This window comes from Streptomyces sp. FIT100 (assembly GCF_024584805.1).
Classification (GTDB): Bacteria; Actinomycetota; Actinomycetes; order Streptomycetales; family Streptomycetaceae; genus Streptomyces.
Window position 1 is genome coordinate 4,799,682 of the sequence record NZ_CP075715.1, and the last position, 115,343, is coordinate 4,915,024.

General features: G+C 72.4%; 95 protein-coding genes, 1 pseudogene and 2 riboswitches (1 of these 98 only partly in view). Of the genes and pseudogenes, 60 read left to right on the forward strand and 36 right to left on the reverse strand.

Annotation, left to right across the window (positions count from 1 at the left end; all coding sequences use genetic code 11):
- Positions 1–42 precede the first annotated feature (42 nt).
- The 3 genes from KK483_RS21810 to KK483_RS21820 all read left to right on the forward strand — a co-directional run bounded on the left by KK483_RS21810 (position 43) and on the right by KK483_RS21820 (position 5,430).
- Positions 43–1,689, forward strand: a complete 1,647-nt coding sequence (locus KK483_RS21810; protein ID WP_262006880.1) for a serine/threonine-protein kinase — start codon at positions 43–45, stop codon at positions 1,687–1,689.
- A gap of 254 nt (positions 1,690–1,943) precedes the next feature.
- Complete coding sequence (locus tag KK483_RS21815; RefSeq protein WP_262006882.1) at positions 1,944–3,557, forward strand: succinic semialdehyde dehydrogenase; 1,614 nt, start codon at positions 1,944–1,946, stop codon at positions 3,555–3,557.
- 52 nt (positions 3,558–3,609) lie between these two features.
- Entirely contained in the window at positions 3,610–5,430 is a 1,821-nt protein-coding gene (locus KK483_RS21820; RefSeq protein WP_262006883.1) for a GMC family oxidoreductase, read from the forward strand.
- 61 nt (positions 5,431–5,491) lie between these two features.
- Here the strand turns inward: KK483_RS21820 and KK483_RS21825 are convergent, their stop codons facing one another.
- Together KK483_RS21825 and KK483_RS21830 are read right to left on the reverse strand one after the other, a co-directional pair.
- Positions 5,492–6,592: an LPXTG cell wall anchor domain-containing protein gene (locus KK483_RS21825; protein ID WP_262006884.1), complete on the reverse strand. Its 1,101-nt coding sequence runs from the start codon at positions 6,590–6,592 to the stop codon at positions 5,492–5,494.
- Between the two features lie 710 nt (positions 6,593–7,302).
- Positions 7,303–7,617: a chorismate mutase gene (locus KK483_RS21830; protein ID WP_262006885.1), complete on the reverse strand. Its 315-nt coding sequence runs from the start codon at positions 7,615–7,617 to the stop codon at positions 7,303–7,305.
- Positions 7,618–7,989: 372 nt separating this feature from the next.
- Between KK483_RS21830 and guaA the strand changes: the two genes are divergently transcribed.
- The 6 genes from guaA to KK483_RS21860 all read left to right on the forward strand — a co-directional run bounded on the left by guaA (position 7,990) and on the right by KK483_RS21860 (position 18,256).
- Complete coding sequence (gene guaA, locus KK483_RS21835; protein WP_262006886.1) at positions 7,990–9,594, forward strand: glutamine-hydrolyzing GMP synthase; 1,605 nt, start codon at positions 7,990–7,992, stop codon at positions 9,592–9,594.
- Positions 9,595–9,714: 120 nt separating this feature from the next.
- Positions 9,715–10,554, forward strand: a complete 840-nt coding sequence (locus tag KK483_RS21840; RefSeq protein ID WP_262006887.1) for a class II aldolase/adducin family protein — start codon at positions 9,715–9,717, stop codon at positions 10,552–10,554.
- A 123-nt stretch (positions 10,555–10,677) separates the two neighbouring features.
- Positions 10,678–11,943 (forward strand): hypothetical protein, encoded by a 1,266-nt coding sequence (locus tag KK483_RS21845; protein WP_262006888.1) that lies wholly within the window; start codon positions 10,678–10,680, stop codon positions 11,941–11,943.
- A 109-nt stretch (positions 11,944–12,052) separates the two neighbouring features.
- A complete protein-coding gene (locus KK483_RS21850; protein WP_262006890.1) occupies positions 12,053–12,436 on the forward strand; it encodes a hypothetical protein in 384 nt (127 codons plus the stop codon).
- A gap of 6 nt (positions 12,437–12,442) precedes the next feature.
- Positions 12,443–17,650: a caspase family protein gene (locus KK483_RS21855; RefSeq protein WP_262006891.1), complete on the forward strand. Its 5,208-nt coding sequence runs from the start codon at positions 12,443–12,445 to the stop codon at positions 17,648–17,650.
- Positions 17,651–17,731: 81 nt separating this feature from the next.
- Positions 17,732–18,256, forward strand: a complete 525-nt coding sequence (locus KK483_RS21860; RefSeq protein ID WP_262006892.1) for a DoxX family protein — start codon at positions 17,732–17,734, stop codon at positions 18,254–18,256.
- Here KK483_RS21860 and KK483_RS21865 read toward each other — a convergent pair.
- Both KK483_RS21865 and KK483_RS21870 read right to left on the reverse strand, forming a co-directional pair.
- A complete protein-coding gene (locus KK483_RS21865) occupies positions 18,163–18,426 on the reverse strand; it encodes a hypothetical protein (protein WP_242329358.1) in 264 nt (87 codons plus the stop codon). The genes KK483_RS21860 and KK483_RS21865 overlap by 94 nt on opposite strands.
- A complete protein-coding gene (locus KK483_RS21870; RefSeq protein WP_262006893.1) occupies positions 18,413–19,801 on the reverse strand; it encodes a PspC domain-containing protein in 1,389 nt (462 codons plus the stop codon). The genes KK483_RS21865 and KK483_RS21870 overlap by 14 nt, the downstream gene beginning before the upstream one ends.
- Positions 19,802–20,017: 216 nt before the next feature.
- Between KK483_RS21870 and KK483_RS21875 the strand changes: the two genes are divergently transcribed.
- A complete protein-coding gene (locus tag KK483_RS21875; RefSeq protein ID WP_262006894.1) occupies positions 20,018–21,304 on the forward strand; it encodes an ATP-binding protein in 1,287 nt (428 codons plus the stop codon).
- A complete protein-coding gene (locus tag KK483_RS21880) occupies positions 21,301–21,999 on the forward strand; it encodes a response regulator transcription factor (protein WP_262006896.1) in 699 nt (232 codons plus the stop codon). The genes KK483_RS21875 and KK483_RS21880 overlap by 4 nt, the downstream gene beginning before the upstream one ends.
- Before the next feature lie 6 nt (positions 22,000–22,005).
- Here KK483_RS21880 and KK483_RS21885 read toward each other — a convergent pair whose 3' ends face one another.
- The gene (locus tag KK483_RS21885) at positions 22,006–23,067 is read right to left on the reverse strand and encodes a C40 family peptidase (protein WP_262006897.1); all 1,062 of its coding nucleotides are present in this window, start codon (positions 23,065–23,067) and stop codon (positions 22,006–22,008) included.
- Positions 23,068–23,328: 261 nt separating this feature from the next.
- On the opposite strand from KK483_RS21885, the gene KK483_RS21890 reads away from it, so the two are divergent.
- Positions 23,329–23,682 (forward strand): hypothetical protein, encoded by a 354-nt coding sequence (locus tag KK483_RS21890; RefSeq protein WP_262006898.1) that lies wholly within the window; start codon positions 23,329–23,331, stop codon positions 23,680–23,682.
- Between the two features lie 227 nt (positions 23,683–23,909).
- On the opposite strand, the gene KK483_RS21895 is transcribed toward KK483_RS21890, so the two are convergent.
- The gene (locus tag KK483_RS21895; protein ID WP_262006899.1) at positions 23,910–25,109 is read right to left on the reverse strand and encodes a C40 family peptidase; all 1,200 of its coding nucleotides are present in this window, start codon (positions 25,107–25,109) and stop codon (positions 23,910–23,912) included.
- A riboswitch (cyclic di-AMP (ydaO/yuaA leader) is annotated at positions 25,108–25,272 on the reverse strand. Its footprint overlaps the gene before it by 2 nt.
- A 333-nt stretch (positions 25,273–25,605) precedes the next feature.
- Between KK483_RS21895 and pcrA the strand changes: the two genes are divergently transcribed.
- Positions 25,606–28,083, forward strand: coding sequence for a DNA helicase PcrA (gene pcrA / locus KK483_RS21900; protein WP_262006900.1), 2,478 nt, complete (start codon positions 25,606–25,608; stop codon positions 28,081–28,083).
- Positions 28,084–28,165: 82 nt separating this feature from the next.
- Here the strand turns inward: pcrA and KK483_RS21905 are convergent, their stop codons facing one another.
- Entirely contained in the window at positions 28,166–29,791 is a 1,626-nt protein-coding gene (locus KK483_RS21905; RefSeq protein WP_262006901.1) for a M23 family metallopeptidase, read from the reverse strand.
- A 221-nt stretch (positions 29,792–30,012) separates the two neighbouring features.
- A complete protein-coding gene (locus KK483_RS21910; protein ID WP_262006902.1) occupies positions 30,013–30,843 on the reverse strand; it encodes an alpha/beta fold hydrolase in 831 nt (276 codons plus the stop codon).
- Positions 30,844–31,207: 364 nt separating this feature from the next.
- Between KK483_RS21910 and KK483_RS21915 the strand changes: the two genes are divergently transcribed.
- Entirely contained in the window at positions 31,208–31,621 is a 414-nt protein-coding gene (locus tag KK483_RS21915; RefSeq protein WP_262006903.1) for a cobalamin B12-binding domain-containing protein, read from the forward strand.
- 133 nt (positions 31,622–31,754) lie between these two features.
- On the opposite strand, the gene KK483_RS21920 is transcribed toward KK483_RS21915, so the two are convergent.
- Positions 31,755–33,401, reverse strand: a complete 1,647-nt coding sequence (locus tag KK483_RS21920; RefSeq protein ID WP_262006904.1) for a DUF5691 domain-containing protein — start codon at positions 33,399–33,401, stop codon at positions 31,755–31,757.
- Between the two features lie 62 nt (positions 33,402–33,463).
- Positions 33,464–34,831: an SWIM zinc finger family protein gene (locus tag KK483_RS21925; protein WP_262006905.1), complete on the reverse strand. Its 1,368-nt coding sequence runs from the start codon at positions 34,829–34,831 to the stop codon at positions 33,464–33,466.
- Between the two features lie 130 nt (positions 34,832–34,961).
- Here KK483_RS21925 and KK483_RS21930 point away from each other — a divergent pair, with 130 nt between their 5' ends.
- The 8 genes from KK483_RS21930 (at position 34,962) to sucD (ending at position 45,209) form a co-directional block, all read left to right on the forward strand.
- A complete protein-coding gene (locus tag KK483_RS21930) occupies positions 34,962–35,390 on the forward strand; it encodes an MmpS family protein (protein WP_262006906.1) in 429 nt (142 codons plus the stop codon).
- Positions 35,391–35,512: 122 nt separating this feature from the next.
- A complete protein-coding gene (locus KK483_RS21935) occupies positions 35,513–36,625 on the forward strand; it encodes an AAA family ATPase (protein WP_262006907.1) in 1,113 nt (370 codons plus the stop codon).
- Entirely contained in the window at positions 36,622–39,204 is a 2,583-nt protein-coding gene (locus KK483_RS21940; protein ID WP_262006908.1) for a DUF5682 family protein, read from the forward strand. The genes KK483_RS21935 and KK483_RS21940 overlap by 4 nt, the downstream gene beginning before the upstream one ends.
- Positions 39,201–40,469, forward strand: coding sequence for a VWA domain-containing protein (locus KK483_RS21945; RefSeq protein ID WP_399014460.1), 1,269 nt, complete (start codon positions 39,201–39,203; stop codon positions 40,467–40,469). Before KK483_RS21940 ends, KK483_RS21945 begins: the two co-directional genes overlap by 4 nt.
- A 198-nt stretch (positions 40,470–40,667) precedes the next feature.
- The gene (locus tag KK483_RS21950; RefSeq protein WP_262006909.1) at positions 40,668–41,546 is read left to right on the forward strand and encodes a hypothetical protein; all 879 of its coding nucleotides are present in this window, start codon (positions 40,668–40,670) and stop codon (positions 41,544–41,546) included.
- An 87-nt stretch (positions 41,547–41,633) separates the two neighbouring features.
- Positions 41,634–42,587 carry a hypothetical protein gene (locus tag KK483_RS21955; RefSeq protein ID WP_262006910.1) on the forward strand — a complete coding sequence of 318 codons (954 nt, stop codon included), beginning with the start codon at positions 41,634–41,636 and terminating at the stop codon, positions 42,585–42,587.
- Positions 42,588–43,120: 533 nt separating this feature from the next.
- The gene (sucC, locus tag KK483_RS21960; RefSeq protein WP_262006911.1) at positions 43,121–44,299 is read left to right on the forward strand and encodes an ADP-forming succinate--CoA ligase subunit beta; all 1,179 of its coding nucleotides are present in this window, start codon (positions 43,121–43,123) and stop codon (positions 44,297–44,299) included.
- A 25-nt stretch (positions 44,300–44,324) separates the two neighbouring features.
- Entirely contained in the window at positions 44,325–45,209 is an 885-nt protein-coding gene (sucD, locus tag KK483_RS21965; RefSeq protein WP_262006912.1) for a succinate--CoA ligase subunit alpha, read from the forward strand.
- A 132-nt stretch (positions 45,210–45,341) separates the two neighbouring features.
- Here sucD and KK483_RS21970 read toward each other — a convergent pair whose 3' ends face one another.
- On the reverse strand, positions 45,342–46,643 hold the full coding sequence (locus KK483_RS21970) for a helix-turn-helix domain-containing protein (protein WP_262006913.1): 1,302 nt from the start codon (positions 46,641–46,643) through the stop codon (positions 45,342–45,344).
- A 149-nt stretch (positions 46,644–46,792) separates the two neighbouring features.
- Here KK483_RS21970 and KK483_RS21975 point away from each other — a divergent pair, with 149 nt between their 5' ends.
- The gene (locus KK483_RS21975) at positions 46,793–48,637 is read left to right on the forward strand and encodes a DUF6350 family protein (protein WP_262009631.1); all 1,845 of its coding nucleotides are present in this window, start codon (positions 46,793–46,795) and stop codon (positions 48,635–48,637) included.
- Positions 48,638–48,650: 13 nt separating this feature from the next.
- Here KK483_RS21975 and KK483_RS21980 read toward each other — a convergent pair whose 3' ends face one another.
- Positions 48,651–49,559, reverse strand: a complete 909-nt coding sequence (locus tag KK483_RS21980) for a hypothetical protein (protein WP_262006914.1) — start codon at positions 49,557–49,559, stop codon at positions 48,651–48,653.
- Positions 49,560–49,796: 237 nt separating this feature from the next.
- Here KK483_RS21980 and purN point away from each other — a divergent pair, with 237 nt between their 5' ends.
- Both purN and purH read left to right on the forward strand, forming a co-directional pair.
- Positions 49,797–50,411 carry a phosphoribosylglycinamide formyltransferase gene (gene purN, locus KK483_RS21985; protein ID WP_262006915.1) on the forward strand — a complete coding sequence of 205 codons (615 nt, stop codon included), beginning with the start codon at positions 49,797–49,799 and terminating at the stop codon, positions 50,409–50,411.
- An 11-nt stretch (positions 50,412–50,422) separates the two neighbouring features.
- Entirely contained in the window at positions 50,423–51,991 is a 1,569-nt protein-coding gene (gene purH / locus KK483_RS21990; RefSeq protein ID WP_262009632.1) for a bifunctional phosphoribosylaminoimidazolecarboxamide formyltransferase/IMP cyclohydrolase, read from the forward strand.
- Positions 51,992–52,088: 97 nt separating this feature from the next.
- On the opposite strand, the gene KK483_RS21995 is transcribed toward purH, so the two are convergent.
- Positions 52,089–52,751 carry an RDD family protein gene (locus tag KK483_RS21995; RefSeq protein ID WP_262006916.1) on the reverse strand — a complete coding sequence of 221 codons (663 nt, stop codon included), beginning with the start codon at positions 52,749–52,751 and terminating at the stop codon, positions 52,089–52,091.
- A gap of 232 nt (positions 52,752–52,983) precedes the next feature.
- Between KK483_RS21995 and KK483_RS22000 the strand changes: the two genes are divergently transcribed.
- The 10 genes from KK483_RS22000 (at position 52,984) to KK483_RS22045 (ending at position 66,156) form a co-directional block, all read left to right on the forward strand.
- Complete coding sequence (locus KK483_RS22000) at positions 52,984–53,850, forward strand: bifunctional methylenetetrahydrofolate dehydrogenase/methenyltetrahydrofolate cyclohydrolase (RefSeq protein WP_262006917.1); 867 nt, start codon at positions 52,984–52,986, stop codon at positions 53,848–53,850.
- A 6-nt stretch (positions 53,851–53,856) separates the two neighbouring features.
- Positions 53,857–54,570 (forward strand): DUF3017 domain-containing protein, encoded by a 714-nt coding sequence (locus KK483_RS22005; protein WP_262006918.1) that lies wholly within the window; start codon positions 53,857–53,859, stop codon positions 54,568–54,570.
- A gap of 492 nt (positions 54,571–55,062) precedes the next feature.
- Complete coding sequence (locus tag KK483_RS22010; protein ID WP_262006919.1) at positions 55,063–56,169, forward strand: XRE family transcriptional regulator; 1,107 nt, start codon at positions 55,063–55,065, stop codon at positions 56,167–56,169.
- A gap of 401 nt (positions 56,170–56,570) precedes the next feature.
- Entirely contained in the window at positions 56,571–57,560 is a 990-nt protein-coding gene (locus KK483_RS22015) for a malate dehydrogenase (RefSeq protein WP_262006921.1), read from the forward strand.
- 148 nt (positions 57,561–57,708) lie between these two features.
- On the forward strand, positions 57,709–58,242 hold the full coding sequence (locus KK483_RS22020; RefSeq protein WP_262006922.1) for a histidine phosphatase family protein: 534 nt from the start codon (positions 57,709–57,711) through the stop codon (positions 58,240–58,242).
- Between the two features lie 597 nt (positions 58,243–58,839).
- The gene (locus tag KK483_RS22025) at positions 58,840–60,339 is read left to right on the forward strand and encodes an aldehyde dehydrogenase family protein (RefSeq protein WP_262006923.1); all 1,500 of its coding nucleotides are present in this window, start codon (positions 58,840–58,842) and stop codon (positions 60,337–60,339) included.
- A gap of 101 nt (positions 60,340–60,440) precedes the next feature.
- A complete protein-coding gene (locus KK483_RS22030) occupies positions 60,441–61,985 on the forward strand; it encodes a GMC family oxidoreductase (protein WP_262006924.1) in 1,545 nt (514 codons plus the stop codon).
- 47 nt (positions 61,986–62,032) lie between these two features.
- On the forward strand, positions 62,033–63,109 hold the full coding sequence (locus KK483_RS22035) for a glycine betaine/L-proline ABC transporter ATP-binding protein (protein ID WP_399014468.1): 1,077 nt from the start codon (positions 62,033–62,035) through the stop codon (positions 63,107–63,109).
- Between the two features lie 76 nt (positions 63,110–63,185).
- A complete protein-coding gene (locus KK483_RS22040; RefSeq protein ID WP_262006926.1) occupies positions 63,186–65,162 on the forward strand; it encodes a proline/glycine betaine ABC transporter permease in 1,977 nt (658 codons plus the stop codon).
- 31 nt (positions 65,163–65,193) lie between these two features.
- Entirely contained in the window at positions 65,194–66,156 is a 963-nt protein-coding gene (locus tag KK483_RS22045) for an ABC transporter substrate-binding protein (RefSeq protein WP_262006927.1), read from the forward strand.
- A gap of 75 nt (positions 66,157–66,231) precedes the next feature.
- Here the strand turns inward: KK483_RS22045 and KK483_RS22050 are convergent, their stop codons facing one another.
- On the reverse strand, positions 66,232–66,723 hold the full coding sequence (locus KK483_RS22050) for a carboxymuconolactone decarboxylase family protein (protein WP_262006928.1): 492 nt from the start codon (positions 66,721–66,723) through the stop codon (positions 66,232–66,234).
- A 47-nt stretch (positions 66,724–66,770) separates the two neighbouring features.
- On the opposite strand from KK483_RS22050, the pseudogene KK483_RS22055 reads away from it, so the two are divergent.
- Positions 66,771–68,185: pseudogene (locus KK483_RS22055) on the forward strand (PLP-dependent aminotransferase family protein).
- Between the two features lie 294 nt (positions 68,186–68,479).
- On the opposite strand, the gene KK483_RS22060 reads toward KK483_RS22055, so the two are convergent.
- Positions 68,480–69,328: a hypothetical protein gene (locus tag KK483_RS22060; RefSeq protein ID WP_399016138.1), complete on the reverse strand. Its 849-nt coding sequence runs from the start codon at positions 69,326–69,328 to the stop codon at positions 68,480–68,482.
- Between the two features lie 141 nt (positions 69,329–69,469).
- Between KK483_RS22060 and KK483_RS22065 the strand changes: the two genes are divergently transcribed.
- Both KK483_RS22065 and KK483_RS22070 read left to right on the forward strand, forming a co-directional pair.
- A complete protein-coding gene (locus tag KK483_RS22065) occupies positions 69,470–69,751 on the forward strand; it encodes a hypothetical protein (RefSeq protein WP_262006930.1) in 282 nt (93 codons plus the stop codon).
- 30 nt (positions 69,752–69,781) lie between these two features.
- Complete coding sequence (locus tag KK483_RS22070) at positions 69,782–70,963, forward strand: glutathionylspermidine synthase family protein (RefSeq protein WP_262006931.1); 1,182 nt, start codon at positions 69,782–69,784, stop codon at positions 70,961–70,963.
- Between the two features lie 539 nt (positions 70,964–71,502).
- Here the strand turns inward: KK483_RS22070 and rocD are convergent.
- Positions 71,503–72,711, reverse strand: a complete 1,209-nt coding sequence (gene rocD, locus KK483_RS22075; protein WP_262006932.1) for an ornithine--oxo-acid transaminase — start codon at positions 72,709–72,711, stop codon at positions 71,503–71,505.
- Positions 72,712–72,926: 215 nt separating this feature from the next.
- A riboswitch (ZMP/ZTP riboswitch) is annotated at positions 72,927–73,016 on the forward strand.
- Between the two features lie 38 nt (positions 73,017–73,054).
- On the opposite strand from rocD, the gene glyA reads away from it, so the two are divergent.
- Entirely contained in the window at positions 73,055–74,344 is a 1,290-nt protein-coding gene (gene glyA / locus KK483_RS22080; protein WP_262006933.1) for a serine hydroxymethyltransferase, read from the forward strand.
- Positions 74,345–74,587: 243 nt separating this feature from the next.
- Here the strand turns inward: glyA and KK483_RS22085 are convergent, their stop codons facing one another.
- Positions 74,588–74,809: a hypothetical protein gene (locus tag KK483_RS22085; protein ID WP_399014473.1), complete on the reverse strand. Its 222-nt coding sequence runs from the start codon at positions 74,807–74,809 to the stop codon at positions 74,588–74,590.
- Here KK483_RS22085 and trpS point away from each other — a divergent pair.
- Entirely contained in the window at positions 74,808–75,821 is a 1,014-nt protein-coding gene (gene trpS / locus KK483_RS22090; protein ID WP_262006934.1) for a tryptophan--tRNA ligase, read from the forward strand. The two genes, KK483_RS22085 and trpS, sit on opposite strands and share 2 nt — an antisense overlap.
- 125 nt (positions 75,822–75,946) lie before the next feature.
- A complete protein-coding gene (locus KK483_RS22095) occupies positions 75,947–76,543 on the forward strand; it encodes a 2'-5' RNA ligase family protein (RefSeq protein WP_262006935.1) in 597 nt (198 codons plus the stop codon).
- A 297-nt stretch (positions 76,544–76,840) separates the two neighbouring features.
- Here the strand turns inward: KK483_RS22095 and KK483_RS22100 are convergent, their stop codons facing one another.
- Positions 76,841–77,596 (reverse strand): decaprenylphospho-beta-D-erythro-pentofuranosid-2-ulose 2-reductase, encoded by a 756-nt coding sequence (locus tag KK483_RS22100; RefSeq protein ID WP_262006936.1) that lies wholly within the window; start codon positions 77,594–77,596, stop codon positions 76,841–76,843.
- A gap of 96 nt (positions 77,597–77,692) precedes the next feature.
- Positions 77,693–79,072 (reverse strand): FAD-binding protein, encoded by a 1,380-nt coding sequence (locus tag KK483_RS22105; RefSeq protein ID WP_262006937.1) that lies wholly within the window; start codon positions 79,070–79,072, stop codon positions 77,693–77,695.
- A gap of 161 nt (positions 79,073–79,233) precedes the next feature.
- Between KK483_RS22105 and KK483_RS22110 the strand changes: the two genes are divergently transcribed.
- From KK483_RS22110 to KK483_RS22120, 3 genes are all read left to right on the forward strand, one after another.
- Complete coding sequence (locus tag KK483_RS22110) at positions 79,234–79,809, forward strand: phosphatase PAP2 family protein (RefSeq protein WP_262006938.1); 576 nt, start codon at positions 79,234–79,236, stop codon at positions 79,807–79,809.
- Complete coding sequence (locus KK483_RS22115) at positions 79,802–80,770, forward strand: decaprenyl-phosphate phosphoribosyltransferase (RefSeq protein WP_262006939.1); 969 nt, start codon at positions 79,802–79,804, stop codon at positions 80,768–80,770. Before KK483_RS22110 ends, KK483_RS22115 begins: the two co-directional genes overlap by 8 nt.
- A 146-nt stretch (positions 80,771–80,916) precedes the next feature.
- Entirely contained in the window at positions 80,917–81,837 is a 921-nt protein-coding gene (locus KK483_RS22120) for a YihY/virulence factor BrkB family protein (RefSeq protein WP_262006940.1), read from the forward strand.
- Here KK483_RS22120 and KK483_RS22125 read toward each other — a convergent pair.
- Complete coding sequence (locus KK483_RS22125; RefSeq protein ID WP_399014479.1) at positions 81,785–83,086, reverse strand: D-alanyl-D-alanine carboxypeptidase family protein; 1,302 nt, start codon at positions 83,084–83,086, stop codon at positions 81,785–81,787. The two genes, KK483_RS22120 and KK483_RS22125, sit on opposite strands and share 53 nt — an antisense overlap.
- Before the next feature lie 157 nt (positions 83,087–83,243).
- Between KK483_RS22125 and KK483_RS22130 the strand changes: the two genes are divergently transcribed.
- Both KK483_RS22130 and KK483_RS22135 read left to right on the forward strand, forming a co-directional pair.
- A complete protein-coding gene (locus tag KK483_RS22130) occupies positions 83,244–83,489 on the forward strand; it encodes an SCO4848 family membrane protein (RefSeq protein ID WP_262006942.1) in 246 nt (81 codons plus the stop codon).
- A gap of 14 nt (positions 83,490–83,503) precedes the next feature.
- Positions 83,504–84,994, forward strand: coding sequence for a metallophosphoesterase (locus tag KK483_RS22135; RefSeq protein WP_262009633.1), 1,491 nt, complete (start codon positions 83,504–83,506; stop codon positions 84,992–84,994).
- Positions 84,995–85,436: 442 nt separating this feature from the next.
- Here KK483_RS22135 and KK483_RS22140 read toward each other — a convergent pair whose 3' ends face one another.
- Both KK483_RS22140 and KK483_RS22145 read right to left on the reverse strand, forming a co-directional pair.
- Positions 85,437–86,984 carry a cell wall metabolism sensor histidine kinase WalK gene (locus tag KK483_RS22140; RefSeq protein ID WP_262006943.1) on the reverse strand — a complete coding sequence of 516 codons (1,548 nt, stop codon included), beginning with the start codon at positions 86,982–86,984 and terminating at the stop codon, positions 85,437–85,439.
- Entirely contained in the window at positions 86,981–87,685 is a 705-nt protein-coding gene (locus KK483_RS22145; RefSeq protein WP_262006944.1) for a response regulator transcription factor, read from the reverse strand. Before KK483_RS22145 ends, KK483_RS22140 begins: the two co-directional genes overlap by 4 nt.
- 149 nt (positions 87,686–87,834) lie before the next feature.
- Here KK483_RS22145 and KK483_RS22150 point away from each other — a divergent pair, with 149 nt between their 5' ends.
- Positions 87,835–90,315 (forward strand): MMPL family transporter, encoded by a 2,481-nt coding sequence (locus tag KK483_RS22150; RefSeq protein WP_262006945.1) that lies wholly within the window; start codon positions 87,835–87,837, stop codon positions 90,313–90,315.
- Here the strand turns inward: KK483_RS22150 and KK483_RS22155 are convergent.
- The 9 genes from KK483_RS22155 to KK483_RS22195 form a co-directional block, all read right to left on the reverse strand.
- A complete protein-coding gene (locus KK483_RS22155; protein ID WP_262006946.1) occupies positions 90,298–91,056 on the reverse strand; it encodes a TetR family transcriptional regulator in 759 nt (252 codons plus the stop codon). The genes KK483_RS22150 and KK483_RS22155 overlap by 18 nt on opposite strands.
- 11 nt (positions 91,057–91,067) lie before the next feature.
- The gene (locus tag KK483_RS22160) at positions 91,068–91,484 is read right to left on the reverse strand and encodes a thiol-disulfide oxidoreductase DCC family protein (protein ID WP_262006947.1); all 417 of its coding nucleotides are present in this window, start codon (positions 91,482–91,484) and stop codon (positions 91,068–91,070) included.
- 7 nt (positions 91,485–91,491) lie between these two features.
- Positions 91,492–91,926: a hypothetical protein gene (locus KK483_RS22165; RefSeq protein WP_262006948.1), complete on the reverse strand. Its 435-nt coding sequence runs from the start codon at positions 91,924–91,926 to the stop codon at positions 91,492–91,494.
- A gap of 156 nt (positions 91,927–92,082) precedes the next feature.
- Entirely contained in the window at positions 92,083–92,586 is a 504-nt protein-coding gene (locus KK483_RS22170; RefSeq protein ID WP_262006949.1) for a hypothetical protein, read from the reverse strand.
- An 87-nt stretch (positions 92,587–92,673) separates the two neighbouring features.
- The gene (locus tag KK483_RS22175; RefSeq protein ID WP_262006950.1) at positions 92,674–93,438 is read right to left on the reverse strand and encodes a succinate dehydrogenase iron-sulfur subunit; all 765 of its coding nucleotides are present in this window, start codon (positions 93,436–93,438) and stop codon (positions 92,674–92,676) included.
- Positions 93,438–95,192 (reverse strand): succinate dehydrogenase flavoprotein subunit, encoded by a 1,755-nt coding sequence (gene sdhA / locus KK483_RS22180; protein WP_262006951.1) that lies wholly within the window; start codon positions 95,190–95,192, stop codon positions 93,438–93,440. The genes KK483_RS22175 and sdhA overlap by 1 nt, the downstream gene beginning before the upstream one ends.
- A 22-nt stretch (positions 95,193–95,214) precedes the next feature.
- Entirely contained in the window at positions 95,215–95,691 is a 477-nt protein-coding gene (locus tag KK483_RS22185; RefSeq protein ID WP_262006952.1) for a succinate dehydrogenase hydrophobic membrane anchor subunit, read from the reverse strand.
- A gap of 8 nt (positions 95,692–95,699) precedes the next feature.
- Positions 95,700–96,080, reverse strand: coding sequence for a succinate dehydrogenase, cytochrome b556 subunit (gene sdhC, locus KK483_RS22190; RefSeq protein WP_262006953.1), 381 nt, complete (start codon positions 96,078–96,080; stop codon positions 95,700–95,702).
- Between the two features lie 145 nt (positions 96,081–96,225).
- The gene (locus tag KK483_RS22195; protein ID WP_399016141.1) at positions 96,226–96,786 is read right to left on the reverse strand and encodes a 2-oxo-4-hydroxy-4-carboxy-5-ureidoimidazoline decarboxylase; all 561 of its coding nucleotides are present in this window, start codon (positions 96,784–96,786) and stop codon (positions 96,226–96,228) included.
- Positions 96,787–97,059: 273 nt separating this feature from the next.
- Between KK483_RS22195 and KK483_RS22200 the strand changes: the two genes are divergently transcribed.
- Entirely contained in the window at positions 97,060–98,712 is a 1,653-nt protein-coding gene (locus KK483_RS22200) for a glycoside hydrolase family 20 protein (protein ID WP_262006955.1), read from the forward strand.
- Positions 98,713–98,801: 89 nt separating this feature from the next.
- Here the strand turns inward: KK483_RS22200 and KK483_RS22205 are convergent, their stop codons facing one another.
- Together KK483_RS22205 and KK483_RS22210 are read right to left on the reverse strand one after the other, a co-directional pair.
- On the reverse strand, positions 98,802–99,224 hold the full coding sequence (locus tag KK483_RS22205; RefSeq protein WP_262006956.1) for a type II toxin-antitoxin system VapC family toxin: 423 nt from the start codon (positions 99,222–99,224) through the stop codon (positions 98,802–98,804).
- On the reverse strand, positions 99,221–99,451 hold the full coding sequence (locus KK483_RS22210) for a FitA-like ribbon-helix-helix domain-containing protein (protein ID WP_262006957.1): 231 nt from the start codon (positions 99,449–99,451) through the stop codon (positions 99,221–99,223). Before KK483_RS22210 ends, KK483_RS22205 begins: the two co-directional genes overlap by 4 nt.
- 197 nt (positions 99,452–99,648) lie before the next feature.
- Here KK483_RS22210 and KK483_RS22215 point away from each other — a divergent pair, with 197 nt between their 5' ends.
- Positions 99,649–99,804 carry a hypothetical protein gene (locus KK483_RS22215; protein ID WP_262006958.1) on the forward strand — a complete coding sequence of 52 codons (156 nt, stop codon included), beginning with the start codon at positions 99,649–99,651 and terminating at the stop codon, positions 99,802–99,804.
- 199 nt (positions 99,805–100,003) lie between these two features.
- The gene (locus tag KK483_RS22220; RefSeq protein ID WP_262009634.1) at positions 100,004–100,522 is read left to right on the forward strand and encodes a hypothetical protein; all 519 of its coding nucleotides are present in this window, start codon (positions 100,004–100,006) and stop codon (positions 100,520–100,522) included.
- Between the two features lie 249 nt (positions 100,523–100,771).
- Here KK483_RS22220 and KK483_RS22225 read toward each other — a convergent pair whose 3' ends face one another.
- Positions 100,772–102,526 carry an N-acetylmuramoyl-L-alanine amidase gene (locus KK483_RS22225; RefSeq protein ID WP_262006959.1) on the reverse strand — a complete coding sequence of 585 codons (1,755 nt, stop codon included), beginning with the start codon at positions 102,524–102,526 and terminating at the stop codon, positions 100,772–100,774.
- A gap of 377 nt (positions 102,527–102,903) precedes the next feature.
- Between KK483_RS22225 and KK483_RS22230 the strand changes: the two genes are divergently transcribed.
- The 3 genes from KK483_RS22230 to KK483_RS22240 all read left to right on the forward strand — a co-directional run bounded on the left by KK483_RS22230 (position 102,904) and on the right by KK483_RS22240 (position 106,310).
- Positions 102,904–104,967: a hypothetical protein gene (locus KK483_RS22230; protein ID WP_262006960.1), complete on the forward strand. Its 2,064-nt coding sequence runs from the start codon at positions 102,904–102,906 to the stop codon at positions 104,965–104,967.
- 57 nt (positions 104,968–105,024) lie between these two features.
- On the forward strand, positions 105,025–105,675 hold the full coding sequence (locus tag KK483_RS22235) for a hypothetical protein (protein WP_262006961.1): 651 nt from the start codon (positions 105,025–105,027) through the stop codon (positions 105,673–105,675).
- 455 nt (positions 105,676–106,130) lie between these two features.
- The gene (locus tag KK483_RS22240) at positions 106,131–106,310 is read left to right on the forward strand and encodes a hypothetical protein (protein ID WP_262006962.1); all 180 of its coding nucleotides are present in this window, start codon (positions 106,131–106,133) and stop codon (positions 106,308–106,310) included.
- Between the two features lie 78 nt (positions 106,311–106,388).
- Here the strand turns inward: KK483_RS22240 and KK483_RS22245 are convergent, their stop codons facing one another.
- The gene (locus KK483_RS22245; protein WP_262006963.1) at positions 106,389–107,702 is read right to left on the reverse strand and encodes an MFS transporter; all 1,314 of its coding nucleotides are present in this window, start codon (positions 107,700–107,702) and stop codon (positions 106,389–106,391) included.
- Between the two features lie 150 nt (positions 107,703–107,852).
- On the opposite strand from KK483_RS22245, the gene KK483_RS22250 reads away from it, so the two are divergent.
- From KK483_RS22250 to KK483_RS22270, 5 genes are all read left to right on the forward strand, one after another.
- Positions 107,853–108,827, forward strand: coding sequence for an ornithine cyclodeaminase family protein (locus KK483_RS22250; RefSeq protein WP_262006964.1), 975 nt, complete (start codon positions 107,853–107,855; stop codon positions 108,825–108,827).
- A complete protein-coding gene (locus KK483_RS22255; protein ID WP_262006965.1) occupies positions 108,820–109,497 on the forward strand; it encodes a GntR family transcriptional regulator in 678 nt (225 codons plus the stop codon). The genes KK483_RS22250 and KK483_RS22255 overlap by 8 nt, the downstream gene beginning before the upstream one ends.
- Positions 109,498–109,603: 106 nt before the next feature.
- Complete coding sequence (locus tag KK483_RS22260; protein ID WP_262006966.1) at positions 109,604–110,038, forward strand: hypothetical protein; 435 nt, start codon at positions 109,604–109,606, stop codon at positions 110,036–110,038.
- Between the two features lie 55 nt (positions 110,039–110,093).
- Positions 110,094–110,696: an RNA polymerase sigma factor gene (locus KK483_RS22265; protein ID WP_262006967.1), complete on the forward strand. Its 603-nt coding sequence runs from the start codon at positions 110,094–110,096 to the stop codon at positions 110,694–110,696.
- Positions 110,693–111,448 (forward strand): hypothetical protein, encoded by a 756-nt coding sequence (locus KK483_RS22270; protein ID WP_262006968.1) that lies wholly within the window; start codon positions 110,693–110,695, stop codon positions 111,446–111,448. The genes KK483_RS22265 and KK483_RS22270 overlap by 4 nt, the downstream gene beginning before the upstream one ends.
- A 136-nt stretch (positions 111,449–111,584) precedes the next feature.
- On the opposite strand, the gene KK483_RS22275 is transcribed toward KK483_RS22270, so the two are convergent.
- Entirely contained in the window at positions 111,585–113,876 is a 2,292-nt protein-coding gene (locus tag KK483_RS22275) for an N-acetylmuramoyl-L-alanine amidase (RefSeq protein WP_262006969.1), read from the reverse strand.
- A 429-nt stretch (positions 113,877–114,305) separates the two neighbouring features.
- On the opposite strand from KK483_RS22275, the gene KK483_RS22280 reads away from it, so the two are divergent.
- A complete protein-coding gene (locus KK483_RS22280; protein ID WP_262009636.1) occupies positions 114,306–115,073 on the forward strand; it encodes an RNA polymerase sigma factor in 768 nt (255 codons plus the stop codon).
- Positions 115,073–115,343 carry the beginning of a hypothetical protein gene (locus KK483_RS22285; RefSeq protein ID WP_262006970.1) on the forward strand. Its footprint extends 827 nt past the window's final position, so only the first 271 of its 1,098 coding nucleotides appear in the window; the start codon lies at positions 115,073–115,075; the stop codon falls past the right edge of the window. Before KK483_RS22280 ends, KK483_RS22285 begins: the two co-directional genes overlap by 1 nt.

The following is a 115,343-nucleotide window of genomic DNA, read 5'->3' on the forward strand; positions in this document are numbered from 1 at the left end:
GTAACCTGTCATTCCAAGGAACGGGGCGGGGGCACGGGGCACGTGGAGAACATGCGGAGCACAGGCGCGGGACTGCTGCTGGCCGGCCGGTACCGGTTGACGGAAAGCATCGGCCGCGGCGGCATGGGCAAGGTCTGGCGCGCCCAGGACGAACTCCTGCACAGAACGGTCGCGGTCAAGGAGCTGACCGCCGGGCTGTACGTCTCCGAGGCCGACCGCACGGTCCTGCACGCCCGGACCCAGAAGGAGGCCAGGGCCGCCGCCCGGATCAGCCATCCGAACGTGGTGACCGTCCACGACGTGCTGGAGTACGACGACCGCCCGTGGATCGTCATGCAGTACGTCGACGGTCCGTCACTCGCCGACGCCGCCAAGGAGTCGGGTTCCGTCCGCCCCGCCGAAGCGGCCCGTATCGGCCTGCACGTCCTGGGCGCGCTGCGCGCCGCGCACGCCGCCGGGGTGCTCCACCGCGACGTCAAGCCCGGGAACGTGCTGCTCGCCTCCGACGGCCGCGTGCTGCTCACCGACTTCGGGATCGCCGCCATCGAGGGCGACTCGACGATCACCAGAACCGGTGAACTCGTCGGCTCCATCGACTTCCTGGCTCCCGAGCGGGTACGCGGCGGGGACCCAGGACCCGCGTCCGACCTGTGGTCCCTGGGCGCCACGCTGTACACGGCGGTGGAGGGCACGTCCCCGTTCCGGCGTACGTCACCGCTGTCCACGATGCAGGCCGTGGTGAGCGAGGAGCCGCCGCCCGCCCGGAAGGCGGGCGTGCTCGCGCCCGTCATCACCGCCCTGCTGCGCAAGGACCCCGGGCAGCGCCCGTCGGCCGCCGAGACCGAGCGGATGCTGATGGAGGCGATGGAAGGGCGCAGCCCGCGGTCGGCGCAGGCGTACGTGCCGACGCAGACGGTGGACGCCGACGACCGGCGGGGCGCGACGGCGCGGCTCGCGGAGCAGACACCCGTACCGGGGAGCGCACCCGGCACGGCACCGGCGGCGCCCGCCTCGTCCCGCGGGCGGAGCGGCCGTTGGCGCACGGTGCTGCTGGCCGGTGTGCTCGCCGCGGTCATCGGCTGCGGCGCGGGATACCTCGCGATGCGGTACGCGGACGGCGACGGCGGGGGCAAGAGGACCGCGAACGAGCAGATCCCCGGCCCCGGCACGTCCACCGGCCCCGGCACGTCGACCGGGCCGGGCAGCGGCAAGAAGGGTTCCGTGCCGGACGGCTGGCGGCGGGTCACCGACCCGGAGGGCTTCAGCCTGCTCGTGCCGGAGGGCTGGCGGCGCCAACTGGACGGCAACCAGATCGACTACACACCCGACAACGGCCGTCACCGCATCCGGATCAGCGTCGACCCGTCGCCGGACTTCGAGAACCCGTACATGCACATGCTCGATGTGGAGAAGACCGTCGAGGTGCGGCTGCCCGCGTACAAGCGGCTGACCCTGCACGCCAACACCTTCCGCGACCAGACGGAATCGGCGCTGTGGGAGTTCACCTGGACGGAGACCAAGGACCACCCGGGCAAGCGCCGCGCGATCGACCAGGTCTACTACGACGACAACGGCACCGAGTACGCGCTGTACATGTCGGGCCCGGCCGGGAACTGGCCGACGATCCGGCAGCAGTTCGACACCATGGTCCAGAGCTGGCAGCCGCCGCCGGCGGGGGCGGACGGCTGACGGCGGACGGCTGACAGCCGAAGGCCGAAGGCCGGCGGCTCCGGGTGTCCGTGCCGGCCGAGGGCGCGGCGCGCACGGACGGCGAGGTGATCTTCACGAACGTGGTGGAGCATCCCAAGATCCAGGGGCTTCGCTGCTCCCAAGCCCCTGATCAGGGCTTATGTGCCAGTGATCACTGGCGTGATGTGAGGGCCTCGCGAAAAGCTGTTACCGACGGGTACCCAAAGGCCGGATTGCGTCATACTCTCGCCCCCATGACGGACTCGCAGGCCCTCGCGCCCACCCCCACGAATCCGGTCGCGGCGGCCCCCGCGGGCGCCCGGACTGCTGCCGATGTGGTCACCCCCGAGGTGGTCGCCCAGCTGACGCGCGGCGTCGTGGGCTCCGGCCGCACCGCCAACCACACCCCCTTCACCGGGGAGAAGCTGGCCGACCTGCCCGAGTCCACGCCCGAGGACGTCGCCGAGGCGTTCGCCCGCGCCCGCGCCGCCCAGCCCGCCTGGGCCGCGACCTCACCGCGCGCCCGCGCCGCCGTGCTGCTCCGCTTCCACGACCTGGTCCTGGAGCGCCAGGGCGAGGTGCTCGACCTCATCCAGCTGGAGACCGGCAAGGCCCGTCTCCACGCCCACGAAGAGGTCCTCTCCGTCGCCGTCGCCGCGCGCCACTACGGCCGCAGGGCCCCCTCGTATCTGCGGCCCAAGCGGCACACCGGCGTCGTGCCCGTCCTCACCAAGACCACCGAACTGCGCCAGCCGCGCGGCGTCGTCGGCCAGATCGCCCCCTGGAACTACCCGCTGGAGCTGTCCGTCGGCGACGCGCTCCCCGCCTTCGTCTCCGGCAACGCCGTCGTGATGAAGCCCGACACCGAGACCGCGCTGACCGCCCTGTGGGCCCGCGACCTGCTGATCGAGGCCGGACTGCCCGCCGGTGTCTTCCAGGTCGTCATCGGCGAGGGCCCGGTCGTCGGCCCCGAGGTCGTCCGGCACGCCGACTACGTCTCGTTCACCGGCTCCACCCGCACCGGCCGCGAGGTCGCCCAGGGCGCCGCCGCCCGCCTCGTCGGCGTCTCCCTCGAACTCGGCGGCAAGAACGCCATGCTGGTGCTGCATGACGCCGACGTCGACAAGGCCGCCGCCGGCGCCGTCCGCGCCTGCTTCTCCTCCGCGGGCCAGCTCTGCATCTCCATCGAGCGCCTGTACGTCCACGAGTCCGTCGCCGACGCCTTCGTCGAGCGCTTCGCGGCCCGTACGAAGGCCATGCGCCTCGGCAACTCCCTCGCGTACGGCGCCGACATGGGCTCGCTCGTCGGCGAGCGGCAGCTGGAGACGGTCAAGCGCCATGTGGAGGAGGCCGTCGCCAAGGGCGCGACGCTCGTCGCGGGCGGCGCCCACCGCACCGACATCGGCCCCCTCTTCTACGAGCCCACCATCCTCGACGGCGTCGAGGCGCCGATGGCCGTGTGCGCCGAGGAGACCTTCGGCCCCGTCGTCTCGGTCTACCGCTTCACGGACGAGGACGACGCCGTCGAGCAGGCCAACGCCACCCCGTACGGCCTCAACGCGAGCGTGTGGACCAAGGACGGCCGCCGCGGCCACGCCGTCGCCGCCCGGCTGCGCACCGGCACCGTCAACATCAACGAGGGGTACGCGCCCGCGTACGGCAGCGTGCAGTCCCCGATGGGCGGCATGAAGGACTCCGGCCTGAGCCGGCGGCACGGCTCCGAGGGGATCCTCAAGTACACCGAGGCCCAGACGGTGGCGCAGCAGCGGCTGATCCCGCTGGCCCCGTCCTTCGGCATGGACGACGCGAAGTACGCGGCGTTCATGAGCACGTCCCTGAAGGTCATGAAGGCCCTGCGGCTGCGCTGACGCACCCACCCCGAACCCCGCACGTTCCCCAAGGATCTCGACGAGGAGAGCCATGCCCGAGTCCCGGCCTGCCCAGAATGACGACTACGACTACGACGTCATCGTGGTCGGCTCCGGCTTCGGCGGCTCCGTTTCGGCCCTCCGTCTCACCGAGAAGGGCTACCGCGTCGGCGTCCTGGAGGCGGGCCGCCGCTTCACCCGCGAGACGCTGCCCAGGAACTCCTGGGACCTGCGCAACTACCTGTGGGCCCCGGCGCTCGGGTTCTTCGGCATCCAGCGCATCCATCTCCTCGGCAACGTGATGGTGCTGGCAGGAGCGGGCGTCGGCGGCGGCTCCCTCAACTACGCGAACACGCTGTACGTCCCGCCCGCCCCGTTCTTCAACGACCCGCAGTGGAAGGACATCACGGACTGGCAGGAGGAGCTGAGGCCGTACTACGACCAGGCGCAGCGCATGCTCGGGGTGCGGCTCAACCCCACCATGACCCCCTCCGACGTGCACCTGAAGGCGACCGCCGAGGCCATGGGCGTCGGCGACACCTTCCACATGGCCCCGGTGGGGGTCTTCTTCGGCGACGGCCGTGACGCCGTCGGCGAGGACGGGGCCGCGGCCGGGGCGGGGAACGCGAAGGCCGAGCCGGGCGCGGAGGTCCCCGACCCCTACTTCGGCGGCGCGGGCCCCTCCCGCCGCGCCTGCACCGAGTGCGGCGAGTGCATGACCGGCTGCCGCCACGGCGCCAAGAACACCCTCAACGAGAACTACCTCTACCTCGCCGAGAAGGCCGGCGCCGTCATCCACCCGATGACGTCGGTCACGGCCGTGACCGAGGACTCGCGGGGCGGCTTCGCCGTCACGACCCTGCCGAGCGACAGCAAGCGCAAGGGCCCGGGCCGTACGTTCACGGCCCGGCGGGTCGTCGTCGCGGCCGGCACGTACGGCACCCAGACGCTGCTCCACCGTATGAAGGACAGCGGGCTGCTGCCCCGGATCTCCGCGCGGCTCGGCGAGCTGACCCGCACCAACTCCGAGGCCCTCGTCGGCGCCCAGACCGACGACTGCCGCTACCGCAAGCGCCACGGCGTCGACAAGGTCGACTTCACACGCGGGGTCGCGATCACGTCCTCGATCCACCCGGACGAGCACACCCACATCGAGCCGGTCCGCTACGGCAAGGGCTCGAACTCCATGGGCGGCATGACCGTCCTCCAGGTCCCCTACAGCTCGCGCCGCGTCCTGGCCTGGTTGGGCAACTGCGCCCGCCACCCGTGGCTCACCGTTCGCGCGCTCTCCAACCGCCGCTGGTCGGAGCGGACCATCATCGGCCTGGTCATGCAGTCCCTGGACAACTCCCTGACCACGTACCGCAAGGAGAAGGGCCTCGGCAAGGGCCTCCTCACCGCCCGCCAGGGCCACGGCGCCCCCAACCCGGGCCAGATCCCCGAGGCCACCCGCGCCGCGACCCTCCTCGCCGAGGAGATCAACGGTTTCGCCGGCTCCAACATCGGCGAACTCATGGGTACCCCGCTCACCGCCCACTTCCTCGGCGGCTGCCCGATCGGCGCCACCGTAGAATCGGGAGTGATCGACCCGTACCACCGCCTCTACGGCCACCCGGGCATATCGGTCGTCGACGGCGCCGCCGTCACCGCGAACCTCGGCGTCAACCCGTCCCTCACCATCACGGCCCAGGCCGAACGGGCCATGTCCTTCTGGCCCAACAACGGCGACCCCGACCCCCGCCCGCACCAGGACGCGGCGTACGCCCGCCTCTCCCCGGTCGCCCCGAAGTCCCCCTCGGTCCCGGCAGACGCCTTCGGCGCGCTGAACCTCCCGTTCCTGGGCATGCCGTCGGTCCCGCCGAAGTCCTCCTGACACAGGAGAAGGGCGCTGCACCCCCCTCCGAGTGCAGCGCCCTTCTTGCTCTGTTGCGGTGTTACGCGACCGCGGCGCCCTTACGACGCTTCATCGCGAAGACGACACCGGCACCGGCGACGATGGCGATGCCACCGGCGATACCGATGGTCGGCAGCATCGAGGAGGAACCGGTCTCGGCGAGGTTGCCGGAGACGGGGATCTCCTTGATTCCGCCCTGCGGCTTGGTGTCGGGGCCCTTGTCCCCGGGCTTCTGGTCGCCCTCGCCCGGCTTGGCCTCGCCCGGGTTCTCGTTCGACGAGCCCGGCGCCAGGACGACGAAGTCCACGATCTGGCCCTCGTTCTCGGCGATGCACTCCTGGCCCTCGACGTCACCGAGGTAGCCGCCTGAGCCGAAGGAGTAGCTGTCCCCGGCCGGGGCGTTCTTGTCGATGGTGAGGCGGAGGTCGATCTTCACGAAGTCCTGGGACTTCATGGTCTCGACGCCCCAGAAGTAGCCGCCGGCCCAGTCCTTGTCGCCGATGCCGGCCCACTCGTTGGTGCCGGGGAGCTTGAACTCCAGGTCGACGTACTTGCTGAGGTACTTGTCCTCGTCGAGCTCGTAGTTCTCGACCTCGGCGTAGAAGGCGACCTCCTTGAGGTCGGCCTCCGACTTGTTCGTGATGGTGAGGTTGAACTCCTCCGGGGCGCTGCCCGCGACGATCTTGCCGGGCAGGCCGGAGATCTCGACGTCGAGAGCCTTCTCCTCGAAGTTCTCGTCGATCTCCTCGCAGTACGGCGGGAGCTCCTCGTCCTCGCCCGGGTCGGTGCCCTCGGCGGGGGGCTCCTCGCCCGGGTTGGTGCCCTCGGCGGGGGGCTCCTCCTCCGGGTTGGTGCCCTCGGCCGGGGTCTCCTCTTCGGGCTTGGTCTCCTCGGCCGGGGTCTCCTCCTCCGGCTTGGTCTCCTCGGCGGGAGTCTCCTCGCCCGGCTTGGTCTCCTCGGCCGGGGTCTCCTCCGCCGGGGTGGTGCCCTCGGCCGGGGTCTCCGACTCGCCCGTCGAGCCGGCGGTGGAGGTCGTGCTGGTGGTGCCGTCCGTCGCGTACGCGGCCGGAGCCGCCAGGAAGGCGGCAGGGGCTATGACAGCGGTCGCTGCGGCGACGGCCATAGCGCGGCGAAGCTTCATGAAGACCTCAGTGAAGTCTGGCGCACCGCGCATCGCGCGATACGGAGTCTGGTGGGCCAACCCGGCTGTGGAGTCACGGGTGTGGCCGTTGTTTCGCATGCATGACCTGTGACCAGTGGGATTGGTTGCACGGAAACTCACGCAGACTTTATGTGACCTGCATCACGTGCCTGTGGCATGTGCCACCCATGGTGGCGACAGGAACGGGCAGTGGACGCACAAGGGCCCCGCGACGTCCCGTCCGCGGGGCCCTTGGCGGACGGCACCGGCGTCAGGGCAGCGCCGGTGCCGAGGGGCGGCGCCGGAGGGTTGCGCCGCTCGTGTGGGGGATGGGGGGACCGGTGGGCGCGGGGAGGCGCGCGCAGTGGTCGGACCAATGGCGGTGGCGTGGGGGTGGCTGCATCGTGCTGGACGGCCGTCGCCCGCGCAATACCTTGGACGGAACGGGCCTGCCGAGCGCGGTCGGCCCCGGGCGTCCCCGGAGCCGACCGCCTGGGGTGACCGGGCTGCTGTCCCCTGCCGACCGGTCACGCGCGCCGGGGCGAGGTCCCACGACGTACCTGCGGTACGTCACACGCCCCAGCGGAGCCACGCGTGGTTCTTCCTTCGGGGCCCGCCCCTGGCTGGCACGGACATCGGGACCAACGAAGGCCCGTCCGATGCGGTCACGCGCCGTACGGGTGAGAGCGGGTCCGTACGCGCGTTCTTCCTCAGATGCGGCCCCGGCACAGCTCCAGGAGCGTCATGGCCAGCGCCGTACCCGGCTTGCCCAGCGCATCCCTGTAGTGGCCGAGCACCTCCATCTCGCGCGAGAGGTTCACACGGCGGCCGCCCGAGGTGATGCGGGCCTCCTGGATGACGGCCGAGACGGCCATCCGTTCCTGGACCAGGCCGATGATGTGGTCGTCGAGGGCGTCGATGCGTTCGCGGGCGCCGTTGATCACGTGCGCGGCCTCGTCGGTGCGGGCTCCGGTCTCGGTGACGGAGGTGACGGGGGTGACGGAGGTGACAGGGGTGGCGGGCATGGGAGGGCTCCTTGGGTGGAGGCCCCGGGACGAGCGACCGGTCCGGGAAACACAGTGCGCCCCGGGCCTGTCGGCCCGGGGCGCCTGGGAAGTCGCTTGTCAGTTGCTCAAGCAGCACGACCATGGCAGCCGGCGGGCCGGGTGCCATAGGTAAAGACGAAGGTCGTGTGCGTGCGCATGGGGGCCAGTATGCCCTCTGCCCCCGCCGGTGCCAATCCGGGTTCGGACGGTTCGGACGGTTCGGACGACGAAGACGGCGGTGCGGACAGCGGTGCGGGCGACGATTCGGATGGTGAGACGAAAGAGCCCCTGTCCGCCGCCGGTAGAATCGACAAATAGAGACCCTCCCACCACCGCCGGAAGGCCGCCGTAGTGTCCTCAGCGTCCCCCGCTGCCGCGCCCGACATCGCCAACCCGGACGTAGTCCTCGTTGTCGACTTCGGCGCGCAGTACGCCCAGCTCATCGCCCGCCGCGTCCGTGAGGCCCGCGTCTACAGCGAGATCGTCCCGTCGACCATGCCGGTGGCGGAGATGCTGGCCAGGAAGCCCGCGGCGATCATCCTCTCCGGCGGCCCCTCGTCCGTGTACGAGGAGGGCGCCCCGCGCCTGGACCGGGCGCTCTTCGAGGCCGGCGTCCCCGTATTCGGCATGTGCTACGGCTTCCAGCTGATGGCGCAGACCCTCGGCGGTACCGTCGACAACTCCGGTGCCCGTGAGTACGGCCGTACGGACCTGCACGTCTCCAAGACCGGGTCCACGCTCTTCGAGGGCACCCCCGCCGAGCAGGCGGTGTGGATGTCGCACGGCGACGCCTGCTCCGCCGCGCCCGAGGGCTTCACCGTGACCGCCTCCACGGACGTCGTTCCGGTCGCGGCCTTCGAGAACGACGAGAAGAAGCTGTACGGCGTGCAGCACCACCCGGAGGTCATGCACTCGACCTACGGCCAGCAGGTCCTGGAGCACTTCCTCTACCGGGGCGCCGGCATCGAGCCGACGTGGACGACCGGCAACGTCATCGAGGAGCAGGTCGCCGCGATCCGCGAGCAGGTCGGCGACAAGCGCGCCATCTGCGGGCTGTCCGGCGGGGTCGACTCGGCCGTCGCCGCCGCCCTCGTGCAGAAGGCCATCGGCTCCCAGCTGACCTGCGTGTACGTCGACCACGGCCTGATGCGCAAGGGCGAGACCGAGCAGGTCGAGAAGGACTTCGTCGCCGCGACCGGCGTCTCGCTGAAGGTCGTCGACGCGCAGGAGCGGTTCCTCGCCGCCCTCGCCGGGGTCTCCGACCCCGAGGAGAAGCGGAAGATCATCGGCCGGGAGTTCATCCGGGTCTTCGAGCAGGCCGAGGCCGAGATCATCGCCGAGGCGGGCGCGCACGGCGACCAGCCGGTGAAGTTCCTGGTGCAGGGCACCCTCTACCCGGACGTGGTGGAGTCCGGCGGCGGTACCGGCACCGCGAACATCAAGTCGCACCACAACGTGGGCGGCCTGCCCGAGGACCTCGAGTTCGAGCTCATCGAGCCGCTGCGCAAGCTCTTCAAGGACGAGGTCCGGATGGTCGGCCAGGAGCTCGGCCTGCCGGCGGAGATCGTCCACCGCCAGCCCTTCCCCGGCCCCGGCCTCGGTATCCGTATCGTCGGCGAGGTCACCAGGGAGCGCCTGGACCTGCTGCGCGAGGCCGACGCGATCGCCCGCGAGGAGCTGACCGCCGCCGGGCTCGATCGCGAGATCTGGCAGTGCCCCGTCGTGCTGCTCGCCGATGTGCGCTCGGTGGGCGTGCAGGGCGACGGGCGGACGTACGGGCACCCGATCGTGCTCCGCCCGGTGTCCAGCGAGGACGCCATGACGGCGGACTGGACGCGGATGCCGTACGACGTGCTCGCGAAGATCTCGACCCGGATCACCAACGAGGTCGCGGACGTGAACCGGGTGGTGCTGGATGTGACCAGCAAGCCGCCGGGCACCATCGAGTGGGAGTGACCTCCTTCCGGTAGACCGACATCGACGCCGTCGCCCGTTCCGTCCGGGCGGCGGCGCCGTGTTTGTTGAAGGGCGTTGCATCTCTGGTCAGTTGAGGTGACCGGCGGTACCTTCCGCCGCATGACGGAGACGCCCGCCGAAATGCCGGTCGAGACGCCGACACTGCAGACACCCCTGCCCGTTCCCGAGCCGGTCCCCGTCGATCAGCTCGACTTCGCCATGCCGCCGGTGCACGACTCGGCGGCCGACGAGCGGGCGTACCGCAGACAGCGCATCGCCGCAGCGCTCAGGCTCTTCGCGCGGTTCGGGTACGAGGACGGCGTCTCCGGGCACATCACGGCGCGCGACCCCGAACTCCAGGACTGCTTCTGGGTCAACCCCTTCGGGGAGCCCTTCGCCACGATGACCGCGCGCAAGCTGGTCCTGGTCAACGGGCACGGAGAGGTCGTCCTGGGCACGCGGCGCGTCAACCAGGCCGCGTTCGCCGTCCACGCCGAGGTGCACCGGGCCAGGCCGGAGGTCGTCGCCGTCGTGCACACGCACTCGGTGCACGGCCGGGCGCTCGCCGCGCTCGGCGAGCTGCTCGACCCGATCACCCAGGAGGCGTGCGCCTTCTACGAGGACCACGCGCTGTACGACGCCTACACCGGCGTGGCCGTGGACGCCGACGAGGGCAGGCGCATCGCCGCCGCGCTCGGCGGGAACAAGGGCATCGTCCTGCGCAACCACGGGCTCCTCACCGTCGGCGACTCGGTCGACGCGGCCGCCTGGTGGTTCCACTCCATGGAGCGCTGCGCGCAGGTCCAGCTCACGGCCCGGGCCGCCGGAAAGCCCGTCCGCATCGACCACCGCGACGCCGTCGCCACCCGCGAACAGCTCGGCAGCGACCTCGTCGCATGGATCAGCTACCAGCCGCTGTGGCGACGGATCGTTGCCGCCGAGCCCGAACTCATGTCGTAGTACGTCAATTTGATCGTGGGCCAATCACCCGCACACCGCCTTGCCGGTGCGTGCAAGAGCCCGTACGTGCGGCACAATTCCTTGGAATCACAAGGTCGTTGCTCTGATCGAAGGGGCGTCGCCGTGGCGGTGCAGGAAGCGGAACAGAGCGTGCACGGAGGTGGCTGCACCTGCGGCGACTGCCCGCACGGCGTACACGCGGGCCATCGCCGCGCGGTCGCCGAGTTCGTCGCGCGGCGCGACGAACTCGCCTCGGGGGAGGGGCTGCCGGTCAAGGTCGCGTACTCCGAAGGCGCGTCACGCCAGTGGATCTCCGACGAGCTGACCGAATCGGCCCGTGCCGTCGCCGAGCGCAGCCGGGCGGCCGGCCATGCCTGGCTGGTGCGTATCTGGCGGCGCTCCCTGCTGGCGCTGTGGGGAGTGGCCGGCCTCCTCTTCGCCGTCCAGGCCGCGACCGCGGTCGGTGCGGGCTGGACCGTGAACCGCACGGCGGGCCTGGCCGGCGCCGTGTGCCTCGCCGCGCTGCTCACCGTCGCCGCCTGGCTGCACCGCTCGCACGGCGGGCTGCTCGCGCCGCTGGTCGGCGAGGACAACCGGCTGTCGACGTCGAGGTCGGTCGCCGCGGCCTGGTTGCTCCTCACCGCGTACGCCGTGCTGTTCCTCGCCTTCCGTCTGGCCTTCGCGGCTCCCGGGCCGGGTCGGGGCGCGGCCTCGTCCGGCCTCGGGCTCGGCCGCGGCGCCGCCGTGCTGACCGTCGTCGCCGTCGTCTGCCTGGTCGCCGTCGTCGTGGGCCGCGTCGTCACCGTGCGGATCGTCACCCAGCGCCTCCAGAAGGTGCAGGCCGACCGCCCGCACCCGGCCGATCTGCTGTGCGACGACTCCGGCCGCGGCAGCTTCCCCGACACCCAGTACGTCCTCGTCAGCACCACCGCCCTGACGTACGCCGCGGTCCTGCTCGCCCGCCGCCCGGAAGCGCTGCCGCAGCTGCCCTGGGGGCTGGCGGTGCTGGTCCTCGTCTCCGCCGCCGTCTATCTGGCCGGGAAGTACGCGGAGGGCGGCAGGCCCGTCGTCCTCTCCGTCGTCCGGGCGCGCGAGCCCGGCGACCTGGACGGCCCGATCCGCACGGGCGACGACATCGAGATCCGCGGCGCCGGCTTCGTCCCGCCGGGAGCGGGCTCGCCGGACCGGTTGGCGCGCATGACGGTCCGTATCGGCCCGGTCCATGTCCATGTACCGCTGGTCCCGGTGCCCGGCGGCTTCACCAACCCCACCGACACGAGCATCACGGTCCCGGTCCCGGCCGACGTCGAACCGGGCCGCGTCGATGTGCAGGTGGTGACGGCGTCCGGGGCGGAGTCGAACCGGGTGGCGATCGACGTCACCGACTGACGCCCAATTCCCCGGATAAACCCGACAGTTGCCGTTCCCCCTGAGTACGATTTCGACGGTCGGCGCCCTTCGCGGTGCGAGTCGAGAGTGACAGGATGTGGGACGGCGTATGACCGTGCAGGACGACGGCAGGCGGACGGTTCTCCCCGCGCCCCGACTGGAGATCCTCGTCGACGCCGAGGGCCTCGACGAGCTCGACCAGCCGGGCGGCGGGCTGACCAAGGGCTTCCGCCGGCCAGGCCGCGACACCATCGCGTCGGTCACCGTCGCCACGGACCACGTCGCCAGGAACGTCGAGAGCGCGGTCGCCGCCGTCCGGCAGATCTTCGAGCGGGTTGCCCACGCCGACTCGGCCTTCCCCCTGCGCGAGGTGCAGGTCTCGTTCGAGATCTCCGCGAAGGGCGGCTTCCAACTGGTGGGTACGAGCGAGGTGCAGGGCAAGGGCGCCATCACGCTGGTCTTCGGAGCGGCGGCCGACCGGGCACAGGGCTAGCCAGAGGTGGGCACCCACAGGGCCCTGCTGCTGTTCGTACCTCGTTACGACGCCGACGAGTGGCCGAACCTCGACTACCTGGACGGCGAGTACGAAGACGTCCGGGCGGCGCTCGTCGATCAGGGTTACGAGATCGACGAGGGGAGCGGATGCGGCGAGTTCCGGGCCGTACAGCTCGTGGTGAGCATCGGCCGGTTCATCGCGGACGCCCGGCGGGGCGAGCGGCTGCTCGTCTACCTGAGTGGACACGGCTTCTCCTACGGCGGGCGGCACTGGTTCGCCGGTGCGGACTCCCATGTCGAGCTGCTCAACGAGCAGAGCCTGACTGCCACGAACGTCAGGCTGGGCGACGACTGGGCGAGGAACGCCGCCGCCACCGTCCAGGTGATGTTCGTCGTCGACGCCTGCCGGGATCGGCTCCCGCTGCCCGGCGAAGGCCGTGGCAGCCAGGTGGGTTCATTCCCCGAGGTGTCCCGCGGGACGGACCGGCTCAGCTACTTCATGGCGTGTGCGCCGGGTGGCACCGCCGGCGTCGCGGGAGACGCGGCAGGGCCCGATGGCCAGTACAGCCTGTTCACCCAGGCCCTGCGGGAGGTGCTGGCCGACGCCCAGGGAGAGCTCCCTGCCGACCGGCTGCGCGATCTGATGGCCCCGGCCATGGAAGACCTGCGCACCCGGCAGCGGAACCCGCCGAAGAAGCAGGAGCCCCGGCTCAGCGGCGAGAGGGGATCACCACGTTTCCCCGTGCTGCCCGTGGCCCGTACCAGCGCCGGTGAACGGCGCGTCCGGCTGCTGCGCGAGCATCCCGTCTGGGAGGGGACGACGGACCAGGCGGAGGCCGCCGAACTGCGGGCGGAGGCCGAGACGGTCGTCGCATCGCTCACCACCTGGCTTCAGCAGCAGAAGGAAGCTCTGGAGGAGGACCCCTGGCTGGACTGGGAGGCCGACCAGCGCGCGGCGGAACGTCTCACGGAACTCCTGGCCTCCCTGCCCGAGGAGGTGCGGTTCTCCCCGGCCGAAGCGGCGCTCCTGGCTCTGGGGCCCGCCCTGTTCCACGGTTTCCGGGTGCGGCTGTTGGCCCGCGCCGACCGGGACATCGGCTCGGGGTGGCTCCAGTACCCCCGGCTGCACCGGCAGGCAGTGATGACGACCGACCCGAGCAGGCGGGCGCGGGACCGCAGGGTCGTCGAGGCATGGGTGCGGCACCGGACCCACGCCACGCCGGGCGATGTCCAGCGGGACGCGTTGGACCAACTGCATCGCTTCCTGATGCCGGTCCTGGCCGGCACGGACGCTCTGGGAGACCTGTGCGCCGTCCAGCGGATCGCCTGGCTGTTCCGCGCGATGCAGCACGGGGGCGGTGCGCTGGCCGGTCCGTCGGCCGAGGCGCTGGCCGGTCCCGTGGGCGATGCCGACTTCCGCCCGCAGACCGTCGGCATGCTGCTGTGCGCCGCGCAGATCATGGCCCTGGACCGATACGAGATGCCGGCCGTCCTGGTCGAGCACATCGGAGGCCACGGCCGCATCGGTCTCGCTCACGTCCGGCGAACGGTCGAGAACGCGAAGTGGAAGATTCCGCGGGGGCCGGACGAGGGCAGCGCGGCGCGGCTGTCCGCCGAATGCGGTCACCAAGCGGTGATGGTGGCTCTTCAGGAACGGGTGAAGTTCCTCGACGGTCTTCTCTGCGCCGATCTGGCCGTACCGGGTCTCACCGGTCTGCCGACCCGGGCTTCGGGCGTCGAGGTGCTGCCGGAGCGGGACCCCGGAAGCAACGAGTACAAGTTCTTTCCCGTCGCCACCCGCTTCGGTCTGGACGGGACTCGTGTACGCGACCTCCTGGTGGGCGACCAGCTGTATCCGGACCGCTATCTCGCGGTGCGCGAGCTGTACCAGAACGCCATGGACGCGTGCCAGGTGCGGCGGGCACGGGAACACGTCATCCGGTGGCCCGGGGGGCCGGAGTTCGACGGCCGGATCAGGATCGTGCAAGGCGCCCAGGGAAACCGGAGATACCTGGACTGCTACGACAACGGCTCCGGGATGGGGCGTGGTGAACTGCTCGGCTCCTTCGCCCAAGGGGGAGTCAGGCTCGCCCATCTGGCGACGTTCCAGGCGGAGCGTATGAAGTGGGAGAGCCTCGGCATCAGGTTCCACCAGAACAGCCGGTTCGGTATCGGCGTGCTGAGCTACTTCATGCTTGCGGAAGAGATCGAGGTGATCACCCGCCAGTTCAAACCGGGCGGCAAGGCGGGGCAGGCACTCCAGGTGACCGTCGCGGGTCCCGACCACCTCTTCCAGATCAAGCCGTACGAACCCGACGAGCACGGGGACGTGCTCGAAGGAGCCTGCGGAACGAGGATCCGCTGGTGGCTGCGTGAGGATCTGCCCGATTTCTCCTGCGTACGCGCCCTGCGCTCGGTGTTGGGCGTCGCCGAGTTCCACACGTTCGCGAAGTACGGGGAGGACGAGGAGGTCTGGGAGCCCGACGAGTACGTCAGCCGTCCGGACACCGGCACGGCCCCGGCCATCGACGCCACGGGCACGATCGTGCCGGGAGGCAACGGTGAGGTGTTCTGGTGCGAGCACGGCGGGGCGCTGCTCGTGGACGGCATCGCCGTGGAGGGCCGCTGGTTCGTGACCGACGAACGGACCGGGGAACGGCGTTCCGTCGCACCCATGCAGATACAGGGCGCCGTGATCAACCTCAGGGGTCCGGTGGTGCGCACGGCGGACGGTGAGAAGCCGCCCAGGCTCTCGGTGGACCGCAGTCACGTCGTGGACGAGGTCACGGAGAAGGTCTTCGCACTGCTGCGCAGGCGGAAGGACGTGGAACGCCTGGCCGGAAGCGAGCTGCTCTCGCAGAGCTGGCTCTTCGACCTGGCGGACGGTGAGGCGCGCCTGGCCGACGCGGTCGTCCAAGGACTGGTCAACCGGGGCGCCGGGCTGAACCATGACGACGGCGAAGGACCGGTCGACATGGCACGCACGGGCTACTTCACCGCGGACCGGGAGCTGCGAGCCGCCTGGCTCCAGCGCCACCCACCCGCCAGGCAGTCCCCGAACGGGCTCGGCGACGATGGGAACAAGGCCACCAGACTGCCCGAGCACCTGGCCCTGTGGCGGTACGCCGCCCACTTCCCCAACGACGTGAGCAAGGCGCTGGGCGAGTTGTGCCCGGACGGCCTGCTCACCGCACGGCTGCGGCCGGCGCTGCCTTCCGACGCGGCGGTCCTCGGCTCCGAGCAGTTGTTCACGGGCTTGCCGTCCTGGGACACGGCGACAGAACTCGGCGCCCTCCACTTCTACGCCCGCGAGCTCCATCAGCAGGGCGACTGGGTGGTGCGGAGGCTGGCCGAACTGGGGCAGCAACCGAGAACCGGCGGCGGTCCTCCCGAGCTCACGTCCTCGGCCATCCAGCGTCTCGCCAGTCGGGACGGCGACGGACTCCCGCCGTGGCTCCGTCCCGGTGATCCGGTTCGCACGGTGAGCGTCCTCGCGGCCGCCCAGGCCACGGCGCTGTCGCCCCAGGACGCCGTGCGCCATCTGGCCGGCATGGGCTTCGACACACGACACTGCGAGGTGCTGGCGGAGGGGTCACCGGAGTCCGCGCGGCTGAGCGTTCTGCTCAGCGACCGTCTCGACGGCGCACCGCCATGGCAGACGACACGCGTGGGTTCCCTGCCGGTGACGCATCTCATCGCCGCGGCGAAGAAGACAGGGATGGCGATGGCAGAGCTCCGCTCCGTCTTCGCCACGCACGGCTACAAGCTCCCGGAACCGCATCACCTGGACACACAGGGCCCGCGATGGCGCTACACGAGGGATGACTCGAGCGAGCCGCTCCGTGCCGGCCTCGCGCACGTCTACCGGCTGGCTCAGCTTGCCTCGTGCCCCCTGGACGAGGCGGTCCTGTGTCTTCAGGCGTGCGGCTACGACGTCGGTGCCACCGTCCGGCAAGGGATGGCCCTGCCTCCGCACGCGGAGTTGCTCACCCGCCCCCTGTCGGACGGGGAGATCCTCGACCTGGACCGCGAGGTGACGCTGCTGGATCTCCACAACCTCGCCGAGTGGCTGGATCTATCGCTCGACGAGGTCAGGGACCGGCTGGCGTCGCTGTCGGTCGAGGTCCCCCGGCATCGTCTGCCCGCCGCGCTCGGAGATTCCGATCTCGTGCTGCTGACGCGTGCGAGCAGCGTTCCCGGCAAGACCGATCAACAGGGGCTCGACCCGCACCGCTGCGTACCACTGGCCCATGTGGCGATCGTCGCGGCCAGACTCGGCATACCGGTCGCATCGGCCCATCACCGGCTGATCGAGCTGGGGATGACGGTCCAGCCGCTGCCGGAGCCGCAGCCGGAGTGGTTCGACGAGGCATCGGAACGCAGGATCTCGCTGCCGTGGATTCCCTACGACTCCCTTCGGGAACCCGTCGTGGTGCCCCTGGCCGAAGTGATCTGTCTGGCGGCCGAGCGCGGTTGGAGCCTGGAGGAGACGGTCTCCCGCCTGCGGGTCCGCGGACTCGACATCCCCGAGAACGTCCACGCACGCCTCGCCGGTGTGACGGAGCGCGATCGTGCGCTGCTCAGCAGGAACCACAATGGACAGGCCCCCTGGATTTCCTTGAAGACGACCGTCTCCACCACCCGTGTGGTCCGGGCCGCGCGGGCACTCGGCCTCTCGGTGGCTGAAGTACGCACGAGGCTCGTGGAACTGGGCGCTGACATCGCCGGCTTGAGCGATGACCCCGAAGAGATGATCTTCGCGCCGTTCGACGCGGCGAGCCGACGGCGTATCCGTACCGATCTGAACGCGGTCGTCGAGTCGGGGCGCCCCGTTCCCGCCGCCCATGTGTGGGCGATCGCCGAGGCCGAGAGGGAAACGGTGCTGATGGTGGCTCAGCGGTTGCAGGCCGCCGGGCTCGACGTACAGGACGCCGAATATCCGGAGGACAGGCCGAAGGGCGACGAACTCCTGCTGCTTCGCGAGAACGCCTCCCCCAACGGGCCATGGCTGTCCCTCGACGACCACGTCGGTCTGGAGCACCTCCTGGTGGCCGCCCACCGTCTGGGCACCACCGTCGTCGACATCGCCGAGCGCCTCAAGCGGTTCGGACTCCGGGTGCGCCCTCTCGCCGACACGGTGCACGACGCCTGGGCCCGCGTCCCCAGGGCTTCCGATTCCGGAGAACGCTTCGGGGAGTGCGCCGCCCATTGAGCCGGACGGCCGTCCTACGCGTAGTCATATGTATGGGGCGTGGGGACAATCGTCCCAGACCGGTGATACGCGGAGGCGACGATGACGCAGATGGACCGGACCATGACCACGACCTATGGGGCGATCGGCGATCGGCACGGCGGCTGGAAGGAGACCGCTCAGCGGTACGCCCTGCTGCCGTTGCGGCTCTTCCTCGGAGTGACCTTCATCTATGCAGGGCTCGACAAGCTCATGGACGAGGCGTTCATGGCGGCATCGGGCACCGGATCCGTCGGCGAGCTCATGAACGCGGTGCGCGGCTCGTCCGCAGTGCCGGGGCTGGTGGATCTGGCGCTGAAGAACCCCGAGGGCTTCGGCTACGCCATCGCCCTCGGTGAACTGGCCGTCGGCGTCGGCACCCTGATCGGGCTGCTGGCCCGGCTCGCCGCCCTCGGTGGTGCGCTGATCTCGCTGAGCCTGTGGCTGACCGTCAGCTGGGCCACCGAGCCGTACTACTACGGGAACGACCTGATCTATCTGATGGCCTGGCTGCCGCTGGTGCTGGCCGGTGCCTCCGTGTTCTCGGTCGACGCGGCCTTCGCGGAGCGGCGTCGCCGGATGCGGTAGTGCACGAAGGCCGCGGCTCCGGCCAGGAACAGCCCGTCGAAGACGATGACGAGGGCGGCGAACCAGGGCGTGTGCCACGCGCCCACCGCGTCGCCGAGGAAGAGCGCGGCGGCCGCCAGCGCCGCCGCGCCCGCGATCAGCCGCGCCGGCCGGAACTCATGAAGCAGCACGGGTGACCTCCACCTGTCCGACCCCGACCTCCAGGTCGAGGGTGAGCGTGCCGCCCGGCTCCGCCCCCGCGGGCGGTGCGGGCGGTGCGAGCGTCTCGGTGCGCCTGCGGTCCGGCGCGACGTCCACATCGTTGGGCAGGTCGCCGGGCAGCCGGATATCGCCCAGACCGACCTGGGCGGTGATCTCCACCGTCGCGTCCTTCGGGACGATCACCTTCAGCCGGCCCGCGCCGACGTCGGCACCGGTGCTGACGACCGCGTCGGCGGGCACGGCCAACCCGCCCAGGTCGAGCGTGGCGGCGCCGGTGCCCAGCTGGTAGCGGGGCTCCACGGCTGCCACCGCGGCCGGCCGCCACTGCGTACGCATCCACTCGGTGCCGATCTCCTTGGGGAGGGCGGAAGCGCCCGCCAGGAGCACGGCCGTGACCATGGTCATCAGGATCGTGCCGAAGCCCGTACGCCCCAGGAAGCTGCTCACCACCAGGCCGATGCCGAATACCGCCAGCGCGCAGGCGAGCCCGGTCTGCAGGCTCGTACCGAGCGGCCGGCCGGTCCACGAGAGACCCGTGCCGAGCCCGCCCGCCACCAGCGCGAGCAGGAGGACGAGACCGCCGATGGAACGGGGGGCCAGCGGCCGGGACGCGGCCGCGCGGCCACGGTCGCCGACGGTCCAGTCCATGCCACCGCCCGAGCTCCTGCCGCCCGGGCCCGTGCCCCGGCCGGCGGCGGCACGGCCCGGTGGCGGCCCCTCCGCCGCCGCCGCGTCCGTCGGGCCCCACAGATAGCCGGTGGCGACGGGGCCCGTCGTACCGTCCTTGACGATCGGATCCCGCCACCACGACGGGCTGTCCGGGGTGGGCGGCGCCTTGGCCTCCGGGGGCGCCTCCGACACGGCGTGCGCCGTCGCCGGATCGAGCGGACCGCCCTGGGGCGTGACCAGTGTGCGCCGCTGGGACCAGACGGCGGCGCCCGCCACCGCCAGCGTCAGCAGCGCGGAGAAGGCGAGCGTCCCGCCGTTGTTGAGCATCGACAGGAACAGCGCGCAGCCGAGCAGTGCCATCAGCACCGCAGCCAGTGCCGCGCCCTCGACACGGCCCGACAGGGCGCGCCGCGCCTCGTTCTCCTCCTCGCCTTCGGCGGGGACGATCAGCCAGGCGAAGCCGTAGAAGATCAGGCCGATGCCGCCGGTCACGGTGAGCACCCCGATGGCGATACGGAAGATCACCGGGTCGATGTCGCAGTACCGGCCCAGGCCGCCGCACACCCCGGCCACCACCTTCTGCCGCCGGGACCGGCGCAGCAGCGGGGCAGGCGGGGACTGCTGCTCCGGTGGCGGCGCGGGTGGCCCGGGTGGCGGGGCGGTCGGCTGAGTCATGACTCCATGGTGACCGGCCGCGACCCCCGGTGGCACCGGACCCGACCCTGGCCCTTCCCTGATATTGCTCCCGCGCCGATCCCCGGGGTCCCTCCGGGGCGGCGCGGGCGGATCGGGGCCGGGCCCGGCGGTCCAGGGCCCGGCACCGGCGGTTCAGGGTCGGTCTCAGGGACGGCCCTGATGCCCCGGCCCGTACGCCCGTGTGACGATCGGGGCATGCCAGCCGCCGCCACCCGAGTGCCCGACTCCGAAGAGCCGCCCGTCCGCAAGCTGTACCGCAGCGCCGACGGCCGGTGGCTGGGCGGCGTCGCGCGCGGGCTCGCGGGGCACCTCGGACTGCCGGTCATCTGGGTGCGGCTCGTCTTCCTCGGCCTCTTCATGGCGGACGGTCTCGGCGCGCTGCTGTACGCGGTGTTCTGGATCGTCGTCCCGCTCGGTGTAGGGGGCAGGTCCGCCGAGCCCAAACCGGTCTTCGAGACGACGCCGGACGGCAGACGGCGGCTGCGCAAGCCCGACAAGGGCCAGCTCTTCGCGTTGATCGCCCTGGTGATCGGCGCCGTCGTCTTCGTCGGCAACGTCGACATGGGCGGCAGCGCCAACCGCTACGTGTGGCCGGTGCTGCTGATAAGCGCCGGCGTCGTCCTCGTGTGGCGGCAGGCCGACAACGCCCGCCGCGCCCGGTGGACCGGCGACGGCCGGCGGCGCCGGCTGCTCCAGCTGGCGCGCGGTCTCGCCGGGGTGGCCCTGGTCGGCCTCGGGCTCACCCTCTTCGTGGTCGTCCGCGGCTCGGCGGCCCAGCTCGGCAACGTCCTGACCGCGGCGCTCGCCGTCATCGCCGGCGTCGGGCTGCTCGCCGGACCGTGGCTGGTCCGGATGGGCCAGGACCTCTCCGAGGAGCGGCTCATGCGCATCCGCGCCCAGGAGCGGGCCGAGGTCGCCGCCCACGTCCACGACTCCGTACTGCACACCCTCACGCTGATCCAGCGGAACGCCGACGATCCGGGCGAGGTGCGCAGGCTCGCCCGCGCCCAGGAGCGCGAGCTGCGGAACTGGCTGTACCGGCCGGAGGGCACCGGCAAGGAGGAGGACGAGGAGCCCACGACGCTCGCCGAGGCGGTGAAGAAGGCGGCCGCCGAGGTCGAGGACAAGCACGGCGTCCCGCTGGAGGTCGTGGTCGTCGGTGACTGCCCGCTCGACGAGAAGCTCACGGCACAGATGCAGGCCGCACGCGAGGCGATGGTCAACGCGGCGAAGTACGGTGGCGAGGGGGGCGCCGTCCAGGTCTACGCGGAGGTCGAGGGCCGTACGGTATTCGTCTCCGTCCGGGACCGGGGGCCCGGCTTCGACCCGGACGCGGTACCGGAGGACCGGATGGGCGTACGAGAATCGATCATCGGGCGTATGCAGCGCAACGGCGGGACGGCGCGGCTGCGGTCCGTGCCCGGTGGGGGCACGGAGGTGGAGCTCGAGATGGAGCGGGAGAGGGAGAGGGCGGACGGATGACCGAGCAGACCGACGCACAGGAGCAGCGGGCCACGGAGCGCCGCGTACGGGTCGTGCTCGTCGACGACCACCGGATGTTCCGCGCCGGCGTCCAGGCCGAGATCGGGCGCACGGAGGAGACGGGCGTGGAGGTGGTCGGCGAGGCCGCCGACGTCGACCAGGCCGTCACGGTGATCACGGCGACCCGCCCCGAGGTCGTGCTCCTCGACGTCCACCTCCCGGGCGGCGGCGGCGTGGAGGTGCTGCGCCGCTGCGCGGGCCTGATGGCGGGGGAGCACCCGGTGCGGTTCCTGGCGCTGTCGGTGTCGGACGCCGCGGAGGACGTGATCGGCGTGATCAGGGGCGGCGCCCGCGGCTACGTCACCAAGACGATCACCGGCAGCGACCTCGTCGACTCGATCTTCCGGGTGCAGGACGGGGACGCGGTGTTCTCGCCGCGGCTGGCGGGCTTCGTGCTGGACGCCTTCGCGTCGACGGACGCGCCGCCGGTCGACGAGGACCTGGACCGGCTCACCCAGCGGGAGCGGGAGGTGCTGCGGCTGATCGCGCGCGGATACGCGTACAAGGAGATCGCCAAGCAGCTCTTCATCTCCGTGAAGACGGTCGAGTCACATGTGTCGGCGGTGCTGCGCAAGCTCCAGCTGTCGAACCGGCACGAGCTGACGCGCTGGGCGACGGCGCGCCGGCTCGTCTGAGGGGGCTCAGGCGACCCGGGTCGCGCCGGCGAAGGGCATCTGGTCGATCGGCGCGATGCGGACCGGTGCGCCGGGCCGCGGGGCGTGGATCATCTGCCCGGCGCCGATGTAGAGCCCCACGTGCGAGACGCCGGAGTAGAAGAAGACCAGGTCCCCGGGCGCCAGCTGGGAGCGGGGCACGCTGCGGCCCGCGTTGATCTGCGTGTACGTCGTCCGGGGCAGGGACACCCCGGCCGAGCGCCAGGCGGCCTGGGTGAGCCCGGAGCAGTCGTACGAGGACGGCCCGGTCGCACCCCACACGTACGGCTTCCCGAGCGCCCCGTAGGCGTACGCGACGGCCTGCGCGGCACGGGGGTTGGGCGCCGGGACCGGGGCGGCGGGGATGCCGCTGCGGCCGGCGTCGCGAGCGGCCCGGGAGCCCGAGGCCCCGTCCTGGGCGGCGTACGCGGTGCGCTGGTCGGCGGTGAGCTGCGCCAGGACCGCCTCAGCGGCGGCGAGTTTGCGCCGTACCGTCGTGCGGTGCCGGGCCAGTTCCGCCTGGTGCGCCTGAAGTTCGGCGAGCCGCTCGCCCGCCTCCGTGCGCAGCTGCGCCAGCTCCCGCGCCTGCTGCTGGATCCCGGTGACCGTGGCCGCCTGCCGGGCCCCGGCCCGCTCGACCAGCTCCGCGCCGGCCAGATAGCTGTCCGGGTCGGCGGCGAGGGCGAGCTGCACGGCGGGGTCGAGACCGCCGGCCCGGTACTGCGCGGTGGCTATCGAACCCAGCGCGTTGCGGGAGGCGTTGAGCCGTTCCGTACGCCGTGCCGCCTCGTCGCGCAGCTCCTCCGCCGCCTTCCGGGCCCGGCCGGCGGCCTCCTTGGCGCCGTTGTACTTCTCGGTGGCCTCCTCCGCCTCCTGGTAGAGCTTGTCGGCCTTCGCCTTCAACTGCTCGGGGGTGGGGCGCGGCTCGGCGTGCCCGGAGCCGTCGAAGGCGGTGGCGGTCGCGGCACCGGCCAGCGCGAGGGTGAGCGCGGTGCGCCCGGCCGATCCGCCGAACGTGCGCTGCTGCTTGGGTTTGCGGTGCGCTGCCACGAGGGGCCAGTCCTTCCGGAGTCCGGCAGGTGGATCGTGCGGTACGGTCCGGCGGCGGACCGCCCAGGGGAGGCGGACCGCCGCCGGATCCATCGGCGTGGTGGCCGACCGTTCCGCCCTGCTGCCGGCGGCGGTGGGGAGTCGGTCACCTGGGGGAGGACGCTAAACCTGCCGGGCGGGGCGAGGCGCCACCATGACCGTTATTGGCGGGAGTCGGACCGCCGGGGTCGCTTTCGGACCGTGCGGCTAGGCTCCGGTGCCATGGACGTACTCATCAATGTCTTTGTCGCCCTGCACATCATCGGTATCGCGGCGCTGCTCGGCGGCTTCCTGACCCAGATGAAGTCGATGGGCGAGGGAACGGCGCGCTTCACGCCCGCGATGCTGCACGGTGCGCTGACCATGCTGGTCACGGGCGTGGCGCTGGTGGGGCTCAACCAGGCCGACGACCAGGCGGTGAACAACCTGAAGGTCGGGATCAAGCTGGCGGTGCTGGTGGTGATCCTCGCCCTGGTCTACGTCAAGCGGGACGAGGAGACGGTGGGCAAGGGCGCGTTCGCGGCGGTGGGCGGCCTGACGCTGGCGAACATTTTCATTGCGACGTTGTGGACGTGACGTCCGGCCGGGGGGCCGGAGGTTGTCCCCCGGGAATTGCAGCATTGCGACGTTGTGGACGTGACACCGGGCCGGGGGTCCGGGGGTTGTCCCCCGGGAATTGCAGCATCGCGACGTTGTGGACGTGACACCCGGCCGGGAACGTGACCGAGCCCGTCCGGAGACGTGACTGACCCCCGGCCGCCCGCGGCCGGGGGTCAGTCACGCGTCTCGCGCACGACAGGGCGTCAGGCCGGTCGGACGCTCCCGTAGATCGGCATGTAGTAGATCGACTCCTCGCGGACGTTCGTGCCCGGCTTCGGCGCGTGGATCATCTTGCCGTCGCCTATGTAGATGCCGACGTGGCTGATGTCGTCGTAGAAGAAGACCAGGTCACCGGGGAGCAGGTCCGCCGTGGCGACGCGCGTGCCGACCTCGACCTGGTCCCACGTGGTGCGGGGCAGCTCGACGCCGGCCTCCTTCCACGCGGCCTGGGTGAGGCCGGAGCAGTCGAACGAGCTGGGCCCGGTCGCGCCCCAGACGTACGGCTTGCCGATCTGGGCGCGGGCGAAGGCGAGGACCTTCTCGGCCTTGGCGGCGTAGGTGCCGGAGCCGGTCGAGCTGCCCGTGCCGGTACCGGTACCCGTACCCGAACCGGTCCCGGTCCCGGCGCTTTCCTCCTGCTGCGCCTGCTCCTGTGCCCGGCGCTCGGCCTCCGCCTCCGCCTCGGCCTTGGCTTTCGCCTCCGCCTCGGCTCTGGCCCTCTCCTCGGCCTTGCGGCGGGCCTCTTCGGCCTTCTTGCGCTCCAGCTCCGCGAGCCGCGCCTTCTCCTCGGCCGTCAGCTCCGCCAGCAGCGTCCGCGCCTCGGCGAGCTTGTTCTGGACGGCTTCCTTGCTGGTGCGCAGCGACTGCTGCGAGGCGGTCAGCGTCTCCAGGCTCTCCGTCGCCTTGGCGCGCTGCTTCGCGGCCGCCGCCTGCTGCTTCTCGAAGTCGGCGACGGCGCCCCGCTGCTCGTCGGAGAGCCGGTCCATCAGATGGGTCTGGTCGAAGTACGCCTGCGGGCTGTCGGCGAAGAGCAGCGCCGCGGTCGGCGTGACCGCACCGGTCCGGTACTGCGCCGCCGCGTACGAACCGAGCGTGCGGCGCGCCTCGTTCAGCGACTCGGTGCGCTTGGCGACGTCGTCGAGGATCTGGCCCACCTCGCGGCGCTGCTGCGCGGTCTCCTCTTTGGCCTTGTTGTACTGCTGGGTCGCACTGCCCGCCTGCCGGTAGAGGTCGTCGACCTTCTTCTGGACCTCTTCGACGCTGGGCCGCGGCTCGGCCTGGGCGCTCTGGGTGGAGAGGAGGGTCATGCCCGCGAGGGCGGCCGTCGTGAACCCGACGGCGGGGGATTTCGTACGGGGACGTGTACGGGTACGGGTCTTGCGATGCGACGCCAAGGCCGCCATCTCCTTCCGTCGACCGCCTACCGGGTTAGCTGTCGGGTTCGGACGGAACGGAAGGCTGTCCTACGGGCCGAGTTGACTTTGGCCCGATTCACCCCAGTTGCGCATGGTGGGTCCCCGGTTCCGAACTTCCTTGCGGAAAGTCCGGATTCGGCGTGGGCTGCCCGATCGGCGTTGGTCGCCAAGGGGGTTCGGGCCGCCTGGGCGTGCACGCTAGCCAAAGTGTGGGGCCCATGTGAAGGACGATGCGCGATATGTCCGATACATTTTCGTGACCTTAGCGTGCCGTGGTCGTTGCGCCACGCAGCGTGCCCGGCCGGAAGCGGCCGCACGGCCGGCTGGGCAGCAGGCCGGACAGGGGTCGGACGGCGGACCGGACGGCGGACCGGACGGCGGACCGGGCGGCAGGCCGGACCGCGGACCGGTCGCGGCGGGAGGGGACCTGTTGTCGCCAAGGCGGCGGCGGAGTGTCAGTGCGGCGGCCTAGACTCGTAAAGCGATGAGCAGCCTCTTTGACGACAGCTTCCTGGCGGACCTCCGGCGCACCTCGGGACCGGAGGAGCCCCCGCCGCCCGAGCACGACGAGCTCCACGAGCCGGACGAGCACGGGCCCCGCGAGGAGGTCCCGCACGACCTCTTCGAGGGGAAGTTCGACGTGCCCCCGGCCCGGGACGCCTACTACCGGGACGGAGCGCACCGCCCCGCCGTGGACCCGGCCGCACTGCTCGACGGCCTGAACGAGCAGCAGCGCGCCGCCGTCGTCCACACCGGCTCGCCCCTGCTCATCGTGGCCGGCGCCGGCTCCGGCAAGACCCGGGTGCTGACCCACCGGATCGCCCATCTGCTGGCGACCCGCCACGTCCACCCCGGTCAGATACTGGCGATCACGTTCACCAACAAGGCCGCGGGCGAGATGAAGGAGCGCGTCGAGCACCTCGTCGGCCCGCGCGCCAACGCCATGTGGGTCTCCACCTTCCACAGCGCCTGCGTCCGCATCCTGCGCAGGGAGAGCAAGAGGCTCGGCTTCACGTCGTCCTTCTCGATCTACGACGCCGCCGACTCGAAGCGGCTCATGGCCCTCGTCTGCCGCGACCTCGACCTCGATCCGAAGCGCTACCCCCCGAAGTCGTTCAGCGCCAAGATCTCGAACCTGAAGAACGAGCTGATCGACGAGGAGACCTTCGCCGACCAGGCCGCCGACGGGTTCGAGAAGACGCTGGCAGAGGCGTACCGGATGTACCAGGCGCGGCTGCGCGAGGCCAACGCGCTGGACTTCGACGACATCATCATGACCGCGGTCCATCTGCTCCAGGCGTTCCCGGACGTTGCCGAGCACTACCGGCGCCGGTTCCGCCACGTCCTGGTCGACGAGTACCAGGACACCAACCACGCGCAGTACACGCTGGTGCGCGAGCTGGTCGGCCCCGGGTACGAGGACCTCGGCCCGGCCGAGCTGTGCGTCGTGGGCGACGCCGACCAGTCGATCTACGCCTTCCGCGGCGCCACGATCCGCAACATCCTCCAGTTCGAGGAGGACTACCCGGAGGCTACGACGATCCTGCTGGAGCAGAACTACCGCTCGACGCAGACGATCCTGTCGGCCGCCAATGCGGTGATCGAGCGCAACGAGAGCCGCCGCCCCAAGAACCTGTGGACGAACGCGGGCGCAGGCGCCCAGATCACCGGCTACGTCGCGGACACCGAGCACGACGAGGCCCAGTTCGTCGCCGACGAGATCGACCGGCTGACGGACGCGGGCGAGGCCAAGGCCGGCGACGTCGCGGTCTTCTACCGGACGAACGCCCAGTCCCGCGTCTTCGAAGAGATCTTCATCCGCGTCGGCCTGCCCTACAAGGTCGTCGGCGGCGTGCGCTTCTACGAGCGCAAGGAGGTCCGGGACGTCCTCGCCTACCTGCGCGTCCTCGCCAACCCCGAGGACAACGTCCCGCTGCGCCGCATCCTCAATGTGCCCAAGCGCGGCATCGGCGAGCGCGCCGAGGCGATGGTCGACGCGCTGGCGCTGCGCGAGAAGATCACCTTCCCGCAGGCGCTGCGCCGCGTGGACGAGGCGTACGGCATGGCGGCCCGCTCCGCGAACGCCGTGAAGCGGTTCAACACGCTGATGGAGGAGCTCGGCACGATCGTCGAGTCCGGTGCGGGCCCCGCGACGGTCCTGGAGGCCGTGCTCGAACGGACCGGTTACCTCGCCGAGTTGCAGGCGTCGACCGACCCGCAGGACGAGACCCGTATCGAGAACCTCCAGGAGCTTGCCGCGGTCGCGCTCGAATACGAGCAGGCGCGCGGCGACGAGGAGGGCTCGGGCACGCTCGCCGAGTTCCTGGAGCAGGTCGCGCTCGTCGCCGACTCCGACCAGATCCCCGACGAGGACGAAGAAGGCGCCGGCGTCATCACACTGATGACGCTGCACACGGCCAAGGGTCTGGAGTTCCCGGTCGTCTTCCTCACGGGCATGGAGGACGGCGTCTTCCCGCACATGCGGGCGTTGGGCCAGACCAAGGAGCTGGAGGAGGAGCGCCGGCTGGCGTACGTGGGCATCACACGCGCCCGCGAGCGGCTCTATCTGACCCGGTCGTCGATGCGGAGCGCCTGGGGCCAGCCGGCGTACAACCCGCCGTCGCGGTTCCTGGAGGAGATCCCGGACGCGCATCTGCAGTGGAAGCGCACGGGCCCGATGGCCGCGCCCGCCGGACCGACGTCCGGAATCACGTCCTCGCTCTCTTCGTCGCTCTCCTCGTCCCGCTCGCGTTCCGGCCCCTCGGGCTTCGCCACGCGGCGGACGACGGACAAGCCGGTGATCGCACTGGCGGTGGGGGACCGCGTCACCCACGACCAGTTCGGGCTCGGGACCGTGATGGCGGTGACCGGTTCGGGCGGCGATGCGCAGGCGACGATCGACTTCGGGGACGCGAAGCCGAAGCGGCTGCTGCTGCGGTACGCGCCGGTCGAAAAGCTGTAGCGGGCGAGGGCCGACGAGGGCCGGCAAGGGCCGCCGAAGGGCACCGCCTCGCGCGGCCCTCGGCGGCCGCCTCACACGGTGATTACGACGGGTTCAGGCCGTGGCTGCGCAGCCACGACAGCGGGTCGATCGCGGAGCCCCCGCCCGGCCGGACCTCGAAGTGCAGATGCGGGCCGGTGGAGTTGCCCGAATTGCCGGAGTACGCAATGACATCGCCGGCCTTGACCGAGCCCGAACGGATCTTGGTGCTGCTGAGATGGCAGTACCAGGTCTCCGTGCCGTCGGCGGCGGTGACGATGGCCATGTTCCCGTACGCGCTGTTCCACTGCGTGCGTACGGTGCCGTCGCTCGCGGCCATCACGGGAGTGCCGTACGAGACGGGGAAGTCGATGCCGGTGTGCATGGACATCCAGTTGACGCCGGCCTGGCCGTAGTACGCGCTGAGCCCGTGCTGGCTGACCGGCAGCGCGAACTTGGGGCGCAGCGCCTCGCGGCGCGCGGCCTCCTCCTCGCGCTTCTTGCGCTCCGCCTCCTGGCGCGCCTTGAGGTCGATGCGCTCCTGGGTGCGGCTGGCGCGGTCGCCGAAGTCGCGGGCGTCCTCGCTGAGTGCGGCGAGCTGGGTGTCGAGCTTGCTGTTCGCGGCGACGGGCTTGACGGTCGCCGGATCGGCGGCCGTGACCGAGGTCTTGTCGTCCTTCTTGTCGTCGCCGCCGGTCAGCCCTGTGACGGATGCGGCCGCGACACCCGCGACGCCCATGACGCACACGGAGGGCACGGCCACGGTGAGCATGGCCGAACGCTTGGCGGGGGTACGGCGACGGCCGCGGCTTCCGCCCGAGCGGCGTACGGGGCGGGCGGCGGCGACGCTGACGGCCGGGGCCGTGACGGTTTCCGCGGCGGCGACGAGTTCGGTCTCGTCGTGGCCGTACTCGTGATCGTGGTCGCCGTCGTACTCACGGTCGCGGCCGTATTCGTACTCGTACGCGCCGTCGTCCGCTGCGGATTCGGATTCGGATCCGGCCTCGGGGGCGGCGGTCCGGTGGTCCGCCTCGGCTTCGAGGCCGACTTCGAGTCCGGCTTCGGGCTCGGGCCGGAAATCCGCCGCGTCACCCGGAACGAGGTCCGGAACGTGATCCGGGATGTGCTCAGGATGGGAGGTGAACTCGCTCGCGGGGGAGAACTGTTCCGGAATGGAGGCGTGCCCGGAGTAGTAGCCGCTGTAGTCGGCGTATGGGGCGTAGTCGACGTGCTCCGTGTGCCCGGCGTAGTCCGCCTGGTAGGTCTGGTGGGCGTCGGTGAGCTGCTCGGTGGCGGTCCCCGCGGCCGAGTTCCAGGCGGTGGCGTCGTACGAACCGGTCTCGTACGACGTCGTGCCGTACCCGGCGGCCGCCGGCCACTGGCCCGTCGCGTCGTACCCGAAGGTGGCCGCCGCGGTCTCGAACTGCCCTGTCTGGTTCCAGGCGTTGGCGTCCCACTGCCCGGTGGTGTCGTACTGCTGCTGCTGCTGCTGCTGGTTTCCCTGCGTCTGCGTCTGCGTCGCGTAGGGGTCGTACCCCGCTGCCGCTGACTGCCACTGCGTCGCGTCGTACTGCCCGCTGTACCCGGCGTCGTAGTCATAACTGCCCGGGAGGGCACCGAAGAGCGGGTCGGTGTCGAAGCTGCCGGCGGCGTAGGCGTCGTACCCGGCGTCGGTGTGCTGGTCGTTCACCAACTTCTCTCTCGCCTCGGCAGCAGGACCAGGATCCGGGGCCTTCCGTGGGGCCCGAGGAACGCAGTGGGCGCGACTGTACCCGGCGGTATGCGACGCCGACAATCTTCCGCAGGTTTTGGGCGGGCGGGAAACGGGCATTCGGCCGCCTTTCGGCGGACTGAAGGAAGAGCTTTGGCCTTACGTTCGAGGAGTGTTCGACCCTCGTTCATGTGCCGGGCTCAGGCGACGGACACCGCTCCGGACGAGTCGGCGCCCGATTCGGACGGTTCGAGTACTTGGCGAATGCTCGCGGCGACGGCGGGATGCACGGGGAGGGCGAGATGACCGATTCCGCTCACCCGGACGTTCTGTGCAAGCAGATCCGGATGGTCGATGCAAGCCGTTTCCAGCGGGATCATCACCTGGTCGAGATCGCTCCAGAAGCTGATGAACCGGGTCCGGCACCCGGGCGCCGGCCGCCGCAGCTCCTCCAGCACATCGGAACCGGGACGCATCTGGCGCACGATGGGGTGAGCGCTCGCGAGCGGGGCGACGGTCGTGCCCGAGTGGGGCGTGCCGAGCGTGACGAGCGTCCGGACGCGCCGGTCGCCGCCGAGGCGCTGGGCGTAGTAGCGGGCGATCAGGCCGCCGAGGCTGTGCCCGACGATGTCGACCTCGGTGTGGCCGGTGCGGGCGCAGATCTCCTCGATATGGCGGCCGAGCAGTCCGGCGGCTGTCCGTATGTCGCACGTCAGCGGTGAGTAGTTGAGCGACTCGATGTGGCAGCGTCCGTTGCGTGCGAGGGCACGGCGGAGCAGGACGAAGACCGAGCGGTTGTCGATGAAGCCGTGGAGCAGGACGACAGGGGGATGCGCCTGGCGCGAGGCCGACGGCAGTGCCTGCGTCCCGGGTGCGGGCGTGTCGTCGACGGGCCGTCCGGGCCGCTCAGGCCAGACGCCCGACGGGTAGAGGAGCAGATGGCCCGCGAGGATCGCCAGCTCCAGCGCGGTGGCCTGGAGCAGTGCGATCGACAGGCGTATCCGCAAGAGCGGCAGCGGCAGGAACCCCATGGCCGACCTCCCGAACGGCACACGGATCGACGGCTCCGTCCCCCGTATGCCCTCATGGGGCTGCCGATGGGCCGTACCGCCGTGCCGCGCGGCTGGCGGCACGGTGGTACGGCGACCGAGTAGCGGCTCCCCTTGCGCTGTCCCGTCCTCGCGGCGGCCGTGCTGCACACGGCCGGGTGCGACTGACCGCCACCCGATGCGGGTACGACGCGTAGCGAACATGTCCCACGTGTGATTTCCCCCTCGCTGTCCACCGTGAAACGGCGGGTTGCGGGATGCTGTAGATAACGTTCGTTCACCTCCCCGGCCCTAGCCGGCACGGGGTCCGTGCCGAAGACGGCGCAGTCGGTATGTGGAGGCAGTGATGGGTGTGACCGGTCCGATCCGCGTGGTGGTGGCCAAGCCGGGTCTCGACGGCCACGATCGCGGCGCGAAGGTCATCGCGCGGGCGCTGCGTGACGCCGGTATGGAGGTCATCTACACCGGCCTCCACCAGACCCCCGAGCAGATCGTGGACACCGCGATCCAGGAGGACGCCGACGCGATCGGCCTCTCCATCCTCTCGGGCGCCCACAACACGCTCTTCGCCAAGGTCATCGAGCTCCTGAAGGAGCGCGACGCGGCGGACATCAAGGTCTTCGGCGGCGGCATCATCCCGGAAGCGGACATCCCGCCGCTGAAGGAGAAGGGCGTCGCGGCGATCTTCACCCCGGGGGCGACGACGGCGTCCATCGTCGACTGGGTCAAGGCCAACGTCCGCCACCCGGCCGACGCGTAGCGCAACCGCCGGGAGCAGCCACGTCACCCGCCACCGGGTGACCCCGGCACACCCGGTCCGTGCGGCGCCGGAGGAACTGTGCGGCGCCGGAGGGACCGGGACCGTGCGGGGCCGGAGGACAAGGAACGCCGGCTCACTCCGCGCCAGGGGGTGAGCCCGGCGCACACGGCGTGCCGGGGGCCAGTTCCGTTTGCATCGTCGCGCGGAGGCGGAGCGTGGAGACGAGACGCTGGAACGCCTCGGACCAATAACCACCCGCCCCCGGCGAGGCCCCCTCCGCCTCGTCCGGTATCGCCGTGAGGAGCTCGAGGTGAGCCGCCTCGGCGGGGTCGAGGCAGCGCTCGGCGAGGCCCATCACGCCGCTGAAGCTCCACGGGTAGCTCCCACCGTCTCGCGCGATGTCGAGCGCGTCGACCACCGCGCGGCCCAGCGCCCCCGCCCACGGCACGGCACACACGCCGAGGAGCTGGAACGCTTCCGACAGGCCGTGCGCCGATATGAACGCGGCGACCCACTCCGCCCGTTCGCCGTCCGGCAGCGTCGCCAGCAGCTTGGCCCGCTCCGCGAGGGACGACGTCGCGGGCCCGGTCGACGGCGGTGCGGCGGGTGCGCCGAGGAGGGCGCGGGACCACTCCGGGTCCCGCTGCCGCACCGCGGCCCGGCACCATGCGGCCTGGAGCTCCTCACCCCAGCCGTCGGCGACGGGCAGGGCGACGATCTCGTCGGCGGTGCGTCCCCCGAGCCGCTCCGGCCAGGTGGACAGCGGTGCGGCCTCCACCAACTGGCCGAGCCACCAGGACCGTTCGCCCCGTCCCGAGGGCGGCGTCGGCACCACCCCGTCCCGCTGCATCGCCGCATCGCATTCGTGCGGCGCCTCCACGGCGATCCGCGCCGTACCGTCCGTCCGGTCCGGCCCCACGCAGGTGGTGGCCCGCGCCGCCATCCGGGCGGCGAGCGCGGAGTGCGGCAGGGCGGAGAGCAGCTCGGCCGCTGTGGCCCGCACATTGCGGCTGCGGTCGGACAGGGCCTGCTCCAGGAACGGCTCGTCCGCGTCGGCCAGCCCGGTCCGCAGCGAGTCCAGGAACATCAGCCGGTCCTCCGCCCGCTCGGTCGGCCAGGTCGCGGACAGCAGAGCCAGCGCCGCGGCCGGGTCGTGGGCCCGTACGGCACCGAGCAGGGCGACCCGCTCGGCGAAGAGGCCCTCCTCCCACAGCCTGCGGACGGCCTCCGCGTCGTCCGCTGCCGGCAGGGCCGATCCTCCCGGCGCACCGCGCAGGGCGAACTTCCAGTCGGCGTTGAGCCGGGCGAGCCACAGTCCGCGGGGACCGGCGAAGCGCAGCGCCAGGGGCCGCAGGTCGGTGCGGGCGCGAGCGGCGTCGAGCAGGGCGGGCAGGGTGGAGGCCGGGGCGCGGTAGCCGTGCTCGTTGGCGGTGGCCAGCCACTGCGGGAGCAGCTCGGTGAGGTCGGGCGTCGTGCCGCGACGGCCGCCCGAGCCCGTGGGCGCTGCCCGGTCGGCCAGCAGTTGGGTGAGCCGGCGCCGGGCGGGCTCGGGCAGCGCGCGGCGGTCGTCGTGCGGTGCGGGCTCGGGGAGCGGCCGGGCCGGTGCGGCCCGCAGCCCGGCCCGTCGGCGCACGGTGTGCAGCGCGGCCGCGTCCAGCAGTGCGACCGGCGCCTCCTTGCCGGGCGCCAGCACGTCGGCCGGCGGTGTGCGCCGGTCGGTGCCGAGGAGAGCGGAGGTGACGAGCTCTTCCCAGGCGTTCGTGCGGATCGTGCTGGTCATCAGGTCCTCCGTATACATGCGGTACATGCGGTACACGCGGTACGCGCGATACACGCGCGTGTTCAGGTGAGGGCGACCGTCTCGGGGGCCTCGTCGGCGCCGGCGGCCCGGTCGGACCACGCGGCCAGGGGCGCGAAGCCCCGGTGGCCGAACTCGCCGAAGACGGTGACCGGGCCGCCCCCGGAGAGCGCGGCGAGCTTCCACAACCCCGGCCGGGAGCCCGCGGCGGATGTGACGGGCAGCGCGGACCGGCCGTCCGCGTCCGCCAGTTGCCAGCCCTCGTGCCCGGGGACCGGCACGACCCCGGTGAGCGTGACCGGCCAGGAGTCCAGCCACGGGTCGTCCCGCAGCGCCGCTCCGTAGGCGGCGAGCGCGTCGGCGGTGGAGCAGCCCGGCGGCGGGGACTTGATCGGGACCGGGGCACCGAACTGCTCGCCCAGGTCGGCCCGCAACTGCCCCGCGCCCCCGTACGGCACGAGCTCGGCGTCCAGCATCAGACCGGCGGGCAGAGCCACTTGCGGCGCGCGCCCTGCGGCACCGAAGGAGAGCAGCAGCGCCGTCCGCCCGGTCGCCCGCCCATGCAGCCATATGCGGCGCGCGGTGATCCTGCCGTCCGTCGTGTCGTACTGGGCGAGCACCAGCCAGTCGTCCCTGACCGGGGGTCCGTCGGCGGGCGCGGTCAGCCCGACTCTCGTGCGCACCGTCGCGGCCAGTGGCTCCGGAAGCCGCCCGATGTCGAGCCAGGCCCGGTCGAGGAGATGCACCAGCGCACACTCCTCCAGCAGCCGCACCGGCCAGCCCGGGCCGGTGCCCGGGACGGCGCCCAATTCCCTTACCCGGCCCGCAAGGCCCGGCGCCTGCGCATCGACCATGCGGGCCGCCGTCTCCTCCCACAGGCCGTACCCCGACTGCTCCGCGGAGGCCAGGCCGCCGCGGAGCAGATCCACCAGCCGCTGCTCCAACTCCATCGCTCCCGCGGTGACCCTGCCCGCCCGTCGCTCCGCCCTGCGCCGGGCGGCCTCCGGATCACCGGTCCTCGCGGACGGCCCGCCGGCCGCGTCCCGCCCCTGCTTCTCCGCCGCGCGCTGGCGCCGGCCGGCCAGCCACTCCCCGGCCCAGTCCGGCACCTCGCCGTCGCGGACCGACTCCTCGGCGCCCGCCCAGAGCAGCAGCAGCCCCAGCGCGTGCTTGCATGGGAACTTGCGGCTCGGGCAACTGCACTTGTACGCCGGGCCGGTCGTGTCCACGATCGTCTGATACGGCTTGCTGCCGCTGCCTTTGCACAGGCCCCAGACGGCCCCCGAGCCGTCGCTGCCCGCGTCCGACCACGGCCCGGCCGCGCCGAGCTTGCTTCCCGCCTTGCGTGACGCAGCGTCAGGAGCCAGAGCCAGCACCTGCTCCGCCGTCCAGCGCACCCCCTGCTGATTCATGTCGGAAACGCTACGGTGCACCACTGACAAACGGCCCTGACCTGCGGGTTCGCGGGAACGGCAGTTGACTTTGCCTTCTCTTTGCGATTCTCTGCGGTCGAGACATTTCCGATCCGAGGGGGGATCCCGCATGAACCGCGCCACCCGCGCCACCCGCACCATCCGTACCGCCGCCTGCGCGCTCGCCGCAGCCGGCCTCACGCTCGGCCTCTCCGGCTGTGACGCGGCCGTCGACACGGTCGACAAGGCCGTGAACGAGACGTACGAAGTGACGTACGAGGTCACGGGCAAGAGCGTCGATTCGATCGAGTACAACGCCGGCGGCGGCACCGCCGCCGAACCGAAGCTGGAGTCGGTGCAGAAGCCCGCGCTGCCGTGGAAGAAGACCGTGACTCTGAAGGGCATCGAGGCGCCCACCGTCGTGCCGATCGCGCTCGATCCGACCGGCGCCGAGGTCGGTTGCAGGATCACGTACAAGGGTGAGGTCATCAAGGAGGAGAAGGACGCGGGCATCGCGGCCGCGACCGGCTGCGTCGCGATCTCCCCGCTCGCCGGGTAACCCGGCCCCGACACCGCCGACTTCGGCCCCGATCGCGGCTTCGAGCTGCGGAGACGGCCGATTGTCAGTGGCATGGTGCACGGTGGGAACCACATCCGGTCGATCGATCTGGAGGGGGATCCATGACCGTGCCCGAAACCCGAGCAGCCACCGGCACCGAGGCCCTGCGGCCCCACGCCGAGGACGCCTTCGCCGACGAGCTGAAGGCGCTGGCCGCGGCCGACGACCGGCCGCGGCCGGCGCGCTGGCGGTTGTCGCCGTGGGCGGTGGCCACCTACCTGCTCGGTGGCACGCTGCCCGACGGGACCGTGATCACGCCGAAGTACGTGGGGCCGCGCCGGATCGTCGAGGTCGCCGTCACCACGCTCGCCACCGACCGTGCGCTGCTTCTTCTCGGCGTGCCCGGCACCGCGAAGACCTGGGTCTCCGAGCATCTCGCCGCCGCCGTGAGCGGCGACTCCACCCTGCTGGTGCAGGGCACGGCCGGCACGCCCGAGGAGGCGATCCGCTACGGGTGGAACTATGCGCGGCTGCTCGCCCACGGCCCCAGCCGGGACGCGCTCGTGCCGAGCCCCGTCATGCGCGCCATGTCGGAGGGCATGACCGCACGGGTCGAGGAACTCACCCGCATCCCGGCCGATGTGCAGGACACCCTCATCACGATCCTGTCGGAGAAGACTCTGCCGATCCCCGAGCTGGGGCAGGAGGTGCAGGCGGTCCGCGGCTTCAACCTCATCGCCACGGCGAACGACCGTGACCGCGGGGTGAACGAGCTGTCGAGCGCGCTGCGGCGCCGGTTCAACACGGTGGTGCTGCCGCTGCCCGCGACGGCGGACGCGGAGGTCGACATCGTGTCGCGGCGCGTCGACCAGATAGGGCGCTCGCTCGACCTGCCTGCGGTGCCCGAGGGCGTTGACGAGATCCGGCGCGTCGTCACCGTCTTCCGGGAACTCCGCGACGGGGTCACGGAGGACGGCCGTACGAAGCTCAAGTCCCCCTCGGGGACGCTCTCCACGGCCGAGGCGATCTCCGTCGTGACGAACGGGCTCGCACTGGCCGCGCACTTCGGTGACGGGATGCTGCGCTCCGGCGACGTGGCGGCCGGGATCCTCGGCGCGGTCGTCCGCGATCCGGCGGCGGACCGGGTCATCTGGCAGGAGTACCTGGAGACGGTCGTGCGGGAGCGGGACGGCTGGAAGGACTTCTATCGCGCCTGCCGCGAGGTGAGTGCATGACCGGGACCGCGACGGCCGCGATGCCGGCCTCGCCCGCGGCCGAGCCGTATCCGGTGTCCTCCGCGCCGGGGGGCGAGGAGGGCACCGGAGTTCGCGCCGACGCCGACGCGGCCCCGTCCTGCGACGGGGGCGCCGCCCCGGGCGGGCGGACGGACGGGGGCGCCCCGCGCTCGGCCACTGCTTCTGGAGGGGAGAGGCAGTGGCCGGCCGACGGGCCGCTGGTGCTCGGGGTGCGGCATCACGGTCCCGGGTCGGCGCGGGCCGTGCTGCGGGCGCTCGACGCCGTGCGGCCGAAGGCCGTGCTCATCGAGGGCCCGCCCGAAGGGGACGCGCTGCTGGCGCTCGCCGCCGACGAGGCGATGGTCCCGCCGGTGGCGCTGCTCGCGCACGCCGTCGACGACCCCGGGCGGGCGGCGTTCTGGCCGATGGCCGGGTTCTCGCCGGAGTGGGTCGCGATCCGCTGGGCGCTGGCGCACGGCGTGCCCGTGCGCTTCATCGACCTGCCCGCCGCCCACTCGCTGGCCTTGGACCCCACCTGGGGCGACGGCGAGGAGGATGGGGAGGTCCACCCGGACGGTGAAGGGGACGGGCGAGCCGCGGCGCTGCGGGTCGATCCGATCGCCGTGCTCGCCGGCACCGCCGGGTACGACGACCCGGAGCGCTGGTGGGAGGACGTCGTCGAGCACCGCGGCGTCGCGGCCCGCGGTGCGACGGCCGACGGCGATCCGCTCGCACCGTTCGCCGTGCTCGGCGAGGCCATGGCCGCGCTCCGCGAGACGTACGGACGCGGCGGGGACGCCCGGGACCTGGTGCGGGAGGCCCATATGCGGATCCGGCTCCGCGCCGCGCGCAGGGAGTTCGGCGACGGGGTCGCCGTCGTCTGCGGCGCCTGGCACGTCCCCGCGCTCACCGGGCGGACCGGGCGGACCGGGCGGACCGGGCGGACCGGGAATCCGACGGCCACGGCCGACCGCGCGCTGCTCAAGGGGCTGCCCAAGGTCAGGATCGAGGCGACCTGGGTGCCCTGGACGCACCGCAGGCTCGCCCGGCTGGGGGCACCTCCCGGGCGAAGCCCCGGGGGAGGGTACGGCGCGGGAATCGACTCCCCCGGCTGGTACGCGCACCTGTTCGACGCCCCGGACCGCCCCGTCGAGCGGTGGATGACCAAGGTCGCCGGACTGCTCAGGGACGAGGACCGCATCGTGTCCTCGGCCCATGTCATCGAGGCGGTCCGGCTCGCGGGGACGCTCGCCGCGATGCGCGGCAGACCGCTCGCCGGACTGGGCGAGACGACCGACGCCGTACGGGCCGTCATGTGCGACGGCTCCGATGTGCCGCTCGAGCTGATCCGGGACCGGCTGATCACCGGCGATGTGCTCGGTGAAGTGCCCGAGGCGGCCCCGGCCGTTCCGCTCCAGCGCGACCTGGCGCGCGTTCAGCGCACCCTGCGGCTCAAACCGGAGCTGCTGGAGCGCGAGACGGAGCTCGATCTGCGCAAGGAGACCGACGCGGCACGCAGCCGGCTGCTGCACCGGCTGCGGCTGCTCGGCGTGGGCTGGGGCACCCCGGCGGCGGGCCGCGGCTCGACCGGCACGTTCCGGGAGACCTGGCGGCTGCGCTGGGAGCCCGAGCTGTACGTGAAGGTCGCCGAGTCCGGCGTCTGGGGCACCACGGTGCACTCGGCCGCCACCGCCAAGGCGGAGTCGGAGGCCGCGTCGGCGACCGCGCTCGCCGATGTCACCGCGCTCGCGGAGCGCTGCCTCCTGGCCGGACTGCCCGATGCGCTCCCCGTCGTGATGAAGGCCCTCGCCGACCGGGCCGCCCTCGACGCCGACGTCGGCCACCTGGCCCAGGCGCTGCCCGCGCTCGCCCGCTCCCTGCGGTACGGGGATGTGCGCGCCACAGACACCGCGGCGCTCGGCGAGGTCGCGGCCGGGCTCGCCCAGCGGATATGCGTCGGCCTTCCGCCCGCCTGCACCGGGCTCGACGCCGACGGCGCCGCCGCGATGCGCGGCCACCTCGACGGTGTGCACACCGCGATCGGCCTGCTGCCCGGGGCCGCGGAGCTGAGCGGGCGCTGGGCGGACGTCCTGCGCAGGCTCGCGCTCAGGGACACAGTGCCCGGGGTGATTCGCGGCCGCGCGGCCCGGCTGCTGCTGGACGACGGCCGGCTCGCCGACGACGAGGCCGCGCGGCTCGTGAGCCTCGCGCTCTCGCCCGGCACCCCGCCCGCCGACGCCGCCGCCTGGATCGAGGGTTTCGTCGGTGGCGCGTCGGGAGGCGGCATGCTCCTGGTCCACGACGAGCGTTTGCTCGGCCTCGTCGACGCCTGGCTGACGTCCGTGCCCGCGGAGGCGCTCACGGACGTGCTGCCGCTGCTGCGGCGCACGTTCTCCGCGTACGAGCCGGGTGTGCGGCGGACGTTGGGGGAGCTGGTGCGGCGCGGCCCGGTGGCAACGGGCGGGGGAGTGCCGGAGGGAGAGGCCGGTGCGCCCGGATTCGGTGCCGGACTCGACGAGGAGCGGGCCGACGCGGTGTTGCCCGTGCTGAGGCTGATCCTGGAGGGGGACCACGAATGACGACGGCGCGGACGACGACGGCGCAGGCGACGACGGCGCAGACGACGACGGCGCTGACGACGGCGGGCTCCGTGGCGGGTCCCGTGGCGGACGCCGCCGACGAGCGGCTGCGGCGCTGGCGGCTCGTGCTCGGCGGGGAAGCCTGGAGGTCCCCCCAGGCCGAAGGCTCTGGGGGAGGTACGGGGTGCGCCCTGACCGGCACGGACGCGGCGATGGACGGCGCGCTCGGCGCGCTCTACGGCACGGGGAGCGGTCAGGAGCGGACGTACGGGAAGCGTTCGGCCGGGCTCGAAGGCTCCGCGCCGAGCGTGGCGCGCTGGCTCGGCGACATCCGGAGGTACTTCCCGAGCTCCGTCGTCCAGGTCATGCAGCGGGACGCGATCGACCGGCTCGGCCTCAGCACCCTGCTGCTGGAGCCGGAGATGCTCGAGGCCGTCGAGGCGGACGTCCATCTCGTCGGCACGCTGCTCTCGCTCAACAAGGCGATGCCCGAGACGACGAAGGAGACCGCACGGGCCGTCGTCCGGAAGGTCGTCGAGGACCTGGAGAGGCGCCTGGCCACCCGCACCCGTGCCACGCTCACCGGGGCGCTGGACCGCAGCGCCCGGATCAGCCGCCCGCGCCACCACGACATCGACTGGGACCGCACGATCCGTGCGAACCTGAAGAACTACCTCCCGGAGTACCGCACGATCGTGCCCGAGCGGTTGATCGGCTACGGCCGCGCCGCGCAGACGGTGAAGAAGGACGTCGTCCTGTGCATCGACCAGTCGGGCTCGATGGCGGCGTCGGTGGTGTACGCGTCGGTCTTCGGCGCGGTGCTCGCCTCCATGCGGTCGATCGCGACCCGCCTCGTCGTCTTCGACACGGCGGTCGTGGACCTGACGGACCAGCTGGACGACCCCGTGGACGTCCTGTTCGGCACCCAGCTCGGCGGCGGTACGGACATCAACCGGGCGATCGCCTACTGCCAGTCGCAGATCACCCGGCCCGCCGACACCGTCGTCGTGCTGATCAGCGACCTCTACGAAGGCGGTATACGCGACGAGATGCTCAAACGCGTCGCGGCGATGAAGGCGTCGGGCGTGCAGTTCGTCGCGCTCCTCGCGCTCTCCGACGAGGGCGCGCCGGCGTACGACCGCGAGCACGCGGCGGCGCTGGCGGCCCTGGGCGCACCGGCGTTCGCGTGCACCCCCGACCTCTTCCCGGAGATCATGGCGGCGGCGATCGAGAAGCGGCCGCTGCCGGTGCCGGCGGAGGGGTGAGGCGCGGGGCCGGCGGAGGGGTCCCGGCCGTCCGGCCGCTGGGCATACCGGACATGGTGACCCATCAGTAACAAGGGGCTTGCACGAACCGGGGAGGTTCGTGCGAGCATCGTCCCCCGTGCCCCCGGAGGGGCGTGTTCCGCGACTGGGAGGGCTCGTCCCGCTTTGACTTTCACCGCTGTTCGTCCCGCAGCCGCCGTGCGCCTCGCGCGCGGGGCGGCCGGGCGGTATGCGGTGCGCGCGGCGCAGATGCTGCTGTTCGTCGGCGGGTTGATGGTGCTGGGGTTCGTCCTCGGCGGTCAGGCGCAGGCAGCGGAGCGACCGGGTGCGGCTGCGGTGGAGCGAGTGCCCGACACCGGCCGGACCGCCGAGTCCGCCGAGCCCACAGCCTCAAGGGCCGCCGGGCACGCTTCCCGGCTCTCCGAGCACTCCGCGGGCCCCGACCCCTCCAGGCCGGTCGAGTCGGCCGAGTCGGCCGGTGGCGCCGTCGCGAAGCACGTGGTCGAGCCCGTCGTGCACAGCGTCGTCGAGCCTGTCGAGCAGGCGGTCGAGGGCGCGGTCCAGGGCGTGGGCCGCGGCGTCGAACAGGCCCTGCCCGAAGGCCCGTTGCCCGCGCCGTCCCTGCCCGAGCGGCCCGGTGCCGGAATACCCGTGCCCGTTCCCTCTTCCCCGGCGGATCCTGCACCGGGACCGGCGGCAACCCCCGGACAGGACCTGCCACAGACCGCCACCGCCCCGGCCGCCGGCCACGGTGACGACCCGCGCGCAGCCGGGTCCGCGGGGACGCAGGCGTACGACAGCACGTATGCGGGCTCCGCGGTGGCGGTGCACCGCACGCGCGTCGGTCCGGCGCTCGGCGGAGGGCTCCCGCTCGCGCCGCCCGGCCGTGCGCCCGCCGCGCCTGGCGGCTGCGCCGTGGCGCAGACCGCCGGTGACGGACACACGCACCGCGGCGAGCTGCAGGGGGCGTTGTCCCAGGACGCCGTGGAGCACGGGCTCCTGCCCGGACCCCGGCAGCCGGTCACCGGCACCGCGGTGCGCGAGCGCCACCGCGACATTCTCGAATTCCCCGGATAGGGCAGGCCGTTCCCTCGCCTGAGACCTGCCGCGCGGGGGCGGAGCAGGTCTGCCCGAACCCTCGGAATTCAAAGGAATCACCCGAACATGAACAAGAACATCCGTCGTTCCATAGCCGTCGCCGCCGGTGCCGCCGGGATGTGGGCCATCGGTACCGCCGCCGCCAGCGCCGACGAGCTTCCCTCGCTCTCCCTCTCCACTCCCGACAAGCCCGTCGACACGGCCCTCGACAAGGCTCTCGACGCGGTCGAGGACGCTGCGCACGTCACCGCGCAGACGACCGCGACCACCGGCCGGGTCACCGCTCAGGACACCGCGCAGACCACGGCCCAGCACATCGTCGAGGACGTCACCCACGAGCAGGCCCGGCCCGTCGCCGATCAGGCCCACCGGCACGCCGAGGCCACGATCGGCGGGGTCACGGGCGCCGCCGAGCACACCGCCGCCCAGGCCACCGGCGAGATCGACTACCTCTTTGGCCCGCTCTGCGACTTCGCTCCCGAACTCGTGGAGCAGACCCCCGGCCACATGGCCCCGATCGTCGACGAGACGGCTCAGGACGTGCTGCCGCCGGTCGTCGGCCGGGCAGTCGCCGGTGCCGTCCCGGTCGCGGGCCAGGCCGTCGGTGACGCCGGCGGCCTCGCCACCGGTGTCGTCGGCGACGTGGCGCCCTTCGCGGGCGGCGTCGTGGGCGGCGTCCCTCCGTTCGCCGACGGCGTGGTCGCCGAGGTCGGGCCCTTCGCGGGCGGCGTCGCCGGCTCGGTCCGGCCGCTGGTCGACACCGTCGTCGACCACGTCGAGCCGGTCGTGTACGGGGTCGGCGGCAGCGCCGGCACGCTCGCGCACGGTGTCGTCGCGGACGTGCGGCCGTTCACCGGAGGTGTCGTCTCCGAGGTGCGGCCGTTCGCGCAGGACCTGACGGGCACGGTCACGGAGTCCCCGGTCGCGGGGAACGCCGTCTCCGGTGTCCAGGACGTGGCGTACGCGGTCACTCCGAGCTACGTCGACGGCCTGGGCGGGCACCTCACCCAGGGCATCTGACGCAGGGCATCTGACCCAGGGCTCTGGACAGGGTGCCGACCCAGGGTTCTGGACAGGGTGCCGACCCAGGGTTCTGGCCAGGGTGCCGACCCAGGGTTCTGGCCCAGCACCCGACCACTGCGGCGGTGACCGGCGGGTCCCAGCCGCACGCATGCTCACGGGCGGTCCCCATTGGGGTGGGGGCCGCCCGTGAGCGCGCTCCCCGCGTGGCCCGGCGCACGCCGGGGGTCCTTCGGCGTCGCACCTCCGGGGTCCCCCACCGGCGTACCCGCGCCGTACTCCCGCCGTGCCCGCCTCGTGGCCGTCCCGTAACCGCACGGTTCCGCCGTGCGCGCGATCTGTGACCGGTATCACCGCTCCTGTGTGATCTGCGATTTAGGGACCCACGGCCCACGGGGATAACCTGCGAGACGGACATGCCGCGTGCCCGGCCACCGTGTACGCCTCCCTAGTGACAGCGCAGTCACGTTGCCCTCCGCGGCACTGCCCACGCAGACAACGAACCGCGAATCACTGAAAAGGGACGGACGCGCGTGGACCTGTTCGAGTACCAGGCGAGGGACCTCTTCGCCAAGCACGGTGTACCGGTGCTGGCCGGTGAAGTCATCGACACGCCTGAGGCGGCGCGCGAGGTGACCGAGCGTCTCGGCGGCAAGTCCGTCGTCAAGGCGCAGGTCAAGGTCGGCGGCCGCGGCAAGGCCGGCGGTGTCAAGGTCGCCTCCGACCCGGCCGACGCCGTCGAGAAGGCCGGCCAGATTCTCGGCATGGACATCAAGGGCCACACGGTCCACAAGGTGATGCTGGCCGAGCTCGCGCCGGAGATCGCCGAGGAGTACTACGTCTCGTACCTCCTCGACCGCACCAACCGCACCTTCCTGGCCATGGCCTCCGTCGAGGGCGGCATGGACATCGAGGAGGTCGCGGCCACCAAGCCCGAGGCCCTCGCCAAGATCCCGGTCGACGCCAACGAGGGCGTCACCGCCGAGAAGGCCCGCGAGATCGTCGAGGCCGCGAAGTTCCCGGCCGACGTGGCCGAGCAGGTCGCCGAGGTGCTGCAGACCCTCTGGAAGACCTTCGTCGCCGAGGACGCGCTCCTCGTCGAGGTCAACCCGCTCGCCAAGGTCGCCGACGGCAGCGTCCTCGCGCTCGACGGCAAGGTGTCGCTCGACGCCAACGCCGAGTTCCGCCAGCCGGAGCACGCGGCGCTCGAGGACAAGGACGCAGCCAACCCGCTCGAGGCTGCGGCCAAGGCCAAGGGCCTCAACTACGTCAAGCTCGACGGCGAGGTCGGCATCATCGGCAACGGCGCGGGTCTGGTCATGTCGACCCTCGACGTCGTCGCCTACGCAGGTGAGAACCACGCCGGCGTCAAGCCCGCCAACTTCCTCGACATCGGCGGTGGCGCCTCCGCCGAGGTCATGGCGAACGGCCTGGAGATCATCCTCGGCGACCCGGACGTCAAGTCCGTCTTCGTCAACGTCTTCGGCGGCATCACCGCGTGCGACGCGGTCGCCAACGGCATCGTGCAGGCCCTGGAGCTCCTCGAGTCCAAGGGCGAGGCCGTGACGAAGCCTCTGGTCGTGCGCCTCGACGGCAACAACGCGGAGCTGGGTCGGCAGATCCTGGACGACCGCAACCACCCGCTCGTGCAGCGTGTGGACACCATGGACGGCGCGGCCGACAAGGCCGCCGAGCTGGCTGCTGCCAAGTAACAAGGGACGAGGTCACAGACTCACCATGGCTATTTTCCTCACCAAGGAATCCAAGGTCATCGTCCAGGGCATGACCGGCTCCGAGGGCCAGAAGCACACCAAGCGCATGCTCGCTTCCGGCACGAACATCGTCGGTGGCGTGAACCCGCGCAAGGCGGGCACGACGGTCGACTTCGACGGCACCGAGATCCCCGTCTTCGGGTCGGTCAAGGAGGCCATCGAGCAGACCGGCGCCGACGTCACGGTCATCTTCGTCCCGGAGAAGTTCACCAAGGACGCGGTCATCGAGGCGATCGACGCCGAGATCGGCCTCGCGGTCGTCATCACCGAGGGCGTCGCGGTCCACGACACCGCGCAGTTCTGGGCGCACGCGGGCGCCAAGGGCAACAAGACCCGGATCATCGGCCCGAACTGCCCGGGTCTGATCACCCCCGGCCAGTCGAACGCCGGCATCATCCCGGCCGACATCACCAAGCCCGGCCGCATCGGTCTCGTGTCCAAGTCCGGCACGCTGACCTACCAGATGATGTACGAGCTGCGCGACATCGGCTTCTCCTCCTGCGTCGGCATCGGCGGTGACCCGATCATCGGCACCACCCACATCGACGCCCTGGAGGCCTTCGAGGCCGACCCGGACACCGACCTGATCGTGATGATCGGCGAGATCGGCGGCGACGCCGAGGAGCGTGCGGCCGACTTCATCAAGGCCAAGGTCACCAAGCCGGTCGTCGGCTACGTCGCCGGCTTCACCGCGCCCGAGGGCAAGACCATGGGCCACGCGGGCGCCATCGTCTCCGGCTCCTCCGGCACGGCGCAGGCCAAGAAGGAGGCCCTGGAGGCCGCCGGCGTGAAGGTCGGCAAGACGCCGACCGAGACGGCGAAGCTGGCGCGCGAGATCCTCGCCGGCTGAATGCGCTGACAGACGCTGACAGACACGGCAGGGGCCCGCATCCCGGGAGACCGGGGTGCGGGCCCCTGCCGTTCTTCCTGCCGTTCCTCGTGCCGTCTTCCTGCCGTTCTGCGGTTCCTCGCCGTCGCCGTTTCATCGGGCGGAGGGCAGCAGGCGCTCGGGACCCTTTCGCGGATGGTGCTCCAGCATGGTGCGCAGCTCGACGTCCTGCCTGGTGAAGGCCGGGGGGCCGAAGCGCGGCGCCACGCCGCCGACCGGCTCGCCGGGTGCCTGCCGCGGCTCGTAGTGACTCTGCGAGGTGGCCATCGCGACAGCTGCCGCCCCGAGGACCGCGGCGGTGAGCCCGATCGCGGCGCGCGTCCAGAACCGGGTGCGGCGCTCGCTGCCGGCCCGTACGGCACGGGCGGAGGCGAGCTCCGGTAGCGGCGCGTTGACGAGCAGATCGCCCAGCCGCTCCTGCAACTGCTCCGGCTCGGCCAGTTCGGGCATCAGCTCGGCCACGGCGGCGCGGGCGTGCATCAGGCGGCTGGCGGCGGCGGGGGTGCTCGCCTCGGTCTCGGCCGCCGTCTCGGGCAGGTCGAGGCCGAGCCCGTCGTAGAGGAGCAGCGTGCGGCGGTACATGGGCGGCAGGTCCAGCAGCGTCCCGCGCAGCGTCGGGCCGTCCGGGTCGGTGGCCGCCGTCGCGCCCGGATCGGTGGGTTCGGGGCGGCGGTGCGAGCGGCGGAGCCGGTGCCAGGGGGACATGGCGTACTCGTACGCCATCGCGCGCACCCAGCCGGCCGGGTCGCGGTCGACAGCGACCTCGGGCCAGCTCTCCCAGGCGATGTGGAAAGCGTGCTCGACGGCCTCCAGCGAGAACTCTCTGCGGCCGGTCAGCAGATGCACCTGGCGTACGAGGCCCGAGGCGGCGTGGCTGTACAGCTCGTCGAACGCCTGCTCGGGGGTGAGCGCCGGGACCGGGACCGGGGGCGGTGGCGGGGATGCCGCGTCGGGGCGGACTGGTGCGGACGGGTGGACCGCGGGCTCGTGCGGCTCCTCGGCCTCGGCGTCGGGCTCGGCGTCGGCGTCGGTCTCAGCCTCGGGTTCGTACGCCTGTGGAGGCTCCGGTGGCTGCGGGGCCGTGTCGGCCCGCTCGGCCCGCTCGGCCAGCTCGGTTCCGTCGATCTCGGCGGCCGGCTCGGCCCCTTGGGCCTCGGCCGCGAGCTCCGCCTCGTACGTGGCGAGGAGCTTCGCGTACGCCTCGCGCTTCCGCCCGCGCGGGTTGGTGCGGCCCGTCTCCCAGGATCTGATCGTCGCCCGGGTGACCCCGACGGCCTTGGCCACTTGCTCCTCGCTGAGCGCTTTGGCCTCCCGCAGCCTGCGCCGCTCTTTCGGGGAGGGCAACGGAGTGGCCGCGTTCGTGGACGAGTCCGTGGTGCTCGGTGTCTGCGTCATGAAGGGCCTCCCCGTCATGAAGGGCTCCCCTGGGTGAGGGGTCTGCACCAGGGCGAAAAGCGCATAAACGTATCTTGAGCGACACAACGGCCATTCGCCTGTTACATGGATAAAGCGCGTGTCGTTGGCAGCATGGCCGCGTGACCCAGATGACCGATCACGGCCCGACCCACGTGGCGGTGCACGGCGCCCGGCCGCCCGCCGCCGTGGCGACGGCGGCCGCCCTGCGAGGGGTGATCGCCGCCGGACTCGGGCTCGGCACGCTCGCCGCGCTCGTCATGCTGATGTGGATCAGTTCGCCCTACCCGGACAGCGGCCTCGGCGGCGCGCTGCACGTGGCGGCGGGACTGTGGCTCCTCGCGCACGGCACGGAGGTGGTCAGGGCCGAGACGCTCTCGGGCACGCCCGCGCCGGTCGGTCTCGTACCGCTGCTGCTGGTGGCGCTGCCCGTCTGGCTGGCGCACCGCGCCGCACGCGACGCGCTGGAGTCCGAGGTCGGCCCGCGGGCGTCGGCGGGCGTCGTCGTCTTCGGGGTGACCTGCGGATATCTGCTGGTGGCGATGGGCGCGGCGGTCTACTCGTCCGGTGGGCCGCTCGCCGCCGAGCCGCTCAGCGCGATGCTGCACCTGCCCGTACTGGTCACGCTTTCGGCGGCGGCCGGGGCGTGGACGGCGTGCGGCAGGCCGTACGGGCCGTTGCCGCGATGGCTGCCGGAAGGCGTGCGGGTCGCGCTCGCGCGCTCCCGCGTCGCCGTCGCGATCCGGGCGGCCAGCGTGGCGGGCGCGGTGCTCCTCGGCGGCGGCGCGCTGCTGTTCGCGGTGTCACTCGCGGGGCACCTGGGCGCGGCGCAGGAATCGGTCCTGCGGCTGGCGGTCGACTGGCCGGGGCGCTTCGCCGTGCTCCTGCTGGCGCTGGCGCTGATGCCGAATGCGGCCGTATGGGGGGCGTCGTACGGGCTCGGACCCGGCGTCGTGCTCGGTACGGGCGCGACGGCGACCCCCTTCGCGGTCGTGGGGGAGCCGGTGCTGCCGCACTTTCCGCTCCTGGCCGCGGTACCGGCGGAGAGCGGTCCGGGTACGCGGCTGACCTGGGCGTGCGCGGCGATGCCGGTGGTCGCGGGCGGGGTGGTCGCCTGGATCACGGCCCGCGCGGGCGCCGGCTCGGGCCCGCGCCGGGCGGCGGCCGCGTGGACACGCCGCGAGACGGCGCTGGCCGCCTTGCTCGGGGCGGTGCTGTGCGCGGCGCTGATGGCGGTGCTCGCGGGGGCGGCGGGGGGTGCGCTGGGTACGGGGCCGCTGGCATCGTTCGGGCCGGTGTGGTGGCTGACGGGGGTGGCGGCGCTGGTCTGGGTCGCCGTGGTGGGCGTGCCGGGGGCGCTGGTGCTGCACGCCTGGTGGCTGAGGGGCCTTCGGGGGGGTGCGCAGGGCGTCCAGCCGGACCGGGCTGCGGCGCGGGAGACCCGGTGGGCGGCGCTGAAGCGGGTGTGGGCGGGGCTGGTGGCGGCGATTCCGGCGTTGCCGTGGGTGGGGGCGGGCCGGGCCACGCCCTCGGATACGCCCCCGGATACGGCCCTGGACACGCCGCTGGAGGTGCCCGCGAAGACGCCTCCCGCGGCGCCGGATCCGAAGACGCCTCCAGAGCCCGAGGCGCTGGAACCTGAGGCGTCGGAACCGTCGGAACCGTCGGAACCGTCGGAACCCGACGTGCCGGAGGAAGCCGAGGCGCTGGAGGAAGCCGAGGTGCCGGAGGAAGGCGAAGTGCCGGAAGCTGCGGCTCCGGAGGAAGTGTCCGAGGCCTGGCTCGTCGCCGAGCCGGACGAGCCGGATGAGCCCGACGACATCCCTGCCGAACCCGACCGGGACGACGCCGCACCTCCGGCCCCGGCCCCGGCCCCGGCCCCGGCCCCGGCCCCGGCCCCGGAGGCCGACAAGGCCGACAAGACCGAAAAGACTGACGAGGCCGTCGGCGCAGTAGGCGCCGACGGCCGGCATTAGTGGTCCTGGACGGCTATTCCTGGACGCCGATCAGCTTGCGGAGGGGATCCGGGAGGAGTTCGTTGCAGGCGAGTTGGCCCGTCTTGGTGAGGGCGTCCTCGCGGCAGGTGTAGAAGTCGCGGTAGACGATCTGCAAGGTGAAGGTCATCGCCACGATCGCGAGCGCGAGCGTCGCCATGACCAGGCCGCTGACCGCCGCCGTGACCTGCGGCTTGCCGCCGACGGGCTGGGCCGGAGGAGTGGCGGCCGGGGCACCGGTGCCGGCACCCGTGCCCGTGCCGCCGGCCGACGGCCGGGCCTTGGCGCGCAGCGCGCTGCCGCCCCAGTACAGCGCCAGCGCACCCAGCAGCAGCGCGATCTCCGTGAGGTCGAAGACGGCGAAGAAGAACGCCCACATGCCCGCGAGCAGTGCGTACCGCGCGCGGCGCTGGACGGGGTCCGTCGGATCCCAGCGCAGTCCCGTGCCCGGGCCGCCGCCGCTCTCGGGCCCGCCCTGGCCGCCACCGCCCTGACCTCCGCTGCCCTGACCTCCGCCGCCGCCCTGGCCGCCGGAGCGCCCGCCGAAGCCGCCCGAGGAGCGGCCCGGCTGGCGGCTGCTCCACTGGCTGCCCCAGGCCGGACGTTCGCCTTCGCCCTGACGGCCCTCGGTGTCGGAGTCGCGCACCGATCCGTCACGCCCCGATCCGTCGCGTCCCGATCCGTCACGCCCGGGCCCGTCGCCCCCCGCGCCGTGCCGCGGCTGCCACGGCCGGTCCGGAGCGCCCTCCGGCGGCGGTGCGAAGGGGTTCTCCCGGAGCTCGCGCGACTCCCTGGGATCCGAGGGCGGGGTGGGCTCCGTGGACTGGCGATCCCGCAGCAGCAGGGAGCCCCGCTCGCTGGCGAGCGGGAGGCGGAGAGCCGTGCGGCGGCGTCGGTCCGGCATGTGGTGAACGTCTTCCCCTCTTGTACCTCTGAGCGCGGGTACTCCGTCTGGGGACGGGCCCTGCCCCCAGACGCTACCTCCCGGCCAAGCCCCCGTCCCGTGGGGGCCGCTCGGTGTGCCGGTATCGTTGCTGACGGTCGACGGCTTCGTAGAGTTCCCCCATCGCCGGTCTCGTTTCGTTCGTACGACCACACAAAGACGCACCCCGAGTGCCCGCAACGCGAAAAGAGTCCCCCAGTGGCTGCCGCCCGCCTCGTCGTCCTGGTCTCCGGATCCGGCACCAACCTCCAGGCGCTGCTCGACGCCATCCACGACGATCCCGGCGGCTTCGGCGCCGAGATCGTCGCGGTCGGCGCCGACCGCGACGGCATCGCCGGCCTCGACCGCGCCCGCAGCGCGGGGCTCCCCACCTTCGTCTGCAAGGTGAAGGACTACGCGACCCGCGAGGAGTGGGACCGGGCCCTGGCCGACGCCACCGCCGCCCACGAGCCGGACCTCGTCGTCTCCGCCGGTTTCATGAAGATCGTCGGCAAGACCTTCCTCGACCGCTTCGGCGGCCGGTTCGTGAACACCCACCCCGCCCTGCTGCCCAGTTTTCCCGGTGCCCACGGAGTACGTGACGCGCTCGCGTACGGCGCGAAGGTCACCGGATGCACCGTCCACTTCGTCGACGACGGCGTCGACACCGGCCCGATCATCGCGCAGAGCGCGGTCGACGTACGGGACGAGGACGATGAAGCCGCTCTGCACGAGCGCATCAAGGAAGTCGAGCGTCAGCTGCTCGTCGATGTCGTGGGGCGTCTGGCCCGTAACGGCTACCGCATTGAGGGACGAAAGGTAGTTATCCCGTGACCGCCGAAACCATGAAGCGGCCCATCCGGCGTGCGCTGGTCAGCGTCTACGACAAGACCGGCCTGGAAGACCTGGCGCGCGGCCTGCACGAGGCGGGCGTGGAGCTCGTGTCCACCGGCTCCACCGCCGGGCGGATCGCCGCCGCCGGGGTCCCGGTCACCAAGGTCGAGGAGCTCACCGGCTTCCCCGAGTGCCTGGACGGCCGCGTCAAGACCCTGCACCCGCGCGTGCATGCGGGGATCCTCGCCGACCTGCGCCTCGACACCCACCGCGAGCAGCTCGCGGAGCTCGGCGTCGAGCCGTTCGACCTCGTGGTCGTGAACCTCTACCCGTTCCAGGAGACCGTCGCCTCCGGCGCCACTCCGGACGAGTGCGTCGAGCAGATCGACATCGGCGGTCCTTCGATGGTCCGCGCCGCCGCCAAGAACCACCCGTCCGTGGCCGTCGTCACCAGCCCCGAGCAGTACGGGGACGTGCTGACCGCCGTCGCCTCCGGCGGCTTCGACCTGGCCGCGCGCAAGCGCCTCGCCGCCGAGGCGTTCCGCCACACCGCGGAGTACGACGTGGCGGTCGCCGCCTGGTTCGCCGCGGACTACGCGGGCGACACTGCATCCGACAGCGGCTCCGCCGCGGGGTCATTCCCCGAGTTCCTCGGTGTGACGTACACCCGCAAGAACGTGCTGCGCTACGGCGAGAACCCGCACCAGCCCGCCGCCCTCTACACGGGTGGCTGCGGCGGTCTGGCCAACGCCGAGCAGCTGCACGGCAAGGAGATGTCGTACAACAACTACACGGACACGGACGCCGCCCGCCGTGCCGCGTACGACCACACCGAGCCGTGTGTCGCGATCATCAAGCACGCCAACCCGTGCGGCATCGCGATCGGCGCCGACGTCGCCGAGGCGCACCGCAAGGCGCACGCCTGCGACCCGCTGTCGGCCTTCGGCGGTGTGATCGCCGTGAACCGCCCGGTGTCCGTGGCGATGGCCGAGCAGGTCGCCGAGATCTTCACCGAGGTCATCGTCGCCCCGGACTACGAGGACGGTGCCGTCGAGGTCCTTGCGCGCAAGAAGAACATCCGCGTGCTGCGCTGCCCCGCGGCGCCCGAGGCGGCCGCGGAGTTCAAGCCGATCGACGGCGGCGGCCTCGCCCAGATCACCGACGTGTTCCAGGCCGAGGGCGACGACCCGGCCAACTGGACGCTGGCCACGGGCGAGGCCCTGGGCGCGGACGAACTGGCCGAGCTGTCCTTCGCCTGGCGGGCCTGCCGGGCCGTCAAGTCGAACGCGATCCTGCTCGCCAAGGACGGCGCTTCGGTCGGCGTCGGCATGGGCCAGGTCAACCGCGTCGACTCCGCGAAGCTCGCGGTCGAGCGGGCCGGCGAGGAGCGGGCGCGGGGCGCGTACGCCGCGTCCGACGCGTTCTTCCCCTTCCCCGACGGTCTGGAGATCCTGACCGCCGCGGGCGTCAAGGCCGTGGTGCAGCCGGGCGGTTCGGTCCGCGACGAGCAGGTGGTCGAGGCTGCGGAGAAGGCGGGCGTGACGATGTACTTCACGGGGACCCGGCACTTCTTCCACTGAGTCCTCGAACCCCTCCGAAGCCAACCGAACACGGCGGCGGGCTCCGACGATGTCCGTCGGAGCCCGCCGCCGTGTCGGTCGCGGTCGTCGTACCGCGTCAGCCGCGCACGACCACCGTGCTGCACACCTTGTCGGCGAAGGTCTGCTTCTTGCTGTCCCAGATCGGCCACAGCCAGCCGAGGTAGCAGGCCAGGCTGTCGAGGATGTGCGCGAGCCTGCGCACGAAGGCCATGCCGAAGCCGAGCGTGGAGCCGTCGGACTCCTTCAGGAGCCGGATCTTGACGATCTTCTTGCCGAACGTCTGGCCGGTCTTGCCCTCCAGGTAGACCTGGTACAGGCCCATGCCGATCAGGTAGAGGAAGCCGATGATGGCCAGCACCCCGCCGGCTCCGCTGCCGCTCGACGGGTCGCTCACGGCCACGCCGATGCCCGCGAGCAGGTAGTACGGAAGGAGGATGATGAGCCCGTCCAGCAGGAAGCCGCCGAACCGCAGGCCCCAGTGGGCGAGTTCCGGCATCCCGTAGCCGGGACCGCCGTAGCCGGGGGCGCCGTAGCCGGGCTGCCCGTAACCCTGGGCGGGCGGAGCCTGCGGGTACTGCGGTGCCTGCGGGTACTGCCCGGGCTGCTGCTGCGGGTAGCCGTAACCCTGCTGCTGGGGGATGCCCTGCGGGGCCTGCGGGTAGCCGTAGCCGGGCTGGCCTCCCTGCGGGGGCTGCTGGGGCTGCTGCCCGTAGGGGTTGTTCGGGTCGCCGAAGCTCATGGCGGCTTTCCTCCGTTGGTTTGCGGGGACGACGCGGTCCTGACCGGAGGAACGTCATGAAAACCAGCGGTTTGCCCCCCGACACTGCCCGCGGCACTGCGCGGATCATCGTGGTCTTAGCATCGCTTTTTTGTCCAGTCGATAACCGTATGTGTTGTGCAAGTGCAACCTCGTGTTGCCGCCGGAGTCCCCGAATTGGAACAGGAGCGGGGTCATCCGCGAGGATGGGGGCATGACCGCCCAGATTCTCGATGGCAAGGCCACCGCAGCCGCGATCAAGTCCGATCTGACCGCCCGTGTGGCGGCGCTCAAGGCCGCGGGCGTGACGCCCGGCCTCGGAACGGTACTGGTCGGCGATGACGTCGGCAGCCAGAAGTACGTGGCCGGAAAGCACCGCGACTGCGCCCAGGTGGGTATCGCGTCCATCCAGCGCGAACTGCCCGCCACCGCCACTCAGGAAGAGATCGAGGCGGTCGTACGGGAGCTCAACGAGGACCCGGAGTGCACGGGTTACATCGTCCAGCTGCCGCTCCCCAAGGGCATCGACACCAACCGGGTCCTCGAACTGATGGACCCGGCCAAGGACGCGGACGGGCTGCACCCGACGAACCTCGGTCGGCTGGTGCTCAACGAGAAGGCGCCGCTGCCGTGCACTCCGGCGGGCATCATCACGCTGCTGCGCCGCCACGGTGTGGAGATCAACGGCGCGCACGTGGTGGTCGTGGGCCGCGGGGTCACGATCGGCCGGCCGATGCCGCTGCTGCTGACCCGCAAGTCCGAGAACGCGACGGTGACGCAGTGCCACACCGGTACGCGCGACCTCTCGGCGCAGCTGCGACAGGCGGACATCATCGTCGCCGCGGCGGGAGTTCCGCACCTCGTCAAGCCGGAGGACGTCAAGCCGGGCGCGGCCGTGCTCGACGTCGGCGTCAGCCGGGACGAGAACGGAAAGATCGTCGGGGATGTGCACCCCGGGGTCGCGGAGGTGGCCGGCTGGGTCGCCCCGAACCCCGGCGGCGTCGGCCCCATGACCCGGGCGCAGCTGCTGGTCAACGTCGTCGAGGCGGCCGAGCGCGCCGCGGCCGCGGCCGCGGGCTGACCGGACATGGGCGAGCCCGCACCGGGGACCGGCGCCCCGGACCACGACCCCGCCGACACCGAGGGCACGAACCCCGCGGCGAACGGGGCGAAGCCGCGCGCGGCGAACGGCGCCGGGAACGCCAACGGGCAGGCGCCGGCCCGCCCCGGCGCCACCGGCCCGCTCAACGGGGCCGCACCGGCAGCGCCGAAGGGCGGACCTGTGCCCGACCGTACGGCGAACGGCTCGCTCAACGGGGCCGCACCCAAGGACGCACCCGCGCCCGGCTCCGCACCCGCGCCCGGTGCCGCGTCCGGGGCCGGGACCGGCTCCCGGCCCGGCGGACCCTCACGGCGGCCGCCCGCCGTCACCCGTGACACCGCCCGCCCGGAAGGCGGCGGCAGGGCGGCGCCCGGGGACGCCCCGGCGCCCGCCCGCCAGTGGCCGCTGCTCACCGTGATCGGGCTGGCGGTGCTCGGACTGCTGATCGTCGCGGTGGACCCGTTCGCCCAGGCGTTCCGCGTCGGCACGATCCTGGTGGGTGCCGCACTGCTCGCCGGCGCGGCGTTCCGCCGCGTCCTGCCCTCGGTGGGCATGCTCGCGGTGCGCTCGCGCTTCACCGACATGGTCACGTACGGGCTGCTCGGCACCGTGATCGTGCTGCTCGCCCTGATGGCGCAGCCCCGGCCCTGGCTGGAGATCCCGTTCCTGGAGGACGCGGTCCGCTTCACCGTACGCTGAGGGGTGTCGTCCGGATCAGGACCCGGCGGCCGACCGCTGATCCGGACAGTCGGCCGACCGTTGATCGGACAGTGCGGGGCCCGTCCTCTCCCCCGTGGGAGGACGGGCCCCGTCACGTGCAACAGCGTCATGGACGCGCCAAACGTGTTCAAGAGCCGCCAGGTGCCTGTGGCACGGAAGTGACCGTTCCGCCACCGTGTGATGGCCGGGCAACGGATGCGCAACCGGGCGCGCGACCCGCGACGGGGACCGCTCGGGAGGCGCTCGGGAGGCGCTCGGGAGGCGCGCGCGGGGTAACCCGGAGTAAGGAACAACTCCCGAAGTGCCCCCGTGCGCCCCGGACCCGGGAACTGCCATCCTGGCCCTGCGCATTCCTCCGGGCAGTCCGTGACCGAGGGGGAGTGGCGGGGCGCCTCGGGGCGTCCCCCCACACCCCAGGGCGCCGGGGGAGAAGGGCGCATCAGGCACGTTCGGGGGGACAAGGGGGAGGCAATGCCTCGTTGGAAGGCGCTACCGGAAGAACTCGACCCTCAGGTCAGGGAGTTCGCCGGTCAGTTGCGCCGGCTCGTCGACCGCAGCGGACTGAGCGTCGCCGCCGTCTCCGACCGCACCGGCTACAGCAAGACGTCGTGGGAGCGCTATCTGAACGGGCGGCTGCTCGCGCCCAAGGGCGCGATCGTCGCACTCGCCGAGGTGACCGGGACGAACCCGCTCCATCTCCTCACCATGTGGGAGCTCGCCGAGCGCGCCTGGAGCCGCTCCGAGATGCGCCATGACATGACGATGGAGGCCATCCGGATCTCGCAGGCGCGGGCGGCGCTGGGGGAGACCGGGCCGCACACCGCCCCCCAGGGCGGGGGGCCGCGGACGACTGCTCCCCCGGCCCGACCGGGCGCCGGTCCGGAGAGCACCGGACCGGGCCGTCCGCCGTACGTGCCCACACAGCGCGGCGGCAGCTCGGCCCCGCCGCCGCCCTCGTATCCCGCACCACCGGGGCACCGCGCCGCGTCCGGCCGAGGCGCCGACCGGGGCGACGAGCGGGGTCGCGGGAGGCGTAGGGCGACCGTCTTCCTCGGGGGCGTCGTCGGCGCTCTGATCGTGGTCGCGGCGGCTGTGCTCCTGACGGACCTCGGTGGCGGGGGCAGCGGCGAGGACCCGGGCAGGAGCGTCGCCGAGTCGCCGGCCGCGTCGCCCACCGTCAGCGATCCGCAGCTGCCCGCAGGGGTGAAGTGCTCCGGCGCCGACTGCACCGGCCAGGACCCCGAGACCATGGGCTGCGGCGGCGAGTTCGCCGCGACCGTGTCGAAGACCACGGTCGGTACGGCCCTCGTCGAGGTGCGCTACAGCAGGACGTGCGCGGCCGCGTGGGCCCGTATCACCCAGGCCGCGCCCGGCGACAAGGTCTCCATCACCGCGGGCGGGGCGACCCGGAACGGTCTGGTGAACGCCGACAACGCCGACAACGCCGACAACGCGGATAAGGCAGACAAGGCGGACAGGGACGCGTACACGCCGATGGTCGCGGTGGCGTCGGAGTCGGAGGCGCAGGCGTGCGCGACGCTCACGACGGGCACGAAGGGCTGCACGACGGAGCGGTGACCGGCCCCGCCGGACGGCGCCGGACCGCGCAGGGCGGTGCCGTCCGGCAGGGCCGAGGGTGGTGGGCGGCGGGCGCCAGTGAGTCGCACCACAAGGGGCGAGGGCCGCGCGCCCTGGCACGCACTTCCCCGTAGCCCTGCGGGCACGGAAGGTGCCCCCACCGCGTCGGCTTCCTCGTTCGCCTCCGCCCTGCGAACGCACGCACCGCTGTCGCACGCACCGCTGTGACATCAGCCGCTCCGCGGCGGGCCGCTCGCCGATCCGGCCCGATCCGAACGGCAGGCCCTGGCGGTGCGCGGGTCCCGGGGTCGGATAGCCTGACGGCTGGATATCTCTCCACGTCGAGATATTCCGCACCAGGGGCAGGGACCCCCACCGCCAGCTGTCTTACGGAGATCGCCATGACCCGCACTCCCGTGAATGTCACCGTCACCGGCGCGGCCGGCCAGATCGGCTACGCGCTGCTCTTCCGCATCGCCTCGGGCCACCTGCTCGGCGCGGACGTGCCGGTCAAGCTCCGCCTTCTGGAGATCCCGCAGGGCCTGAAGGCCGCCGAGGGCACCGCCATGGAGCTCGACGACTGCGCCTTCCCGCTGCTCCAGGGCATCGACATCACCGACGACCCGAACGTCGCCTTCGAGGGCGCCAACGTCGCGCTGCTGGTCGGCGCTCGTCCGCGGACGAAGGGCATGGAGCGCGGCGACCTGCTCTCCGCCAACGGCGGCATCTTCAAGCCGCAGGGCAAGGCGATCAACGACCACGCCGCGGACGACATCAAGGTCCTCGTCGTCGGCAACCCGGCCAACACCAACGCGCTCATCGCGCAGGCCGCCGCCCCGGACGTACCGGCCGAGCGCTTCACCGCGATGACCCGCCTCGACCACAACCGCGCGATCTCGCAGCTCGCCGCCAGGACCGGTGCCGCCGTCTCCGACATCAAGCGCCTGACCATCTGGGGCAACCACTCCGCGACCCAGTACCCGGACATCTTCCACGCGGAGATCGCCGGCAAGAACGCCGCGGAGGTCGTCAACGACCAGGCGTGGCTGGCCGACACCTTCATCCCGACCGTCGCCAAGCGCGGCGCGGCGATCATCGAGGCCCGTGGCGCCTCCTCGGCCGCCTCCGCCGCCAACGCCGCCATCGACCACGTCCACACCTGGGTCAACGGCACGGCCGAGGGCGACTGGACCTCCATGGGCATCCCGTCGGACGGCTCCTACGGCGTCCCGGAGGGTCTGATCTCCTCCTTCCCGGTCACCTGCAAGGACGGCACGTACGAGATCGTCCAGGGCCTGGACATCAACGAGTTCTCCCGCACCCGCATCGACGCGTCGGTGAAGGAGCTGGAGGAGGAGCGCGACGCCGTTCGCGGTCTCGGCCTCATCTGATCCGAGCCGCCCGGAAACGGGCGGTACCCGGAAACGGGCGGTACCCGGAAACGGGCGGCACCCGGAAGGGACGCCACCCGGAAGCCGGTTCGTGGGGCGCTGCGCGGTTGCGTAGCGCCCCACAGCGCTCTCTGCGAGCCTGGGGCGCATGAGGGAGCACCGAGCCGCCACCCGCCTCGTCCTGCTGCGGCACGCCAAGTCCGCGTGGCCGGACGTCGCGGACCACGACCGCCCCCTCGCGCCGCGCGGTCGGCGCGATGCCCCGGCCGCCGGCCGGCTGCTGCGCGAGCACGGGTACGTGCCCGACCTCGTCGTCTGCTCGACCGCCCGCCGCGCCCGTGAGACCTGGGAACTCGCCGCCGCCGAGCTGGGCACCCGGGTGCCCGTCCGCTACGACGAGCGCGTGTACGGCGCGGACCCGGCGGAGCTGGCGGGTGTTCTGCGGGAGCTGCCCGTCGAGGTGGGCACGGCCCTGCTGGTCGGCCACAACCCGGGCATCGAGGACCTGGCGGGCGGGCTCACGGGCGAGGACGACGGTGACGCGCTCGCCCGGATGACGGAGAAGTTCCCGACGTCCGCCCTCGCGGTGCTCAGCCTCCCGGGAGGCTGGGCGGGGTTCCGTCCCGGCACGGCCCGGCTCACGGCGTTCGTCGTCGCCAGGGGGAAGAAGCCGGATAAGTGAGCGGGGCGGCCGTGAAGCCGCCGGACACAAAACAGTCCCCGGTAGTCCGCGTCGATCCCCGTATCTCGGTCGTCGCCGCGATTCCGGTTCTCGCGCTTTCTGCCGGGGGCCTAGCCAGAGCCGAGGGAAGGGTCACGCCTGGCGATGGACGTCTCCATCGAGGGGTGCGGCTCTCTCCGGTTTTCCGGTGTAAGGAATAGTTTCCTCCCGTTTTGCCCGAAGTCAAGAGGCGATCGCGGGGTCGGGCTCCGCGACTGATCCCCCCTTCGCGGAGCCGTGACACCGGGTCGCGGGGCCCTCGCTCGCGCCACACGGGGCGGCCGGCCCGTACCGTGGGTCGGTCCGAGCGCCGCGCGTCCACATCGACCAGTCACCTCGGCTCCCACGGCACGGGACACGGCGGCGGCACGCGCCGCGAAGTCCGGCCGCGCCGCCAGGTCCACGGGGGTTCCCGTTGCCGCCCGCGATCTTGCGGGGGAGTGACCCCGGCCACTTCGAGTCGGTCGCCGCGCATGCTTTCCACCCTCCCGGGCAGGCGTCCCGCTCACCAGCCGTCGCTGGTGAGAGGCAAAACGGGAACGGAAGGCCAAACGCGACGTGTCGGCACAACAGACCATCCACGTGGGCGGAGAGTGGCGCGAAGCCGCCTCCGGCGCCACGCGCGAGATCCTCGACCCCGCCTCCGCCACGCCCTTCGCGGTCGTGGCGGAAGGCGGGGCCGAGGACACCGACGCCGCGATCGCCGCAGCGCGCGCCGCCTTCGACCGGGGCCAGGGGGAATGGCCTCGTACGCCGGTGGCCGAACGGGCCGCCCTGCTGCGGCGCGTCGCCGCGCTGCTGCGGCGGGACCGCGAGGAGCTCGGGCTGCTGGAGAGCCGGGACGCGGGCAAGACGCTGGAGGAGGGCCGCGTCGACGTCGACTGCGTCGCCGACGCCTTCGCCTACTTCGCCGACCTCGTCATGAACGAGAGCGGGCGCGTCGTGGACGCCGGGTCGCCGGACGTCCACAGCGTCGTCGTCCACGAACCGGTCGGGGTCTGCGCCCTGATCACCCCCTGGAACTACCCGCTCCTCCAGGCCAGTTGGAAGATCGCGCCGGCCCTCGCCGCGGGCAACACCTTCGTCGTCAAGCCGAGCGAGCTCACACCGCTCACCACCGTCGCACTCATCCGGCTGCTGACCGAGGCCGGACTGCCCGACGGGGTCGCCAACCTCGTCACCGGCCCCGGCTCCACCGTCGGCGCGCGCCTCGCCGAGCACCCCGACGTCGACCTCGTCTCCTTCACCGGCGGCCTGGTCAGCGGTACGAAGGTCATGCGCGCCGCCGCCGACAGCGTCAAGAAGGTCGCCCTGGAGCTCGGCGGCAAGAACCCCAACGTCGTCTTCGCGGACGCCTGCACGGACGACGCCGGCTTCGACACCGCCGTCGACCAGGCGCTGAACGCCGCGTTCATCCACAGCGGCCAGGTCTGCTCCGCAGGCTCCCGCCTCATCGTCGAGGAGTCCCTCCGCGACCGCTTCGTCGCCGAACTCGCCCGCCGCGCCGACCGGATCCGCCTCGGCCACGGCACCGACAAGGACGCCGAGTGCGGACCCCTCGTATCGGCGCAGCAGCTGGCGAAGACGGAGGAGTACGTCGCCTCCGCGCTCGCCGACGGCGCGGTGCTGCGGGCCGGCGGGACGCGGCCCGAAGGGCCCGGGTACGAGGGGTACTTCTACCGGCCCACCGTCCTCGACCGGTGCCACCGGGCCATGCGCGTCGTCCGCGAGGAGGTCTTCGGGCCGGTGCTGACCGTGGAGACCTTCCGCACCGAGGACGAGGCCGTCGCCCTCGCCAACGACACCGAGTACGGCCTCGCGGGCGGTGTCTGGAGCGGCGACCCCGGGCGGGCCCGGCGCGTCGCCGGCCGGCTGCGGCACGGAACCGTGTGGATCAACGACTACCACCCCTATCTGCCGCAGGCGGAGTGGGGCGGCTTCGGCAAGTCCGGCATCGGCCGGGAGCTCGGCCCCACCGGGCTCGCCGAGTACCGCGAGACCAAGCACGTCTACCAGAACCTCGCCCCGCGCCCCGTGCGCTGGTTCGCGGGCGGCTGAGAGCCGGGCAACGGGAACAGCGGAAGGCGGCCGGGACCGGCGGAGGACCACCGGGACCGGCCGGGAACGTCAGAAAACGGGGAGCAGGAGAGCACCGCACCATGACCGAGCAGCACATCTACGAGTACGACTATGTCGTCGTCGGGGGCGGCACCGCCGGATCGGTGATCGCCTCCCGCCTGACCGAGGACCCGGACACCACCGTCGCCGTCATCGAGGGCGGACCGAGCGATGTCGGCCGCGACGACGTCCTCACGCTGCGCCGCTGGATGGGGCTGCTCGGCGGCGAGCTCGACTACGACTACCCCACCACCGAACAGCCCCGCGGCAACTCGCACATCCGGCACAGCCGCGCCCGCGTCCTCGGCGGCTGTTCCTCGCACAACACCCTCATCGCCTTCAAGCCGCTGCCGTCCGACTGGGACGAGTGGGCCGAGGCGGGGGCGGACGGCTGGGACGCCGCCGCCATGGACCCGTACTTCGACCGGCTGCTCAACAACGTCGTGCCGGTCGACGAGGCCGACCGCAACGCCATCGCCCGCGACTTCGTCGACGCCGCCCAGGCCGCGCTCGGCGTCCCGCGCGTCGAGGGCTTCAACAAGGGGCCCTTCCACGAGGGCGTCGGCTTCTTCGACCTCGCCTACCACCCGGAGAACAACAAGCGTTCGTCGGCGTCGGTCGCCTATCTCCACCCGGTCATGGACGAGCGGCCGAACCTCACGCTGATGCTGGAGACCTGGGCGTACCGGCTCGACCTGGACGGCACCCGGGCGACCGGCGTCCGGGTGCGGACGAAGGACGGCGAGGAGCGGCTCGTACGGGCGCGGCGCGAGGTCGTCGTCTGCGCGGGCGCCGTCGACACCCCGCGGCTGCTGCTGCACTCCGGCATCGGCCCGAAGGAGGACCTCGAAGCCCTCGGCATCCCCGTGGTCCACGATCTGCCGGGCGTCGGCGAGAACCTCCTCGACCACCCCGAGTCGGTGATCGTCTGGGAGACCCACGGACCGATCCCCGAGAACTCGGCGATGGACTCCGACGCCGGGCTCTTCGTCCGCCGCGACCCGGACACGCGCGGACCCGATCTGATGTTCCACTTCTACCAGATCCCCTTCACCGACAACCCGGAGCGGCTCGGCTACGAACGCCCGCCGCACGGGGTGTCGATGACCCCGAACATCCCCAAGCCGCGCAGCCGCGGCCGGCTCTACCTCACCAGCGCCGACCCCGAGACCAAGCCGGCCCTCGACTTCCGCTACTTCACCGACGAGGACGACCACGACGGCCGCACGCTCGTCGACGGCATCCGCCTCGCCCGCGAGATCGCGAAGGCCGCGCCGCTCGCCGACTGGCTCAAGCGGGAGGTGTGCCCGGGGCCCGAGGTGACGGGCGACGAGGAGCTGAGCGAGTACGCCCGCAAGGTCGCGCACACGGTCTACCACCCCGCCGGCACCTGCCGGATGGGGGCCGCGACCGACGGACTCGCCGTCGTCGCCCCCGATCTGACCGTACGGGGGCTCGACGGCATCCGCGTCGCCGACGCGTCCGTCTTTCCGACGATGCCCGCCGTGAACCCGATGATCGGCGTCCTGATGGTCGGCGAGAAATGTGCCGAACTGCTGACGAAAACAACGGGGAGTGAGAGCTGATGACAGAGCCGATGACAGGGCCGATGACAGGGCCGATGACAGGGCCGATGACCGAGCCGATGACAGAGGCGATGGACAAGCAGCCGCCCGTATTCGCGGTACGCGAGCTGTGGAAGGTCTTCGGACCACGCGCCGGACGGGTGCCCGACACCCCCGAGCTGGCCGCCCTCAGCCCCGCCGAACTGCGCGCACGCACCGGCTGCACCGGAGCGGTCCAGGACGTCAGCTTCGACGTCCGCCGCGGCGAGGTCTTCGTCGTCATGGGCCTGTCCGGTTCCGGCAAGTCGACGCTCGTCCGCTGCCTGACCCGGCTGATCGAACCGACGTCAGGATCGATCGCGATCGACGGCGAGGACGTGCTGTCGATGGACAAGGCCCGGCTGCGCGAGCTGCGCCGGCACCGCGCCGCGATGGTCTTCCAGCACTTCGGACTGCTGCCGCACCGGTCGGTCCTCGACAACGTCGCCTACGGCCTGGAGATCCAGGGCATGGGGCGCGCGCAGCGCCGCGCCAAGGCCGCCGAGGTCGTCGCGAAGGTCGGCCTCGACGGCCTCGAACACCGCAGGCCCGGTCAGCTCTCCGGCGGTCAGCAGCAGCGTGTGGGACTGGCCCGGGCGCTTGCCGTCGACCCCGAAGTGCTGCTCTTCGACGAGCCGTTCAGCGCGCTGGACCCGCTCATCCGGCGTGACATGCAGGACGAGGTCGTCCGGCTGCACCGCGAGGAGGGCCGCACGATGGTCTTCATCACCCACGACCTGAACGAGGCGCTGCGCCTCGGCGACCGCATCGCCCTGATGCGGGACGGGCGGATCGTGCAGCTCGGCACGCCCGAGGAGATCGTCGGCTCGCCCGCCGACGCCTACGTAAGGGACTTCGTCCGCGACGTGCCCCGCGAGCAGGTCATGACCGTCCGCACGGCGATGCGCCCGGCGGCCGACGCGGCCGAGGCGGCGTCCGGCCCGGCGGTCGCCCCCGACGCCACGGTCGCGTCGGCCATCGAGGCGGTCGCCCGCGCGGGTGCCCCGGCGCGCGTGATGGACCAGGGGCGGTGCCTGGGGGTCGTGGACCAGACCGCGCTGCTGGCCGTGGTGGCAGGGCTGCCGGCCGAGGGGGTGGCGGCGTGAGGGCCTTCTCCCCAGCCGGCCCCTTCGGGGGATCCCCGCCTCGGACACTCACCGCCCCGGCTCGGGGGTGGTGCCGATGAGCGCCGCCGTGGACAGCCTGTCCAAGACGAACACGACGACCACCGCGGCCGGTTCGGCGGCGTCCCGGCCGCTGTGGCGCCGTCGCAGGGCCCTGGCGGGCGGGGCGGCGGGCGCCGTGGCCCTCGCCGTGGCCGTCGCGCTCGGCGTCGCCCTGCTCGGCGGAGGCGGTTGGCCCGCCGCGCTCACCGTCGACATCGCGGGGCCGCTCGACGACGCCAACGCCTGGGTGATCGACAACCGCGACACCCACCCGCTCTTCCTCTACTTCCTCCTCCACCTCTCCAACACGGCCACCGACGCGGTCGACGCGGTCTACCGACTGCTCGACGCGCTCGGCTGGCTCGGCGTCGTCGCCGCCGGTGTGCTCGGCGCGTGGCGCGCCGCCGGGCTCGGGCTGCGCGGATCGAGGGTCGCGCTGACGGCGCTGGGCGCGCTCGGGGCCTGCGGGCTGCTCGGGATGTGGGACGCGACGCTGCTCACCATCGCGCTGATGGTGGTCTCGGTCGCCGTCGCGGCGGTGCTGGGCGCGCTGATCGGGCTCCTCGCCGGAGTCTCCGACCGTGTCGACCGGGCGCTGCGGCCGGTGCTCGACACGATGCAGGTGCTGCCGGCGTTCGCGTATCTGCTGCCGTTCGTGCTGGTCTTCGGCACCGGCACGCCCGCCGCGCTCTTCTGCACGGTGATCTACGCGGCGCCGCCCATGGCCCGCCTCACCGCGCTCGGCCTGCGCCGCGCCGACCCCGCCGTGCTGGAGGCGGTCACCTCGCTCGGTGCGAGCGGCAGGCAGCGGCTCTGGACGGCCCGGCTGCCGCTCGCCCGCAGGCAGATGCTGCTCGGTCTCAACCAGACGATCATGATGGCGCTGTCGATGGTCGTCATCGCCGCGCTCGTCGGCGCCGGCGGTCTCGGCGAGGAAGTGTACTCGGCGCTGTCGACGACGGACGTGGGCAAGGCGTTCGCCGCCGGCCTGCCGATCGTGCTGATCGCGATCTGGCTGGACCGTACGACGGCGGCAGCGGGCGACCGTATCGGCGCGCGCACACCGTCCGGGAACCGGCTGCTGCACGGCGGCCCCGCCTGGGCGCTGGTCGCGGCGGCGGTCGCCGCCGCGGCGGCCGTGCGCACCACCGCCTGGCCGGACGCGTGGACGTACGACATCTCCACCCCCGTCAACAAGGCACAGGAGTGGATCACCGAGAACCTGACCTTCACGGAGGTCTGGGCACGGGAGTTCACGCTCTGGATCCTCAACCCGCTGCGGGACACGCTGATCTGGCTGCCGTGGTGGTCGGTGCTGCTGCTCGTCGCCGCCACCGCGTGGCTGGTGGGGCGGTGGACCGCCGCGCTCACGGCGACCGCCGCGATGGCCGCGATCGGGGTGCTCGGCGTCTGGGCGAAGTCCCTGGACACGCTCTCCCAGGTGCTCGCGGCGCTGGTGGTCACGCTCGTGGTGGGCTTCCTCGCCGGTGTGCTGTGCGCGCGTGCCGGACGGCTGGAGCGGTGGCTGAGGCCGCTGCTGGACGCGATGCAGACGATGCCGCAGTTCGTGTATCTGATCCCGGTCGTGGCGCTCTTCGGCGCCACCCGTACGGCGGCGATCGTCGCGGCCGTCGTCTACGCACTGCCCGCCGTCGTACGCATCACCACCCAGGGGCTGCGCGAGGTCGACTCCGCCGCCCTTGAGGCGTCCCGCTCGCTCGGCGCGTCCACCCGGCAGCAACTGCTCCAGGTGCAGCTCCCGCTGGCCCGCCCGGCACTGCAACTCGCCGTCAACCAGGGCGTCGTGCTCGTCCTGGCCGTGGTCGTCGTCGGCGGCCTCGTCGGCGGCGGAGCGCTCGGCTACGACGTCGTCAAGGGCCTCTCCCGCGGCGAGATGGGCATCGGCATGACGGCCGGTATCGCGATCGTCTGCCTCGGGCTCGTCCTGGACCGGATCACCCAGCGGCCGGCCGCCTCCCCCAAGCACCGCTGACCCCCCCACCCATCCTCCCGACAGGAGCACCATGCGTACGTTGCGTACCGTCCCCACCCTTGCCGCGGGCAGCTGCGCCCTCGGCCTGCTCGCGCTGACCGCCTGCGGCGCCGCCGACACCGGCAAGAGCACCGACGTCGGCGGCGAGAAGACCGTGAAGCTGACCGTCCCCTCCTGGGTCGGCGCCCAGGCCAACGTGGCCGTGGCCAAGGAGATCCTCGAACAGGAGCTCGGCTACACCGTCAAGACCCAGCAGATGGGCGAGGTGCTGGCCTGGGACGCGCTGTCCAAGGGCGACACCGACGCGATCCTGGAGGACTGGGGCCACCCGAAGGAGGAGAAGCAGTACGTCGAGACGAAGAAGACCGTCGTCAAGGGCGGCGATCTCGGCGTGACCGGGCACATCGGCTGGTTCGTGCCGAAGTACTTCGCGGACGAGCACCCCGATGTCACCGACTGGAAGAACCTCGACAAGTACGCCAAGGAGTTCCGGACCGCGGAGAGCGGGGACAAGGGCGAACTGCTGGAGGGCTCGCCCGACTACGTCACCAACGACGACGCGATCATCGCCAATCTGAAGCTGGACCTGAAGACGAACTACGCGGGTTCCGAGGCCGCCCAGATCACGGCGATCAAGAAGTACGCGAAGGAGAAGAAGCCCTTCCTGACGTACTGGTGGACCCCGCAGTGGCTGAACGCCCAGATCGACATGGTCGAGGTCAAGCTGCCCGAGTACAAGGAGGGCTGCGACGCCGACCCGAAGAAGGTCGCGTGCGCCTACCCGAACACGCCGCTGCAGAAGTTCTTCAACGCGGACTTCGCCAAGAACGGAGGCGAAGCGGCGGAGTTCCTGAAGAACTTCACGTGGACCACCGATCAGCAGAACGAGGTCGCACTGATGATCGCGGACCAGAAGCTGTCGCCGGAGGCGGCGGCGAAGAAGTGGGTGAAGGCGAACGAGGCGACCTGGAAGGCGTGGCTCCCCAAGAAGTGACGCCTCAGCCGTCGGCGTCGGAGGGGCTCCGCAGGAGCCCCTCCGACGCCGGGCGTCTCGCGAGCGCCGGGCTCGTCAGTGGTTCGTGTACTGGCCCGGCGTGTAGTGGCCCGGGACCATACGGGTGGTCACGGCGAACCTGTTCCATGCGTTGATGACCGTGATCGCGGCGATGAGCTGCGCCAGCTCCGCCTCGTCGAACTGCTTAGCGGCCCGCTCGTACACCTCGTCCGGGACGAAACCGTTCGTCAGCACGGTCACCGCCTCCGTCAGCTCGATCGCCGCGATCTCCCTGGCCGTGTAGAAGTGCCGCGACTCCTCCCACGCGCTGAGCTGGATGATCCGGTCGACCGACTCGCCCGCCGCAAGCGCGTCCTTGGTGTGCATGTCGAGGCAGAAGGCGCAGTGGTTGAGCTGCGATGCGCGGATCTTCACCAGCTCCAGCAGCGTGGGGTCGACGCCCCGGCGGGCGGCCGCGTCCAGCCTGACCATCGCCTTGTAGACCTCGGGGGCGTGCGTGGACCACTCCATGCGCGGGGTGTGCTCGTGATTCGTCTCGTTCGTCATGGAAGCAAGCCTAGGGAGCAGATGGCGCATCGGTATGGTCCACTTCCATGACGGATGACTGGGCCACTTTCGGTGCCGACCTCCATGTCGAGCTGCGCGGTACGGGGCTGCGCACCGGGCTGATGGACGCCCTGCGGGAGGCCGTACGCAGCGGGCGGCTCACGCCCGGCACCCGGCTGCCCTCGTCCCGCTCCCTCGCCGCCGACCTGGGCATCGCCCGCAACACCGTCGCCGACGCCTACGCCGAGCTCGTCGCCGAGGGCTGGCTCACCGCCCGCCAGGGCTCGGGCACCCGCGTCGCCCGCCGTGCGACGCCCGGCGCCCGCCGGCCCGCCCCGGCCGCCGCGCCGCGGCCGAGCCCCGCGCGGAGCCGGCCCGCGTACAGCCTGGTGGCCGGCTCACCGGACCTCGCGTCCTTCCCGCGCGCGCAATGGCTCAAGGCCGCGCGCCGCGCCCTGACCGCTGCCCCGCACGAAGCCTTCGGCTACGGCGACACCCGCGGGCGCATCGAACTGCGCACCGCGCTCGCCGGCTACCTGGCGCGGGCGCGCGGGGTCTACGCGGAGCCCGGCAGGATCGTCGTCTGCTCCGGATTCGTCCACGGGCTGATGCTGCTTGCGACGGTGCTGCGCAGCCGGCGGGTGCGGGAGGTCGCGGCGGAGTCGTACGGACTCGATCTGCACCGGCGGCGCCTGACGGAGGCGGGGATGCGGCTGCCCGCGCTGCCCTTCGACGAGCGCGGCACCCGGACCGAGGAGCTGGCCGGGCCGGCGCTGAAGGGCGTCGGCGCGGTGCTGCTCACACCCGCGCACCAGTTCCCCATGGGGGTCGCGCTCCAGCCGGACCGGCGGGCCGCCGCCGTCGACTGGGCGCGGCGCACGGACGGGCTGATCCTGGAGGACGACTACGACGGGGAGTTCCGCTACGACCGCCAGCCCGTCGGCGCGCTCCAGGGCCTCGACCCCGACCGCGTCGTCTATCTCGGCACGGCGAGCAAGGCCCTGGCCCCGGGCCTGCGCGTGGGCTGGATGGTGCTCCCGGCGGGCCTGGCCGAGGAGGTCGCGGCCGCGAAGGGCGAGTCGGACTGGGCCTCGGGCACGCCGGACCAGCTGACGCTCGCGGAGTTCATCACCTCGGGCGCGTACGACCGCCAAGTGCGCGCCATGCGGCTGCGCTACCGGCGCCGCCGCGACCAGCTCGTCGCGGCCCTCGCCGAACGCGCCCCGGAATCCGCGTCAGCGGCATCGCGGCCGGCATGCACGCGGTCCTCGAACTCCCGCCGGGCACGGAGGCATCGGTCGTCCAGGCCGCGGCCTGGCAGGGCCTGGCCCTGGAGGGCCTCGCCCGCTTCCGGCACCCTGCCGCCCCCGCCACGCGCGACGCCCTCGTCGTCGGCTACGGCACCCCGCCGGACAGCGCCTGGTCGGGCGCGCTGGACGCGCTGTGCCGGGTCCTGCCGTAGGGGCCGTCCTCGCCCGGGCCCTGGCGTCGAAGTCCCGTCTGCCCCGCGGGCGGACGACGCCACTTCGACGACAGGCGCTGGGTCGTGTCTTCACAGTCGCGTCTGCCCGGCGGTGTCTGGCACGCGCTCCCAGAGCTCGCGCCTGGGAGGTGGGCCACCCCCGTGGCCCTTCGGGCACGGGAGGTGCCCCACCGCAAGGACTTCCTCCTCCGCCTTGCGATCGCACGCACCAGACGCCGCCGGGCCCGCCCTTCGGGCGGACGAGGCTGCGGACGAGGCTATTGAAGACACTCCCTAGGACCGGACCCCCGCGTCCTGCTCGGACGGGAGCTCGCCGAAGCGCGCCAGCACCAGCGCCCCTCCCACCGAGACCGCGAAACCCGTGATCGCCAGCCAGCCCAGCCCCTCCCGCGTGCGGTCGCCGAGCCACACCACGCCGACCGCCGACGGCAGCAGGGTCTCCGCCAGCACCAGGCCCGCCGTGGCCGTGGTCACCGAGCCGTGCGCGAAGGCCGACGTCAGCAGCAGGAACGCCGCCGCGCCGCCGAGCAGCAGCGCGTACAGCGCCGGGCTCGTGAAGTCCACCGAGTCCAGCAGCCGCACCGCCACTTCGGGCACCCCGAAGCCGATACCGGCACCCAGTCCCAGGACCAGCGCCCGGGCGCGGCCCGGCAGCCTGCCCGCCGCCGCGCCGACCAGCAGGACGACGACCGCCGTGCCGAGCAGCGCCCACTGCAGCGCGGGCGGCGCGGGGGTGCTGCCCTCCGGGCCCGAGGCGAGGCCGAGCATGCCGAGACCCGCACAGACCACGGCGACCGCGGTCCACTCGGTGCGGCTGAGCCGCACCGACAGCACCCGCGTCGCGGCGACCGCGGTCACCGCGAGGCTCGCGGCGAGCGCCGCGCTCACCGCGTAGATCGGGATCAGCCGCAGCGCCACGATCTGGAGCGCGAACCCTGCCCCGTCCAGGGCGAGTCCGACGGCGTAGCGCCACTGCCGCACCGCCCGCAGGAAGAGCGCGGGGTCGACCCCGGGGGCCCCGGCCCCGTCCGCCGGGCCCCGAGCGACCACGGCGCGGGCGGCGACCGCCTGGAAGACGGTGGCCAGTCCGTAGCAGACCGACGCGGCCATCGCGCAGACCATCCCAAAGAACACAAAGCGACTCTAGTTCGGGAACGTTCGTGGACCGGCCTTACGGCGGGTCGGCGCGGCCATCTAATGTGTGCGGCGATTCGTTCGCAGGCTTGATGTGTACACGGAACACGACAACGGGGAGGCCGGGAGATGGCGCGGCGCAGGCTGAGGTCGGGCACAGTGGTGCTCGGCGGGATGGGGATGCTGGCGGCGACGCTGACGTCCTGCGGCTCGGAGCCCGACGAGCGGTGCGTCGACCCGGTGACCTACGAGGTGCTGCCGGACTACGAGTGCGATGACGACGACGGTTCCGGCTCCGGCCGCTACTACTACGGCGGCAGCATCCGCAACGGCAAGGTCTCGGGCGGCAGCTACGACAAGGCCGCCGTCGACACCGGAGGCTTCGGCTCCTCCGGATCCTCCGGCGGCTGAGCCCGGCACGGTCCAGGAACACACGCGCCGATGAAACGTCACACCATCGACCCGCGCCCCGGCTGGCAGGAGACCGTCGAGGAGCAGGGCCTGATCTATCCGCTCACCCGCTTCCCGGACGGCTCGCTGCGTCCGTACTGGGACGAGAGCGCCTACTACGAGTTCTCGCTGCCCGAGGTCGAGGCGCTGGAGGAGGTCGTCGAGGAACTGCACGCCATGTGCCTGGCCGCGGCCGCGCACATCGTGGAGCACGACCGCTTCGCCGACCTCGGCATCACCGACCCCCGACTGGCCCGAAGGGTCGCCCAGTCCTGGCGGCGCCGCGCCGAACTGCCCTCCATCTACGGGCGGTTCGACCTGCGCTACGACGGCACAGGGCCGGCCAAGATGCTGGAGTACAACGCCGACACGCCCACCTCGCTGGTCGAGGCGGCGAGCCCGCAGTGGTTCTGGATGGAGGAGCGCTTTCCCGGCGCCGACCAGTGGAACTCCCTGCACGAGCGGCTCGTCGACGCCTGGAAGCGGCAGGCCCCGCTGCTGCCGCCCGGCCCCGTCCACTTCGTCCACTCCGACGGCGACGAACTGGGCGAGGACCTGATGACGGTCGCGTATCTGCGCGAGACCGCTCAGCAGGCCGGGCTCTCCACCGAGGCGCTGTCGGTGGAGCGGATCGGCTGGGACCGGCTGTCCGGGCGGTTCGTGGACGACCGGCTGCGCTTCATCCGCAGCTGCTTCAAGCTCTATCCGTGGGAGTGGCTGACGACCGACCGCTTCGGCCCGCACGTCCTCGACACCCTGGACAACGGCGGCGGCACCGGCACCACCTGCTGGATCGAGCCCGCCTGGAAGATGCTGCTCTCCAACAAGGCCCTGCTGGCCGTGTTGTGGGAGCTCTACCCCGGGCACCCGAACCTGCTGCCCGCCTATCTCGACGGTCCGCGTGAACTCGCCGAGCGGGGCGGCTTCGTGGCCAAGCCGCTCCTCGGCCGCGAGGGCGCGGGTGTCACCGTGCACGGGCCGGGCGAGCCGCCCGTCGTACGCGAAGAACCCTATTGCTACCAGGAGTTGGCCCCGCTGCCCGACTTCGACGGCAACCGGGTCGTGCTGGGGGCCTGGGTCGTCGAGAACGAGGCTGCGGGGCTCGGCATCCGCGAGTCCTCCGGCCTCGTCACCGACGAGTACGCCCGCTTCCTCCCGCATGTGATCCTCTAGGCCCCGTCGCCGAAGCGGCGTCGTCCGCCCGCAGGGCGGGTCCCGCGGCGGGATCACGCCGGCGCGGGACACCCGGCCCGGGACACCCGCCCCGGGACGCCCGGGCCGAGATGCCTGGCTTGGGACACCCGGCCCGGGACGCCCGGCCCGGGACGCCCGGGCCGAGACGCCTGGCTTGGGACACCCGGCCCGGGACGCCCGGGCCGAGACATCTGGCTTGGGACACCCGGCCCGGGACGCCCGGGCCGAGACATCTGGCTTGGGACACCCGCCCCGGGACGCCCGGGCCGAGACATCTGGCTTGGGACACCCGCCCCGGGACGCCCGGGCCGAGACGCCTGGCTTGGGACACCCGCGCCGGGACGCCCGGGCCGAGACGCCTGGCTTGGGACACCCGCGCCGGGACGCCCGGGCCGAGACGCCTGGCTTGGGACACCCGCGCCGGGACGCCCGGGCCGGGACACCCGCCCCGGGACGCCCGGGCCGGGACACCCGGGCCGGTACGACGGCGGCCGGGACATCCCGGCCGCCGTCGCCGCTCACTCGCCGGCCAGTACCCCTCGCAGCTGGTCGAGGCCCCAGTCCAGGTCCTCCTTGCTGATCACCAGCGGCGGGGCGATCCGGATCGTCGAACCGTGGGTGTCCTTCACCAGCACCCCGCGGTCCATCAGCTTCTCGGAGATCTCCCGGCCCGTGCCGTGCGACGGGGCGATGTCGACCCCGGCCCACAGCCCGCGTCCGCGCACCGCCTCCACGGCGCCCCCGCCCACCAGCAGGCCGAGCTCGTGGTGGAGGTGCTCGCCCAGCTCGGTGGCCCGCTGCTGGAACTCGCCCGAGCGCAGCATCGCGATGACCTCCAGCGCCACCGCGCAGGCCAGCGGATTGCCGCCGAACGTCGATCCGTGCTCGCCCGGCCGGTAGACCCCGAGCACCTCGTCGGAGGAGACGACGGCCGAGACGGGCACGACCCCGCCGCCCAGCGCCTTGCCCAGGATGTACATGTCCGGGACGACGCCCTCGTGCTCGCAGGCGAACGTGCGGCCGGTGCGGCCCAGACCCGACTGGATCTCATCGGCGATGAACAGCACGTTCCGCTCGCGGGTCAGCTCCCGCACCCCGGCGAGATAGCCCGGCGGCGGCACCAGGACCCCCGCCTCGCCCTGGATCGGCTCCAGCATCACCGCCACCGTGTTCGCGCTGACCGCGTGCTCCAGGGCCGTGAGGTCGCCGTACGGGACGATCTCGAAGCCCGGCGTGTAGGGGCCGAAGTCCGCCCGGGCCTCGGGGTCGGTGGAGAAGCTGATGATCGTCGTCGTACGGCCGTGGAAGTTGTTGGCCGCGACGACGATCTTCGCCTGGCCCGGCGGGACGCCCTTGACCTTGTACCCCCACTTCCGGGCGGTCTTCACGGCGGTCTCCACCGCCTCCGCCCCGGTGTTCATGGGCAGCACCATCTCCATGCCGCACATCTCCGCCAGCTGGGTGCAGAACTCGGCGAACCGGTCGTGGAAGAACGCCCGGGACGTCAGCGTCACCCGCTCCAGCTGGGCTTTCGCCGCGTCGATCAGCCGCCGGTTGCCGTGGCCGAAGTTCAGTGCCGAGTACCCGGCGAGCATGTCGAGGTAGCGGCGCCCCTCGACGTCCGTCATCCAGGAGCCGTCCGCCGAGGCGACCACGACGGGCAGCGGGTGGTAGTTGTGGGCGCTGTGCGCCTCCGCGGAGGCGATCGCTCTCTCCGTAGCAGACACGGGGTCTCCGTTCGTTCCTGCGGCGTGGGTCGGCCGGGGGCCGTGGCCGGGGTCAGGTCCGGACCGGGGCCCGGGGGTGTGCCCCTTTCTATCGTCGCTCGGCCACCTTCCGAAGAAACATCGGGGTGCATGCGCGACTCGCCGGACAGCTTCCCGTTTCCCTGCGGTTCCGCAGCCTGTGACCGGTTCCCGCGGACGCCGCGAGTAGGGTGGGCGGTACGCACGGCGACTGGCGTACGCGGAACGGACCGCGGGGGAGCCGTGTGCGGCAGAACCGACGGGTGCCGCCCGCCTGGGCACCCCGGGGACCAGCACATCCCCTGTTCCTGCCTCGGAGGACGCCATGACTCTTCCCACCGCTTCCAACCACCCCGCGCTCACCGCCGCCGACCCCGAGCTGGCCGCGCTCGTCGGAGCCGAGGAGCGGCTCCAGGCCGACACGCTGCGGCTCATCCCCAGCGAGAACTACGTCTCGCAGGCCGTGCTCGAAGCCTCCGGCACGGTCCTGCAGAACAAGTACAGCGAGGGCTACCCCGGCCGCCGCTACTACGAGGGCCAGCAGAACATCGACCAGGTCGAGCTGCTCGCCATCGCCCGCGCGAAGGCCCTCTTCGGCGTCGAGCACGCCAACGTCCAGCCCTATTCCGGCTCCCCGGCCAACCTCGCCGTCTATCTCGCCTTCGCCGAGCCCGGCGACACCGTGATGGGCATGGCCCTCCCCATGGGCGGCCATCTCACCCACGGCTGGGGCGTCTCCGCGACCGGCAAGTGGTTCCGCGGCGTCCAGTACGGCGTGCGCAAGGGCCCGATCTCCGAGGGGGGCGGCCTCGTCGACTTCGACGAGGTGCGCGAACTCGCCCTCAAGGAGCGCCCGAAGGTCATCTTCTGCGGTGGCACGGCCCTGCCCCGCACCATCGACTTCGCCGCCTTCGGGGAGATCGCCCGCGAGGCCGGTGCCGTGCTGGTCGCCGATGTCGCGCACATCGCCGGCCTCATCGCCGGCGGCGCCCACCCCTCGCCGGTGCCGCACGCGGACGTCATCTCCACGACCACCCACAAGACGCTGCGCGGGCCGCGCGGGGCGATGCTGATGTCCCGCGAGGAGCACGCGAAGGCCATCGACAAGGCCGTCTTCCCCGGCCTCCAGGGCGGCCCGCACAACCAGACGACCGCGGCCATCGCGGTCGCCCTGCACGAGGCGGCCCAGCCCTCCTTCCGCGACTACGCGCACGCGGTCGTGGCCAACGCCAAGGCCCTCGCCGAGGAGTTGCTCGCGCGCGGCTTCGACCTGGTCTCCGGCGGCACCGACAACCATCTGATCCTGATGGACCTCACGCCCAAGGACGTCCCCGGCAAGATCGCGGCGAAGGCGCTGGACCGTGCCGGGATCGTCGTCAACTACAACACCGTGCCCTACGACCCGCGGAAGCCCTTCGACCCCTCCGGCATCCGCATCGGCACCCCCTCCCTCACCTCGCGCGGACTGGGCGTACAGGACATGGCCGCCGTCGCCGACTGGATCGACCGGGGCGTCACCGCCGCCCGCTCGGGTGACGAGGACGCCCTGGCCGTGATCCGCTCCGAGGTCGCGGCCCTGATGTCCGCCTTCCCCGCCCCGGGCCTCCCGGCCTGACGCCGGCCGGTGCTGTGACCGGTTCCGGTCACAGCACCAGCGGTCCGGGCCCTGGCCGGGCGCGAGGCGATGCCGCTGGGTGCCGCGGAGCCGGTCCGTGGTGCCGGGTGGTGGGCGATACCGGGCCTGGCCGCGGGCACCGCGCTGGGCGTGGCCCTGCGCCCGCTCGCCGCCCGGCGGCAGGGCGTCCTGCCCTGGAGGCGCGGCGGGACCCGGGACCCCGGGCCACGCCGGCAGCTCCCGTCACCGCACGGCCGACCGCACTGTGTTCCTCGTCTCAGTGGCGACGATGCGCAGCGGCCACGGCCGGAACGCCGTGCCGTCCTCCGCGTCGGCACCGGCGCCGCAGGCCACCACCGCCCGCAGCGCCACCTGTGTGCGGGCGCGCACCGGCTCCGCGTACGCCTCGGGCGGTGACCGATCGATTCCCGTCCTGTCGGCGGTACCTGAGAGAATGCTGAGCATGGCCTCTGACAGTCCTCGCGTGCTCTCCGGAATCCAGCCCACCTCCGGCTCGTTCCACCTCGGCAACTACCTCGGCGCGGTCCGCCAGTGGGTCGCCCTGCAGGAGACCCACGACGCCTTCTACATGGTCGTCGACCTGCATGCGATCACGGTCCCGCAGGACCCCGCCGAGCTGCGTGCCAACACCCGCCTCGCCGCCGCCCAGCTGCTGGCCGCGGGCCTCGACCCCGAGCGCTGCACGCTCTTCGTCCAGAGCCATGTCCCCGAGCACGCCCAGCTGGGCTGGGTCATGAACTGCCTCACCGGCTTCGGCGAGGCGTCCCGGATGACCCAGTTCAAGGACAAGTCGGCCAAGCAGGGCGCCGACCGGGCCACCGTCGGCCTCTTCACGTACCCGATCCTGCAGGTCGCCGACATCCTCCTCTACCAGGCCAACGAGGTCCCGGTCGGTGAGGACCAGCGCCAGCACATCGAGCTCACCCGCGACCTGGCCGAGCGGTTCAACGGCCGGTTCGGACAGACGTTCACCGTCCCGAGCCCGTACATCCTCAAGGAAACGGCGAAGATCTACGACCTCCAGGACCCGTCGAGCAAGATGAGCAAGTCCACGGCGAACCCGAAGGGCCTTGTCAACCTGCTCGACGAGCCGAAGGCGACGGCGAAGAAGATCAGGAGCGCGGTCACGGACACGGACACCGTGATCCGCTTCGACACCGAGAACAAGCCGGGCGTCAGCAACCTGCTGACCATCATGTCCACCCTCACCGGTACGGGTATCGCCGAACTTGAGCAGAACTACGAGGGCAAGGGCTACGGTGCGCTGAAGACCGACCTCGCCGAGGTCGTGGTGGAGTTCGTCACTCCGTTCCGGGCCCGCACCCAGGGGTACCTGGACGACCCGGAGACGCTGGACTCCATCCTGGCCAAGGGCGCGGAGAAGGCCCGCGCGGTCGCCGCCGAGACCCTCGCCCAGACCTACGAGCGGGTGGGCTTCCTGCCCGCCAAGCACTGACCGAAGCACTGAGTCGAAGGACCCTGGCAGGACGACTGCCGCTGCCGTCACACTGACGGCAGCGGCAGACCATCGGATCCGTCGATCCGTCGCGAGACGATCGAGCACCTGGATAGGAGAACGACGTGGGGACCGTAACGCTCGGCGTTTCGATCGCGGTCCCGGAGCCCTACGGCAGCCTGCTCCAGGAGCGGCGCGCGGGCTTCGGGGATCCCGCCGCGCACTGCATCCCCACGCACGTCACCCTCCTCCCGCCGACCGAGGCCGACGACTCCGTGCTGCCGTCCGTGGAGGCCCACCTGACACGGGTCGCCGCGACGGGAAGGCCGTTCCCGATGCGGCTCCGCGGCACCGGGACCTTCCGGCCCCTCTCGCCGGTCGTCTTCGTCAAGGTCGTCGAGGGCGTATCGGCCTGCACCCGGCTCCAGCAGCGGGTCAGGGACGCGTCGGGGCCGCTCGTGCGGGAGCTCCAGTTCCCGTACCACCCGCATGTGACCGTCGCGCACGGGATCGCCGATGAGGCGATGGACCGGGCGTACGAGGAGCTGTCCGGGTTCGAGGCGGAGTGGACGTGCACATCGTTCGCGCTGTACGAGCAGGGCGCGGACGGGGTGTGGCGCAAGCTCCGGGAGTACGCGTTCGGCGCCGGCCCGAAGCTGCCCGGTGTCCCCAATGTGCCCGCGCAGGGCACGGCGGTCGACGCGCCGGCCACCACCTGCTAGGTCGTGTCTTCACAGTCCCGTCTGCCCGGTGACGTCTGGCACGCTCCCCCAGAGCTCGCGCCTGGGAGGTGCCCCCACCCCCGTGGCCCTTCGGGCACGGGAGGTGCCCCCACGCCGCGTTGTCGTCGGTCGCCTATGGCCCCCGTGGCCCTTCGGGCACGGGAGGTGCCCCCACCGCATGGACTCCCTCCTCCGCCTTGCGATCGCACGCACCAGACGCCGCCGGGCCCGCCCTCCGGGCGGACGACGCCACTGTGAAGACACTCCCTGGTCCCCGTCGGACACGGCCCGGAGCGCCTACAGCGGCAGCCGGCGGAAGACCGGGCGCGGCAGGTGCCGCAGGCCCGACATCACCACCCGTAGCGGCCCGGGCACCCACACCGTCTCCGAGCGCCGCCGCAGCCCCGTCTCGATCGCCTCGGCGACCGCCTCGGGCGTGGTGGCCAGCGGCGCCTCCTGCAGACCCGCCGTCATCTTCGTGCGGACGAAGCCGGGCCTGACCACCATCACGTGCACCCCCGTGCCGTACAGGGCGTCCCCCAGCCCTTGGGCGAAGGCGTCAAGACCCGCCTTCGACGACCCGTAGATGAAATTGGCCCGGCGCGCCCGCTCGCCGGCCACCGACGACAGCACGACGAGCGAGCCGTGCCCCTGGGCTTGCAGGGCGGCGGCGCAGACCAGCCCGGAGGAGACCGCTCCGGTGTAGTTGGTCTGGGCGATGCGCACCGCCGAGAGCGGCTCGGCCTCGTCCCTCGCCTGATCGCCGAGGACCCCGAAGGCGAGCAGCACCATGTCGATGTCGCCCTCCGCGAAGACCTTGCCGAGCACGACCTCGTGGGCGGCCGGATCGAGGGCGTCGAAGGGAACGGTCCGCACGTCCGCGCCCAGGCCGCGCAGCGAGGCCGCGGCCTCGTCCAGGGCGGCCGACGGGCGGCCGGCCAGCCACACCGTACGCGTACGGCGCGCCACCAGGCGGCGCGCGGTGGCCAGGGCGATCTCGGACGTGCCGCCGAGAACGAGCAGGGACTGCGGGGTGCCGAAGGCGTCCTTCATGGCGAGTGGCTCCTCAGATCCTCGGAGAGTCGGAGAAAGAGTCGGGCGGGTCGAGCAGGGTCGGTCGGGTCGGGCAGGTCGGTCGGGTCGGTCGGGTCAGAGAGACAGCCGGCGGGAGAGGTCCGACACGAACACCCCGCGCGGATCGAGCTCGGCACGCAGCGCCCGGAAACGGTCCAGCCGGGGGTACATCGCGGCCAGCAGCTCCGGCCGCAGCCGTGAGTCCTTGGCGAGGTAGACCCGCCCGCCGGCCCCTGCCACGTCCTCGTCGAGCGCGTCCAGGAGAGCGCCGAGCCCGGGCAGACCGGCCGGGATGTCGAGGGCGAGCGTCCAGCCGGGCACGGGGAACGACAGCCAGCCGGGGTCCCCGTCGCCGAACCGTTTCAGTACGGCAAGGAAGGACGGGAAGCCGTGGTGGGCGATGCGGCGCACGATCCGGCGCAGCGCGTCCTCCTGCCCGTACCCGACCACGAACTGGTACTGCACGAAGCCGCCGCGCCCGTAGATCCGATTCCAGTGGGGGATCCCGTCGAGGGGGTGGAAGAAGGCGGGGAGTCTCTGGAGTTCGCCGGTGCGCGAGCGCGGGGCCCTGCGGTACCAGAACTCGTTGAAGAGCGCGACGGAGGTCCGGCCGAGCAGCCCGTCCGGTACGAGGCCGGCGAGGCCGGGGGCGGAGGGCAGCTGACGGGGGCGGAACTCCAGCGGGCGGCGCGCGGCGCGCGGCGGGAGCGCGTCGAGGGGCGCGTGCTCGCCCCGGGTGAGGACCGCGCGCCCGGTCGCGGCGCCGCGCGCGAGCAGGTCGATCCAGGCGACCGAGTAGCGGTAGCGGTGGTCGGTCGCGGTGAGCCGGGCCATCAAGTCGTCGAGGTCGGCGGCGCGTTCGGTGTCGACGGACATCAGCGAGGTCTCGACGCGGTGCATCCGGAGCTCGGCGGAGAGGATCACTCCGGTCAGGCCCATCCCGCCGGCCGTGGCGTCGAACAGGTCCGTGCCGGGCAGGGCGGTCCGGACCTCGCCGTCCGCGGTGAGCAGCTCCAGGGACAGCACATGGCGGGAGAAGGAGCCGGAGACATGGTGGTTCTTGCCGTGGATGTCGGCGCCGATCGCGCCGCCGACGGTCACCTGCCGGGTTCCGGGGGTGACCGGTACGAACCAGCCGAGCGGAAGGAGCACTTCCATGAGCCGGTGCAGGCTGACGCCCGCGTCGCAGACCACGACGCCCGTCTCCGCGTCGATCCTGCGGATCCGGTCGAGGCCGGTCATGTCGAGGACGGCGCCGCCCGCGTTCTGCGCGGCGTCGCCGTAGGCCCGGCCGAGGCCGCGCGGGATGGAGCCGCGCGCTCCGCTGCCCCTGACGGCCGCCGCCGCCTCCTCGTGGGTACGGGGGCGCACGAGCCGGGCGGCCGAGGGGGCGGTGCGGCCCCAGCCGGTCACGGGGATGGGCAGGGGCGGTGCGTCGGCGGTTTCGGCAGACATGTGCGCGACGTTATCGCCCTCTTTGGGCTGTTTTCTCACAACGTCGCCATGTCGGCGGGCTCGTAGAAATGGGTGATTAAACGAGTGTCATTAAAGATTGCCGTGAATCTTCGCCTCCGGTTGAGAAGAGTCGCCTCTGGTGACCGAGAGCGGGGTGGCGGATGCGAAACGTCGACACGGCGGGCCGGTCGGCCCGGTTGGGCTGGGCGCGCGCCGATCACCGGCTGCTGGTGGCGCTGCGCGAGTGCGGTAGGGAGCCGCGCGTCGCCGCGGCGGCCCGGGCGCTCTCGTACTGCGGCGAGCACGGCGCGGTGTGGATCGCGGCGGGTCTCGCGGGGGCGGCGGCCGACCGCGAGCAGCGCGCCGGCTGGCTGCGTGGCACCGCGCTGATCGGGGCGGCGCATCTGGCCAGCATGGGGATCAAGCGGGTGGTGCGCCGCCCGCGCCCGCAGCTGTCGGTGCGGGGCCTGGAACCACTGGTCCGCACGGCGGGCCGGCACTCCTTCCCGAGCTCGCACGCGACCGCCGCGGGCGCCGCGGCGGTCGCCTTCGGCACCCTGTGGCCGGCCGGCCGGCACCTGGTCCCGCCGCTGGCCGCCGCAATGTGCGTGTCCCGTCTCGTGGCCGGCGTCCACTACCCCAGCGATGTGGCCGCGGGCGCCCTCCTCGGCGCCCTGACGGCCCGTCTGGGCACCGGCCGGCTCGTCCGACGCGCCACCGGAGGCCGTCGTGGCTGAGCGGAGTACGGCGCTGCTGGAGCAGCCGGAGGGGCGGCCCGAGGAGGCCGCCGCCCGGATCCCCCGCGGGCGGGGGCCGATGGCGCTTGCCGTCGGACTCGTCAGGACGGCCAGACCGAGGCAGTGGATCAAGAACGTGCTGGTCGTGGCGGCCCCGGCGGCCGCCGGCGAGCTGGCCTCGCGGCACACGGTCGGTCAGCTGGCCGTCGTCTTCATCCTGTTCACCGCCGCCGCGTCGGCGGTATACCTGATCAACGACGCGCTCGACGCCGAGGCCGACCGGGCGCACCCGGTGAAGTGCCGGCGCCCGGTGGCCGCCGGGGAGGTGCCCGTACCCGTCGCGTACGCCGTCGGGGCCCTGCTCGCCGCCGCGACCGGCACCGCCGCTGCGGTGCTTTGCAATCCGCTGACCGCCGCGCTGCTGACCGCGTACGTCGTGATGCAGCTCGCCTACTGCGTCCGGCTCAAGCACGTCCTGGTGGTCGACCTGGCGGTCGTCACGACCGGGTTCCTGATGCGCGCCATGATCGGCGGGGTGGCGCTGTCCATCCCGCTCTCGCGCTGGTTCCTCATCACCACCGGTTTCGGCGCGCTCTTCATGGTCGCGGCCAAGCGCTACTCGGAGGCCGTCGAGATGGCCGACGCGGACGGCGCGACCCGCGCGCTGCTCACCTCGTACAGCACCGGATACCTGCGCTTCGTCTGGCAGCTGGCGGCCGGGGTCGCCGTGCTCGGCTACTGCCTGTGGGCGCTGGAGAGCGGCGGCACCGCCAACGGCTCGCTGCTGCCCTGGCGTCAGCTCTCGGTGATCGCGTTCATCCTCGCGGTGCTGCGGTACGCGGTCTTCGCGGACCGGGGCGCGGCCGGCGCCCCGGAGGAGGTCGTGCTGCGCGACCGGCCGCTCGCCGTCATCGGACTCGTCTGGCTCGCCATGTACGGCATGGCCGTCGTGGACCTGTGACCATGGAAGGCCACGACGGCCCAGGCGCAGCCCCGGCCATCGGGCCGCACGTCCGCCCCGGCCATCGGGCCGAGTGACGGCCCGGCCATCGGGCCGCGCCTCGGGCCGGGCACCGCACCCGGACACCGTGAGGACAGGCGTACGACATGGACTGGCTGACCCGACTCCCCGTCATCGGCCCGCTCGTTCAGCGGTTGATGAGGACCCACGCCTGGCGCTCGTACGAGACGCTCGAACGGGCGCGCTGGACGCGGCTCGCGGCCGCCATCACCTTCATCAGCTTCCTCTCGTTCTTTCCGCTCATCACCGTCGCCGCCGCCATCGGAGCCGCGCTGCTCAGCCAGGAGCAGCTGCGGAAACTGGAGGACAAGCTCGCCGAACAGGTGCCGGGCATCTCCGACCAGCTCAACATCACGGGGCTGGTGGACAACGCCGGCACCGTCGGGATCATCGCCGGTGCGCTACTGCTGCTCACCGGCATCAGCTGGATCGGCTCGATGCGCGAATGCCTGCGCGTGGTCTGGGGCCTCGACGACCAGGAGGAGGGCAACCCGATCGTGCGCAAGGGCAAGGACACGATCGTGCTGCTGGGCCTCGGCGCGGTCGCCCTGGCGTCGTTCGCCGCCTCGTCCCTCGGCTCCACCGCGGTCGGCTGGTCGGCGGACCGGCTCGGCATCGACCGGGGCGGCGCGGGCGGCGTCCTGCTCCAGACCGCCGCCATCGCCGTCGCCGTGCTCGCCGACTTCCTGATGCTGCTGTACGTCCTGACGCTGCTGCCCGGGGTGAAGCCGCCGCGCGGCAGGCTGATCGTGGCCGCGCTGCTCGGCGCGGTCGGCTTCGAGCTGCTGAAGCTGCTGCTCAGCGGCTATATCTCGGGCGTCGCGGCGAAGTCGATGTACGGGGCGTTCGGCGTGCCGATCGCGCTGCTGCTGTGGATCAACTTCACCGCCAAGCTGGTGCTCTACTGCGCCGCCTGGACGGCGACGGAGCCGGGCGCCGACGCGGAGGGGGCGGCTAGCGGAGGGGCAGCCGACGGACCAGATCGGGCAGCGGCCAGCGCCGGTTGACCAGGAACACGGCGCCGGCGAGCAGGACGAGCACCCCGCCCGTGATGGAGAGCGCCACACCGACACCGCTCGAGCCGCTGTCCGAGGCCGTCGAGGCGTTCGCCGGTCCGGGCCGCTCCTTGCCGCCCGCCCCGTCACCGTTTCCGTTCGCCGCGCCTTCCTGCTGCTCGGAACCGCCCGAGGGGTCGGTCCGCGCGGACCTCGGCGGCACCAGCTCACCGACCGGCTCGACCTTCCCGGCCGCCGAGAAGCCCCAGTCGAGGAGGCTGGCGGTCTCCTTGTAGACGGCCTGGCTCTCCTTCGACGACGGGTTCATGACGGTGACCAGCAGCACCCTGCCGTCCCGCTCGGCGACACCGGTGAAGGTCGACCCCGCGTGCGTGGTGTTGCCGTTCTTGACGCCGGCGATGCCCGCGTACGGCTCGACGCCGAGGTCGCCGGTGAGCAGCCGGTTGGTGTTCTGGATCTCGAACGCCTCGCGCTTCTTGCCCGGCTTCTGCTCGCCGGGGAACTTGGCCCGGACGGTCGAGCAGTACTCCCGGAAGTCCTTCTTCTGCAGTCCGCTGCGGGCGATGAGCGTGAGGTCGTACGCGCTCGACACCTGGCCCGGCTCGTCGTAGCCGTCCGGCGTGACCACGTGGGTGTCGAGCGCCTGGAGCTCGTCGGCGTGGTCCTGCATGTCCGCGACCGTCTGGGAGACGCCGCCGTTCATCTCGGACAGGACGTGGACGGCGTCGTTGCCGGAACGGAGGAAGACGCCCAGCCAGAGGTCGTGGACGGAGTAGGTCTGGTTCTCCTTGACCCCGACGAGGCTGCTGCCCTCGCCGACGCCTGTGAGGTCCGTCGGCTTGACCGTGTACTCCTCGTCCTTGGACAGCCTGGGCAGGACCGTGTCCGCGAAGAGCATCTTCATGGTGGAGGCGGGGGGCAGCCGCCAGTGCGCGTTGTGGGCGGCAAGGACGTCACCGCTCTCCGCGTCCGCGACGATCCAGGAACGGCCCGTCAGATTCTTGGGCAGGACGGGCGCGCCGGCCGCGAGTGAGACCTGGGTGCCGGGCTTGCCGAGCAGGGCACCGCCCACGGTGGACATGGCCGACGGCGGATTCGGCACGCTGTTGTCCTGCTTGTTGCGATTGTCTGTCTTATCGGCCTTGCTGAAGTCGACGGCCGCCGTCGCGGGCGCGGCGGTGAGTGCGGGCAGCAACGCGGCGGCGATGACCGTCAATGCGGTCTTCTTAAGAGCAGACACGATCGAGAAAGTACATGGAGTTGACGGCAATATGGTCATCGGCACGGTGACCCGCCGTGAACGCCGCCGGTACAGCCCATCGCGGGCCGCAGCGTCTGGTGCTCCCGCCCGGGGACCCCGCCGCACCGGGGCGCCGGATGCCGGTGATACTGAGGACATGAAGCTCAGCCGTCCCGTCTCCTGGTTCCTGCTCGTGTTCGGGGTGTGGAGCTGGGTCATCTGGATCACTTTCGTCAAAAACCTGTGGCAGGACGCCAGTGGGCTCGCCTTCGACGACGCCGGTGACCCCACTGCGTACTTCTGGGTCCATCTGCTGCTGGCCATCACGTCCTTTCTCCTGGGGACGGCGGTCGGGGTCATCGGGTTGCGCGGCGTGCGCGCATTGCGCCGCGAACGGGATTAGGGAACGGTGCCGTGCTGCTGGTCGTCCTGCTTGTGGTCGCTGTCGTCCTCGCCCTGCTGACGGGCGTGCACTGGTACGTGTGGCGGCGGCTCGTCCGTGACACGACGAGGCGCGGCAGCGCCGCGCGCCGTGCGGGCACCGTGGCGGTGGTCCTGCTGCCGCTGCTCTCGGTGGGGGCGCTGACCTCGGGGCGCGCGGGCGCCCCCTTCTGGCTCGAGCGGATCCTGGCGTGGCCGGGGTACATGTGGCTCGCGACCCTCCTTTATCTGACGCTGGCGCTGGTAGTGACGGAGGCCGTACGGCCGCTGCTGCGGCGGGCGCTGGAGCGGCGGGCGCAGCAACGGCGCGCCGATGCGCGGCCGGCGACCGCCGCCGGTGCGGGCGCCGCTGCCGCCGCGGACGACTCCGCTGCCGGTGCGGGCACCACCGCCGTCGCGACCGCCTCCCTCGCGACCGTCGCCGCCGACGGCGGCACGGAGGCCGACCGGCCCGCGGGCGGCGTGGCGACGGCCGTCGCCGCCGAGGAGCGTCTGACGGACACCGCGGATCGGCAGGCACCTTCGGCACCCTTGGCTCCGGACGCCACAAGCGCCTCGGACGCCCCGGACACGGCGAACGCGTCGGACCGCCCGGCCGGGGCGGAGGCGACCGCCGTCCCGGACACCCCTGCGCAGCCGGAGCTGTCACGGCGGCTCTTCGTCGCCCGTGTCACCGCGGGGGCCGCCGCCGCGGTCGCCGCCGGGACCGTCGGGTACGGGACCTACGGCGTGATGCGCGGGCCCCGTGTGAAGCGGGTCACCGTCCCGCTCGCGAAGCTCGCCCGAGGCGTGCACGGCTACCGCATCGCCGTCGTCAGCGACATCCACCTCGGGCCGATCCTCGGCCGCGCCCACACCCAGCGGATCGTCGACACGATCAACGCCGCCCAGCCCGACCTCGTCGCCGTCGTCGGCGACCTCGTCGACGGCAGCGTCGCCGACCTCGGGCGCGCGGCCGAGCCGTTGGCCCAGCTGAAGGCGCGCGACGGTGCGTACTTCGTCACCGGCAACCACGAGTACTTCTCCGGCGCCGACGCCTGGGTCGACCACGTCCGCGAGCTCGGCCTCACCCCGCTCCGGAACGACCGCGTCGAGATCGCCGGCTTCGACCTCGCGGGCGTCGACGACGTCGCGGGCGAGAGCGAGGGCCAGGGCCCGGACTTCGCGCGGGCGCTGGGCGACCGCGACCGCGGCCGCGCGGCGGTGCTCCTCGCGCACCAGCCGATCGTGATCCACGACGCGGTGCGCCACGGCGTCGACCTCCAGCTGTCGGGGCACACCCACGGCGGCCAGCTCTGGCCCGGCAACTACCTCGCCGAGCTCGCCAACCCGACGGTCGCCGGCCTGGAGCGCTACGGCGACACCCAGCTCTACGTCTCCCGCGGCGCGGGCGCGTGGGGACCCCCGGTCCGCGTCGGCGCCCCCTCCGACATCACCCTCGTCGAACTCGCCTCCCGGGAGGCATGAGCCCCGGCCACGCACCCGCCGTCCGCGCGTTCACCGCCCGCCGACCGGTACGAAGCGGAGCTCTCGACCCGTCCCCTGGGCCACCGCCCCGCTGCCCGCCGGTTGCCGGTCTGCCTCGGCTGGCTCACCTGCCGTGCTCGCTGGTCGTCGGCACGGCGGTTTCACGCGTCGTGGGCGCTCTGAAGGGCCGTCGGCCCGCCGGCCGCCACCCCGCGCGCCACCGGCCGCCGCCCCGCTGCCCCGTAGTCGCGTCGACTGTGTGTCCACCGGGTGCCGGTGTGCCGCTCGTGGGCTCGGCGGTGGCGTCTGACAGCGGTCGGTGGGTTGTTCGTGGGTTCGCCGGATGTGCGGCTGCCATGCGCGTGCCGAGCGGCTGTCGACCTTGCCGCTCACAGGTCGCGTGGCCGCCGCCCTGCCGTATGCCGGCGTGCCGCTCGTGCGCTCACCCGCCGTGCTTGCTGGTCGTTGGCCTGGCGGTTTCACGGGTCGCGCGCCCGTCGTGCGCGCTCTGAAGGGCCGTCGGCCCGCCGGCCGCCGGCTCGTCGCCGCGCCGGGGCGGCAGGGTGACCGTCACCGTGAGGCCCTGGCCGCCGGGTGTGCCGGTCGCCGTTACGGTGCCGGCGTGGGACTCGGCGACCGCCTGGACGATCGACATGCCGAGGCCCGTGCCGGCGCCCGCGCCGTCGGCGCGGAAGAAGCGGTCGAAGATGCGGTCGGCGTCCTCCTGGCGCATGCCCGGGCCGGCGTCGGCGACCGTCAGGCGGACTTCGCCTTCGGCGGAGCGGGACAGCTCGACGCGGACCGGAGCCGACTCCTCCGTGTGGCAGCGGACGTTGGCCAGCAGATTGCCGACGACCTGGCGCAGGCCCTGCTCGTCGCCCTGCACCACCATCGCCCCGGCCGCGCGGACGGTGAGCGGGCGGCGCGGCTGCTGCGCGGCGAGGTCCTCGGCCGCGTCCCGTACCAGCCGGCTCAGATCGACGGGACGCAACCTCAGCCGGGGGCGCTGGTCGAGGCGGGCGAGGGTGAGGAGTTCGTCGACGAGGCGGCTCATCCGGTCGGCCTCGGCGGTCATCCGGGACAGCGCCCGGTCGCGTTCGGCGGGCTCGCCCAGCATCCCCTTGTCCAACAGATGCAGATAGCCGCGGATCGCGGAGAGCGGGGTGCGCAGCTCGTGAGAGGCGTCCGCGACGAAGCGCCGCAGCTGCGCGGCGCTGCGCTCGCGCGTCACATACGCCGATTCGACCTGCTGGAGCATGGAGTTGAGGGCGAGCCGCAGCTGTTCGATCTCGGTGACCGGGTCATGGCGGCCCGGCACCCGCCGGGTCAGGTCGCCCTCGGCGATGGCGGACGCCGTCTCCACCATGTCCTCCAGCGGCCGCAGGGTGCGCCGCGCCCCCATCAGCGTCGCCGCCGCGAGCAGCGCCAGCAGCAGCCCGCCGAAGGCGAAGTCGACCTTGAGGGCGCGCCCCATCGACTGGTGGACGGCCTTGGTGGAGGTCGCCATCAGTACGGTCGTGCCGTCGCCGAGCGAGGCGCCCACCGCCCGGTACGGATCGCCGTCGAGCCGCAGCGTGTCGATCGCGTCGGAGCGGGCGAGGGCATGCGGATCGCCGGCCGCGGCGGCGAGTTCCCGCTGCCGCTCGGTCGGCGCCATCCCGCCGAAGGTGACCGGGCGGCCCTCGGGGCCGACGGCCACGAAGATCGTCTCGGGGCGCGGCAGGGTGCCGGCGCCCGCGTACTCGGGGAGGAGTTTGTCCCTTATCGACGCCAACGCGCTCAGCGACTCGACCTCGTGGAGCGTGAGCGCGGCCCGTTCGAGCCCCTGACGCGAAGCCGTCAGCTCACGGTCGATCGCGTCGAGAAGGTAGTGGCGCAGCCCGAAGAGGCTCACTCCGGTCGCTATCGCGATGCCGAGTGCGAGCAGGACGACGTTGACCAGGGTCAGTTTGGCGCGCAGCGAGTGCGTCCGGTGCCGGGGAAGTCTCATCCCGCGTTCGCCAGTCCGTAGCCGACGCCCCGCCGCGTCATGATCAACGGTGGCCCCAGCGGGTCGAGTTTGCGCCGCAGATAGCTGATGTACGTCTCGACGACCGTCGATTCGGCCGGATGCTCGTACCGCCACACGTGCCGCAGCAGCTGCTCCCTGCTGACGACCGACCCGGCGTTGCGCACCAGGAACCGCAGCAGCGCGTACTCGGTGGGCGTGAGCTCCGCGCTGCGCCCGCCCCTGCGCACGGTGTACGTCGACTCGTCCAGCTCCAGGTCCCCGTGGCGCAGCGGCGGGCGGACCGGCAGCCGGTCGGCGGGCCGGGTGCGGCGCAGCACCGCCCGGACGCGGGCGACGACCTCGTCCACGTTGAACGGCTTGGTGATGTAGTCGTCGCCGAGGCCGAGCCCGCCGACGACGTCGGCCGGCGCGTCGCGTGCGGTGAGGAAGACGAGGCCCGTCTCCGGGTGGGAGGCGCGCAGTTGGCGGGCGATCTCACGGCCGTCGCCGTCCGGGAGCATCACATCGAGCAGCGCGGCGTCGGGGCGCGTCTGCCGTACGGCGTCGGCCGCCTCCCGTACGCTTCCCGCCGTCAGCACCTCGAAGCGGTGGTAGCGCAGGGCGATGGCGAGGACGTCGGCGATGCTCGGCTCGTCCTCGACGATCAGCACGGTCGCGGGCGTCGCTGCTGCATCCGTCATGTCCCCAGTATCCGTAAGGGGAGCGGCCCCGGGCGGGCCGACGGCTTGGAGTTCCCTGAGAGTCCGGTCCGCACCGCCACCCGCCCGCCGCCTCCGCGCCGATGCTGGAGGACCTGGGGCGACCGACGAAGACGAGAGGGGCAGGAATCGTGGCGGGATGGGCACGCTGGTGCTACCGGCACAGACTGGTGGTCCTGGTGCTGTGGGTGGGAGCCCTGTTCGGCCTGGGGGCCGCGAGCAGCGCCGTCGGCACCAACTACGCGAACGTCTTCAGCCTCCCGGACACCGACTCGTCCGAGGCGTACGACCTGATGACACGGGCCTTCCCGGAGCGCTCCGGGGACACGGACACGGTGGTGTGGCGGGTCTCCGGCTCCTCCGGCACGGTCCGCGACACGGCGGTACGCGAGCGGATCGAGCCCGCGCTGCGCGAGATCGCGGCCATGGACGGCGTCGGCGAGGTCGCGAGCCCGTACGGTGCGGGACCCGTGGCCGCCGCGCAGATCAGCGCCGACGGGCGGATCGCCTACGCCCAGGTGACCTTCGCCGAGCAGGCCGACGCCGTACCCAAGGAACTCGTCGAGGAGGTCGTGGCCACCGCGCAGGACGCGGAACGGTCCCGGCTCCAGGTCGAGTTGGGCGGCCAGGCGATCATCAGGACGCAGGAGCCGCCGACCGGGATCGCGGAGGCGGTCGGCATCCTCGCCGCCGCCGTCGTCCTCTTCCTCGCCTTCGGCTCGCTCTTCTCGATGCTGCTGCCGATCGTCGTCGCGGTCTTCGGCGTCGGCACCGGCATGCTGTCGGCCACGCTGCTGTCGCACGTGACCGACGTGCCCGAAGTGGCGCCGCTGCTCGGCTCGTTGATCGGGCTCGGCGTCGGCATCGACTACGCGCTCTTCATCGTCACCCGGCACCGGCGGGCCATCCTGCGCGGCCAGGACCCCGAGGACGCGGCGGTCCTCGCGCTCAACACCTCCGGGCGGGCCGTGCTGTTCGCGGGCGGCACCGTGTGCATCGCGCTCGCCGGCATGCTCGTCATGCGGATGCAGTTCCTCGACGGCGTCGTCGTCGCGACCACGCTGACCGTGGTGCTCAGCGTCCTCGCCGCGGTCACGCTGCTGCCCGCGCTGCTCGGGCTGCTCGGCCCGCGCGTGCTCAGCCGCAGGCAGCGGCGCCGGCTGGCCGCGAACGGCCCGGAGCCGGAGGAGTCGAACGGCGCCGCGGCCCGCTGGTCGGCCGCCGTGCAGCGCAGGCCGCAGGCGGTCGCGGCCGTCGCCGTCGTGGTGATGGCCGCGCTGGCCGTGCCGGTGCTGTCGCTGCGCCTCGGCGCGACCGACCAGGGCAACCACCCGGAGACACGGACGACCCGGCAGGCGTACGACCTGCTCGCGGAGGGCTTCGGGCCCGGCTTCAACGGGCCGTTGCAGATCGTCGCCGAACAGCCGGACGCGACGGGCCTGGTGGAGCGGGTACGGGACGTGGACGGCGTAGCGCAGGTCGTGGCGCTGCCCGTGCCGCCGGAATCCGGCCTGTCGGTGATCCAGGTGGTCCCGACGACGTCGCCGCAGTCCGAGGAGACCGACGACCTCATCGACACGCTGCGGGAGCAGGTCATCCCGGCGTCGGGCGTCGAGGCCCATGTCGGCGGGGTCACCGCGGTCTTCAAGGACTTCGCGGCAGTGACGGGGGAGCGGTTGCCGGCCTTCGTCGCCACGATCATCGCCCTCGGGTTCCTGCTGCTGCTGATCGCGTTCCGTTCGCTGGTCGTGCCGCTGACGGCCGCGCTGATGAACCTGATCGCGGCGGCGGCGTCGTTCGGTGTGCTGGTGGCGATCTTCCAGTGGGGCTGGGGGGCGGAGCTGCTGGGCATCGGCAAGGAGGGGCCGATCACGTCCTTCCTGCCGGTCATCATGCTGTCGCTGCTCTTCGGGCTCTCCATGGACTACCAGGTGTTCCTGGTGAGCCGGATGCACGAGGAGTGGGTGCACTCCCGTGACAACGCGCGGGCGGTGCGGATCGGGCTCGCCGAGACGAGCCGGGTCATCAACTGCGCGGCGCTCATCATGATCTGCGTCTTCAGCGCCTTCGTGCTGAGCGGCGACATGGAGGGCGCGATGGCCGGCATCGGGCTCGCGGCGGCGGTGGCGCTGGACGCGTTCATCCTGCGGACGGCGCTGGTGCCGGCGGCGATGCACCTGCTGGGGCGCTCCAACTGGTGGCTGCCCGGCTGGCTGGAGCGGCGCCTGCCGCATCTGGCGGTCGAACCGCGGGAGGAGGAGCCACGCCAGTCGGAGCCGGTGGCGGCCCCGGCCGTCGAGGCCGTCGACGCCGAGGAGCCCGCCCCGTGCGGAGTCTCCGTCGTGCACGGCTTCGTACGCTCCGAGGAGGGCGAGCCGGTGGCGGACGCCGTGCTCACCCTGATCTCGGCGGGCGGCAGGCAGCTCGACCGGGTGGGGTCCCTCGCGGACGGCTCGTACATCCTGGCCGCGCCGTGCGCCGGGTCGTATCTGCTGGCCGTGCGGGCGCGGGGGTACGAGGCGGGGGCCCGCCACATCAGGACCGGCGACGAGCCGCTCGTCCAGGACCTGGTGCTGGCCGAGGAGGAGGTGGGCTCACGCCCCCTTGCCTGAGCTGCCGCGCTTGGGCTTGCCCGAGGCGGCCATGCCCGCGGCGGTGGGCATGAAGTCCCTGAGCAGGTCGTGCACCTCGGTGACGAGCGGCCGCAGGATGCGGAAGCGGGAGAGGGAGATCGCGCGGGCCGTGACCGGCGCGAGGCGTTCGACGAGCCGGCGGCTGTTGGCGCAGCCGTCGGAGCGGTCGTACACCCAGAACAGGACGAGCCCCATCTGCTGGAGCCACAGCAACTGCGGCAGCTTGTCGGCCAGTTCGGGGTCGACCTTGACGGCGGCCCCGGCCAGGACCCGCCGGTGGACGTCGATCGCCGCCTGGCGCGGGCCCTCGGACTCGGGCGAGAAGGGGCTGAGCGGGCTGTCCGGGTCGGCGGCGTTCTTGAAGAACTGGGATGCGAACTCGTGGTACGGCTCCGCGATGTCGAGCCAGCCGAGCAGGACCCCGCGGATGCGTGCCGTGAGGTCCTTCTCGCCGCCGTCGAGGATGTCCGCGACCGCCGCCTGGTGCTGCTCGGCGATCCGGTCGTAGAAGCCCTGGACCAGGTGCTCCTTGGAGGCGAAGTAGTAGTACGCGTTGCCTACGGAGACGCCGGCCTCCTGGGCGATGGCCCGCATCGTCGTCTTGTCGTAACCGCGTTCCTGGAAGAGCCGGAGCGCGGTTTCGAGGATGAGGGTGCGGGTCTGCTCGCTCTTGGCAGGCTTGGCGGACTGGTCCTGCTGCTCGTCCTTGACGTCGTTCACGGTGACCGAGCCTAACCGGGCGGGGCCGGCAGCTCGCACCGGCCGTCCGCGCAGGCGGCCGCGGCCGCCGGTCCCGTGGTCGCCTCCCGGTACTTGGCGGCGGCGAGCACGGTCACCCGGGCGAAGGGCGCCCCCGCCGGAGTCGCCAGCCAGTGGGCCTTGGGCCGGTGCTCGGCCAGGGCCCAGAGGCAGACGATCCAGGCGGCGGTGGACCGGTACACCTGGCCCCGGTCCCCGATCACGGTGATCTCCCGCAGGGTGCTCTCGTGATCGAGCTCCGGGAAGCGGCGCCGCGCCTCCGCCGACGCCGCGGGCACGAGGTCGAGCGGGACGAGCCGGCGCTGCCGCAGCAGCCAGTCGCGCAGATGGACGCAGAGCGAGCAGTGTGCGTCGTACAGCACGGTCAGCCGCTTCACCGGTACCCCCATCGCCGGCTCACGCCCCCGCTGCGGGCGCCGCCCAGGGGCCCTTGTCGCCGGTCCCGGTCCATCCCTGCGGCGGGACGGGCGGCGTCTGCTCGCGCTCCATCACGCCGCGCCGGCGGATCTTGTTGAGGACGTAGACGTTGAGCAGGTGCATCACCCCGAGCGCGAGCAGCACCACTCCGAGCTTGACGGACAGCGCTTCGAAGAGCCCGCGCGCGTCGGTGACGGCCTCGTCCTGGCCGAGGTAGAGCGCGACGAAGCCGAGGTTGACGAGGTAGAAGCCCACCACCAGCAGGTGGTTGACGGCATCGGCGAGCTTCTCGTTCCCGTGCAGCACGTCGGCGAGGAAGATCCGTCCGTTCCGGCTGAGCGTGCGGGCCACCCAGATGGTGAGCGCGACGCTGATCAGCAGATAGATGGCATACGCGATGACAGTGAGGTCCATTCCCCACCCTCCCTTGAACGCGTTCAAAAGGTCTTGTCATGGACTGTAGACCTCTTCTTGAACATGTTCAAGTGGGTTCGGGTGAGGGGAGGCGCCGCGGGAACGACGAAGGCCCCACCCGTCGGAAGCGACGGGTGGGGCCTCGGCCCGTACTGCCTACATGCTCAGCGAGCGGGCGTAGTTGATCTGACCCATGACCCAGTGCAGTGTCTCCGGGCCGGTCGCCGGGATCATCGTCGTGTGGTGGCGGCCGCCGCTGGTGACGCTGATCTGGATGAAGCCGGTCGTCCGCTTCTCCTTCATCAGCAGGAAGAAGAGTCCCACCAGGCACAGCAACGAGAAGACCACCGCCAGGACGACGGCATGCGTGGGGATGCGCTCCTCCGTGCGGGACATGTCGACGGCGTTCCAGACCGCGCCCTTGAGCGGCAGCGTCCCGTTGGGAGTCACGATCGCGTCCTGGAGGACGGTGATGTCCCCGATCGCCAGCAGCGGCACACCCGGGCCGGCGCCCATCGGCGCGAGCGGGGCAGACGGGGCGATCGGGGCAGGCGGGGGCTGGGGGTAGCCGTAGCCGAAGGCGCCGTCGTAGGGGTGGGGCGGCTGCGCCGGGCCCCACTGGTAGTCGCCGCCGTCCGGGTAGGGGGTCGGCTGGTTCATCTGGTCCCCGTTCTCACATGCCAAAGGCCCGTTTCCGTACGGTGAGCGTACAGAAACGGGCCCGTGGCGCAGAGTGAAAACCTTCGCTCAGAAGCGGCGGGTGATCAGCGCGCGCTTGACCTCCTGGATCGCCTTCGTGACCTCGATGCCACGCGGGCAGGCGTCCGTGCAGTTGAAGGTCGTGCGGCAACGCCACACGCCGTCCTTGTCGTTGAGGATCTCCAGGCGCTGCTCGCCCGCCTCGTCACGCGAGTCGAAGATGAAGCGGTGCGCGTTGACGATCGCGGCCGGGCCGAAGTACTGGCCGTCGTTCCAGAACACGGGGCAGGACGACGTGCACGCGGCGCACAGGATGCACTTGGTGGTGTCGTCGAAGCGCTCGCGGTCCTCCGCGGACTGGAGCCGCTCACGCGTCGGCTCGTTGCCCGTCGTCACCAGGAACGGCATGACGTCCCGGTACGCCTGGAAGAACGGCTCCATGTCCACGACGAGGTCCTTGAGGACCGTCAGGCCCTTGATGGCCTCGACCGTGATCGGCTTCTCCGGGTTGATGTCCTTGATCAGCGTCTTGCAGGCGAGCCTGTTCTTGCCGTTGATCCGCATCGCGTCGGAGCCGCAGATGCCGTGCGCGCAGGAGCGCCGGAAGGTCAGCGAGCCGTCGACATCCCACTTGATCTTGTGGAGACCGTCGAGCACGCGCTCCTTCGGGTCGATCTCGATCTGGAAGTCCTGCCACTCCGCCTCGGCCGAGACCTCGGGGTTGAAGCGGCGGATCCGGAAGGTGACCGTAATGTACGGGGACGCGGGCTCCGCAGGGACCGCGTCGCTCTTCTCCAGTACGGGGGTAGCCATCAGTACTTACGCTCCATCGGCTGGTAGCGGGTCTGGACGACGGGCTTGTAGTCGAGACGCACGGTCTCGGTGCCGTCGGCGCCGACCTCGCGGTACGCCATGGTGTGGCGCATGAAGTTGACGTCGTCGCGGTTCGGGAAGTCCTCGCGGTAGTGACCGCCGCGGGACTCCTTGCGGGCCAGCGCCGATACGGCCATGACTTCGGCCAGGTCGAGCAGGTTGCCCAGCTCGATGGCCTCCAGCAGATCCGTGTTGAACCGCTTGCCCTTGTCCTGGACGGACACGTTCTTGTAGCGCTCGCGCAGTTCGGCGATCTTCTCGACGGCCGTCTTGATGGTCTGCTCCGTGCGGAACACCATCACGTTCGCGTCCATCGTCTCCTGGAGCTCACGGCGCAGCTCGGCGACCCGCTCGCGGCCCGTGGAGCCGCGCAGCCGCTCGACCTGCTGCTCCACCAGGGAGGCCGGGTTCTCCGGCAGGTCGACGTAGTCGGCCTTGGCCGAGTACTCCGCGGCGGCGATGCCGGCGCGGCGCCCGAACACGTTGATGTCGAGCAGCGAGTTGGTGCCGAGGCGGTTGGCGCCGTGCACGGACACGCAGGCGACCTCGCCGGCGGCGTACAGACCCGGGACGACGGTGGTGTTGTCGCTGAGGACCTCACCCTCGACATTGGTCGGGATGCCGCCCATCGCGTAGTGCGCGGTCGGCTGGATCGGGATCGGGTCCGTGTAGGGCTCGATGCCGAGGTACGTCCGCGCGAACTCGGTGATGTCCGGGAGCTTGGCGTCGAGCTGCTCCGGCGGCAGGTGGGTGAGGTCCAGGAAGACGTGGTCGCCCTCCGGACCGCAGCCGCGGCCCTCGCGGATCTCCGTGTAGATGGAGCGCGAGACGACGTCACGCGAGGCGAGGTCCTTCATGACGGGCGCGTACTTCTCCATGAAGCGCTCGCCGTCCTTGTTGCGGAGGATGCCGCCCTCGCCGCGGGCGCCCTCCGTCAGGAGGATGCCCATGCGCCAGATGCCCGTGGGGTGGAACTGGAAGAACTCCATGTCCTCCAGGGGCAGCCCGCGCCGGTAGCAGGCGGCCTGGCCGTCACCGGTCAGGGTGTGCGCGTTCGACGTCACCTTGAAGAACTTGCCGGTGCCGCCGGAGGCGTAGATGACGGCCTTCGCCTGGAAGACGTGGATCTCGCCGGTGGCCAGCTCGTAGGCGACCACACCGGCCGACTTCTTGACGCCGTCGACCTCGGTGATGAGCTGGTCGAGGACGTAGAACTCGTTGAAGAACTCCACGCCCTCCTTGACGCAGTTCTGGTACAGCGTCTGGAGGATCATGTGGCCGGTGCGGTCCGCGGCGTAGCAGGACCGGCGGACCGGGGCCTCGCCGTGGTTGCGGGAGTGGCCGCCGAAGCGGCGCTGGTCGATGGTGCCGTCCGGCGTCCGGTTGAACGGCAGGCCCATCTTCTCCAGGTCGAGGACGGCGTCGATGGCCTCCTTCGCCAGGATCTCCGCGGCGTCCTGGTCGACCAGGTAGTCACCGCCCTTGACCGTGTCGAAGGTGTGCCACTCCCAGTTGTCCTCCTCCACGTTGGCCAGCGCGGCGGCCATACCGCCCTGCGCGGCGCCCGTGTGGGAGCGGGTGGGGTAGAGCTTGGTCAGCACGGCGGTGCGGCTGCGCTTCGTCGCCTCGATGGCGGCGCGCATACCGGCGCCGCCCGCGCCGACGATGACGGTGTCGTACTTGTGAATCTTCATGAGTGGAACCTCAGCCCCGTGCCTAGCGGATGTTCGGGTCGAAGGTGAAGATCACCAGCGTGCCCAGAAGGATGGTGAACACCGTGGCGGTGTACAGCAGGCCCTTGAGCCATAGGCGCGTGTTCGGCCGCTCCGCGTAGTCGTTGATGACGGTACGGAGGCCGTTGGCGCCGTGCAGCATCGCCAGCCACAGCATCAGCAGGTCCCAGACCTGCCAGAACGGGGACGCCCAGCGGCCCGCCACGAAGGCGAAGCCGATCTTGGAGACGCCGCCGTCCAGCACGAGCTGGATGAGCAGGTGGCCGATGACGAGGACGACGAGGACGACACCGGACAGGCGCATGAAGAGCCACGCGGCCATCTCGAAGTTGCCGCGGGTCGACTTCGGGGTCCTCGTGGTGCGCTTGCGCGGCGCCTCGATGACCGGGGCGGGGTTGTCGGCGTCGTAGAGGCCGACGCCCTCGACGGCGCCGATCGCGGAAGAGGTCTCAGCAGACATGTCTGGCGTCAGCTCCCGAACAGTTCACGTGCGGCGTGGCCGAGGACCGGGTAGATCGCGCCCACCATCAGCACGAGCCAGATGCCCATGACGGTCCAGAGCATCTGCTTCTGGTAGCGCGGGCCCTTGGACCAGAAGTCCACGGCGATGACCCGGAGGCCGTTGAGCGCGTGGAAGAGGATGGCGGCGACGAGGCCGTACTCCAGCAGCGCGACGATCGGATTCTTGTACGTCGCCACAACCTCGTCGTACGCCTCGGGGGAGACGCGGACGAGAGCGGTGTCCAGCACGTGTACGAACAGGAAGAAGAAGATGAGGACGCCGGTGACTCGATGAGCCACCCAGGACCACATACCTTCCCGGCCGCGGTACAGCGTTCCAGCCGGCACGGAAAAACCCTCCGGGAGCGGGGATTGGAGCCGGCCGCCAGCGTTCTACCAAAGGTGACAGCTCTGTCGGTCTGGCCCGGCCGGGTACGGTCCACCGGCCCCGGCCATCGTAGCGACGAGTTGTCGGTTCCCTCGCGCGGGGTCGTTATGTGTGATCAAACAGGCACGGACGGGCTATCGGAGCCGGTTCCGGCTCTTCCGGGCGGTCGGCGACCAGGTGCGCCAGCCGGGCGCGGGCCAGTCTGCGCAGCTCGTCCGCGGCGACCACCCGCTCCTCGTCCGGATCGTTGCCGAGTCGTGAGCGGATCGCGGCCAGCACCTGATCGGGCTGCTCGTCCGGGTGGAAGCCGTCCAGGCTGATGACGAAGGCGTGGCCGAAGCGGCTCTCGTAGGCGCTGAGGGCGGCGCGCAGCGCGGTGTGCGCGGCGGCGGGGGCGCCGGGGTGCAGGGCGGGGGAGCACTCGTCGCGCAGGGCCTCGTCGAGGTCGGCGGTGCCCAGGTCGTAGCCGGCCTCGTCGGCGGCGGCGAGGAGGGCGTCCAGATCCGGGTAGGGGCGGTGGGCCACGATCCGCCGGCCCCAGCGGCGGCTTCCGCAGCAGGCGAGGAGCGCCGCTTCGGCCGCACCCGACGGGGCGGTGTTGAAGCGGTCCAGTCCGGGCAGGAGCGGCGCGGGACGGGAGGGCCCGGCCGGCGCCGGGATCCGCAGGACGCCGGTGCGGCCGGTGTGCGATTCGCTGGACAGCGTGGGCTCCTCGGCGGACAGCGTGGGTCCCTCGGCGCCTGGGACGGGCATTCGGGACGGCTGGGGAAGGAGAGGGGAGTGGGCTTCACGCTATCGACACGCGCGGGGAGCTGTCCGACGGATGCGCGAATTTCACCCGGAAGGGATCCTTCCGGTGCGGATGATAGACGATCCCGACCGACATCGCCCGGTTCATCTGGATTGGAGATACTTCATCGGGAAGAGGAGGCTGAAGGGATGATCTGGCAGTCCACGCGCGCACGGGCCGGTCGCGCCCGGCTCACCGCCCCGGCGGCCGCCGCCGCCCTCGCCGCGCTGACCGCGGTGGTGTCCTGCTCCTCCGGCGCCGGGGGCGGCGCGGACGGCGGTTCACCGGGGGGCGTACGAGGTCAGGCGCAGCCCCCCGCGGCCGTCACCCCCTCGCCCACACCGTCCCCCACGAAGACCTATCCGCTCTCCACGGCGCCCCGCACCATCCCCTCCGTGCGCACCCACGAAGCGGCGCGCGGCCCCGGCTGGCGGCCCGGCCCCGGCAGCGCCGTCGTCGTCGCCAAGGGCAGCGAGGTGCTCGCCGACGAGGCACGGCTGCTCTCGCAGGAGCTGAAGACCGGCGTCCGCAACGGCGGCCCGGTCCGCGCCGGGGACGTCGAGCTGGCCCTCGGCTCCGCCGCACCGGACCCGGCATCGGCGGCCCCGGAGTCGTACACCCTCACCACCCGCGACAACCGGGTCCGGATCACCGGGCCCGACGAGGCCGGCGTCTTCTACGGCACCCGCACCCTGAAGCAGGCCGTCCGCTCGGGCGGCGCCATGCCCGAGGGCGTCGTCCGCGACCGGCCCGACCGGCCCCAGCGCGGCCTCAACGTCGACATCGCGCGCAAGCACTACACGGCGGGCTGGATCGAGGCCCGGCTGCGCGAGATGGCCGACCTCAAGCTCAACCAGCTCGGCCTGCACTTCTCCGACGACCAGGGCTTCCGCATCGCCTCCGACTCGCACCCCGAGGTCGTCTCCGCGCAGCACCTCTCCAAGGAGGAGGTGCGCCGGATCATCGCCCTCGCGCAGAGCCTGCACATCACGGTCGTGCCCGAGATCGACTCGCCGGGGCACCTGGGCGCGGTCATGAAGGCCCATCCGCAGCTCCAGCTCCGCAACATCAACGGCGTGCCGCGCCAGGGCGCCGTCGACATCTCGAACCCCGAGTCGGCGCGGATCGTGGACGATCTGCTGCGCGAGTACTCCGGGCTCTTCCCCGGCCGCTGGTTCCACATCGGCGCCGACGAGTACCAGGCGCTGACCGTGCGCGACCCCGAGAGCTCGTACCCGCAGCTCGCCCGCGCGGCGCAGCAGCGGTTCGGCCCGGGGGCCCGCGTCCAGGACCTGGCGACCGGCTGGCTGAACGACCGGGCGGCGGTGGTGCGGGGGCAGCAGAAGCAGCCCAAGGCGTGGAACGACGGGTTCTTCCGCGGCGGCGTCGTCTCCGGCGACAAGAATGTCGAGGTCGAGTACTGGACCGGTAAGGAGCTCGGGTCGCGCGAGCCGCAGGAATACCTGGCCGAGGGCCGCAAGGTCGTCAACCTCAACGACGAGTACCTCTACTACGTGCTCGGCGAGCCGAACGAGTTCACGTACCCCACCGGCCGCCGCATCTACGAGCAGTGGACACCGCTGGTGCTGCGCGGCACGACCGCCGTCCCCGCGCGCTACTCCTCGCAGATCCTCGGCGGCCGGCTCGCGATCTGGAGCGACCTCGCCGGGGCGCAGACCCAGGAGCAGGTGGCGGCGGGCGTCCGGATGCCACTGCGCGCGGTGGCGCAGAAGCTGTGGACGCCGGGTCAGCCGCCGCTCGACTGGGCGGGGTTCACGGCGCTGTCGGACCGGCTGGGCTGAGGTCCGGGGCCGCGGCCGGGCCGAGCTGGGCTGAGGTCAGGCACGGCTGCCGGGTGGCCGTGCCGGCCCGGCGGTCGGCTACCGGCCGCTCACGAGGGCCCGGCGGTGCGCTCGTTGAACACCTCGACCGGGCACTTCGCCGATCTGGCGGCCGCACCGTCCTTGATCCGCCCATCGGTCGTCACCAGCGGTACGGCGAACCCCTCCGCCAGAGCCACGTATACGGCGTCGTAAGCGGACAGGTTCACGTAGAGCTCCCGAACGCGCGGCAGCAACGGCATGTGCTCAAGCCGTCGCACCGGCAGCATCGTGAAGGCCGTCAGCGCGGCGTCCAGCTCCGAGTCGGTGAGTTTCCCGCCCCGGTGCCGGCCGAGCAGCGCTGAGGTCACCTCGACGTCCACCAAGTACGGGGCGACCAGGCGTTCGCCCTGGACGCGGGTGCGGACGGCTTCGCCCACGGGTCCGGAATCGGCGAGGAGCATCACCAGTGCTCCGGCGTCCACGACGATCACTCGTGCCGCCTTCCGCGCCCGATGGCCTCCAGCACCTCGTCCGTGGACAGCCGCGCCGTGGCCTGCTCGCGGATGCGAGCGACGACGTCCTCGAGAGCGGGGGTCGCCGCCTCTTCCTCCAGCAGCGTCCGGGCATAGGCCTGGAGCGACTGCCGGTTGCGGGCAGCTCTGATCTTCAGCTCGGTGAGCGCTTCCTCGGACAGGTCCCGTACATAGAGAGTCGCCATGCCATCATTCTAGCCGCATTGCGACAACTTTGCTGGCATCGGATGCTGGGCGTGGGCGTGGGCGTGGGCGTGGGCGCAGTGCCGGTGGGCCGAGTTCCAGTGCCCCGTGTGAGTCCGCGCGAATCGCGGTGGGCGGGTGTCGCGCGGGCCGCGTAGGGTCCGCTGCGGCCGGGGCGGACCGTGTCGCCGCGGAGGGCATGATCGCCGGCGCCGTGCTCGATGTCGCGGCGGCCGTGTTCGTGATCCTCTTCGTCAGGAAGGTGACGGGGATGCAGCACACCAGGGCCACCGTGCCGGTGCCGATGCCGCCTCCGGTCCCGGCGCCGCCGGTGTCGGCACCCGCCGGAGGATGATCCTGGCCGGATTTATCGCCACCAACGACGCGATGTGCGACAGCCGGTGCAGGGTGATGCCTTTTTCCGCCGTTCGCACCGCGTCCAACGGTCCGGCATTTCAGGCGAGTCCGGCATCATCCCGGCGCCCGGGTGACGATTTCGCGCCATGGGACGCAGTAAGGGGCGTACGGTGGTCCGCACCCGACGGGAGGCGTCGATGGACGTGGTGGAAATGATCGCCTCGGCGGACGAGCGGAGCCTGGCCGCGAGCGGTCTGGCCTGCCTCGACCGCTGTCTGCCGTTGCTGGCCGACGAGACCGATGTGCTGCGCCCGCTCTGGGCGGGTATCGCCGCGGGCGAGGACGGCTGGGCGGACCGGCTGGCGACCGCCAGAGCGGCGCTGGACGAGACGCCCGTCGCCGACGAAGCGGCCGCTCCGGTACGGCGGATGATCGGTGCCGCGCCCTCGGAGTGGGCCGTGGGGCCGCTCGCCGAATGGGCCACGGCCTGCTCGTCGCTGGCCCTCGAACTGCACCAGGACCTGGACCCGTCGGGCGGTGCCGAAGGCCCGCTCGTGGCCGGCGAGCAGCGCCGCCAGATCCAGATCCTGGAGGTCCTCTCGGCCACCCCGGGCGGCGCGGGGCTGCGCCGGGCCCTGGACCTCTCGCTGGAAGGGCAGCGCGTGTTGCGCGCCGCCCTGTCCCGCCGTGCGAGGGCCGCCCAGGGCGCGTCCTGAGCGGCGATTCCGGGGCTCGTCCGGCGTCTTGTCCGGCACAGCGCCGGGCGGGCCATGCCGGGCAGTCGAGGCCGGGCACGCGCTCCCCGTAGCCCTTCGGACGCGGGAGGTGCCTCCGTGCCGCGCGGTCGTTGGTCGTCGGTCGCCGATGCTGCGCATGGCCCCTGCCTCCGCCTGACGTTCGCAGGCACCGGACGCCGCGCTTCTCGCCCTGCGGGCGGGTGGCGCTGGGTGTCGGGCTGTCTTTTCTCAGGGCCTGTTGACCCGCGGGGCCGCCGCCCGGACGATCCCGTCCGGGCTGCCGTCCGCCACGACCACGCCCCCGGCGACGAGTTCGGCGTACCCGTCGCCGTCGGTGTCCCGCGCCGCGAAGGACGGACCGAGGTTCCGCAGCCCTTCGACGGTGGGCGCGCCAGTGGTGGTGAGCCCGGCGGGGGAGCCGTGGAAGGTGGCGATGCCGCTGCCGGTCCACACCGCGAGGTCGTCGTACCCGTCGCCGTTGAGGTCGCCCGCGGCGACGGCCCGCCCGCCGGCGCCGTGCAGGACGGCGGGGGTCGCGGTCGCCGGGCCGCGTTTGGTGCCCCGCAGCAGGACGAGGGGCGCGTCGCCCGCCGCCGTACGGTAGGTGACGGCGGCGTCCTCGTACCCGTCCGCGTCGAAGTCGCCGGTCGCGGCGTCCGCGGCGGGGGCGTCGGTGGCGGGTTCCTCGTCCCAGCCGGTGCCGGAATCCGTATCCGTATCCGTATCGGCAACAGCGTCGGTGTCGGTGTCGGCTTCGGCTCCGGCGTCGGATCCGTCCGGGACGAGGCCGGAGGCGGACGCCGACGCCAGCGCGCGGATCTTGGGCAGGTCGGCGTACAGATGGTCGCCGGGGCAGTCGGTCGCCGAGCCGTCGCGATGCCCGGAGATCCGCTTGAGCGTGGCCGTCTCCCCGGCCTCGAACTTGCCGTTGTCGGTGGCCGCGGTCAGCCGGACGGACCCCGCCGGGTCGAGCCCGTAGAGCCCGAGCTTCCAGGCGGCGACCGTCGCGACCGCCTGCCGTACGGCCGGAACCGTCGTGGCCGTCATGTAGTCGCCGAGGACCGAGATGCTGCTCGTGTCGGTGTTGAAGCCCGCGGTGTGCGCGCCCTGGACGGGCTTGTCGATGCCGCCCGCGCGCCCCTCGAAGACCTTGCCGCACTTGTCGACGAGGAAGTGGTAGCCGATGTCGTTCCAGCCCTGGCTCTTGACGTGGTACGTGAAGATGCCGCGGACGATGGAGGCCGAGTCGGCGCACGTGTAGGAGTTGGTGCCCGCGGTGTGGTGGACGAAGACGGCCTTGGTCGTGCGGTTGTACCGGGGCGGGTCGAGGACCATCGACTCGTCGGCGCCCCAGCCCGCGCGCATCGTCATGGCGGGGGCGCCCGCCGGTGCTTCCGCGCGTGTCGCCGCCGGCAGCCGCACGTCCTCGGCGCCCTCCGGGTCGACCAGGTCGACGCGCAGGCCCTCCGGCAACGCGTCGCCGGTGGCCCGCAGCTGGATGCCGTCGGACGGCCCGGTCCACAGCGGCGAGGTCCCGCCGCGCATCGTGGTGTCCGCCCGCTCGGTCCCCGACTCGTTCTCCGACGCAGTCCCTGACGCAGTCCCCGACTCGGGTCCCGACTCGGGCGCGCGGACGTCGGCGTCGAGCGCCTGCCAGTCGGACCAGGTGCGCGTCCTGCTGTCCCGGGTGCGGACCTCGGCGGTGCCGCCCAGCTCGGCGTACGGGTCGTCCCAGGTCAGGCCGATCAAGCTGAACGGCTGCGTGGTGCGGGCGGGGATCGTGCGCTCCGTCGGGTCGTCGCCGTCGGGCACGGGCACGGTGTGCACGTCGCCGCCCTTCGCGGACGCGGGCGCGGGCGTCGGCGGCGAGGAGGTGGGAGCGACCGGCACGGCGGGCCCCGCGGGCCCTGCGAGGGCGATCCCCACGGCGACGGAGGCGGCGAGCACGGCGTTACGTGAGCGCCTCAGGGCGCGGCTTCTCATGGTGCGCGAGCATACGGAGCAACTCCCGCCATACAGGGGCGACCCGGCCCGGACTGTGCAGATGATCGCCCGAAATGAGGAGGTGATTGACGGGCAGTCAGGGGCTCGTGCGGCGGCGTCAGGGGTGCGTCAGACGGCGACAGAGGTGCGTCGGGCGGCGACAGGGGGCATCAGAGGGACTTCAAGGGCCGGTTCACCTCGTTCGGTCCAAGATCCGAGGATTGTCCGCTCGATGGTCCGGTTCTTCGCGGGCGTGCTATACCTTCGCCCGCTTCCGGGGGACGGCCGGAGCGGCGGTCACCCCCGTGAATGCACCGGGGCGCTTCGTGATGCCCGCATGCCGTGTGCCGTTCCTCGCTCGACACTTGGAGGAATGTGTGACGGGACGACAGCTGTCCTCATCTCGATCCGCCCTCGGCCGCGGCGGCACGGCAGCCGTGGCCGCCCTCGTGCTCGCCGCCGGGGCCGTGCCCCTGCTCGCCTCCGAGGCGCGCGCCGGTGCGAAGGACGACCCGGCAGGACTCACCCTTCCCGCCCCCGACCGCTACGCGCCGGTCGAGGACACGCTGTACCTGGCCGGGGACACCGGCTATCTCCACCGCCGTGCGACGGGCGACGGGTCGACGGCCCCGTACCAGTGGCGCGGTTACGACGGCACGGAACGGACCGTCGAGAACTTCACCGGTACGCTCCCCGGCCAGTACGGCCACTACGCCGCCGGCAGCGACACCCTCCCCGTCCCGAACGGCGCGAGCGGAGTGGTGCAGCTGCGCGATCCGGCGACCGGCGAGTCCACGGCGCTGACCGTGCCGGACGGGCAGTACACGGCCGCCTCCTTCGGGAACACCGTGCTGACGTTCACGTACAACGAGGTGTGGCAGGTCGACAAACTGCACATCCTGCGGACGACCGACGGCGTGACCGGCGATATCACGGTGGAGCCGCCGGAGGGCCTGCGCTTCGACAGGCAGCCCGTGCTGGCCGGGGACGGCCGCCATGCGCTCGTACGGTTCCTCCACGCCTACGAGATCGGCCTGATCGACCTCGCCACCGGCAGTCTCACCCGGATCGCCGCCCATCCCTGGACCGATGACCCGGTCAAGCTCCAGGCGGCGCTCTCGCCCACACACATCGCCTGGTACCAGCAGGGCTCCGGGCAGGCCCGGGTGGTGCGCCGGGACGACCCGACCGGGACCCAGACCGCCGTCACCGTGCCGACCGGCCCGGACGGAACCTCCGCCGTCGGACTGGCCGGTGACTGGCTGCTCACCTCCTCCCGCGTCCCGTCGCCGGGCCTCGGCGGCCCGCTGTACGCCAGCCCGCTCGACGGCGGCGCGGCGCGCACCCTGCTCGCCCACGCGCAGGACGACCTCGTGCAGATCCCCGGCGGCGGAGCCGTCGTGGTCGGCGGCGCCGCCTCCGGCGACTGGGCGGTGCGCCGCGTCGAGACCGCGTCCGACGGCGCCCCGGTGCTCCGTACGCTCGCCGAGGTGCCGGCCAGGCCGGCCGTCGTCCGCGGCATCTCGCTGGCCGGCGGGCACCTGGTCACCAGGGAGCTGGACAGCGCGGCGCGGCCCGCCTACCAGACGCGCCAGATCACGCTCGGCACGAGCCCCGCGGCGGGTCCGCGCTCCGAGCTCGCCGACGCCCCGCTGAACGACGCCTACGGCCAGCCGCTCGGCACCGGCGACGGCGGCCTGCTGCACATGCGGTACGACGCCGAGGCACAGCGCGACGTGCTCGTACGGACCACGGCGTCCGGCGCGACCACGGAGACGCTCCCCTTCGACCGCCCCGCTCCGGAGAGCTCCGGACTCGGACTCCGCGACACGGACGGTCGGTACGCGCTCTACGGCGGCGGCAACGAACGCGTCGTCATCGACCTCGACGCTCCCGGCGGCGGCACGGTCGTGCACACCGTGAACCAGTCCGCCGCCGCCCTCTGGGACGGCGACCTGTGGACCACGAACGGCGCGTGGGGCGAGATCGAGTCCCGCGACCTGGCGACCGGCGCAGTGACCCGGCTCTCCGTGGGCGCCGACTGCCAGATCATGGACATGCAGGCCGTCGGGCGCTGGGTGTACTGGGACTGCCTGATGCCCAACAGCACCGGCAACCCCGCCGAGTACCCCTTCGGCGTCCACGACCTGGCCACCGGCAAGGACATCAGCCTGCCCGCGCGCGGCAAGCTCGGGAACGGCTTCGTCGTCACCCACGACAAGTCCGCGGGCGAGCTGCGCCTCACCGACTTCCACACCGGAACGGCCACGGCGCCGCGGGTCCTCGGCCTCCTGCCCGCCCTGCCCGGCGCGGCGATGTGGAAGAACCACGACGTCGACAAGTTCGGCGGCGACGTGGCCTGGCTGGACGCCGACGGGACCGCCCACGCGGCCCCCGGCGGCGTACCCGGCCGGCCCGTCACGGTGGACGACCCGCGCTGATCCCGCCCGTCGAGGCAGGTCGTCGGCGCGTCACATGCCACTGGTACGGTCCCGGGCATGGCCGACGATCACGGATCAGCGACAAGTCCCGTCACCGCCGAGGATGTTCAGCACGCCGTGCGACTCGCGCTCGCCACGCTGCGGGGCGGGCTCGGCGGTGACTGGGACGCCAGGGCCGGGACACTGGAGTGGACCTGCTGGGAGACCGCCGAGCACCTCGCCGACGATCTCTTCGCGTACGCGGCCCAGTTGGGCCCCGAGCGGCCCCCGCTCGACCGGGAGATCCCCTTCGACTGGATCGCCCGCCGCGAGGGCGGCCCGGCCAACGTGACCTTCGCGGACCGCGCCGCCGGCCCCGCGGGACTGCTGAGCGTGCTGGAGTCCTGCGGGGCCATGCTCACCGCGATGGTCCGCACGACCCCGCCGGACGTGCGCGCGTACCACGGCTACGGCATCTCGGACGCCGAGGGCTTCGCCGCGATGGGGACTGTGGAGACCCTGGTCCACACCCACGACATCGCGACGGGCCTCGGCGTCCCCTGGACCCCGCCCGCCGGCCTCTGCGCCCGCGCCCTCGCCCGCCTCTTCCCGCACGCCCCGACGGACACCGACCGCTGGGCCACCCTGCTGTGGGCGACCGGCCGCGGCGAACTCCCGGGGCGGGAGCGGCTGGAGTCCTGGCGCTGGCACGGGGCGGTCGCGGAGTAGCCGCGCGCACCCGCCTCACGCCGAGTCGGCATTGGTGGACGCCGGAAGTCCGCCGTGCTGTGCGCGAGCACATCGGCGGGCCCTGGGCCGGCCTTCAGCCGTGCGCCCGCGAGCTGCGCACCGATGTCATCCGCCACGTCGGCGCGGGCGTCGTGCGGGCGTTCCGGTGACCGTCCGTATCGCCGACGCCGCCCGGGCCGACCGTACGAGCCCGGAACGCAGGCCCTCCGACGCGTGCGCCTGGGCTGTCGGGCCTGGTACCAGGGCCGTCCGGCGCGAACCGGAGACGCACGAGGCCACCGGGCCGACTCTCGTACGACCACTGCGCGTTGCCGTGGTATCGGCCGCGACCGAGGCGTATGACACTGACGTATGCCCCAAGTCCTTTGTGGGCGGGGCCTGTTAGAGCCCGTTACACTCGTGAACGGCCCCGTTCAGCGACTGAAGGACCGACCGTGCTCCAGGAGTTTCCGATCTACTCTCAGCTCGTCACGGAGCGCGGCGATGTCGTCGCGCAGGCACGCATCGAGGCCGAGCGCGTACGCCGGGAACTGGAGGCGGCGCTGCGGCCTCTGACGACGCTCACGCGCTCGCCTCACGGCCCGTCGGGGACAGGCGTCGGTCTCGGCTGGTGACCCGGTCCCGGTCCCGGTCCCGGTCCCGGACCGGGGTCCGGACGCGGACCCGGACCCGGAGCGCGGCGGCAGGCGTGGTCACCGGAACACCGCGGCGGCCCTCTCCTCCGTCACCGGCGCCTCCTGGCGCTCCTTCAGGATGAGCGCGGCCACGAAGGACAGCACCCCGGCGGCGCTCATGTACACGGCGATGGCCGTCCAGTCGTCGGTACGGTCGAGCAGATAGGTCGCGATCATCGGGGCGAACCCGCCGCCCAGGACGGTGCCCAGCGTGTAGCCGATCGACAGGCCGGTGTAGCGCACGTCGACGGGGATCGCGTGGGCGAAGAACGTGGGCATCGCCGCGTACGTCGCGGACCACGCGGTGAACAGGACGAGGAACCCGAGCAGCATGAGCGCGGTGCTGCCGCTGTCCAGGGACGCGAACCACGCGTACGGCAGCACGGCCATGCCCGCGACGCCGGCGAGGAAGAGGCCCTTGCGGCCGATGCGGTCGGACCAGCGGCCGAAGAGCGGGATGGCGACGATGGTGAGCGCCGTGCCGGCGAGGACGAGTCCGAGCATCGCGTCCTTGCTCACGCCGATGAACTCGGTGCCGTAGCTCAGGGAGAAGACCGTGCCCACGTAGAAGGTGACTCCGGTGGCGAGGTAGGCGACGGCCATGAGGGCCACGGGGGCGCTGTGGCGGCGCAGCACCTCGATCGCCGGTGCCCGGTGGACCTCTCCGGCGCGCTTGGCCGCGTCGAAGTCGGGGCTTTCCGTCACCTTGAGGCGGATGAAGAGGCCGAGCCCGACCAGCACGGCGCTGAGCAGGAACGGGATGCGCCAGCCCCAGGAGCGGAAGTCGTCGTCGGGGAGTTGGGTCACGGCGAGGAAGAGCAGGTTGGCGAGGAGAAGTCCCCAGCCCGTTCCGGTGTTGACGACCGCTCCGTACAGGCCGCGGCGGCGCGGGTCGGCGTGCTCGACGCTCATCAGCACGGCGCCGCCGTACTCGCCGCCGAGCGAGAAGCCCTGGACGAGGCGGACGAGCACGAGGAGCAGCGGTGCCGCGACGCCTATCTGCTCGTACGTGGGCAGCAGGCCGATGGCGAAGGTGGCGGCGCCCATCAGGGTCAGGGTGAGCACGAGCATCGACTTGCGTCCGAGGCGGTCGCCGAAGTGGCCGAAGACGACGCCGCCGACCGGGCGCGCGACGAAGGCGATGGCGAAGGTGGACAGCGAGAGCAGGGTGGACACGAGCGGATCGAAGCCCGGGAAGAACCAGTCGTCGAAGACGAGTGAGGCGGCCGTGCCGTAGATGAAGAACTCGTACCACTCGACGGTGCTGCCGATGAGGCTCGACAGCAGGACCTTGCGGGCCTGGCGTGGTGCGGGGTGCGTCGCCGCGGTCATGGTCGGTACCTCCCGATGGTCTTGGTGGATGCGGAGGATCCGCTCCGTAACATCGGCGGAACGTACCATGTAACATTTTACTGAGGAAGGGTCCGGGCCTGCCCGGCCCCGGCCCCGGACAGATCCCCGAGGAGTCCTGTGGAGGAGCGCATGGCCGGCCAAGAGACGGCGACCGTCATGATCGGGGCCGACGAGGTCCGCGCCGCCGTACCGATGCCCACCGCGATCGCCGCCCTCCAGGGCGCGTTGCGCGAAGGGCTCGACCCGGAGACCGACCCCGCCCGCTCCGTGGTGCCGGTCGAGCACGGCCAACTGCTCCTGATGCCCTCCCAGTCACGGCACTACGCCGGCGTCAAGATCGCGTCCGTGGCACCGGCCAATCCGGGCCTGGGGCGCCCCCGCATCCAGGGGAACTACCTGCTCCTTGACGCGGAGACCCTCACCCCGCTGGCCGTTCTCGACGGCGTCGCCCTGACCGCGATCCGCACCGCGGCGGTCTCCGCGGCGGCCGCGGACCTGCTCGCCGACCCCGGCGCCGAACGCCTCGTCGTCTTCGGCACCGGCCCGCAGGCGCACAGCCACGTGGAGGCGCTCCGCGCCGTCCGCCCCCTCCGCCACCTCACCGTCGTGGGTCGCGACCCCGTACGCCTGCGGTCCTTCCTCCAGGCGTACGAGGACTCGGCGCTGACCGTGGTGGAGGGCGGGCCGCGGGCGGTGGCCGACGCGGACGTCGTCGCGTGCTGCACCAGTGCCCGTACGCCGCTGTTCGACGGCGCGATCCTGCCCCCGCACGCGACCGTCACCGCCGTCGGCTCCCACGAGCCCGACGCCCGCGAGGTGGACGACGCGGCCGTGCGCCGTTCGACGGTGGTCGTCGAGGCGCGCACGGCGGCGCTCCGCGAGGCCGGCGACATCATCCAGCCCGTCCGCGCGGGCGTGCTGAATCCCGAGACGCTGGTGACCCTCGCCGCCCTGGTCCGCGGCACGGCGGTGGTCGACCGGTCCCGCCCCCGGCTTTTCAAGAGCGTCGGCATGGCGTGGGAGGATCTCGTCGTCGCCGGCGCCGCGTACGAGGCGGTCGCCGGGACGGGAGGCGGGAGAGGGGGTCCGGACGGTGGTGAATGACCACAACGCGCCCGCGCTGCCCTCGCTCCACGGCCGGCGCAGTCTGCGGGACGAGATCGTCCAGACCCTGCGGGGCGCGGTCATCTCCGGTGATCTGCGGCCCGGCGTCGTCTATTCGGCGCCCAGCCTCGCGGCGCAGTTCGGCGTCTCGCCGACCCCCGTCCGCGAGGCGATGGTCGATCTCGCCAAGGACGGTCTCGTCGAGCCCCTGCGCAACAAGGGCTTCCGGGTGGTGGAGCTCTCGGAGAAGGAGCTCGACGACCTCGCTGACCTGCGGGCGCTCATCGAGGTGCCCGTCGTGCGGCGGCTCGCGGAGGCGGGCGTCGACGCCGCGGACATCGCGCGGCTGCGGCCGCTGGCCGCGGGCATCGAGGAAGCCGCCGCGCGCCGCGATCTGATCGCCCACGCCGCCATCGACCTCGAGTTCCACCTCGCGCTGCTCGCGCTCGACGGCAACGAGCAGATCGTGGAGACCGTGCGGTCGCTGCGGTCCAGATCCCGGATCTACGGCGCCAAGCAGCTCGCCGAGACGGACGCGCTCCTCCCCTCGGCGCGCGAGCACTCCGTACTCCTCGACCTCGTCGAGGCCCGTGACGCGGCGGGAGCGGAGGCGCTCATGCGGCGGCACATCGGACATGTGCGGGGAATCTGGGCGGCGAAGCGCGACTGACGCCCGAGCGGCGTCGAAGGTTGTACGGACGGAAGAAATCCGTGGTGTGAGAACGGGCACGCGCACAAGCCGTGACGGTCCCGACATCCCCGTCGCTTGGTCAGACATGGACAGGGACTTCGGCACACTGCCCGGCGCGCGGGACATGCGCGCGTACGTCGCCCGATTCGTCGCACAGCTCACCGAGCGGAACCGGCTGCCGCTCGACTACTCCGTCGCCAGCCTGCGCATCGTCGACTTCGTGGTCGACGGGCTGCGCCGCAACGAGCCGGAGCGGGCGCAGGTCGAGGAGGTGCTCAGCGGCCTCGGGGCGTACGCCGGCGAGGTGATCGTGCGCCGGGCCGGCGGCCGGTGGGTGGACTTCGACGCCGAGCAGCGCGCGTTCTTCGGGCAGCCGGTGGGGGTCAGGATGCCCGACGGCCGGGCCTGGAACCCGCTGGGTAAGGTGGTCAACCGGTTCGAGGCGGGCTCGGACGAGGAGTCCGTGCAGCGGCTCTATCTTCTGCTCCACGGCAGGGCCCGGAGGACGGTGTCCTGCTGAGTCGCCGTGATGTGTGAGGTGCCGGGCGCCGTCCGGTCGTTGCGAAGAGGGAGAAGTGGGGGCGTACGACGCCGAGCTCGGCGCAGCCGTCGAGCGGGCCCAGCAGGGTGACGAGGACGCGTTCGCGCGCGCCTATCGCCTGGTGCAGCCCGGTCTCCTCGGCCTTCTGCGCGGGCTCGTCGGCGACGACGCCGAGGACGTGGCGTCCGATGCCTGGCTGGAGATCGCCCGCGACCTCGGGCGCTTCCGCGGGGACGGGGCGGGTTTCCGCGGCTGGGCGGCGACGATAGCCCGCCACCGGGCCCTGGACCATCTGCGCAGACAGCAGCGGCGCCCGCGACCCTCGCTCGTCGAACAGGACCTGCTGGAGCTTCCGCACCCCGACGACACGGCGGCCGCGGCGATGGAGTCCCTCTCCACCGAGCAGGCGCTGGCGCTGATCGGGAGCCTGCCGCGCGAGCAGGCCGAGGCCGTCCTGCTGAAGGTGGTCGTCGGGCTCGACGGTCCGGCGGCCGGGCGGGTGCTGGGGAAGCGGCCCGGGGCCGTACGGTCCGCGGTGCACCGCGGACTCAGGAGACTGGCGGGGCGAGTGGCCCAGAGCGGAGTTCCGGGCGGCGAGACGCCCGCAGCGCAGCGTGAGCCGGGAGGAGAGCGATGACACCGGAACCGGAAGAGCCCCGCACCCCGGAGCTCGAAGCGCTCCTCGAAGCGGCACGCCGTGGCGGCGGCACGCCCGCCCCGGCCGCACAGGAGCGCGCGCTGGCGGCCTTCCGCGCGGCACGGGACGAAGGGCGGCACACGGCGCCGGTGCCGTGGTGGCGCAGGCGCCGGCGCGACGACTGGCGGCCCGCCTCCGTACGGCGCGCCCGGTCCGCACTCGTCAAGGGGCTGCTCGCGGGGGTCGTCGTGGGCGCGGTCGGCGGGGTGGCGGTCGCGGCGGGCAGTGGTGTGATCCCCACACCGTTCGGGGACGGGAACGAGCCGGGCGCGCCGCGGAGTTCCTCCGCGGCGCCCGGTGGCACGCGGCAGGGGGAGCCGGCGCCGGAGCGGGAGCCGGGGATCCCGGCAGGGTCCACGGCGCCGCCGGCCGGCGGCGTGGGGCCCTCGCTCCCCGGCGCAGCCGCGGGTGATGCCGCCCAGTGCCGGGTCTATCTCGCCGCGCTGGACCGCAGGGGCGTACCTCCCACAGGGCAGTCCACGGAGCGGCTGGAGGCCGCGGCGGGTGGTCCGCAGGGCGTACGGACCTACTGCGAGCACCTGCTCGACGAGAGGGGGCCGCAGGACCCCAAGGAGCCGGCAGGGCAACCGGACAAGGAGCCGGCCGGCGAGTCGGGGACGGCACCGGACAAGGAACAGGGGCGCGCGTACCCGGAGCCGGCGACCGGCCAGGGCCCGAAGGGCGAGCGCTGACGCCGCACCGCACACCACAGCGGCGCCGCCGCTCACCCGTCGGACGGGTGAGCGGCGGCGCCGCAGACGACTGTCACGTCAGGCACGCGACGTCGGACGGCTGTCACGTCAGGCACGCGACAGCCGTCTGCGGGTGTCACTTCAGGTAGACGAGACCGTCCGTGGTCACCGTCGGGCGCCCGGACGTGCCGACGACCACGATCTTGACCGTGTGCTTCGCGGACGTGCTCCACGTCCTCGTCCAGATCGCGTCGCGGTACTTGGTCGTGGAGGACCTGAGGTCCAGCGTCGCCGCCTTCACCCCGTCCACGTACACGTACGCCTGACCCGACGTCGAGGCGCGGGAGACGACCCACGCCGCCGACCTGCCCGTGAACGTCCATGTCAGGGAGGCGTTCTTGGCCGTGCTGGAGTAGGACTTGCCTCCGAGGTAGCTGGTCGAGGACCGGGCGGTCCAGGTACCGGACCGGACCGCGGAGGTCTCCTGGAGGATCACCGGCGTTCCGGAGACCGACGCGGCGGCGGTGTTGCCGGCCTGGTCGTACGCCGTCATGTTCCAGGCCGTGGCCACACCGGACTTGGCGGTGTGGGCGGCGCTCGTCACCGTGGGGCCGTACGTCCTGGCGACCGGAGCGGTCAGGCGCACTTCCTTCAGCGCCGCGCTGTCGCTCGCCTTCCAGGAGAGCGTGAGCGGCACGGCCGTGGTGTTCACCGTGCCCGTGCGCAGCGCGAGCGACGGCTTCGTCGTGAAGGCCGGGGCGGTGGTCTCGGCGACGACGGTGGCGGCCGCGGAGGTGGCCGTGCTGCCGGACTGGTGGACCGCCCGGACCGCCACCTTGTGCGTGCCGGCGGCCAGGGTGGCCTTGGCGGAGGTGGCCGAGCCCGCGGCGGTCGCCGCGACCTTGCCGTCGACGAGGAGCTCGTACCTGCCGATCAGCGCGGCCGGGGTCGAGGCCGACCAGCCGACGGTGATGCCCGCCTTCGTGTAGTACGTGGAGCCGGAGACACCGCCGCCCGTCACGGACTTGACGGTGAGTCCGGTGACCGGGCCGGCGGCCCAGCTGCGGATGGTGCCGAGCTGGTTGTAGAAGGCGGTGCCCGGGCACTGCGTGTTGTATCCGTCGCGGTGGCCGTGGATGGCGGGCAGCGTCCGCTGCGCGCCCTGCGCCCACGTCTGCCCGAAGAGGTTCTGCCCGGCGGCACCCGCCGTCAGTGTCGCCGTCCCGGTCGGGCTGACGCCGTACTGGCCGAGCTTCCAGGCCGCGATACGGGCCACGGAGGTCATCGCGGCCGTGGTCGGCGCGGCGTCCGTGTATGTGCCGAGGACGGAGATACCGGTCGTCTCGGTGTTGAAGCCGTAGGCGTGCGCGCCGAGCACGGGCAGGTCGACGCCGCCCTTGCGGCCCTCGTAGACCGTGCCGCACTTGTCGACGAGGAAGTTGTAGCCGATGTCTTTCCATCCGAGCTGCTTCACGTGGTACGTGTACACGCCGCGCACGACGGCCGGGGCGTCCGCGCAGGTGTAGGTGTTGCTCTCGGCGGTGTGGTGGACCACGACGGCCTTGATCTTCCCGCCGGGGAGGTACTCCGGTGTCTCCGGGCTGATGGACTCGTCCGCGCCCCAGCCCGCCCGCGAGGTGACCGGCGGGCGAGGGACGGTCGACGGCGGAGCCGTCGGGACCGTGGCCGTCGGGGTCGGCGAGGCGGAGGACGGGGCGGACGGGGAGGCCGACTCGCTCGGTGCCGTGCTCTGCGTGGGCGTGGGCTCCGTCGAGGGCGGGTCCGACGGGACGTCGGTCGGTTCCGCGGTCGGGGTCGGCGAGACGGGTGCCGATGTCGTGTCCTCCGGTGCGGGGGAGGCCGATTCGGTCGCCGGGGCAAGGGTCTCCGCGGCGAACGCGGCGGGCTCCATGGCCGTGGAGACACCGCCTGAGCCCGCACCGCCGTCGCCGGGGTCGATCATGTCGAGGCGCAGCCCGGCGGGGAGCCGGGACGAGGTCGTACTGCCGGCCGTGACCCGTACCTCCACACCGTCGGACGGGCCCACCCAGGCGGGCTCGGTCCCGCCCCGCCCGGCCGAGCTCTCGCCGAGGCCGCCGTCGCCGTCCAGCTTCAGCCAGTCCGACCACTTGCCGGAGCCGGCCGCGCGGGCGCGCGCCTCGACGGTGCCGGTGACCCGGGCGGCCGGGTCGGTCCACGTCACGCCGAGCATGCTGAAGGGCTCGGTGTCGCTCTGGGCGAGCGAGGCCCTGCGTCCGCCGGCCTCCATTTTCAGGGTGGATGTCCGGGAATCGGCCTTGACGGGACCGGACTTGACGTCCGAGCCGGCGTCCGCCGACGGCTGGCCGGTCACCCCCTGAAAGAGGAGGACTCCGGTGAGCCCGGCCACCACGGTGGCAGCCGTGACCCATATTCGACGAGATCTCATGACCGGTACGTAATCCCTAGGTTCGCGGTGGTCTGGGGTGGATGCTGCACAGGTTGAGCACCTACCCCAGCGCACAGCCGCCGCGATACGTCACGCCCGCTCTCCTGACGGGCGGTCACGTGTCGCCGGAGGCGTCATGGCTCGCGAATCGCGAAGAGTCGCCAGAGTCGCCACGGGGAGGTCCGGAAAGGACGACCGGGGCCGCCACCCCCCACAGGAGAGGCCCCGGTCGTCGTCCGCCGGGGCCGCTGAGCGGCCCCGTACTTCTCTCAGCGCCGTGGGTGCGTTTTCTGTCACACAGGCGGCATCGGCAGAATGTTGCAAGTTGTACAAGACATGGACGTACGCAGCGGTAGCCACGTAGCGTGCTTCTGCGCGATGGCGCGTGCGGGGGTTGTGACCAGCCGCGATGACGAACGGGTAGTGGGAGTGCTGGGGGACGACGCGGAGCTGACCGCCGCGGTGCTCGCGGCTCAGGACGGGAGCGAAGACGCTTTCCGGACTGTGTACCGCGCCGTGCACCCGCGGCTGCTCGGCTACATACGCACGCTGGTCGGCGAGGCGGACGCCGAGGACGTGGCGTCCGAGTCCTGGCTGCAGATCGCGCGGGACCTGGAACGCTTCAGCGGGGACGCGGACCGCTTCCGCGGCTGGGCGGCGCGCATCGCCCGCAACCGTGCGCTTGACCACATCCGGATGCGCGGCCGGCGCCCCGCCATCGGCGGCGACGAGACCGAACTCACCGGGAAGCCCGCCGAGTCCGACACCGCCGACGAGGCGATGGAAGCCCTCGCCACCGGCCACACCATGGAGCTCATCGCCCAACTGCCGCAGGACCAGGCCGAGGCCGTCGTGCTCCGCGTGGTCGTCGGGCTCGACGCGAAGAGCGCCGCGAAGACCCTGGGCAAGCGGCCCGGCGCCGTACGCACCGCGGCGCACCGGGGGCTGAAGCGGCTCGCCGAACTGCTCGGCGACGATCACGGTGATCACAGTGGCGAACACGGTCCCGGTCACGACCCCGGCCAGGGCCCCGATCACGGTTCCGGCCAGGGCGGTCACCTGGGCCGCGGCGAGCCCGGGAGCCTTGGGCGGGGCCCGGGACTCGGTGCCGTACCGCCGCAGCGCGGCCCCCGCCCCGGCGCGGCGCGCTCGGCCGGTGTGACGCATTCGCGTCTGCGGACGCAGAAGGACATGTGATGGCCGACGAGCGGTGCGAATGGCTCGACCCGGAGGTGGCGGAGCGACTGCTGCGCGGCGAACAGGTCGGGGCCGTCGGCGATCACGCACACCGCCGTTCCGCCCGCCGGCTCGCCGACGCGCTGGATTCCGTACGGACACCGGGCGCGGCGGCGGCTCCGGCCGCCGAGCCGCTGCGCGGTGAGGAGGCCGCGCTCGCGGCCTTCCGCAAAGCACGCGACGGCGGCGCGGACGAGCTGCTGCCGACGACCGTACGGCTCGCGGCCGCTG

What these genes read in the sequence shown, in the direction of transcription:
- KK483_RS21815 (WP_262006882.1), top strand. Translation starts at nt 1,944, where the DNA reads ATGACGGACTCGCAGGCCCTCGCGCCCACCCCCACGAATCCGGTCGCG.
- KK483_RS21820 (WP_262006883.1), top strand. Translation starts at nt 3,610, where the DNA reads ATGCCCGAGTCCCGGCCTGCCCAGAATGACGACTACGACTACGACGTC.
- KK483_RS21825 (WP_262006884.1), bottom strand. Translation starts at nt 6,592, where the DNA reads ATGAAGCTTCGCCGCGCTATGGCCGTCGCCGCAGCGACCGCTGTCATA.
- KK483_RS21830 (WP_262006885.1), bottom strand. Translation starts at nt 7,617, where the DNA reads ATGCCCGCCACCCCTGTCACCTCCGTCACCCCCGTCACCTCCGTCACC.
- KK483_RS21840 (WP_262006887.1), top strand. Translation starts at nt 9,715, where the DNA reads ATGACGGAGACGCCCGCCGAAATGCCGGTCGAGACGCCGACACTGCAG.
- KK483_RS21850 (WP_262006890.1), top strand. Translation starts at nt 12,053, where the DNA reads ATGACCGTGCAGGACGACGGCAGGCGGACGGTTCTCCCCGCGCCCCGA.
- KK483_RS21860 (WP_262006892.1), top strand. Translation starts at nt 17,732, where the DNA reads ATGACGCAGATGGACCGGACCATGACCACGACCTATGGGGCGATCGGC.
- KK483_RS21870 (WP_262006893.1), bottom strand. Translation starts at nt 19,801, where the DNA reads ATGACTCAGCCGACCGCCCCGCCACCCGGGCCACCCGCGCCGCCACCG.
- KK483_RS21875 (WP_262006894.1), top strand. Translation starts at nt 20,018, where the DNA reads ATGCCAGCCGCCGCCACCCGAGTGCCCGACTCCGAAGAGCCGCCCGTC.
- KK483_RS21880 (WP_262006896.1), top strand. Translation starts at nt 21,301, where the DNA reads ATGACCGAGCAGACCGACGCACAGGAGCAGCGGGCCACGGAGCGCCGC.
- KK483_RS21890 (WP_262006898.1), top strand. Translation starts at nt 23,329, where the DNA reads ATGGACGTACTCATCAATGTCTTTGTCGCCCTGCACATCATCGGTATC.
- KK483_RS21895 (WP_262006899.1), bottom strand. Translation starts at nt 25,109, where the DNA reads ATGGCGGCCTTGGCGTCGCATCGCAAGACCCGTACCCGTACACGTCCC.
- pcrA (WP_262006900.1), top strand. Translation starts at nt 25,606, where the DNA reads ATGAGCAGCCTCTTTGACGACAGCTTCCTGGCGGACCTCCGGCGCACC.
- KK483_RS21910 (WP_262006902.1), bottom strand. Translation starts at nt 30,843, where the DNA reads ATGGGGTTCCTGCCGCTGCCGCTCTTGCGGATACGCCTGTCGATCGCA.
- KK483_RS21915 (WP_262006903.1), top strand. Translation starts at nt 31,208, where the DNA reads ATGGGTGTGACCGGTCCGATCCGCGTGGTGGTGGCCAAGCCGGGTCTC.
- KK483_RS21920 (WP_262006904.1), bottom strand. Translation starts at nt 33,401, where the DNA reads ATGACCAGCACGATCCGCACGAACGCCTGGGAAGAGCTCGTCACCTCC.
- KK483_RS21925 (WP_262006905.1), bottom strand. Translation starts at nt 34,831, where the DNA reads ATGAATCAGCAGGGGGTGCGCTGGACGGCGGAGCAGGTGCTGGCTCTG.
- KK483_RS21930 (WP_262006906.1), top strand. Translation starts at nt 34,962, where the DNA reads ATGAACCGCGCCACCCGCGCCACCCGCACCATCCGTACCGCCGCCTGC.
- KK483_RS21935 (WP_262006907.1), top strand. Translation starts at nt 35,513, where the DNA reads ATGACCGTGCCCGAAACCCGAGCAGCCACCGGCACCGAGGCCCTGCGG.
- KK483_RS21940 (WP_262006908.1), top strand. Translation starts at nt 36,622, where the DNA reads ATGACCGGGACCGCGACGGCCGCGATGCCGGCCTCGCCCGCGGCCGAG.
- KK483_RS21945 (WP_399014460.1), top strand. Translation starts at nt 39,201, where the DNA reads ATGACGACGGCGCGGACGACGACGGCGCAGGCGACGACGGCGCAGACG.
- KK483_RS21955 (WP_262006910.1), top strand. Translation starts at nt 41,634, where the DNA reads ATGAACAAGAACATCCGTCGTTCCATAGCCGTCGCCGCCGGTGCCGCC.
- sucD (WP_262006912.1), top strand. Translation starts at nt 44,325, where the DNA reads ATGGCTATTTTCCTCACCAAGGAATCCAAGGTCATCGTCCAGGGCATG.
- KK483_RS21970 (WP_262006913.1), bottom strand. Translation starts at nt 46,643, where the DNA reads ATGACGCAGACACCGAGCACCACGGACTCGTCCACGAACGCGGCCACT.
- KK483_RS21975 (WP_262009631.1), top strand. Translation starts at nt 46,793, where the DNA reads ATGACCGATCACGGCCCGACCCACGTGGCGGTGCACGGCGCCCGGCCG.
- KK483_RS21980 (WP_262006914.1), bottom strand. Translation starts at nt 49,559, where the DNA reads ATGCCGGACCGACGCCGCCGCACGGCTCTCCGCCTCCCGCTCGCCAGC.
- purH (WP_262009632.1), top strand. Translation starts at nt 50,423, where the DNA reads ATGAAGCGGCCCATCCGGCGTGCGCTGGTCAGCGTCTACGACAAGACC.
- KK483_RS21995 (WP_262006916.1), bottom strand. Translation starts at nt 52,751, where the DNA reads ATGAGCTTCGGCGACCCGAACAACCCCTACGGGCAGCAGCCCCAGCAG.
- KK483_RS22000 (WP_262006917.1), top strand. Translation starts at nt 52,984, where the DNA reads ATGACCGCCCAGATTCTCGATGGCAAGGCCACCGCAGCCGCGATCAAG.
- KK483_RS22005 (WP_262006918.1), top strand. Translation starts at nt 53,857, where the DNA reads ATGGGCGAGCCCGCACCGGGGACCGGCGCCCCGGACCACGACCCCGCC.
- KK483_RS22010 (WP_262006919.1), top strand. Translation starts at nt 55,063, where the DNA reads ATGCCTCGTTGGAAGGCGCTACCGGAAGAACTCGACCCTCAGGTCAGG.
- KK483_RS22015 (WP_262006921.1), top strand. Translation starts at nt 56,571, where the DNA reads ATGACCCGCACTCCCGTGAATGTCACCGTCACCGGCGCGGCCGGCCAG.
- KK483_RS22020 (WP_262006922.1), top strand. Translation starts at nt 57,709, where the DNA reads ATGAGGGAGCACCGAGCCGCCACCCGCCTCGTCCTGCTGCGGCACGCC.
- KK483_RS22030 (WP_262006924.1), top strand. Translation starts at nt 60,441, where the DNA reads ATGACCGAGCAGCACATCTACGAGTACGACTATGTCGTCGTCGGGGGC.
- KK483_RS22035 (WP_399014468.1), top strand. Translation starts at nt 62,033, where the DNA reads ATGACCGAGCCGATGACAGAGGCGATGGACAAGCAGCCGCCCGTATTC.
- KK483_RS22040 (WP_262006926.1), top strand. Translation starts at nt 63,186, where the DNA reads ATGAGCGCCGCCGTGGACAGCCTGTCCAAGACGAACACGACGACCACC.
- KK483_RS22045 (WP_262006927.1), top strand. Translation starts at nt 65,194, where the DNA reads ATGCGTACGTTGCGTACCGTCCCCACCCTTGCCGCGGGCAGCTGCGCC.
- KK483_RS22050 (WP_262006928.1), bottom strand. Translation starts at nt 66,723, where the DNA reads ATGACGAACGAGACGAATCACGAGCACACCCCGCGCATGGAGTGGTCC.
- KK483_RS22060 (WP_399016138.1), bottom strand. Translation starts at nt 69,328, where the DNA reads ATGGTCTGCGCGATGGCCGCGTCGGTCTGCTACGGACTGGCCACCGTC.
- KK483_RS22065 (WP_262006930.1), top strand. Translation starts at nt 69,470, where the DNA reads ATGGCGCGGCGCAGGCTGAGGTCGGGCACAGTGGTGCTCGGCGGGATG.
- KK483_RS22070 (WP_262006931.1), top strand. Translation starts at nt 69,782, where the DNA reads ATGAAACGTCACACCATCGACCCGCGCCCCGGCTGGCAGGAGACCGTC.
- glyA (WP_262006933.1), top strand. Translation starts at nt 73,055, where the DNA reads ATGACTCTTCCCACCGCTTCCAACCACCCCGCGCTCACCGCCGCCGAC.
- trpS (WP_262006934.1), top strand. Translation starts at nt 74,808, where the DNA reads ATGGCCTCTGACAGTCCTCGCGTGCTCTCCGGAATCCAGCCCACCTCC.
- KK483_RS22085 (WP_399014473.1), bottom strand. Translation starts at nt 74,809, where the DNA reads ATGCTCAGCATTCTCTCAGGTACCGCCGACAGGACGGGAATCGATCGG.
- KK483_RS22100 (WP_262006936.1), bottom strand. Translation starts at nt 77,596, where the DNA reads ATGAAGGACGCCTTCGGCACCCCGCAGTCCCTGCTCGTTCTCGGCGGC.
- KK483_RS22105 (WP_262006937.1), bottom strand. Translation starts at nt 79,072, where the DNA reads ATGTCTGCCGAAACCGCCGACGCACCGCCCCTGCCCATCCCCGTGACC.
- KK483_RS22110 (WP_262006938.1), top strand. Translation starts at nt 79,234, where the DNA reads ATGCGAAACGTCGACACGGCGGGCCGGTCGGCCCGGTTGGGCTGGGCG.
- KK483_RS22120 (WP_262006940.1), top strand. Translation starts at nt 80,917, where the DNA reads ATGGACTGGCTGACCCGACTCCCCGTCATCGGCCCGCTCGTTCAGCGG.
- KK483_RS22130 (WP_262006942.1), top strand. Translation starts at nt 83,244, where the DNA reads ATGAAGCTCAGCCGTCCCGTCTCCTGGTTCCTGCTCGTGTTCGGGGTG.
- KK483_RS22140 (WP_262006943.1), bottom strand. Translation starts at nt 86,984, where the DNA reads ATGAGACTTCCCCGGCACCGGACGCACTCGCTGCGCGCCAAACTGACC.
- KK483_RS22145 (WP_262006944.1), bottom strand. Translation starts at nt 87,685, where the DNA reads ATGACGGATGCAGCAGCGACGCCCGCGACCGTGCTGATCGTCGAGGAC.
- KK483_RS22160 (WP_262006947.1), bottom strand. Translation starts at nt 91,484, where the DNA reads ATGGGGGTACCGGTGAAGCGGCTGACCGTGCTGTACGACGCACACTGC.
- KK483_RS22165 (WP_262006948.1), bottom strand. Translation starts at nt 91,926, where the DNA reads ATGGACCTCACTGTCATCGCGTATGCCATCTATCTGCTGATCAGCGTC.
- KK483_RS22170 (WP_262006949.1), bottom strand. Translation starts at nt 92,586, where the DNA reads ATGAACCAGCCGACCCCCTACCCGGACGGCGGCGACTACCAGTGGGGC.
- KK483_RS22175 (WP_262006950.1), bottom strand. Translation starts at nt 93,438, where the DNA reads ATGGCTACCCCCGTACTGGAGAAGAGCGACGCGGTCCCTGCGGAGCCC.
- sdhA (WP_262006951.1), bottom strand. Translation starts at nt 95,192, where the DNA reads ATGAAGATTCACAAGTACGACACCGTCATCGTCGGCGCGGGCGGCGCC.
- KK483_RS22185 (WP_262006952.1), bottom strand. Translation starts at nt 95,691, where the DNA reads ATGTCTGCTGAGACCTCTTCCGCGATCGGCGCCGTCGAGGGCGTCGGC.
- KK483_RS22200 (WP_262006955.1), top strand. Translation starts at nt 97,060, where the DNA reads ATGATCTGGCAGTCCACGCGCGCACGGGCCGGTCGCGCCCGGCTCACC.
- KK483_RS22210 (WP_262006957.1), bottom strand. Translation starts at nt 99,451, where the DNA reads ATGGCGACTCTCTATGTACGGGACCTGTCCGAGGAAGCGCTCACCGAG.
- KK483_RS22215 (WP_262006958.1), top strand. Translation starts at nt 99,649, where the DNA reads ATGATCGCCGGCGCCGTGCTCGATGTCGCGGCGGCCGTGTTCGTGATC.
- KK483_RS22220 (WP_262009634.1), top strand. Translation starts at nt 100,004, where the DNA reads ATGGACGTGGTGGAAATGATCGCCTCGGCGGACGAGCGGAGCCTGGCC.
- KK483_RS22225 (WP_262006959.1), bottom strand. Translation starts at nt 102,526, where the DNA reads ATGAGAAGCCGCGCCCTGAGGCGCTCACGTAACGCCGTGCTCGCCGCC.
- KK483_RS22235 (WP_262006961.1), top strand. Translation starts at nt 105,025, where the DNA reads ATGGCCGACGATCACGGATCAGCGACAAGTCCCGTCACCGCCGAGGAT.
- KK483_RS22245 (WP_262006963.1), bottom strand. Translation starts at nt 107,702, where the DNA reads ATGACCGCGGCGACGCACCCCGCACCACGCCAGGCCCGCAAGGTCCTG.
- KK483_RS22250 (WP_262006964.1), top strand. Translation starts at nt 107,853, where the DNA reads ATGGCCGGCCAAGAGACGGCGACCGTCATGATCGGGGCCGACGAGGTC.
- KK483_RS22260 (WP_262006966.1), top strand. Translation starts at nt 109,604, where the DNA reads ATGGACAGGGACTTCGGCACACTGCCCGGCGCGCGGGACATGCGCGCG.
- KK483_RS22270 (WP_262006968.1), top strand. Translation starts at nt 110,693, where the DNA reads ATGACACCGGAACCGGAAGAGCCCCGCACCCCGGAGCTCGAAGCGCTC.
- KK483_RS22275 (WP_262006969.1), bottom strand. Translation starts at nt 113,876, where the DNA reads ATGAGATCTCGTCGAATATGGGTCACGGCTGCCACCGTGGTGGCCGGG.